Annotated in this window: 89 protein-coding genes, 1 pseudogene and 1 riboswitch (1 of these 91 running past the window's edge); of the genes and pseudogenes, 25 read left to right on the top strand and 65 right to left on the bottom strand. The window is 72.0% G+C overall.

The window, feature by feature from the left end; translation table 11 throughout:
* The 7 genes from cimA to ACIQNG_RS23785 form a co-directional block, all read right to left on the bottom strand.
* Positions 1-689, bottom strand: the 5' portion of a protein-coding gene (gene cimA, locus ACIQNG_RS23815) for a citramalate synthase (protein ID WP_401487617.1). The gene continues 952 nt to the left of window position 1, outside the view; 689 of the gene's 1,641 nt are visible here — the first part of the coding sequence; its start codon is at positions 687-689; its stop codon lies off the left edge, out of view.
* 571 nt (positions 690-1,260) lie between these two features.
* Positions 1,261-1,884 (bottom strand): TetR/AcrR family transcriptional regulator, encoded by a 624-nt coding sequence (locus tag ACIQNG_RS23810; RefSeq protein ID WP_401487615.1) that lies wholly within the window; start codon positions 1,882-1,884, stop codon positions 1,261-1,263.
* Between the two features lie 29 nt (positions 1,885-1,913).
* Positions 1,914-2,954, bottom strand: coding sequence for an agmatine/peptidylarginine deiminase (locus ACIQNG_RS23805; protein ID WP_401487613.1), 1,041 nt, complete (start codon positions 2,952-2,954; stop codon positions 1,914-1,916).
* A gap of 136 nt (positions 2,955-3,090) precedes the next feature.
* Positions 3,091-4,761, bottom strand: a complete 1,671-nt coding sequence (locus tag ACIQNG_RS23800; RefSeq protein WP_401487611.1) for an urease subunit alpha — start codon at positions 4,759-4,761, stop codon at positions 3,091-3,093.
* Complete coding sequence (gene ureA / locus ACIQNG_RS23795; RefSeq protein WP_401487609.1) at positions 4,758-5,441, bottom strand: urease subunit gamma; 684 nt, start codon at positions 5,439-5,441, stop codon at positions 4,758-4,760. Before ureA ends, ACIQNG_RS23800 begins: the two co-directional genes overlap by 4 nt.
* 180 nt (positions 5,442-5,621) lie before the next feature.
* Positions 5,622-6,710, bottom strand: a complete 1,089-nt coding sequence (locus ACIQNG_RS23790; protein ID WP_401432343.1) for a branched-chain amino acid aminotransferase — start codon at positions 6,708-6,710, stop codon at positions 5,622-5,624.
* Positions 6,711-6,988: 278 nt separating this feature from the next.
* On the bottom strand, positions 6,989-8,032 hold the full coding sequence (locus tag ACIQNG_RS23785; protein WP_401432340.1) for a 3-isopropylmalate dehydrogenase: 1,044 nt from the start codon (positions 8,030-8,032) through the stop codon (positions 6,989-6,991).
* 154 nt (positions 8,033-8,186) lie between these two features.
* On the opposite strand from ACIQNG_RS23785, the gene ACIQNG_RS23780 reads away from it, so the two are divergent.
* Positions 8,187-9,770, top strand: a complete 1,584-nt coding sequence (locus ACIQNG_RS23780) for a purple acid phosphatase family protein (protein WP_401487607.1) — start codon at positions 8,187-8,189, stop codon at positions 9,768-9,770.
* Positions 9,771-9,855: 85 nt separating this feature from the next.
* Here the strand turns inward: ACIQNG_RS23780 and ACIQNG_RS23775 are convergent, their stop codons facing one another.
* The 5 genes from ACIQNG_RS23775 to ACIQNG_RS23755 all read right to left on the bottom strand — a co-directional run bounded on the left by ACIQNG_RS23775 (position 9,856) and on the right by ACIQNG_RS23755 (position 14,568).
* Positions 9,856-9,984, bottom strand: a complete 129-nt coding sequence (locus tag ACIQNG_RS23775; RefSeq protein ID WP_401432331.1) for a hypothetical protein — start codon at positions 9,982-9,984, stop codon at positions 9,856-9,858.
* A 323-nt stretch (positions 9,985-10,307) separates the two neighbouring features.
* Positions 10,308-10,895, bottom strand: coding sequence for a GNAT family N-acetyltransferase (locus ACIQNG_RS23770; protein ID WP_401487605.1), 588 nt, complete (start codon positions 10,893-10,895; stop codon positions 10,308-10,310).
* On the bottom strand, positions 10,892-11,809 hold the full coding sequence (locus tag ACIQNG_RS23765) for an alpha/beta fold hydrolase (RefSeq protein ID WP_401487604.1): 918 nt from the start codon (positions 11,807-11,809) through the stop codon (positions 10,892-10,894). The genes ACIQNG_RS23770 and ACIQNG_RS23765 overlap by 4 nt, the downstream gene beginning before the upstream one ends.
* A 131-nt stretch (positions 11,810-11,940) precedes the next feature.
* Complete coding sequence (pruA, locus tag ACIQNG_RS23760; protein WP_401432324.1) at positions 11,941-13,572, bottom strand: L-glutamate gamma-semialdehyde dehydrogenase; 1,632 nt, start codon at positions 13,570-13,572, stop codon at positions 11,941-11,943.
* A 69-nt stretch (positions 13,573-13,641) separates the two neighbouring features.
* Entirely contained in the window at positions 13,642-14,568 is a 927-nt protein-coding gene (locus ACIQNG_RS23755; RefSeq protein ID WP_401487601.1) for a proline dehydrogenase family protein, read from the bottom strand.
* 172 nt (positions 14,569-14,740) lie between these two features.
* On the opposite strand from ACIQNG_RS23755, the gene ACIQNG_RS23750 reads away from it, so the two are divergent.
* A complete protein-coding gene (locus ACIQNG_RS23750) occupies positions 14,741-15,943 on the top strand; it encodes a PucR family transcriptional regulator (RefSeq protein WP_401487599.1) in 1,203 nt (400 codons plus the stop codon).
* A 62-nt stretch (positions 15,944-16,005) separates the two neighbouring features.
* Here the strand turns inward: ACIQNG_RS23750 and ACIQNG_RS23745 are convergent, their stop codons facing one another.
* On the bottom strand, positions 16,006-16,587 hold the full coding sequence (locus ACIQNG_RS23745; RefSeq protein ID WP_401432315.1) for a TetR/AcrR family transcriptional regulator: 582 nt from the start codon (positions 16,585-16,587) through the stop codon (positions 16,006-16,008).
* Between the two features lie 110 nt (positions 16,588-16,697).
* Between ACIQNG_RS23745 and ACIQNG_RS23740 the strand changes: the two genes are divergently transcribed.
* Complete coding sequence (locus ACIQNG_RS23740; RefSeq protein WP_401432312.1) at positions 16,698-18,233, top strand: MFS transporter; 1,536 nt, start codon at positions 16,698-16,700, stop codon at positions 18,231-18,233.
* Positions 18,234-18,381: 148 nt separating this feature from the next.
* Here the strand turns inward: ACIQNG_RS23740 and serA are convergent, their stop codons facing one another.
* The 6 genes from serA to ACIQNG_RS23710 all read right to left on the bottom strand — a co-directional run bounded on the left by serA (position 18,382) and on the right by ACIQNG_RS23710 (position 28,600).
* Positions 18,382-19,971: a phosphoglycerate dehydrogenase gene (serA, locus tag ACIQNG_RS23735; protein ID WP_401432309.1), complete on the bottom strand. Its 1,590-nt coding sequence runs from the start codon at positions 19,969-19,971 to the stop codon at positions 18,382-18,384.
* A gap of 261 nt (positions 19,972-20,232) precedes the next feature.
* The gene (gene ilvC, locus ACIQNG_RS23730; RefSeq protein WP_401487596.1) at positions 20,233-21,231 is read right to left on the bottom strand and encodes a ketol-acid reductoisomerase; all 999 of its coding nucleotides are present in this window, start codon (positions 21,229-21,231) and stop codon (positions 20,233-20,235) included.
* A 121-nt stretch (positions 21,232-21,352) separates the two neighbouring features.
* A complete protein-coding gene (gene ilvN / locus ACIQNG_RS23725) occupies positions 21,353-21,877 on the bottom strand; it encodes an acetolactate synthase small subunit (protein WP_362758534.1) in 525 nt (174 codons plus the stop codon).
* A 21-nt stretch (positions 21,878-21,898) separates the two neighbouring features.
* Positions 21,899-23,746: an acetolactate synthase large subunit gene (locus ACIQNG_RS23720; protein WP_401487594.1), complete on the bottom strand. Its 1,848-nt coding sequence runs from the start codon at positions 23,744-23,746 to the stop codon at positions 21,899-21,901.
* A gap of 240 nt (positions 23,747-23,986) precedes the next feature.
* Positions 23,987-26,980, bottom strand: a complete 2,994-nt coding sequence (locus tag ACIQNG_RS23715) for a putative bifunctional diguanylate cyclase/phosphodiesterase (protein WP_401487592.1) — start codon at positions 26,978-26,980, stop codon at positions 23,987-23,989.
* 666 nt (positions 26,981-27,646) lie between these two features.
* A complete protein-coding gene (locus ACIQNG_RS23710) occupies positions 27,647-28,600 on the bottom strand; it encodes a 2-hydroxyacid dehydrogenase (RefSeq protein WP_401487590.1) in 954 nt (317 codons plus the stop codon).
* Positions 28,601-28,929: 329 nt separating this feature from the next.
* Between ACIQNG_RS23710 and ACIQNG_RS23705 the strand changes: the two genes are divergently transcribed.
* Together ACIQNG_RS23705 and ACIQNG_RS23700 are read left to right on the top strand one after the other, a co-directional pair.
* On the top strand, positions 28,930-29,946 hold the full coding sequence (locus ACIQNG_RS23705) for an aldo/keto reductase (RefSeq protein WP_401487588.1): 1,017 nt from the start codon (positions 28,930-28,932) through the stop codon (positions 29,944-29,946).
* A gap of 206 nt (positions 29,947-30,152) precedes the next feature.
* Complete coding sequence (locus ACIQNG_RS23700) at positions 30,153-31,331, top strand: PQQ-dependent sugar dehydrogenase (RefSeq protein WP_401487587.1); 1,179 nt, start codon at positions 30,153-30,155, stop codon at positions 31,329-31,331.
* A 276-nt stretch (positions 31,332-31,607) separates the two neighbouring features.
* Here ACIQNG_RS23700 and ACIQNG_RS23695 read toward each other — a convergent pair.
* From ACIQNG_RS23695 to ACIQNG_RS23625, 15 genes and pseudogenes are all read right to left on the bottom strand, one after another.
* Positions 31,608-31,758, bottom strand: a pseudogene (locus tag ACIQNG_RS23695) (DUF6191 domain-containing protein); the annotation flags it as partial.
* Positions 31,759-31,848: 90 nt separating this feature from the next.
* The gene (locus ACIQNG_RS23690) at positions 31,849-35,013 is read right to left on the bottom strand and encodes an AAA family ATPase (RefSeq protein ID WP_401487586.1); all 3,165 of its coding nucleotides are present in this window, start codon (positions 35,011-35,013) and stop codon (positions 31,849-31,851) included.
* Between the two features lie 158 nt (positions 35,014-35,171).
* Entirely contained in the window at positions 35,172-35,369 is a 198-nt protein-coding gene (locus tag ACIQNG_RS23685) for a hypothetical protein (protein ID WP_401432286.1), read from the bottom strand.
* 253 nt (positions 35,370-35,622) lie between these two features.
* Positions 35,623-36,267, bottom strand: coding sequence for a hypothetical protein (locus tag ACIQNG_RS23680; protein ID WP_401487584.1), 645 nt, complete (start codon positions 36,265-36,267; stop codon positions 35,623-35,625).
* A 35-nt stretch (positions 36,268-36,302) separates the two neighbouring features.
* A complete protein-coding gene (locus ACIQNG_RS23675; protein WP_401487582.1) occupies positions 36,303-36,878 on the bottom strand; it encodes a GNAT family N-acetyltransferase in 576 nt (191 codons plus the stop codon).
* Entirely contained in the window at positions 36,856-39,084 is a 2,229-nt protein-coding gene (locus tag ACIQNG_RS23670) for an MMPL family transporter (RefSeq protein WP_401487580.1), read from the bottom strand. Before ACIQNG_RS23670 ends, ACIQNG_RS23675 begins: the two co-directional genes overlap by 23 nt.
* A gap of 340 nt (positions 39,085-39,424) precedes the next feature.
* A complete protein-coding gene (gene gatB, locus ACIQNG_RS23665; protein ID WP_401487579.1) occupies positions 39,425-40,939 on the bottom strand; it encodes an Asp-tRNA(Asn)/Glu-tRNA(Gln) amidotransferase subunit GatB in 1,515 nt (504 codons plus the stop codon).
* Positions 40,940-40,954: 15 nt separating this feature from the next.
* The gene (locus ACIQNG_RS23660) at positions 40,955-41,197 is read right to left on the bottom strand and encodes a hypothetical protein (protein ID WP_401487577.1); all 243 of its coding nucleotides are present in this window, start codon (positions 41,195-41,197) and stop codon (positions 40,955-40,957) included.
* Positions 41,194-42,693: an Asp-tRNA(Asn)/Glu-tRNA(Gln) amidotransferase subunit GatA gene (gene gatA / locus ACIQNG_RS23655; protein ID WP_401487575.1), complete on the bottom strand. Its 1,500-nt coding sequence runs from the start codon at positions 42,691-42,693 to the stop codon at positions 41,194-41,196. Before gatA ends, ACIQNG_RS23660 begins: the two co-directional genes overlap by 4 nt.
* A gap of 5 nt (positions 42,694-42,698) precedes the next feature.
* Complete coding sequence (gene gatC, locus ACIQNG_RS23650; RefSeq protein ID WP_401432266.1) at positions 42,699-42,995, bottom strand: Asp-tRNA(Asn)/Glu-tRNA(Gln) amidotransferase subunit GatC; 297 nt, start codon at positions 42,993-42,995, stop codon at positions 42,699-42,701.
* Between the two features lie 243 nt (positions 42,996-43,238).
* The gene (locus ACIQNG_RS23645; RefSeq protein WP_401487573.1) at positions 43,239-45,473 is read right to left on the bottom strand and encodes a putative bifunctional diguanylate cyclase/phosphodiesterase; all 2,235 of its coding nucleotides are present in this window, start codon (positions 45,471-45,473) and stop codon (positions 43,239-43,241) included.
* A gap of 293 nt (positions 45,474-45,766) precedes the next feature.
* Entirely contained in the window at positions 45,767-47,962 is a 2,196-nt protein-coding gene (ligA, locus tag ACIQNG_RS23640) for an NAD-dependent DNA ligase LigA (protein WP_401487571.1), read from the bottom strand.
* A gap of 15 nt (positions 47,963-47,977) precedes the next feature.
* The gene (locus ACIQNG_RS23635; protein WP_401487788.1) at positions 47,978-49,024 is read right to left on the bottom strand and encodes a methionine synthase; all 1,047 of its coding nucleotides are present in this window, start codon (positions 49,022-49,024) and stop codon (positions 47,978-47,980) included.
* Positions 49,025-49,246: 222 nt separating this feature from the next.
* On the bottom strand, positions 49,247-49,945 hold the full coding sequence (locus ACIQNG_RS23630) for an SDR family oxidoreductase (protein WP_401432257.1): 699 nt from the start codon (positions 49,943-49,945) through the stop codon (positions 49,247-49,249).
* Between the two features lie 22 nt (positions 49,946-49,967).
* Positions 49,968-50,507: a TIGR00730 family Rossman fold protein gene (locus ACIQNG_RS23625; RefSeq protein WP_401432254.1), complete on the bottom strand. Its 540-nt coding sequence runs from the start codon at positions 50,505-50,507 to the stop codon at positions 49,968-49,970.
* 51 nt (positions 50,508-50,558) lie between these two features.
* On the opposite strand from ACIQNG_RS23625, the gene ACIQNG_RS23620 reads away from it, so the two are divergent.
* Positions 50,559-50,882 carry a DUF427 domain-containing protein gene (locus ACIQNG_RS23620; protein WP_401432251.1) on the top strand — a complete coding sequence of 108 codons (324 nt, stop codon included), beginning with the start codon at positions 50,559-50,561 and terminating at the stop codon, positions 50,880-50,882.
* A 33-nt stretch (positions 50,883-50,915) separates the two neighbouring features.
* On the opposite strand, the gene mnmA is transcribed toward ACIQNG_RS23620, so the two are convergent.
* A complete protein-coding gene (gene mnmA / locus ACIQNG_RS23615) occupies positions 50,916-52,046 on the bottom strand; it encodes a tRNA 2-thiouridine(34) synthase MnmA (protein ID WP_401432248.1) in 1,131 nt (376 codons plus the stop codon).
* Positions 52,047-52,106: 60 nt separating this feature from the next.
* Here mnmA and ACIQNG_RS23610 point away from each other — a divergent pair, with 60 nt between their 5' ends.
* The gene (locus ACIQNG_RS23610; RefSeq protein WP_401432245.1) at positions 52,107-52,805 is read left to right on the top strand and encodes an N-acetylmuramoyl-L-alanine amidase; all 699 of its coding nucleotides are present in this window, start codon (positions 52,107-52,109) and stop codon (positions 52,803-52,805) included.
* A 184-nt stretch (positions 52,806-52,989) separates the two neighbouring features.
* Here ACIQNG_RS23610 and ACIQNG_RS23605 read toward each other — a convergent pair whose 3' ends face one another.
* Positions 52,990-54,159, bottom strand: a complete 1,170-nt coding sequence (locus ACIQNG_RS23605) for a cysteine desulfurase family protein (protein ID WP_401432242.1) — start codon at positions 54,157-54,159, stop codon at positions 52,990-52,992.
* A gap of 150 nt (positions 54,160-54,309) precedes the next feature.
* On the opposite strand from ACIQNG_RS23605, the gene ACIQNG_RS23600 reads away from it, so the two are divergent.
* Together ACIQNG_RS23600 and ACIQNG_RS23595 are read left to right on the top strand one after the other, a co-directional pair.
* Positions 54,310-54,936, top strand: a complete 627-nt coding sequence (locus tag ACIQNG_RS23600; protein WP_401487567.1) for a TetR family transcriptional regulator — start codon at positions 54,310-54,312, stop codon at positions 54,934-54,936.
* A 68-nt stretch (positions 54,937-55,004) separates the two neighbouring features.
* A complete protein-coding gene (locus ACIQNG_RS23595; RefSeq protein ID WP_401487566.1) occupies positions 55,005-56,579 on the top strand; it encodes an MFS transporter in 1,575 nt (524 codons plus the stop codon).
* A 95-nt stretch (positions 56,580-56,674) separates the two neighbouring features.
* Here ACIQNG_RS23595 and ACIQNG_RS23590 read toward each other — a convergent pair whose 3' ends face one another.
* From ACIQNG_RS23590 to ACIQNG_RS23545, 10 genes are all read right to left on the bottom strand, one after another.
* Positions 56,675-57,520 (bottom strand): thioesterase family protein, encoded by an 846-nt coding sequence (locus ACIQNG_RS23590; RefSeq protein WP_401487564.1) that lies wholly within the window; start codon positions 57,518-57,520, stop codon positions 56,675-56,677.
* Positions 57,521-57,653: 133 nt separating this feature from the next.
* The gene (locus tag ACIQNG_RS23585; protein WP_401432230.1) at positions 57,654-58,319 is read right to left on the bottom strand and encodes a trimeric intracellular cation channel family protein; all 666 of its coding nucleotides are present in this window, start codon (positions 58,317-58,319) and stop codon (positions 57,654-57,656) included.
* Positions 58,320-58,382: 63 nt separating this feature from the next.
* The gene (locus tag ACIQNG_RS23580; RefSeq protein ID WP_401487561.1) at positions 58,383-59,672 is read right to left on the bottom strand and encodes an ABC transporter ATP-binding protein; all 1,290 of its coding nucleotides are present in this window, start codon (positions 59,670-59,672) and stop codon (positions 58,383-58,385) included.
* A complete protein-coding gene (locus ACIQNG_RS23575) occupies positions 59,669-60,763 on the bottom strand; it encodes an ABC transporter ATP-binding protein (protein WP_401432227.1) in 1,095 nt (364 codons plus the stop codon). The genes ACIQNG_RS23580 and ACIQNG_RS23575 overlap by 4 nt, the downstream gene beginning before the upstream one ends.
* A complete protein-coding gene (locus ACIQNG_RS23570) occupies positions 60,760-61,758 on the bottom strand; it encodes an ABC transporter permease (protein ID WP_401432224.1) in 999 nt (332 codons plus the stop codon). The genes ACIQNG_RS23575 and ACIQNG_RS23570 overlap by 4 nt, the downstream gene beginning before the upstream one ends.
* A gap of 109 nt (positions 61,759-61,867) precedes the next feature.
* The gene (locus ACIQNG_RS23565) at positions 61,868-63,667 is read right to left on the bottom strand and encodes an ABC transporter substrate-binding protein (RefSeq protein ID WP_401432221.1); all 1,800 of its coding nucleotides are present in this window, start codon (positions 63,665-63,667) and stop codon (positions 61,868-61,870) included.
* Positions 63,668-63,737: 70 nt separating this feature from the next.
* Entirely contained in the window at positions 63,738-64,742 is a 1,005-nt protein-coding gene (locus ACIQNG_RS23560) for an ABC transporter permease (RefSeq protein ID WP_401432218.1), read from the bottom strand.
* Positions 64,743-65,106: 364 nt separating this feature from the next.
* Positions 65,107-65,910 carry an enhanced serine sensitivity protein SseB C-terminal domain-containing protein gene (locus ACIQNG_RS23555; RefSeq protein WP_401432215.1) on the bottom strand — a complete coding sequence of 268 codons (804 nt, stop codon included), beginning with the start codon at positions 65,908-65,910 and terminating at the stop codon, positions 65,107-65,109.
* 116 nt (positions 65,911-66,026) lie between these two features.
* Positions 66,027-66,830 carry an enhanced serine sensitivity protein SseB gene (locus tag ACIQNG_RS23550; protein WP_401432212.1) on the bottom strand — a complete coding sequence of 268 codons (804 nt, stop codon included), beginning with the start codon at positions 66,828-66,830 and terminating at the stop codon, positions 66,027-66,029.
* A gap of 1,280 nt (positions 66,831-68,110) precedes the next feature.
* Complete coding sequence (locus tag ACIQNG_RS23545; RefSeq protein WP_401432209.1) at positions 68,111-68,779, bottom strand: AAA family ATPase; 669 nt, start codon at positions 68,777-68,779, stop codon at positions 68,111-68,113.
* Between the two features lie 220 nt (positions 68,780-68,999).
* Positions 69,000-69,095: riboswitch (glycine riboswitch) on the top strand.
* Positions 69,096-69,271: 176 nt separating this feature from the next.
* Here ACIQNG_RS23545 and gcvT point away from each other — a divergent pair.
* The 4 genes from gcvT to ACIQNG_RS23525 all read left to right on the top strand — a co-directional run bounded on the left by gcvT (position 69,272) and on the right by ACIQNG_RS23525 (position 73,686).
* Complete coding sequence (gcvT, locus tag ACIQNG_RS23540) at positions 69,272-70,390, top strand: glycine cleavage system aminomethyltransferase GcvT (RefSeq protein ID WP_401432206.1); 1,119 nt, start codon at positions 69,272-69,274, stop codon at positions 70,388-70,390.
* Between the two features lie 184 nt (positions 70,391-70,574).
* Positions 70,575-70,955 carry a glycine cleavage system protein GcvH gene (gcvH, locus tag ACIQNG_RS23535; protein ID WP_401432203.1) on the top strand — a complete coding sequence of 127 codons (381 nt, stop codon included), beginning with the start codon at positions 70,575-70,577 and terminating at the stop codon, positions 70,953-70,955.
* 22 nt (positions 70,956-70,977) lie between these two features.
* A complete protein-coding gene (gene glyA / locus ACIQNG_RS23530; protein ID WP_401487557.1) occupies positions 70,978-72,261 on the top strand; it encodes a serine hydroxymethyltransferase in 1,284 nt (427 codons plus the stop codon).
* Positions 72,262-72,318: 57 nt separating this feature from the next.
* Positions 72,319-73,686 (top strand): L-serine ammonia-lyase, encoded by a 1,368-nt coding sequence (locus ACIQNG_RS23525; RefSeq protein ID WP_401487555.1) that lies wholly within the window; start codon positions 72,319-72,321, stop codon positions 73,684-73,686.
* Between the two features lie 246 nt (positions 73,687-73,932).
* Here ACIQNG_RS23525 and ACIQNG_RS23520 read toward each other — a convergent pair whose 3' ends face one another.
* The 6 genes from ACIQNG_RS23520 to fxlM form a co-directional block, all read right to left on the bottom strand.
* The gene (locus ACIQNG_RS23520; RefSeq protein ID WP_401432194.1) at positions 73,933-74,145 is read right to left on the bottom strand and encodes a hypothetical protein; all 213 of its coding nucleotides are present in this window, start codon (positions 74,143-74,145) and stop codon (positions 73,933-73,935) included.
* A gap of 48 nt (positions 74,146-74,193) precedes the next feature.
* Positions 74,194-75,252 carry a thiopeptide-type bacteriocin biosynthesis protein gene (locus tag ACIQNG_RS23515; RefSeq protein ID WP_401487553.1) on the bottom strand — a complete coding sequence of 353 codons (1,059 nt, stop codon included), beginning with the start codon at positions 75,250-75,252 and terminating at the stop codon, positions 74,194-74,196.
* A complete protein-coding gene (locus tag ACIQNG_RS23510; RefSeq protein WP_401487551.1) occupies positions 75,234-76,457 on the bottom strand; it encodes a lanthionine synthetase C family protein in 1,224 nt (407 codons plus the stop codon). The genes ACIQNG_RS23515 and ACIQNG_RS23510 overlap by 19 nt, the downstream gene beginning before the upstream one ends.
* The gene (locus ACIQNG_RS23505; protein WP_401487549.1) at positions 76,454-79,510 is read right to left on the bottom strand and encodes a lantibiotic dehydratase; all 3,057 of its coding nucleotides are present in this window, start codon (positions 79,508-79,510) and stop codon (positions 76,454-76,456) included. Before ACIQNG_RS23505 ends, ACIQNG_RS23510 begins: the two co-directional genes overlap by 4 nt.
* A gap of 86 nt (positions 79,511-79,596) precedes the next feature.
* Positions 79,597-79,791 carry an FxLD family lanthipeptide gene (locus ACIQNG_RS23500; protein WP_401432188.1) on the bottom strand — a complete coding sequence of 65 codons (195 nt, stop codon included), beginning with the start codon at positions 79,789-79,791 and terminating at the stop codon, positions 79,597-79,599.
* A 53-nt stretch (positions 79,792-79,844) separates the two neighbouring features.
* Positions 79,845-81,068 (bottom strand): methyltransferase, FxLD system, encoded by a 1,224-nt coding sequence (fxlM, locus tag ACIQNG_RS23495; protein ID WP_401487547.1) that lies wholly within the window; start codon positions 81,066-81,068, stop codon positions 79,845-79,847.
* Positions 81,069-82,000: 932 nt separating this feature from the next.
* On the opposite strand from fxlM, the gene ACIQNG_RS23490 reads away from it, so the two are divergent.
* On the top strand, positions 82,001-83,491 hold the full coding sequence (locus tag ACIQNG_RS23490; protein WP_401487545.1) for a helix-turn-helix domain-containing protein: 1,491 nt from the start codon (positions 82,001-82,003) through the stop codon (positions 83,489-83,491).
* Positions 83,488-84,192: an HAD family hydrolase gene (locus ACIQNG_RS23485; protein WP_401487543.1), complete on the top strand. Its 705-nt coding sequence runs from the start codon at positions 83,488-83,490 to the stop codon at positions 84,190-84,192. The genes ACIQNG_RS23490 and ACIQNG_RS23485 overlap by 4 nt, the downstream gene beginning before the upstream one ends.
* A 235-nt stretch (positions 84,193-84,427) precedes the next feature.
* On the opposite strand, the gene ACIQNG_RS23480 is transcribed toward ACIQNG_RS23485, so the two are convergent.
* Together ACIQNG_RS23480 and ACIQNG_RS23475 are read right to left on the bottom strand one after the other, a co-directional pair.
* Complete coding sequence (locus tag ACIQNG_RS23480) at positions 84,428-85,015, bottom strand: dihydrofolate reductase family protein (protein ID WP_401487541.1); 588 nt, start codon at positions 85,013-85,015, stop codon at positions 84,428-84,430.
* 139 nt (positions 85,016-85,154) lie between these two features.
* A complete protein-coding gene (locus ACIQNG_RS23475) occupies positions 85,155-85,715 on the bottom strand; it encodes a snapalysin family zinc-dependent metalloprotease (protein ID WP_401432179.1) in 561 nt (186 codons plus the stop codon).
* A gap of 303 nt (positions 85,716-86,018) precedes the next feature.
* Here ACIQNG_RS23475 and ACIQNG_RS23470 point away from each other — a divergent pair, with 303 nt between their 5' ends.
* Entirely contained in the window at positions 86,019-86,576 is a 558-nt protein-coding gene (locus ACIQNG_RS23470) for a glycoside hydrolase family 25 protein (RefSeq protein WP_401432177.1), read from the top strand.
* Positions 86,577-86,775: 199 nt separating this feature from the next.
* Here ACIQNG_RS23470 and ACIQNG_RS23465 read toward each other — a convergent pair whose 3' ends face one another.
* Positions 86,776-87,723: a MerR family transcriptional regulator gene (locus ACIQNG_RS23465; protein WP_401432175.1), complete on the bottom strand. Its 948-nt coding sequence runs from the start codon at positions 87,721-87,723 to the stop codon at positions 86,776-86,778.
* Between the two features lie 94 nt (positions 87,724-87,817).
* Here ACIQNG_RS23465 and ACIQNG_RS23460 point away from each other — a divergent pair, with 94 nt between their 5' ends.
* A complete protein-coding gene (locus tag ACIQNG_RS23460) occupies positions 87,818-88,477 on the top strand; it encodes a GNAT family N-acetyltransferase (protein ID WP_401487539.1) in 660 nt (219 codons plus the stop codon).
* A 67-nt stretch (positions 88,478-88,544) separates the two neighbouring features.
* Here ACIQNG_RS23460 and ACIQNG_RS23455 read toward each other — a convergent pair whose 3' ends face one another.
* The 5 genes from ACIQNG_RS23455 to ACIQNG_RS23435 form a co-directional block, all read right to left on the bottom strand.
* Complete coding sequence (locus ACIQNG_RS23455) at positions 88,545-88,805, bottom strand: hypothetical protein (RefSeq protein ID WP_401487537.1); 261 nt, start codon at positions 88,803-88,805, stop codon at positions 88,545-88,547.
* Between the two features lie 108 nt (positions 88,806-88,913).
* Positions 88,914-89,417: an ATP-binding protein gene (locus tag ACIQNG_RS23450; protein ID WP_401432167.1), complete on the bottom strand. Its 504-nt coding sequence runs from the start codon at positions 89,415-89,417 to the stop codon at positions 88,914-88,916.
* A gap of 318 nt (positions 89,418-89,735) precedes the next feature.
* A complete protein-coding gene (locus ACIQNG_RS23445) occupies positions 89,736-90,503 on the bottom strand; it encodes an enoyl-CoA hydratase/isomerase family protein (RefSeq protein WP_401432165.1) in 768 nt (255 codons plus the stop codon).
* A 210-nt stretch (positions 90,504-90,713) separates the two neighbouring features.
* Positions 90,714-91,973 carry an Ig-like domain-containing protein gene (locus tag ACIQNG_RS23440; RefSeq protein ID WP_401487535.1) on the bottom strand — a complete coding sequence of 420 codons (1,260 nt, stop codon included), beginning with the start codon at positions 91,971-91,973 and terminating at the stop codon, positions 90,714-90,716.
* A gap of 158 nt (positions 91,974-92,131) precedes the next feature.
* Positions 92,132-93,370 (bottom strand): Ig-like domain-containing protein, encoded by a 1,239-nt coding sequence (locus ACIQNG_RS23435; RefSeq protein ID WP_401487533.1) that lies wholly within the window; start codon positions 93,368-93,370, stop codon positions 92,132-92,134.
* A gap of 151 nt (positions 93,371-93,521) precedes the next feature.
* Here ACIQNG_RS23435 and glgX point away from each other — a divergent pair, with 151 nt between their 5' ends.
* Positions 93,522-95,783: a glycogen debranching protein GlgX gene (gene glgX / locus ACIQNG_RS23430; RefSeq protein WP_401487531.1), complete on the top strand. Its 2,262-nt coding sequence runs from the start codon at positions 93,522-93,524 to the stop codon at positions 95,781-95,783.
* A 21-nt stretch (positions 95,784-95,804) separates the two neighbouring features.
* Here the strand turns inward: glgX and ACIQNG_RS23425 are convergent, their stop codons facing one another.
* Genes ACIQNG_RS23425 through ACIQNG_RS23410 form a run of 4 tightly spaced genes read right to left on the bottom strand, consistent with a single transcriptional unit; the run spans position 95,805 to position 99,408 of the window.
* Complete coding sequence (locus tag ACIQNG_RS23425; protein WP_401432155.1) at positions 95,805-96,485, bottom strand: response regulator; 681 nt, start codon at positions 96,483-96,485, stop codon at positions 95,805-95,807.
* Positions 96,475-97,752 (bottom strand): sensor histidine kinase, encoded by a 1,278-nt coding sequence (locus tag ACIQNG_RS23420; protein WP_401487529.1) that lies wholly within the window; start codon positions 97,750-97,752, stop codon positions 96,475-96,477. Before ACIQNG_RS23420 ends, ACIQNG_RS23425 begins: the two co-directional genes overlap by 11 nt.
* Before the next feature lie 25 nt (positions 97,753-97,777).
* Positions 97,778-98,512, bottom strand: a complete 735-nt coding sequence (locus tag ACIQNG_RS23415) for an ABC transporter permease (RefSeq protein ID WP_401487527.1) — start codon at positions 98,510-98,512, stop codon at positions 97,778-97,780.
* On the bottom strand, positions 98,509-99,408 hold the full coding sequence (locus tag ACIQNG_RS23410) for an ABC transporter ATP-binding protein (RefSeq protein ID WP_401487525.1): 900 nt from the start codon (positions 99,406-99,408) through the stop codon (positions 98,509-98,511). Before ACIQNG_RS23410 ends, ACIQNG_RS23415 begins: the two co-directional genes overlap by 4 nt.
* Before the next feature lie 218 nt (positions 99,409-99,626).
* Here ACIQNG_RS23410 and ACIQNG_RS23405 point away from each other — a divergent pair, with 218 nt between their 5' ends.
* The 6 genes from ACIQNG_RS23405 (at position 99,627) to ACIQNG_RS23380 (ending at position 110,380) form a co-directional block, all read left to right on the top strand.
* The gene (locus tag ACIQNG_RS23405; RefSeq protein WP_401487524.1) at positions 99,627-101,576 is read left to right on the top strand and encodes an ABC transporter ATP-binding protein; all 1,950 of its coding nucleotides are present in this window, start codon (positions 99,627-99,629) and stop codon (positions 101,574-101,576) included.
* On the top strand, positions 101,573-103,438 hold the full coding sequence (locus ACIQNG_RS23400; RefSeq protein ID WP_401487522.1) for an ABC transporter ATP-binding protein: 1,866 nt from the start codon (positions 101,573-101,575) through the stop codon (positions 103,436-103,438). Before ACIQNG_RS23405 ends, ACIQNG_RS23400 begins: the two co-directional genes overlap by 4 nt.
* A gap of 140 nt (positions 103,439-103,578) precedes the next feature.
* Positions 103,579-105,282 carry an ABC transporter transmembrane domain-containing protein gene (locus tag ACIQNG_RS23395; protein ID WP_401487520.1) on the top strand — a complete coding sequence of 568 codons (1,704 nt, stop codon included), beginning with the start codon at positions 103,579-103,581 and terminating at the stop codon, positions 105,280-105,282.
* Positions 105,283-105,329: 47 nt separating this feature from the next.
* Complete coding sequence (locus tag ACIQNG_RS23390; protein WP_401487785.1) at positions 105,330-107,096, top strand: ABC transporter ATP-binding protein; 1,767 nt, start codon at positions 105,330-105,332, stop codon at positions 107,094-107,096.
* 600 nt (positions 107,097-107,696) lie between these two features.
* A complete protein-coding gene (locus ACIQNG_RS23385; protein ID WP_401487518.1) occupies positions 107,697-109,775 on the top strand; it encodes a M4 family metallopeptidase in 2,079 nt (692 codons plus the stop codon).
* Between the two features lie 95 nt (positions 109,776-109,870).
* On the top strand, positions 109,871-110,380 hold the full coding sequence (locus tag ACIQNG_RS23380; RefSeq protein WP_401432139.1) for a DUF1990 domain-containing protein: 510 nt from the start codon (positions 109,871-109,873) through the stop codon (positions 110,378-110,380).
* Between the two features lie 40 nt (positions 110,381-110,420).
* Here ACIQNG_RS23380 and glgP read toward each other — a convergent pair whose 3' ends face one another.
* Positions 110,421-113,063, bottom strand: coding sequence for an alpha-glucan family phosphorylase (gene glgP, locus ACIQNG_RS23375; RefSeq protein WP_401487516.1), 2,643 nt, complete (start codon positions 113,061-113,063; stop codon positions 110,421-110,423).
* Positions 113,064-114,645: 1,582 nt separating this feature from the next.
* Here glgP and ACIQNG_RS23370 point away from each other — a divergent pair.
* Positions 114,646-115,343 (top strand): maltotransferase domain-containing protein (locus ACIQNG_RS23370; RefSeq protein ID WP_401487514.1); only part of this gene is annotated, 698 nt, incomplete at its 3' end.

Here is a 115,343-nt window from a genome sequence, read left to right as displayed (position 1 = left end):
GTGTCGTCCTGGGCGTGGATGCCGAGCCGGGCGCCGGTGTCCGCGAGGACGGTCGCCACGACCGCCTGGACCTGGGCGGGCAGCATGCCGCCGTTGGTGTCGCACAGCACCACGACGTCCGCGCCGGCCCGCGCCGCCGTACGGACGACGTCCTTGGCGTAGTGGGGGTTGGCGCGGTAGCCGTCGAAGAAGTGCTCGCAGTCCACGAACACCCGCCGCCCCTGCTCCTTGAGGTGGGAGACGGTGTCCCGGATCATCTCCAGGTTCTCCTCCAGCGTGGTGCGCAGGGCGAGTTCCACATGCCGGTCGTGGCTCTTGGCGACCAGGGTGATCACCGGGGCCCCGGCGTCCAGCAGTGCCTTGACCTGCGGGTCTTCGGCGGCCTTGGTCCCGGCCCGGCGGGTGGCGCCGAAGGCGACGAGCTGGGCGTGGCGGAATTCGATCTCCTCCCGGGCGCGGGCGAAGAACTCGGTGTCCCGCGGGTTGGCGCCGGGCCAGCCGCCCTCGATGAAGCCCACCCCGAAGTCGTCCAGGTGCCGTGCGATGGCCAGCTTGTCGGCGACGGTGAGGTTGATGCCCTCACGCTGGGCGCCGTCGCGCAGCGTGGTGTCGAAGACATGGAAGGAATCGTCGGCCGGGGACGCGGTGCCGACGGGGGACCGGTCGTCGCGCTCGCTGGTTTCCGTCATGGTTCAAGGCTCCTGATGGTGATGATCGCGGTCTGTACCGGAATGACCGGCTCCACCGTCCCCCTATGATCCCTCGCGCTCCGCTCCCGGCTACAGGTGGGCCAGAAATGCGAAAAACCTCTCGCGGGTGCGAGAGGTCTGCGCGCGGGTCGAGACGACGGTGGCCGCCCGTACGTGGTCGTACGAGGCGGTCACTGCGGACCGGCGCGCCTGCTGCCAATAATCGTGGCGAACGAGAGCACGGGGGAAGTGTGGCACAGACCGCCGCCGTGCTCACCGCGTGTCTCAGGATGCGGTCAGAGCGCGACGGGGGGCCTCAGGGGCGGACGAGCAAGCCCCGTCGCCGGGCCCGTCGCCGTCCCGTCGCCCTCTCCGTCGGTGCCGCCGGCCACGAGGCGGTCGGAGGGCGGGTACGGCCCGAGCGCCGTGCCGCCCCGGGCGAAGCCGGCGGCCGGGGTGCAGCCGTCGGTGGGCGGGCCGCCTCGCACGCTCCCGGTGACCCGGGCGGTGCTCCCGCGCGTGATCGCGGACGTACACGTTGTCCGCGCTCGTGCCGTACCGGGACGGTGGCTCAAGCGTCGGGGCGCGGCGGGCGCGGGTGCAGGGCCTCGTCCAGGAACTCCTCCACGTGGCCGAGGACCGCCGCTCGGTCGGCGCCCCGCAGACCGATCGCGACCTGGATGGCGAGGCCGTCGAGCAGGGCCCGCAGCCGGGTCGCGAAGCGGTCCGGGTCGACGGCCCGGAACTCGCCGCGCGAGACGCCCTCCGCGAGCAGGGCGGCCAGGTCCCGGTGCCAGGCGCCCTCGATCGCCGACTGCCGTTCACGGGCGTCGGCGGCGGCGTTCTGCGAGCGGTTCCAGACCTCCAGCCACAGCGTCCAGTGCGGGTCCCGGTGGCCGTCGGGGACGTACAGACCGACGTAGGCGTCCAGGCGTTCGCGCGCGGTCGCGGGGCGGGTGAGCAGCCGGCCGCGTTCGGTGCCGAGCCGCTCCTCGCTCCACTCCAGGGTGCGCAGCAGCAGTTCGTCCTTGGAGCCGAAGTAGTAGAGCAGATGTCCGCTGCTCATCCCGACCTCGCGGCCGAGCGCGGCCATGGTGAGTTTCTCCAGGCCGCGCTCGGCGATCATCGCCATGGCGGCGGCGAGCACGTCCTCGCGGGGCGGGGCCTGCCGGCGTCCTCCGGCCGTCGCTGCCATCACTGTTCCTCGCTCACCGTCCGGGGTCGTCACACCTTGGGCTGCTGCTGGGTCGTGCAGTGGATGCCGCCGCCGCCCGCGAAGATCGTACGGGCGTCGACCAGGCTCACCGTCCGTCGCGGGAAGAGCCGGCGGAAGATCCCGGCCGCGGTCTCGTCGCGCGGGTCGTCGAAGCCGCACAGGACGACTCCGCCGTTGCAGAGGTAGTGGTTGATGTACGAGTAGTCGGCCCAGTGGCCGTCGGCCTCCAGGACGGTGGGCGCGGGTACCTCCACGACCTCCAGGGACCGTCCGTGCGCGTCGGTGGCGGCGCGCAGGATGCCGATGGCCTCCCGGGTGATCTCGTGGTCGGGGTGGGCCGGGTCGGGCTGGTGGTGGGCGACGACGACGCCGGGGCGGGCGAAGGCGGCGACGATGTCGACATGGCCGAGGGTGCCGTAGCCGTAGGGGGGATAGTCGGAGGTGAGGCCGCGCGGCAGCCAGATGGCCTTGCGGGTGCCGAGGTGGGCGTGGATCTCGGCCTCGACTCGCGCACGCGGCCAGCCGGGGTTGCGCTCGGCGCCGAGCTGGACGGTCTCGGTGAGCAGGACGGTCCCCTCGCCGTCGACATGGATCGCGCCGCCCTCGTTGACCAGCGGTGAGCGGTACGTCGTGGCGCCCGCGAGGTCCGCGACCCGGGCGGCGATCTTCGCGTCGTGCTCCCAGCGGGCCCACTCCTGGGCGCCCCAGCCGTTGAAGGTCCAGTCGACGGCGGCGAGCCCGCCGCGCCCGTCGGTGAGGAAGGTGGGGCCGATGTCCCGCATCCAGGCGTCGTCCAGGTCCCGTTCCACGGTCTCGACGCCCTCGCCGAGCAGGGCCCGCGCCTGCGCCGACTGTCCCGGCCCGCACACCACGGTCACCGGTTCGAAGCGGCGTACGGCACGGGCGACCGCGGCCCATGCGATCCGGGAGGCGGCCAGGCCCTCGGGGTCGTCGAAGGTGGGGTTGGGGCCGGGCCAGGCCATCCAGGTGCGCTCGTGCGGGGCCCACTCGGCGGGCATCCGGAAGCCGTCGGCGGCGGGGGTGTTCATGGGGCGGTTCCTTGGAGGGGCAGCGGGGCGGAGGAAGTCCGGCGGGAGCGAGGGTGGTTCGGCGGGAGCGGAGGTGGCCGCGCGCTCAGCGGAAGCAGAGAATCAGAGGAAGCAGAGGATCAGAGGAAGCAGAGGATCAGAGGAAGTAGAGCCGGTTCAGGGAGACCGAGTCGGCGGGCGCCGAGCGCAGTGGTTCCCCGTCGAGGGTGACGAGCCCGGTGCGCTGGTCGACGTCGACGGCTCCGGTACGGGAGTTGCGGCGCAGGTCGGCCGGGCCTATGCCGCGGGTGCCGCGCACCGCGACCCGGCGGCGGCGGGTCGGCATCGTGTCGCCGCCCTGATCGAGCGCGGCCTGTGCGACGAACGCCACGGACAGCTCGGCCGGGGCGGCTCCGTGGGCGCCGAACTGCGGTCCGAGGACGAGGGGTTCGCAGGTGTCGGTGGCCGCGTTGGGGTCGCCGACCACGCCGTAGGCCGGGAAGCCGGCCTTGAGGACGAGTTGCGGTTTGGCACCGAAGTACTCGGGCCGCCACAGCACCAGGTCGGCGAGCTTGCCGACCTCGATCGAGCCCACCTCGTGGGCGAGCCCGTGGGCGAGGGCGGGGTTGATGGTCAGCTTGGCCATGTACCGGAGCACCCGCTCGTTGTCGTGCTCGTCGGGGGCGCCGAACTCGGCCTTCATCTTCCCGGCCATGGCGAACGTACGGCGGACGGTCTCGCCCGCGCGGCCCATGCCCTGGGCGTCGGAGGAGGTGATGCCGATCGCGCCCAGGTCGTGCAGCACGTCCTCGGCGCCCATGGTCCCGGCGCGGATCCGGTCCCGGGCCATGGCGGCGTCGCCGGGCAGGTCGGTCTTCAGGTCGTGGACGGAGACGATCATGCCGTAGTGCTCGGCGACCGCGTCCCGGCCGAAGGGCAGGGTGGGGTTGGTGGAGGAGCCGATCACGTTCGGCACACCGGCCATCTTGAGCACATTGGGGACGTGTCCCCCGCCGCAGCCCTCGATGTGGAAGGCGTGGATGGTCCGCCCGTCGAGCACCCTGAGGGTGTCCTCGACGGACAGGCACTCGTTCAGTCCGTCGCTGTGCAGGGCGACCTGGACGTCATGGTCCTCGGCGACCCGCAGGGCGGTGTCGAGCGCCCGGGTGTGCGCCCCCATGTCCTCGTGGACCTTGAAGCCGCAGGCGCCGCCCTCCGCGAGGGCCTCGACCAGCGGGGCGGGGTCGGAGGACGAGCCCCGGCCCAGGAAGCCGATGTTGACGGGCCAGGCGTCAAAGGCGCTGAAGGCGTGCCGCAGCGCCCAGGGCGAGTTGACCCCGACGCCCCACACCGGGCCGAACTCCTGCCCGATGACCGTGGTCACGCCGGAGGCCAGCGACGCCTCCATGATCCGCGGGGAGAGCAGATGGACATGGGGGTCCACGGCCCCGGCGGTGGCGATCAGTCCCTCGCCGGACACGATGGACGTGCCGGTCCCGACGACGACGTCGACCCCGTCGAGGGTGTCGGGGTTCCCGGCCCGTCCGATGGCGGAGATCCGGCCTTCCCGGATGCCGATGGAGACCTTGCGGATACCGAGGACGGCGTCGATGACCAGGACGTTGCTGACGACGACGTCGCAGGTGTCCCGTACGGCGGCGGCCTTGAGGTGCAGCCCGTCGCGCGCGGTCTTCCCGAACCCGGCGAGGAACTCGTCGCCGGGCTGCTGGCTGTCGGACTCGACGCGCACGACGAGCCCGGAGTCACCGAGGCGTACCCGGTCCCCGGCGCGGGGCCCGTGGGTGGCGGCGTACTCGTACGGATTCATCGGCCCTCGACCCCCAGGTATCCGCACGCGGCGGCCCGCCGCAGCGCCTCCGCCTTCATGCCCGGCGCGTCGAGCGGCCCGTCGACCAGGCCCGCGAACCCGATGGCTATCCGGTCGCCGCCGAGGGGGACGAGCCCGACCTCACGCCGCTCACCGGGACCGAATCGCACCGACGATCCGGCGGGCACCGCGAGCCGGGTCCCGTAGGCCCGCTCCCGGTCGAAGTCGAGCCGCGGGTTGGCCTCGAAGAAGTGGAAGTGGGAGGTGACGGAGACGGGCACGGTCGCGGTGTTGGTGACGGCGATCCGCACCTCGGCCGCGGGCTCCCGGTGCTCGGGGCCCGGCAGCAGCGCCCCGGGAGCCTGCTCGCCGAGTCCGCCGCCGAGGGGGTCGGAGACGACGGCGAGCCGGGACCCGTCGTCGAAGACGGCCTCCACATGGACCTCGGTGACGATGTCGGCGACCCCCGGCAGCACATCGTCCGCCCCGAGCACGCTCCGCGCCCGTTCGATGGCCTCGGCGAGCCGTGCCCCGTCCCGGGCGGCCTCGCACACGGTGTCGGCGATGAGCGCGGTGGCCTCCGGCACATTCAGCCGCAGCCCCCGGGCCCGCCGGGCACGCGCCAGCTCAGCGGCCCCGAACAGCAGCAGCCGATCCCGCTCGGTAGGCGTCAACCGCACACCGAACCACCTCCCGCATCCCAAGTTAGAGCATCACTCTAAACCCCGGGCAGGATGAAAGGAAGTGCCTTGATATTTAGTTTGAGCACCACTCAAAGAGGGGTCCAGGCCACGGGTCCAGGCCACGGATCCAGGCCACGGATCCAGGCCACGGATCCAGGCCCCCGGCAGGAGGTCACCTCAGCCCAGCGGATGCATCCACCCGTGAGCGTCCTCCCGCACCCCGCGCTGGATGTCCAGCAACGCCCCCCGCAGCCGCAGGGTCACCTCGCCCGGCTCCCCACCGCTCTGCCGCCACTCCCCGCTCGCCCGCTTGACCGTGCCGACCGGTGTGATGACCGCCGCCGTGCCGCAGGCGAAGACCTCGGTCAGGCTGCCGTTCTCGGAGTCGCGCCGCCACTGCTCGACCGAGACCCGGCCCTCCTCGGCGGTGTAGCCGAGGTCACGGGCGACGGTGAGCAGGGAGTCACGGGTGACGCCCTCCAGGATGGACCCGGTGAGGGTGGGGGTGACGATCCGGTCGCCGTAGACGAAGTACAGGTTCATCCCGCCCAGTTCCTCGACCCAGGTGTGCTCGACCGCGTCGAGATAGCAGACCTGGTCGCAGCCCTTGGCCGCCGCCTCCGCCTGCGCGAGCAGGGACGCGGCGTAGTTGCCGCCGGTCTTGGCGTCGCCCATGCCGCCGGGGACCGCGCGGACCCGGTCCTCGGAGACCCAGATGGAGACCGGCTTGACCCCGCCGGGGAAGTACGCGCCGGCCGGGGAGGCGATGACGACGAACAGGTACTCGCTCGCCGGGCGCACCCCGAGCCCGACCTCCGTGGCGATCATGAACGGGCGCAGATACAGGGACTCCTCGCCGCCGTGCGCGGGCACCCAGTCCTTGTCCTGGGTGACCAGGGCGTCGCACGCCTCGATGAAGGTCTCGACCGGCAGTTCGGGCATCGCGAGGCGGCGGGCGGAGCGCTGGAAGCGCAGGGCGTTCTGGTCGGGGCGGAAGGTGGCGACGGAGCCGTCGGGGCGGCGGTACGCCTTCAGCCCCTCGAAGATCTCCTGGGCGTAGTGCAGCACCGCGGTGGCCGGATCGAGCGGGATCGGCGCGTAGGGAACGAGCTGTCCGTCGTGCCAGCCGCGGCCCGCGCTCCACTTGACCGTGACCATGTGGTCGGTGAAGTGGCGGCCGAAGCCGGGGGCGGCCAGGATCGCGTCGCGCTCCGCTGCGGAGAGCGGACCGGCGGAGGGCTTGAGCTCGATCGTGGGCGTCGTCATGAGTCGGGTCCTTTGCTTCCTGACAGGGGGCGGGGCAGCTCCGGTCGGCCGAGGTTCGGGGTGCCCGGTCGGTCGATAGTAGGACGTCCGAACATCACCGCGTGGCGCAGTCGCTTGTCCGATTATCGCCCGGTGGAGGGGGCGGGTGAAACGGGGGTGAAGCTGCCCGGTGGCGATGATGGCACCCGGCGGGGCGCGGCGGGGCCCGGCGGGGCACACGAAAGCCGCCGGGCGCTGTACGGCCCGGCGGCTTGGCGTAGAGTGCGCGAACCGACGGGTCAGCCGGCTACGCGTACGGCGAGGGCGTCGCCGATCTCGGAGGTGGTGCGGGCGGGCTTGCCGACCCGGTCGGCGAGGTCGGCGGCGACCGCGTCCTCGATCCGGGCGGCCTCGGTCTCGCGGCCGAGGTGGCGCAGGAGCAGGGCGACGGACAGCACGGTGGCGGTCGGGTCGGCCTTGCCCTGGCCCGCGATGTCGGGGGCGGAGCCGTGGACGGGCTCGAACATGGAGGGGAACGCGCCGGACGGGTTGATGTTCCCGCTGGCGGCGACGCCGATACCGCCGGAGACGGCCGCGGCGAGGTCGGTGATGATGTCGCCGAAGAGGTTGTCGGTGACGATCACGTCGAAGCGCTCGGGCTGGGTGACCAGGTAGATCGTGGCCGCGTCGACATGCATGTACTCGGTGGTGACCTCGGGGTGTTCGGCGGCCACCTTGTTGAAGACGTTCGTCCACAGATGACCGGCGAAGGTCAGCACGTTGTTCTTGTGGATCAGCGCGAGCTTCTTGCGGGGGCGGGCCTGCGCACGGGCGAAGGCGTCCCGCACGACGCGCTCGACACCGAAGGCCGTGTTCACGGAGACCTCGGTCGCGACCTCGTGCTCGGTGCCCTTGCGGATGGTGCCGCCGTTGCCGGTGTACGGGCCCTCGGTGCCCTCGCGGACGACGACGAAGTCGATGCTCGGCTCACCGGCCAGCGGGGTGGCCACCCCGGGGAGCAGCTTGCTCGGCCGCAGGTTGACATGGTGGTCGAAGGCGAAGCGGAGCTTGAGCAGGAAGCCCCGCTCCAGGACGCCGGACGGCACGGACGGGTCGCCGATCGCGCCGAGCAGGATGGCGTCGTGCCGCTTGAGGGCGTCGAGGTCGTCGTCGGTGAGGGTCTCACCGGTGGCGTGGTAGCGCCGGGCGCCGAAGTCGTATTCCTTGGTCTCCAGCTTCACATCCTGCGGAAGGACGGCGGAGAGGATCTTCAGCCCTTCGGCCACGACCTCCTGGCCGATGCCGTCACCGGGGATCACTGCGAGATCGATGCTGCGAGACATGCGGGGCACCCTACTCCTCGTCCCATGGGATGACACGACCTGTCCGCGATACGGACATCGGGGAGAATGCGCGTTCCCGTCCGGCGGCAACCCGTCGCCCCCCGTTCACCCGCGGGTATGGCGCGGGTCGGGGGACGCTGGGAACTTCACCGTCATGGAGACCCCCGACTTCGGTGTCCCGCCCCGGCTCGCCGCCCGGATGAGCATGGCCGAGCAGCACGCGTACCTGCGCGCCCGGCTGACCCGCCGCCGCACCCTGATGACCGCGGGCGCGTTCGCGACGGGCGGTCTGCCGGCTGGTGGTGCGCTCACGGGCTGCGCGGCCTCGCCGCCCGCGCCGCGGACCTCGCCCCGTCCGTCGCCCCGGGCTCCCGGGGCCGCGCTCGCTCCCTTCGGCCGCCATCTGGCCTTCGGCGCCGACCCGCGCACCCGGATGCGGATCTCCTGGCAGGTCCCGGCGGCGGTGAGCGGGCCGTACGTCCGCGTCGGCGCCCGCCCCGACGACCTGGGCCCGCGCGTGGCCGCCGAGGTCCGCGCCCTGCGCACCCCGGAGCTGAAGGGCGTACGCCCCGCCGTGGAGCAGTACTACCTGCACGCGGCGCTGGACGATCTGCTGCCCGGCACCACCTACTTCTACGGCGTCGGCCATGACGGCTTCGACCCGGCCGCCCGCGCACACCGCGCCGCCATCAGCGCGTTCCGTACGGCGCCGGCGACCCCGGAGACCTTCACCTTCACCGCGTTCGGCGATCAGGGCGTGGGCGAGGCGGCGCGGGCCACCGGCACACTGCTGCGGAACCTCGCCCCCGCGTTCCATCTGCACGCCGGGGACCTCTGCTACGCCGACCCGACCGGACGCGGATCCGAGCGGGACGCGTACGACGCCACCTTGTGGGACGCGTTCTTGAAGCAGAACGAACCGGTGGCCCGGTCGGTGCCGTGGATGGTGACGACCGGCAACCACGACATGGAGGCGTGGTACTCCCCCGACGGCTACGGCGGTCAGGCCGCCCGCTTCTCCCTCCCGGACAACGGCCCGGGCCACGGGGCCGATCCGCGCCCGGCGCCGGGCGTGTACTCCTTCGTCCACGGCAACACCGCCTTCGTGGCGCTGGACGCGAACGACGTGTCGTACGAGATCCCCGCCAACCTCGGGTACACGGAGGGCCGGCAGACGGCATGGCTGGACCGGCGGCTGCGGGAGTTGCGGGCGACGGAGGCGGTGGAGTTCGTGGTGGTCTACTTCCACCACTGCGCCTACTCCACCTCCTCGCACGGCTCCGACGGCGGGGTGCGTGTCGCGTGGCTGCCGCTGTTCGCCCGGCATCAGGTGGATCTGGTGATCAACGGCCACAACCATGTGTACGAGCGCACGGACGCCGTCAAGGACGGTGCGGTGGGCCGGGCGGTGCCGATCGGCGGGCGGACGGACCCGACGCGGGACGGCATCGTGTACGTCACGGCGGGCGGCGGCGGCAGGGACCTGTACCGCTTCCCCGCCGGGGTGCCGGAGAGCTACGAGGGGAAGCCGGCCGATCACGAGTCGGTGCCCACCTTCACCTGGACCCGCTCACGCCGGGCCCGTCAGGAGCGGGTGGAGTGGTCACGGATGCGCTACCGGGGCTTCTCGGTGCTCGCGGTGACGGCGCACGCGGGCGCCTCGCCCCGGCTGGAGGTGACGGCGCTCGGTCAGGACGGTGAGCGCGTCGACGCCTTCGAGGTACGGCGGGGCGCCTGAGCGCCGCTCCCACCGCACGGCGGGCTCTGCGGCCTCCGGCTCAGTGCCGCGGGCTGTCTGCGCCTCGGGCTGTCTGCGCCGCGGATCAGTGTCCGGTCGAGCCGCCGTTGTCCCGGCGGTCGAGGGCGCGCTGGAGCGCGGCGGCGGCGTTCTTGCGGTCGGACTCGGTCGTACGGGAGTGGTGACGGACGCGGCGGACGGTCGTCTCGGCCATGGCGGATCGACTCCTTCGAACAGCACGGAGTGCGGAGGGGGGAGAACAGACAGGGAGGAACGAGCAGTGGGGGGGGGAACGCTGTGAGACGCCGGGGCGGGGCGGGGAGCGGGGGCCGCAGGGATTGCCTGCTTCGGGGCCCGGCTCACAACCGCCCTTCGCTGGATCGAGCGAATCGTTCGGCTCTTACAAAGCTAAGGGAGCCGGGCCGCTCTGTCTCCACAGTTACTCGGACTTCCTACTATCTGAGACAGTCTGATCGATCATCCGGCGCTGACCTGCGGTTTCACCGTCTGTGAGGGAGAGCACATCGGCCGAAAGGGTTACAACACGTCCCCGTCGCGCCAGTCGAAGACGAGCCCCTCGGCGAGCGCCCCGGCGAGTGCCCCGGAGAGCGCATCGGCGAGCCCCTCGGAGCGGCCTTCGGAGAGCGCTTCGGCGAGCCCCCACACATACGTGCTGCCCTCCTCGTCGGGCAGGTGGACGACCCCCCGCGGACCGGCCCCGCTGATCCGCCCGCCCCAGACCTCCCAGCCCCGGCCGGAGTAGAGCGGGGCGCCCTCGTCGCTGGCGGAGAGCGCGCCGAAGTCGTAGGCCCGGGCGATCACCGACTCCAGGGCCGCCATGACCTCCCCGCCGAGCCCCCGGCGGCGTGCGTCGGCCCGGACGGCGACCCCCTCGACGTAGCCGACCCGCCGCCAGCGTCCGCCGCACAGCACCCGGCGCTGCACGACCGACCCGTGGGCGATCGGCAGGCCCCGCTCGTCGCGGACGAGGGCGTGCATGCCGCCCACCGTGTGGTCCCAGTCCTCGTCGCTGAACGAGCCGTCGAAGGCGTCGATCAACAGGGCGCGGACGGCGTCGAGTTCGGCGGGGGTGAGGTCGCAGGTGTGGGCGAGGCGCACAGTCATGCGCCCAGTATCGGCGCCCCGGTCCCGCCGTTTCCACCGGTCAGCCCCGCCACGGCCGCCCGGAACCCCTCGGGCTCCTCGACCCACGGCAGATGCCCGGCGTCCTCGAAGGTCACCCGGCGCACCCGCGGCAGCGCCCGTTCCAGGGAGTCGACGGCCGTACGGGGGCGGATGTCCCGGGCGCCGTCCACGATCAGCACGGGCACGTCGAGCGCGGCGCAGGCGGCGTGCAGCTGCGGGGTGCCCCGGAGCCGCTCGGTCTCGGCGCCCAGGGCGCGGTTGCACGCCCCGTTGATCCCGAACCAGGGGTCGGTCAGGGCCCGCGCGTGCTCCAGGGCCCGGTCCCGGTCGGCGAAGTCGGCGGACCATTGGAGGGCGGCCGACTCGCGCAGTTCCTCGTCGGTGAGGTCGTCCCGCGCGTCCAGTTCCGCGAAGCGGGCGGCGCGGGCCGGGTGCTCGGCGAGCCGGGCGGCGAGGTTCGCCCGGTACCCGGGCCACCAGTCGCGGTTCGGGCCGATCCCGGTCCCGGCGACGTACACCAGCGCGCTCACCCGCTCCGGGTGGGCCAGGGTGTAGCTCAGGGCGAGCCGGGCGCCCCAGGAGTGGCCGAGCAGGGCCGTGCGCTCCAGGCCGAAGTGGCGGCGTACGGCGTCCAGGTCGGCCACGAACCGCTCGGTGGTCCACGGCCCGGCGCACCGCTCGGAGCGCCCGCAGCCGCGCTGGTCCCAGCGGATGAGGGTGGCGAGGTCGGCGAGGGAGTCGGCGAGGCCGCCGAACATGTCCCACAGGCCGGGGCCGCCGTGGCAGAGCACCAGGGGCTGGTCGCCGTGGCCCGACCGGGCCGCCCACAGGCGTACGCCGTCGTCGGTGAGCACGGTCGTGGCGTCGGCGGTTCCTCGCCCGGTCGAGGTCATGGGGCCAGTGTGCCGCAGGGGGCGAGGGGGGAGGGAAGGGAGCCGGGCCGCCGTTCCTAAGGGGGGGGTGAACGGCGGCCCGGCAGGGCGGGCGTGACGAAGCGTCAGCCCACGTGGGGGGGGTGCGGCGGTCAGCCCATGTGCGGGTAGGTGTAGTCGGTCGGTGCGACCAGCGTCTCCTTGATGGCGCGGGTCAGGGTCCAGCGCATCAGGTTCTGCGGGGCGCCGGCCTTGTCGTCGGTGCCGGAGGCCCGGCCGCCGCCGAAGGGCTGCTGGCCGACGACGGCGCCGGTGGACTTGTCGTTGATGTAGAAGTTGCCGGCCGCGTAGCGGAGCTTGTCCATGGTGTACGCGGTGGCGGCGCGGTCGGCGGAGATCACCGAGCCGGTCAGCGCGTAGTCGGAGACCGACTCCATCTGGGTCAGCATCTCGTCGTACCGGTCGTCCTCGTAGACGTGCACGGCGAGGATCGGGCCGAAGTACTCGGTCCTGAAGACCTCGTTCTCCGGGTCGGAGCACTCGATGACGGTCGGCCGGACGAAGTAGCCCACCGAGTCGTCGTAGGAGCCGCCCGCGACGATCGTGCAGGTCGGGTCCGCCTTGGCGCGGTCGATGGCGGCCTTGTTCTTGGCGAAGGACCGCTCGTCGATCACGGCGCCGACGAAGTTCGACAGGTCGGCGACATCACCCATGGTGAGGTAGTCGACCTCGGCGGCGAACTCGTCCTTGAAGCCGGAGTTCCAGATGGAGGCCGGGATGTAGGCGCGGGAGGTGGCGCTGCACTTCTGGCCCTGGTACTCGAAGGCGCCGCGGGTCAGGGCGGTCTTCAGCACGGCGCGGTCGGCGCTCGGGTGGGCGACCACGAAGTCCTTGCCGCCGGTCTCGCCGACGATCCGCGGGTAGGAGCGGTACTTCTCGATGTTGTTGCCGACCGTCTTCCACAGGTACTGGAAGGTCTTGGTCGAGCCGGTGAAGTGGATCCCGGCGAGGTCGCGGTGCTCCAGGGCGACCTTGGAGACCTCGATGCCGTCGCCGGTGACGAGGTTGATGACGCCCTTGGGCAGCCCGGCCTCCTCCAGCAGGCGCATCAGCAGCACGGCGGCGTGGGTCTGCGTCGGGGACGGCTTCCAGACGACGACGTTGCCCATGAGGGCGGGCGCGGTGGGCAGGTTGCCCGCGATGGCCGTGAAGTTGAACGGCGTGATCGCGTAGACGAAGCCCTCCAGCGGGCGGTGGTCCAGCCGGTTCCAGACGCCCGGGGAGTTCGCCGGGGGCTGCTCGGCGAGGATCTGGCGGGCGTAGGAGACGTTGAACCGCCAGAAGTCGATCAGCTCGCAGGGCGTGTCGATCTCGGCCTGCTGGGCGGTCTTGGACTGGCCGAGCATGGTGGAGGCGGCCAGCGTCTCGCGCCACGGCCCGGCGAGCAGTTCGGCGGCGCGCAGGATGATCGCGGCGCGGTCGTCGAAGGACATCGCGCGCCAGGCCGGGGCGGCGGCGAGGGCCGCGTCGATGGCGTCCTGGGCGTCCTGCTGGGTGGCGTTGCGGTAGGTGCCGAGGACGGACTTGTGGTCGTGCGGCTGGACGACCTGGAAGGCGTCGCCGCCGCCCATCCGCCGCTCGCCGCCGATGGTCATCGGCAGGTCGACCGGGTTCTCGGCCAGTTCCTTGAGCTTGGCCTCCAGGCGGGCGCGCTCGGGGGAGCCGGGGGCATAGCCGTGCACCGGCTCGTTGACGGGGGTGGGGACCTGGGTCACAGCGTCCATGGGATCCGTAACTCCTTGTACGTGAGCGGGTGTGCGGTCTGCCCTGCGTGGGTGTCGGGGGTGGGCGGGTCAGCCCTTGGTGAGCATGCTGCGGGCGAAGAAGCGCAGGTTGGCCGGCTTCTCCGCGAGGCGCCGCATGAAATAGCCGTACCAGTCGGTGCCGTACGCCGTGTAGACCCGCATGCGGTGGCCCTCGGCGGCGAGCCGCAGGTGCTCCTCGCCGCGGATGCCGTACAGCATCTGGAACTCGTACTCGTCCGGCTTGCGTCCCGCCGCGCGGGCCAGTTCCTGGGTGATGGAGATCAGGCGCGGGTCGTGGGACCCGATCATCGGGTACCCCTCGCCGTCCATCAGAGTCCGCAGGATCCGTACGTACGCCTTGTCGATCTCGTGCTTCTGCTGGTAGGCGACCTCGGCTGGCTCCTTGTAGGCGCCCTTGACCAGCCGGACGCGGCTGCCGTCCGCGGCGAGCCTGCGGGCGTCGGCCTCGGTGCGGAAGAGATACGCCTGGATGACACAGCCGGTCTGCGGGAAGTCCTTCCGCAGGGCGTCGTGGATGGCGAACATCGAGTCGAGGGTGGTGTGGTCCTCGGCGTCCAGGGTGACCGTCGTCCCGATGGCGGCGGCGCGCTCGACCACGGGCAGGACGTTGGCGAGGGCGAGGTCGTGCCCGCCCGGCAGCGCCTGCCCGAACATGGACAGCTTCACGGACATCTCGACCCGCTCGCCCAGGCCCAGCGGGGTGAGCCGGTCGATCAGCTCCAGATAGGCGTCCCGGGCGGCGGCGGCTTGCTCGGGGGTGGTGATGTCCTCGCCGACGACGTCCATCGTCAGCTCCAGGCCCCGGCCGGTCAGCTCGGCGACGATCGGCACGATGTCGTCCACGGTCTCGCCCGGGATGAACCGGTCCACCACCTGCTTGGTGACCGGGGCCGCCGAGATCAGGCGTCGCATCCGGTCGCTGCGCGACGCGGCGAGAATCACGGGACCCAGCACGGGGCACCTCCACAACACAGGTGACAGACGGCCGTGGGACCCCGGGGTGAGCACCCGGGTACGGCACGGAGAACCACCGTGAAACCTAAGGATTCCTCCGATCCTGGGCCATCGACAGCTGTCACGCATCCGTGCCGCGGATCTCAGACAGATGTATGAAGGGCGCTCGGAAATGCGGGACAATACCGGGGTGACATCGGAGTACGCGGACCATCGTGGTGACTACCAGGAGCTGGTGGACGAGCTGTCGGAGCTGCTGGGCGCCCCCGCGACCCTGGAGAACCGCGACTTCGAGCTGATCGCCTTCGGTGCCTACGACAGTGAGGGCGACCTCGACTCGTCCGCGCTGGACCCGGTGCGCACCCGCTCCATCGTGACCCGGCGCTCCACGGCCGCCGTCCGGACGTGGTTCGAGAGCTTCGGCATCACCCGGGCGACGGCACCCGTGCGGATCCCGCCCACCCCCGAGGCCGGGGTGTACCGGGGCCGGATCTGTCTGCCGGTACGCCATCGGGGCGTGGTCCTCGGCTACGTCTGGCTGCTGGACACCGACCCGGGCCCGTCACCGGCGCGGCTGACGGCGGCGATGGAGGTGGCGGGCCGGATCGGGGCGCTGCTCGCGGACGAGGCCCAGCACGGCGCCGACCTCACCCGTGAGCTGCGGGCGGTGCTGACCGCCGAGCGGGACTGGCAGCACGACATGGCGGTGGCCGAACTGCGTACCGCCCTCGGCGCCCGCGCCGACGGCCCCCACACCGTGGTGTGTGTCGCGCCCTGGCCCTCGGCCGACCCCGACGACGCCCCGTCCGTGCGCACTCTGCCCGGCGCCACCGCCCGCTGCACGGTCCCGTGGGGCACGGCCGCCCAGTCCCTCGCCGTCCTGGTCCGGCTGCGTAGCACCGAGAACCTGGCTCCGGCGGCGTCGGCGGCGGCCCGCCTGCTGGAGCGGGCGGGGGACGCGGCACCGGCCGCCGGTATCGCCGCGGGCCGCAGCGGGCTCACCGCCCTGGGCACGGCCTGGCACGAGGCCGCGGCCTCGGCGCACGCGGCGCTGGCGGAGCCCCGGCTCGGCCCGGTCGCCGAGTGGGCGTCGATCGGGCCGTACCGCCTGCTGACCTGGCTGCCGCCGGAGGCGGCCCACGACCCCGCCGTCACCGCGCTGCTCTCCCCCGCCCACCGCGACCTCGCCCGCACGGCCGAGACCTATCTGGACTGCGCGGGCCAGGCCGCCCGCACCGCGGCCGAACTGGGCATCCACCGCCAGACCCTGTACTACCGGCTGTCCCGGGTCGAACAGCTCACGGGCCTGGACCTGGACGAGGGCGAGGACCGCCTGCTCCTGCACATGGCGCTGAAGGGGCGCCGGCTGGGCTGAGCGTCACCCCTCCGCGAGGTCGCCGATGACACCGGCCGGCGGGTCCGGTACGGGATCCGCGGTCACCGTGCCTTCTCCGCCGCCGCGATCACCCGGCGCAGCCCCTCGGAGAGTTCGTCCGCGGTGGGCGCGGTGCCCGGGTCGAAGGCCCACTGGGCGATGACGCCGGTCATCAAGGTGGAGTAGAACTTCCCGACGGTGGCCACCTCGTCGTCCGGGATGTCCTCCTCGGCACCGCCCATGAGCATGCCGATCAGCCCGCGTCCGGCATGGCCCTGGGCGCGGACGAGATGGTCGCGGACCTCGGGCATCCGGTCGCCCATGGACAGCATCTCCATGCTGAGCCGCCACACCGATCCGGGGCCCATGGTGGCGATGACGCTGGTCCACACCTCGCCGAACCGTTCCAGCGACCCCGGCGCGGTGGTGTACTCCCCGCCCGGGGGCTCGAAGTCGTCGCCGGTCTGCTCCACCAGCGCCACATACGCCTGGGCGATCAGGGCGTCCTTCGAACCGTAGTGGTAGCCGATGGAGGCCAGGTTGGTCCCGGACTCCTTGACGATGTCGCGCGCGGTGGTGCGCGCGAAGCCCTTCTCCAGCAGACAGCGCTTGGCGCCTTCGAGCAGATCCTCACGGTGACCCATGCGGTCATCGTAGCCCGCACCCTATACGGACGTCCTAAACAACCGTCCCATACGTTTGTCCTATACAGCCGTACTAGACACTCGTATAAGACGTCCGTACAGTCACCGCCATGACGACGAACCTCCCGGAGCCGTCGGCCCCCCGCGCGGGCCGCCGCGAATGGACCGCGCTGGCCGTGCTGATGCTGCCGCTGATGCTGGTCTCGATGGATGTCTCGGTGCTGTACTTCGCGGTCCCCGCGATCAGCGCCGATCTGGAACCGAGCGGCACCCAGCAGCTGTGGATCTTCGACATCTACGCCTTCGCCGTGGCCGGCCTGCTGATGACGATGGGCTCGCTCGGCGACCGCATCGGCCGCCGCAAACTGCTGCTGATCGGCGCCACCGCGTTCGGCGCCGCCTCGCTCGCCGCGGCCTACGCCGACAGCGCCGAGATGCTGATCGCGGCCCGCGCGCTGCTCGGCATCGGCGGCGCGACCCTGATGCCGTCGACCATGGCGCTGCTGCGCACCATGTTCGTCCACGCCGACCAGCGGGCGAAGGCCATCGCGCTCTGGTCCGCGGTGATGACGGGCGGCGTGGCCCTGGGCTCGGTGATGAGCGGCATCCTGATCGAGTACTTCTGGTGGGGCTCGGTCTTCCTGGTCAACCTGCCCGCCATGGCGCTGCTCCTGGTCCTCGGCCCGATCCTGCTGCCCGAGGCCCGCGACCCGGACCCCGGCCGCTTCGACTGGCTGAGCGTCCCGCTCTCCATGGCCGCCGTCCTGCCCGTGATCTACGGCCTCAAGGAGATCTCGGCGGAGGGCTGGAACGTCCGGTACGTCACGTCGATCACCGTCGGCCTGTTCTTCGCGGCCCTGTTCGTGCAGCGCCAGCGCACCGGCGCGTCCCCGATGATCTCCCCCGCCCTCTTCAAGGGCCGCGGCTTCACCTCGGCGATCACCCTCAACCTGATCGCGATCTTCGGCATGATGGGCTCGGCCTACTTCACCACGCAGTACCTCCAGTCGGTGCTCGACAAGAGCGCCCTGGAAGCCGCCTTGTGGGCCCTGCTCCCCTCACTGCCGATCGCCGTCGCGGCCCCGACCGCCAGCCATCTGGTGCAGCGCGGCGTGAACCGCGCCTCCGTCGTCACCTCGGGCTTCACCCTCGCCGCGACCGGCTACGCCCTGCTCACCCTCGCCGGCACCGACTCCCTGTGGCTGGTGCTCGCCGCCTGCGGTGTCCTGGCCTCCGGTATCACCATCGCCATCTCCCAGATGGTCGACCTGGCCCTCGGCACGGTCCCGGTGGAACGGGCCGGCTCCGCCTCCTCCCTGCTGGAGACCGCCGCGGAGTTCGGCGGCGCCCTCGGCATGGCCGTCCTCGGCTCCGTCGGCATGGCCGTCTACCACGACCGGATGCCCGCCACCGCCCCGCCCGAGGCCCAGGAGACCCTGGGCGGCGCCCTGGCCGTCGCCTCCCACCTCCCCGAGGAGGCGGGCGACGCTCTCACCGCCGCGGCCCGCGAAGCCTTCACCGACGGCATGCGCGGAGCGGCCCTCGCGGCCACCCTCCTCCTGCTCGCCGCCGCGGCCCTGGCCCTGACCGTCCTGCGCCGCGTGCCCCTGCGGGAGGTGACGGACCGGGAGAAGGCGGAGGTCTGACGGAGGCACGAAGACGCCGGGTGGGCCGGGATGTCCCGGCCCACCCGGCGTCACCTCACCACGGGTCGCTTCACCACGGGGCGTTCACCACCGGTCAGCTCACCACGGGTCGCTTCACCACGGGGCGGTCGCTGCGGCGAACCCCGGTTCAGGCCAGGTTCACCGACCGGGCCGACGTCGCGCCGATCTCGGAAGCCAGCTCCCCCAGCACCCCGGAGGCCACCGTGTCGTCGACGGTGAGCACGGCCAGCGCCTCTCCCCCGACCGCCGCGCGAGCGACCTGCATCCCGCCGATGTTGATGCCCGCCTCACCGAGGATCCGGCCGACCGTGCCGACCACACCGGGACGGTCTTCGTAGCGCAGCACCACCATGTGGTCGGCGAGCGCGAGATCCACGTCGTACTCCCCGATCGCGACGATCTTCTGGAGGTGCTTCGGGCCGGCCAGCGTGCCGGACACCGACACCTCCTCGCCGCTGCCGAGCGTGCCGCGCACGGTCACGACATTGCGGTGGTCCGGGGACTCCGAGCTGGTGGTCAGCCGGACCTCGACCCCGCGCTCCTGGGCGAACAGGGGGGCGTTGACGTAGGACACCGTCTCGGCCACCACATCCTCGAACACCCCCTTGAGCGCGGAGAGTTCGAGCACCTTCACATCGTGCTGGGTGATCTCGCCGTAGACCTCGACGTCGAGGCGGACCGCGACCTCACCGGCGAGCGCGGTGAAGATCCGGCCGAGCCGCTCGGCCAGCGGCAGCCCCGGCTTGACGTCCTCGGCGATGACCCCGCCCTGCACGTTCACCGCGTCGGGGACCAGTTCACCGGCGAGCGCCAGCCGCACCGAGCGGGCGACGGCGATACCGGCCTTCTCCTGCGCCTCGTCGGTGGAGGCACCGAGGTGCGGGGTGGAGACGACCTGGTCGAACTCGAACAGCGGCGAGTCGGTGCACGGCTCCTTCGCGTACACATCGAGCCCGGCGCCCGCGACCCGGCCCTCCTTGAGGGCGGAGTACAGCGCCTCCTCGTCCACGATGCCGCCGCGCGCGGCGTTGACGATACGCACGCTGGGCTTCACCCTGCGCAGCGCCTCGTCGCCGATCAGACCGAGGGTCTCCGGGGTCTTCGGGAGGTGAACGGTGATGAAGTCGGAGACCTCCAGCAGCTCATCGAGCGAGAGGACCTTGACCCCCATCTGCGCGGCCCGCGCGGGCTGCACATAGGGGTCGTAGGCGACGATCTTCATACCGAAGGCGGACATCCGCTGGGCGACGAGCGCGCCGATCCGCCCCAGGCCGACGACCCCGAGGGTCTTCTCGGCCAGCTCCACCCCCGTGTACTTGCTGCGCTTCCACTCGCCCTGCTTCAGCGCGGCGTTGGCCTGCGGAATGTTGCGGGCGGTGGCGAGGATCAGACCGCAGGCCAGTTCGGCGGCGGTCACGATGTTGGAGGTGGGGGCGTTGACGACCATCACGCCGGCCTTGGTGGCGGCGGAGACGTCCACGTTGTCCAGTCCGACACCGGCGCGCGCGACGACCTTGAGTTTCTTCGCGGCGGCGATCGCCTCGGCGTCCACCTTGGTGGCGGAGCGGACCAGGATCGCGTCGACGTCGGCGATGGCCGGCAGCAGTTCGGCGCGGTCCGCTCCGTTGCAGTGGCGGATCTCGAAGTCCGGGCCCAACGCGTCGACGGTGGCGGGCGACAGCTCTTCGGCAATGAGTACGACGGGGTTCGAGCTCACGTGAGTCCTCACATGTCCGATGCGGACGGCCGTCCCGACGGCCGCAGGCGGTGGAGGGGGGCTTGGCCGCGTGGAAGACGCACGACGCTGTGGGCCTGACGCGTATGTAGTACGGCAGTGTAGTGGCGCGGCGCAGGTCGTCTTGCGCCTGTGCGGAAGGATCACCCGGACGTGGACTCCACCGTGTACGGGTGGGTGTCCGTGCGGGCAACGGCCTGTGGCGGTGCCCCGCTCCGGGGACACCGCCACAGGTCAGCGAGGTCAGGCTTCCTCGTCCACCCAGGACATGAGCTTGCGCAGGTCCTTGCCCGTGGTCTCCAGCAGGTGCTCGGAGTCCTGCTGCTTGTACTCGTTGTACTTCTTCAGACCGCCGTGGTATTCGTCCATCCAGTTCTTGGCGAAGGTGCCGTCCTGGATCTCGGCGAGGACCTTCTTCATCTCGGCCTTGGTGGCGTCGGTGATGATCCGCGGGCCGGTGACGTAGTCGCCCCACTCGGCGGTCTCGGAGACCGACCAGCGCATCTTCTCCAGGCCGCCCTCGTACATGAGGTCGACGATCAGCTTCAGCTCGTGCAGGCACTCGAAGTAGGCGATCTCAGGCTGGTAGCCCGCCTCGACCAGGGTCTCGAAACCGGCCTTGACCAGGGCGGAGGTACCGCCGCACAGCACGGCCTGCTCACCGAACAGGTCGGTCTCGGTCTCCTCGGTGAAGGTGGTCTTGATGACACCGGCGCGGGTGCCGCCGATGCCCTTCGCGTACGACAGGGCCAGCGCGAAGGCGTTACCGGTGGCGTCCTGCTCGACGGCGGCGATGCAGGGGACGCCGCGGCCCTCCTCGTACTGGCGGCGCACGAGGTGGCCCGGGCCCTTGGGGGCGACCATGCAGACGTCGACACCGGCCGGGGCCTTGATGAAGCCGAAGCGGATGTTGAAGCCATGGCCGAAGAACAGCGCGTCGCCGTCCTTCAGGTGCGGGGCGATGGACTCCTCGTAGACCTGGCCCTGGATGGGGTCCGGGACCAGGATCATGATGACGTCGGCCTCGGCGGCGGCCTCGGCGGGCGTCACCACGCGCAGGCCCTGCTCCTCGGCCTTGGCCTTGGACTTGGAGCCCTCGTGCAGACCGACACGGACGTCGACACCCGAGTCACGCAGCGACAGCGCGTGGGCGTGGCCCTGGCTGCCGTACCCGATGACCGCGACCTTGCGGCCCTGGATGATGGACAGGTCGGCGTCGGCGTCGTAGAACAGCTCGGCCACTTTGGGTTCTCTCCTTGGGGTGCAGATGGTGCGTCCCACCGTATGACGGCGGGGGTGGGGGAAGTGTCGGGGTCTCGGGATACGGGCGGCGCGGCCGGGGCCCGCCGCCCGCCTGCGGGTACTACGCCGACCGGTCCAGGGCGCGCAGCGACCGGTCGGTGATGGAACGGGCGCCGCGGCCGATCGCGATGGTGCCGGACTGGACCAGTTCCTTGATGCCGAACGGCTCCAGCATCTTCAGCATGGCCTCCAGCTTGTCGCTGGAGCCGGTGGCCTCGATGGTCACGGCCTCCGGGGAGACGTCCACGGTCTTGGCGCGGAACAGCTGGACGATCTCCACGATCTGGGAGCGCGTCTCGTTGTCGGCGCGCACCTTCACCAGGACGAGTTCGCGCTGCACGGCCGAGCCGGGTTCCAGCTCGACGATCTTCAGCACGTTGACCAGCTTGTTGAGCTGCTTGGTGACCTGTTCGAGGGGCAGGTCCTCGACACCCACCACGATGGTGATGCGGGAGATGTCGGGGTGCTCGGTGACGCCGACAGCGAGCGAGTCGATGTTGAAGCCGCGGCGCGAGAACAGGGCGGCGATCCGGGCCAGGATGCCCGGGGTGTTCTCCACCAGGACGGAGAGCGTGTGCTTGGACATGGTCGTGATGCTCTCTCTCGCTCAGTCGTCTGCGTTGTCGCCGAAGTCGGGGCGCACGTCCCGGGCGGCCATGATCTCGTCGTTGGAGGTGCCGGCGGCGACCATCGGCCAGACCATCGCGTCCTCGTGGACGACGAAGTCGATGACGACCGGGCGGTCGTTGATCGCGTTGGCCTCCTCGATGACCTTGTCCAGGTCGTCCGGGGACTCGCAGCGCAGTCCGACACAGCCCATGGCCTCGGACAGCTTCACGAAGTCCGGCACGCGGGTGCCCTTGGCCTGCGGGTTGATGTCGTCGGGCCCGGAGTGCAGCACGGTGTTGGAGTAGCGCTGGTTGTAGAAGAGGGTCTGCCACTGGCGGACCATCCCGAGGGCGCCGTTGTTGATGATGGCGACCTTGATCGGGATGTTGTTCAGGGCGCAGGTGGTCAGTTCCTGGTTGGTCATCTGGAAGCAGCCGTCGCCGTCGATCGCCCAGACGGCGTTGCCGGGGGCGCCGGCCTTGGCGCCCATGGCGGCGGGGACCGCGTAGCCCATGGTTCCGGCGCCGCCGGAGTTGAGCCAGGTCGCGGGGGTCTCGTACTGGATGAAGTGGGCGGCCCACATCTGGTGCTGGCCGACGCCCGCCGCGAAGATCGTGCCCTCGGGGGCGAGCTGTCCGATCCGCTCGATGACCTGCTGCGGGGAGAGCGAGCCGTCGTCGGGCTGGGTGTAGCCGAGCGGGTAGGTCTCGCGCCAGCGGCTGAGGTCCTTCCACCAGGCGGTGTAGTCGCCCTGGTGGCCGTCGGCGTGCTCCTTCTGGACGGCCTGGACGAGGTCGGCGATGACCTCGCGCGCGTCCCCGACGATCGGCACGTCCGCGGCCCGGTTCTTGCCGATCTCGGCCGGGTCGATATCGGCGTGGACGATCTTGGCGTGCGGGGCGAAGCTGTCCAGCTTGCCGGTGACGCGGTCGTCGAAGCGGGCACCGAGGGCGACGATCAGGTCGGCCTTCTGCAGCGCGGTGACGGCGGTGACCGCACCGTGCATGCCCGGCATCCCCACGTGCAGCGGGTGGCTGTCGGGGAATGCGCCGAGCGCCATCAGGGTGGTGGTGACGGGCGCTCCGGTGAGTTCGGCGAGGACCTTCAGTTCGGCGGTGGCCCCGGCCTTGATGACGCCGCCGCCGACGTAGAGGATCGGCCGCCGGGCGGAGGTGATCAGCTTGGCGGCCTCGCGGATCTGCTTGGCGTGCGGCTTGGTCACCGGCCGGTAGCCGGGCAGGTCCATGACCGGCGGCCAGGAGAAGACGGTCCGGGCCTGGAGGGCGTCCTTGGCGATGTCGACCAGGACCGGGCCGGGGCGGCCGGTGGAGGCGATGTGGAACGCCTGCGCGATGATCCGCGGGATGTCCTCGGCCTTGGTGACCAGGAAGTTGTGCTTGGTGATCGGCATGGTGATGCCGACGATGTCCGCCTCCTGGAAGGCGTCCGTGCCGATCGCCTTGGAGGCGACCTGGCCGGTGATCGCGACCAGCGGCACGGAGTCCATGTGGGCGTCCGCGATCGGGGTGACCAGGTTGGTGGCACCGGGTCCTGAGGTCGCCATGCAGACACCGACTTTGCCGGTGGCCTGCGCGTAGCCGGTGGCGGCGTGTCCGGCGCCCTGCTCGTGGCGGACCAGGACATGGCGGACCCTGGTGGAGTCCATCAGCGGGTCGTACGCGGGAAGGATCGCACCGCCGGGAATGCCGAATACGGTGTCGGCCCCGACCTCCTCAAGCGAGCGGATGAGGGACTGCGCGCCCGTGACGTGCTCGGGGGCGGACTGATGTCCTCCGGATCGGGGCCGCGGCTGCGGATGATGGGCCCCGGTGGCCTGCTCGGTCATCGGCATTCTCTTCTCGATGCTGAGGGTTTTTGCGAGTTTTGTGCGGTGTACGACTGCCGTGCTACAGGTGCCTGTGCAACAAAAAACCCCTCGTGCCGAAAGGCAAGCGAGGGGAGCGCGCCGGTGTGGTCGCTGGGTTCCGGAGCATGTCCGGTCGGTCCCAGTTCAGCCGACGCGCTGTCCAAGTACGAGAATTCGGGTGCGCATGGCACAGACCCTCCCCCCGGCGCACACTCACTGTCAAGTGGGTGGGACGGGAGTCTCATTATGTGAGCGCAGTGCCGTGCCGCCGGCGAACAGGGTGGTCACCCCCGCACCGCCGCCGTAGACCCCGGCCCCGCCGCCCGCGAAGGCGGGCTCGGCCGGTGCGTGCGGCACCGCGCAGTGGCCGGTGGCGAGGGCCCGGCGCAGCCGGTGCTCGTCCAGCGGCCCGGAGAAGGCCATGCCCTGTCCGTGGGTACAGCCCAGCGCACGCAGGGCCACCACCTGCTCCGGTCGATCCACCCCGTCGGCCACGGAGGGCAGGCCGAGATCGCCCGCGATCCGCAGCAGCCCGGCGGTGATCTTGTGCAGCCGGGCGGACTCCACGACGCCCTCGACCAGGGTCCGGTCCAGCTTGACCATGTCCAGCGGCAGTCTGCCGAGGGCGGTCGCGGCGGCGTAGCCGGTCCCGAAGCCGTCCAGGGCGATCCGGACACCGAGCCGCCGCAGGGCGGACAGCCGGCGCTCCAGCTCGTCCAGGGCGACGCCGGGGTCGGTGTCGCACAGCTCGATCACCAGCGCGCCGGGCGGCAGCCCGTGCCGGGTCAGCAGGGCCTCGACGGAGCCGAGCGGGAGCGAGCGGTCCAGCAGCCGGCGCGCGGCCAGTCGTACCGCCACCGGGACCGCGAGGCCCGTGGTGGTGCGCTCGGCGGCCTGCTCGACCGCCTCCCGCAGCAGCCAGCGGCCCAGCTCGGCCGTCCGGTCGCCGTCCTCGGCCACCCGCAGGAACTCCGCGGGGGTGAACAGCACGCCCTGCGAGGACCGCCAGCGCGCCTGTGCGGCGACCGAGGTGATCCGGCCGTCGTCCAGCCGCGCCACGGGCTGGTGCAGCAGGGTGAACTCCCCGTCGTGGAGCGCGGCCCGCAGTCGGGTGGCGAGTTCCGCCTTGCGTACGACGTCCTGCTGCATCTGGGGTTTGTACAGCTCGACGCGGCCCTTGCCGGCCGATTTGGCGCGGTACATCGCCAGGTCGGCGTTGCGCAGCAACTCGCCCGCGCCCAGGTTGGGTTCGGCGAAGGAGACGCCGATGGAGGCGGCGACCCGGACCTCGTTGCCCCCGATGTCGTAGGGCTGTGAGAGCGTCACTCTGAGGCGGTCGGCCAGTTCCAGGATGTGGCGTTCCCTGGCCGTGCGGTCGCGGGTGGCGTCGCCGACGATCAGGGCCGCGAACTCGTCGCCGCCGAGCCGGGAGGCGGTGTCGCCCTGGCGGACCGCGTCCTGGAGCCGGCGGGCGGCCTGGACGAGGAGTTCGTCCCCGGCCTGGTGCCCGATCGTGTCGTTGACGCCCTTGAAGCCGTCGAGGTCGATGAAGAGCACCGCCGTGTTGCGCAGGGCGATCCCCCGGTCGGAGCTGCGGCGGCCGGACAGGGCCTGCTGCACCCGGCGGGTGAACAGGGCGCGGTTGGGCAGGTCCGTGAGCGGGTCGTGTTCCGCGTTGTGCTGTAACTGGGCCTGGAGGCGGACGCGTTCGGTCACGTCCCGGCTGTTGAAGAGCAGTCCGCCGTGGTGCCGGTTGACGGTGGACTCCACATTGAGCCAGTCGCCGGTGCCGGAGCGGAAGCGGCACTCGATGCGGGTGGTGGGTTCGTCGAGCGGGTTGGCGGTGAGGAAGCGGCGCACCTCGTGCACCACGCCGTCCAGGTCCTCCGGGTGGATCAGATCGGCCAGCTCGGTGCCGACGAGTCTCTCCGCGGGCCGGCCGTAGACCCCGGCGGCGGCCGGGGAGACATAGCGCAGCACTCCGGTGGGTGCGGCGATCATGATGACGTCGCTGGAGCCCTGCACCAGGGAGCGGAAGTGGTTCTCCTTGTGCGCGAGTTCCTGGGTGAGGGTGATGTTGTCGAGCAGCATGATGCCCTGGCGCACCACCAGCGCCAGCACCACGGTGCCGCCGGTGAACAGCACGACCCGGTCGACGCTGCGGCCGTTGAGGACGTTGTAGAGGATCCCCAGGGTGCAGACGGCGGCGGCCAGGTACGGCGTGAGGGCCGCGAGGGAGCCGGTGATCGGCCGGGTGGGTGGTCGGCGGAGGTGTTCCACGGGGGGCGGGGGCGGCGGCAGGAGCCGCTGTCCCGGCCGGTGTTCACGGACCACGCGCGCGTATCCTTCGGCGGCGCCGCGCTCCTGGCGGACCGTGGCCCAGGGGGCGTAGGCCAGCAGCAGCGAGCCGGCGAACCAGCCGGCGTCGAGGAGCTGGCCCGAGCGGTAGTTGCTGTGCAGCAGCGGCGAGGTGAACAGGGCGTCGCACATCACGGTCAGCGCGAGCCCGCCGATGGCGGTGTTGACCGCGGAGCGGTTGGCGCCCGAGCGTCGGAAGTGCAGTGCGAGCACCATGCTGACCAGCACGATGTCCAGGAGCGGGTAGGCCAGTGACAGCGCGGAGTGCGCGACGCCCGCGCTGCCCTCGCTCGCGGTCTGGGCGAGGGCGAGGCTCCACGAGAGGGTGAGCAGGGAGCCGCCGATCAGCCAGGCGTCCAGCCCGAGACAGATCCAGCCGGCCTTGGTCACGGGCCGTTTGGCGAGCACGAGCAGCCCGATGACGGCGGGCGGCGCGAAGCACAGGAAGAAGACGTCGGCCGAGCTGGGGCTGGGCACGGGGCGGTCGAGGACGACCTCGTACCAGCCCCAGACGAGATTGCCCATGGCGGCCATCGCCGAGGAGAGCGCGAACAGGAGCCACGCGGCCCGGAAGCGGACCCGGCGGGTGCGGGCGTAGAGGAAGCAGGACACGGCGGCGGCACCGGCCGCGGCGCTGAGTCCGAAGTCCCCCATGATCAGTGCGAGTTGCCTGGAGCCCCAGCCGAGCGCGGAGCCGACGCCGTATCCGGCGCAGACCACCGCGAGGGCGAGTTGGTGCAGCGTGCCCCAGCCACCGCCGGAGGCCGGCGGCGGGGCGGGTCGCACGACCCTGGGGATCGGTCGCGGGCGGGGTCCGGCGTCGAGGGCGGCCGTGGACGGCGACGGTGCGTTCACCGCGGCCTCCCGGTGCCCGTCGCCGGGTCCCGCGGGATCCGGTCCGCGTGCCTCTCGTGCCTCTCGTGCCTCTCGTGGATCGCGTGGCTCTCGTGGCTCTCGTGGCTCTCGTGGCTCTCGTGGCTCTCGTGGATCGTGTGGCTGCGCGGGTGGCGGCGATGGTCGCCGAGCCCCGTGTGATGACCGCGCCTGTACGCGGCCATGCGCCAGGGCCGCCGCCGGCAGCCTCGCCGCGTCGGATGGTTCGTCCATAGGCCGTGCATCGCCCGTCGCCCCCCTCGCAGTCTGAAATGTCCTTCCCCGGCGCCGAATGGCGCACGGCGCAGCCCCTGTCCGGGACGATACACCAGTCTCGTCACTCAGGGACATAGCTTCTCTACGCTCCGTGACGACCAGCGGTGATACGGGCACGGACCGCTTCCGGGGGATTGCGGAGGGTGCCCGAAACGGGGTACCGCGCCTGCGAGTTGAGGGCATGCGCCCCGTTGGATGGGGTCTTGTGCCGGTTACATGGGTTTCAGGGGTGCGCGCAGAGGGCGTGGGGGGTGGTGGGGGCGGGGGCCGCGGGTGGTGTCACGGTTCCTCCGTGGTGCCGGGGAGGGCCGTTGGGCCGGGTGCGTCTGCGGTGCTCTGCATGTCAGTGATGTTGCGCAGCTCGGTGATGTTTTACGCCTCCGTGGTGCTTTCCGTCGTAAGGATCACGTTCGCGAGGGGCTCCCGGTTCACGAATCGGTTCAACTGGCCGACCAGTAGCCGCTTGGCGCGTGGCAGGAAGGCGGAGGTGGGACCGCCGACGTGCGGGCTGATGAGTACGCCGGGCGCACGCCACAGGGGGTGCTCGCGGGGCAGGGGTTCGGGGTCGGTGACATCGAGGGCGGCGGTGATCCGGCCGGACTCCACCTCGTGCAGCAGGGCCTCGGTGTCGACGACGCCGCCGCGGGCGATGTTGACGAGCAGCGCGCCGTCCTTCATCCGGGACAGGAAGGCGGCGTCGGCCAGTCCTCGGGTGCTCTCGGTGAGGGGCGTGGAGAGGATCACCACGTCCGCCTGCGGGAGCAGGGAGGGCAGTTCGGTGAGCGGGTGCACGGGACCGCGTTCCGTGGTGCGCCCGGAGCGCGCGACGCGCACGACCCGCGCGAGTTCGAAGGGCGTGAGCCGGTCCTCGATGGCGGCGCCGATCGATCCGTAGCCGACGATGAGCACGGTCCGGTCGGCGAGCGCGGGCCGGAATCCGCCCTGCCACTCGCCCCGGTCCTGCGCCCGCACGAAGTCGGGGATGCCGCGCAGGGAGGCGAGGACGAGGGCGAGGGTCAGCTCCGCGGTGCTCGCCTCGTGGACCCCGCGCGCGTTGCACAGCCGTACCCCGGGCCGTACGTCCACCAGCCCCGGCTCCAGGTGGTCGACACCGGCGGAGAGGGTCTGGATCACCTCCAGGGAGCCCATGGCGGCCAGGGGCCGTATGCCGATCCCGGGGGGCTGCATGTACGGCACGACGTAGAACACGCAGTCGGCCGGGTCCGCCGGGTACTCCTCCCCGCCGTTCCAGAAGCGGTAGTCGAACCCGGCCGGGAGCCCCTCGATGTCGTCCGGCGGAAGGGGGAGCCACACATCAGCAGTCATGGTCAGGAGGCTAGGGCCTGTCCATGCCGTTCCGCCCGACGGGGGGCGGGGCGGCCGGGTGGGGAGCAGGGGTTGGACAGCGGGCGGTGGGGGGTGGGGAGCGGGGAGCGGACGTGGCCGGGCGGGGAAGCGGGCGTGGCCGGATGGGGGGGGGGAAGCGGGCGTGGCCGGATGGGGGGGAAGCGGGCGTGGCCGGGTGGGGGGAGCGGGTGGCCGGGTGGCCTCGGGGCTGCTGCATCGGTGGGGTTTCCCCGGGCGGGACCTAGGTTCGGGCAGGTGTGCGGGCAGAGGTTAGGTTGGGGGGCCGGGAGAGGGAGGGTTACGGCCAGGTGGAGCGCAGGACGATCGGGGCGACGGCGCTCGCGGTGGGGGCCGTCGGACTCGGGTGCATGCCGATGAACTGGGCGTACAGCACCTCACGGCAGCGAGGGGACGAGTCTCTGCGCACGGTGCACCGGGCGCTCGATCTGGGCTCGTCCCTGCTGGACACCGCGGACATGTACGGCCCGTTCACCAATGAGCTGCTGCTGGGGCGGGTGCTGAAGGAGCGTCGCGCGGAGGCGTTCGTGTCGACCAAGGTGGGGCTCCTCGTCGGTGAGCAGCACGTGGTGGCGAACGGCCGGCCCGGCTATGTCCGACGGGCGTGCGACGCCTCGTTGCGGCGGCTCCAGACGGATGTCATCGACCTCTACCAGCTCCACCGCCCCGACCCCGAGGTCCCGGTCGAGGAGACCTGGGGCGCGATGGCCGATCTGGTGCGGGCCGGGAAGGTGCGCGCGCTGGGCTTCTGCGCGGTGGGCGCGCGGAGCGGACGGACCGTGCGGCGTACGGGGTCCGGCCTGTCCGGCCTGTACGACGGCACCGTCCGGCAATTGCAACGGGTGCAGCAGGTCTTCCCGGTGAGCGCGGTCGAGGCCGAGCTGTCGGTGTGGTCGCCGGAGGCGCTGGAGGCGCTGCTGCCGTGGTGTGTGTCGCGCGGGGTCGGCTTCCTCGCCGCGATGCCGCTCGGCAACGGCTTCCTGACCGGGACGCTGACGCCGGGCGGGGGGTTCGAGCCGGACGATCTGCGGGCCCGGCACCCGCGCTTCACCGCGGAGATGATGGCGGCGAACCAGCCGATCGTCGCGGGGCTGCGGCGGGTGGCCGCCCGGCACGGGTCGGGGGTGACCCCGGCCCAGGTGGCCCTCGCCTGGACCCTGGCCCAGGGGCGGCACGTCATCCCGGTGCCCGGCACCAAGCGGGAGCGCTGGGCCGCGGAGAACGCCGGGGCGGCGGCGCTGCGGCTGACCGCGCAGGACCTGACGGAGCTGATGCGGCTGCCGGGGGCCCGGGGGTCGTGGGAGTGAGGGGCGGGGGCGCTGGATCGAGGGGGTTCGAGAGGGTTCGAGAAGGAGCGAGAAGGAGCGTGCGGGTTCGAGAGGGCTCGCAAGGAGCGAGGGGTTTCGAGAAGGAGCGATCGATCGGGAACCCCGGAGGCGCGAGCGGTGTATGACAAGTAGGAACCGGGAGGGGACCCCCGCACCGGAAGGGAACCCCCCGCGTCGAAGGGACCGTGATCGTGCAACGTCATGCTGTGACGGCCGTGCTGGCCGCGACCGCCCTGCTGCTGACGGCCGGCTGCTCCTCCGACGGCGGGGGTGGTGAGCCACCGGGTGCGGCGGGGAGCACGGCGGCCGGGAGTGCGGGGGCGGGATCGCCGTCGGCGTCGGGGCAGACGGGCGACCAGCCCCCTCCGGCCAAGGGCTCGGTCAAGGTCGTGCGGACGGTCGCCGAGGAGCTGGACAGCCCCTGGGGGCTCGCCCCGCTGCCCGACGGCGGTCTGCTCGTCTCCTCCCGCGACGAGGCGACGATCACCCACGTCGACACCGAGTCGGGCAAGAAGACCGAGCTGGGCGAGGTGCCGGGGGTGTCACCGGCCGGTGAGGGAGGGCTGATGGGCCTCGCCCTCTCCCCCGACTACGCCTCGGACCGAATGGTCTACGCCTACTTCACCTCGGTCTCGGACAACCGTGTCGTCCGGATGCTCTACAACCCCGACAAGCCCGCCGGCCGCCAGCTCGGGGCTCCGGACACGGTCTTCCGGAGCATCCCGAAGGGCGTCGTCCACAACGGCGGCCGGATCGCGTTCGGCCCCGACAAGATGCTGTACGTCGGCACGGGCGAGGCGGGTGACACGGGCCTGTCCCAGGACAAGGAGTCCCTCGGCGGCAAAATTCTGCGGATGACCCCCGAGGGCGACCCCGCGCCGGGCAACCCGTTCCCCGATTCCACCGTCTATTCGTACGGGCACCGCAATGTGCAGGGCCTCGCCTGGGATTCCGAACAGCGCCTGTTCGCCGCGGAGTTCGGCCAGGACACCTGGGACGAGCTGAACGCGATCGCGCCGGGCGACAACTACGGCTGGCCGCAGGCCGAGGGCACCTCGGACGACTCGGGGTTCCACAACCCGCTTGCCGAGTGGGCGACGGACGACGCCTCCCCGAGCGGCATCGCCTACGCCGAGGGCTCGATATGGATGGCCGGTCTGGGCGGGGAGCGGCTGTGGCGCATCCCCCTGGACGGCACCAAGGCGTCGGCCGACCCCCAGTCCTTCCTCAAGGAGGAGTACGGCCGTCTGCGGACGGTCGTCCCGGCCGGCGGCAACAAGCTCTGGCTGGTCACCAGCGAGACGGACGGCAGAGGCACCCCCGGCTCCACCGACGACCGGATTCTGGAGCTGGAGGTCAGCTAGCCACGCACCCCGCACAGGGCCCTGTGCGGCCGGGCGGGTCGGCGCCTAGCTAGGACGGATCGGGGTCCGGGGACGGATCGGGGGATTCCGGGTCGTCCGTCGGCCTCCGCTCCCGCTGGGGAAGCACGGCGTCGGTCCCGGCGAAGGGGCCCAGGTCCGCGGGAGAGGACGGGCCCAGGTCCGCGGCGGACCCGCAGTCACGCTCGGCGGCCGTCCGGGCGGTGGCGGCGGCCTCGTGGACCGTCGCGGCGGTCGGCTGTTCGCCGTCGCCCGCCGTGCGGACCACGACCTTGCCCGACTCCAGGTCTATCGGACCTTGGCCGGGGTCCGCGTCGCCGATGTCCTCGCGGGAGAGGGCGAGCCGATTCCGTTCCTCATGGGTGTGTTTGCGGCCGGGGGCGAAGAGTTCCTCGAAAAAGTTGAACATGCTTCTCCCTGGTCGCACGGCACGGCATGGTTCGGCCCGGTACGGGCACAACGTCCCGGGCATCCGCCGGGTTCCAGGGCGCGGGGGAGGTCATGCCCCGGCCGGTGAGGAGAACAGGTCCAGCCGGTGGGCCAGGGCGGCGGCCTCACCGCGGCCGGAGACACCGAGCTTGCCGAGGATGTTCGAGACATGGACGCTCGCGGTCTTCGGGGAGATGAAGAGTTCCTCGGCGATCTGGCGGTTGGTGCGGCCGGCGGAGACCAGGCGCAGCACATCGCGTTCCCGGCTGGTGAGGCCGAGCGCCTCGGCCGGGTCGGCGGGGGTGAGTGCGGGGTGCGGGTCCTGGCGGAGGGTGAGACGGGCGCGCTGGGCGAGGAGTGCGGTGGCCTCGGCCAGCGGGCGGGCACCGAGGTGGTCGGCGACGGTGTGGGCGAGGCGCAGGAGTTCGGTGGCGCGGGCGCGGTTGTCCTCGGCGGTGGCGGCGCGGTCGTCCGCGCAGTCGACGGTGAGGGGGCTGGCCCCGGCGGCGTTCCCGTTCCCGGTCGGCCGCTCGGTGCCCGCTGTCGTGGCGGAGGGGACCGGGCGTTCGGCGGGCGGGGCGAGCAGGGCCTCGGCGAGGCGGTGACGGACGCGGGCGAGGTCGTAGGGGCGTTCCAGCGCTTCGAAGGCGGTGACGACCTCGGACCAGGTGTCGGGGGTGGCGGTGCCCTCGGCGCGACGGAGTTCGGCGCGGACCCATTTCTCATGGGCGTACCAGACGGGGACGGCGGTGGTGAGGTGCTTGGCGGAGTCGAGGATGCGGCCGAGGGCGGCGTCGCGGCCGGGGCGGGCGGCGGGCAGGGTGCGGTGGTCGGCCTCGGCGGTGGCGGCGGCGAGGAGGAGTCTCCAGCCGTACACCTGGCTGCCGGGTGGCAGTCCGGCGCCGAGGGCGCGGTCCAGTTCGGTGCGGGCGTCGGCGATCCGGCTCTCGGCGGCGGCGACACCGATACCGATGACGGCGAGGGGGATCCACTGCTGGGGCATGGGGTCGTGGGTGCCGAAGGAGGTGTGGGCGGCGGCGAGTCGGCGGGCCGCCTCGGCGGTGTCGCCGCGGGCGAGGGCGATATGGGCGAGGCAGAGGGCGGCCGAGCCCAGGGGTTTGCCGCCGGCGCTGCGGCTCGTGGCGGTGGCGGCGGCTTCGGCGGCCTCGTCCCAGCGGCCGAGGGAGAACAGGGAGTCGGAGAGGTTGCCCCACAGCCAGGTCTCGGTCCCCAGCAGGCCGTACTTCCTGGCGAACTCGACGCCGTCGTGGACCAGGTCGACGGCCTCCTGGGAGCGGCTGAGGGTTTCGAGACCGTGGGAGAGATTGACGTAGGCGCGTCCGGCGGGGTGGGTGAATCCCTCGGCGAGGGCCAGGGCTTTGGCCTCGTGCAGTTCGGTGAGCCCGACGTCGGTGCCGCCCGCGTCGACGAGGAGGATGCCGCGGGTGACGAGGGCGTCGAGTTCGATCTCGCGGGCGTCGACCATGCGGGCGTAGTCGACGGCGCGTTCGGCGGCGGCGAGGGCGTCGGCGCCCGGGGTGTGCAGCATGGACCAGCCGGCGACCTTGGAGAGGACCTCGGCGTGGACCTCGGACGGGGGCAGACCGCGGACGAGGTCCTGGGCGGTGGCCAGTTCCGTCCAGCCGTCGCTGCGGCCGTGGCCCTGGACCAGCAGGGAGCGCTGGACCCAGAACCAGGCGGCGAAGAGCGGGTCGTTCTCGTCCTCCAGGAGCCGCAGCGCCCGCTTGGTGATCTTCAGGGCGCGGTCGCGTTCCCCGCAGAAGCGGCCCGCCTCGCAGGCGGCGGCCATCAGATGGAGATAGCGCAGCGAGGGGGTGGCGGGGTCGCCGGGGTCGGGGGTGCGGTAGTCGTCGGCGGGGCGCAGGGCGGCGCGGACGGCTTCGGGGGCGGTGTCCCACAGCTCCATCGCGCGTTCCAGGAGGCGGAGTTGTTCCGCGTAGGCGTGGCGGCGGCGGGCGACGACCGAGGCGTCGAGGACGGCGGGCAGGGCCTTGGCGCTGTCGTGGGCGTGGTACCAGTAGGTGGCCAGGCGGGTCACGCGCTCGCCCTCGGGGACGAGCGTGGGGTCGGCCTCCAGGGCCTCGGCGTAGCGGCGGTTGAGGCGGGAGCGTTCGCCGGGCAGCAGGTCGTCGCTGACGGCCTCGCGGACCAGGGAGTGGCGGAAGCGGTAGCCATCGGCCTCGGGGGTGGCGAGCAGGATGTTGGCGCCGACGGCGGCGCGCAGGGCCTCTATCAGATCGTCCTCGGTGAGCCCGGCGACGGCCGCGAGCAGCCGGTACTCGACGGTGGAGCCGCCCTCGGCGACGACCCGGGCGACCCGCTGGGCGCTCTCGGGCAGGGCCTCCACCCGCACCAGCAGCAGATCGCGCAGGGAGTCGGTGAGGGCTCCCCGGGGGCAGTCGGCGCCGGCGACGGCGAGTTCCTCGACGAAGAAGGCGTTGCCGTCGGAGCGTTCGAAGATGGCGTCGACCTTGGCGGGGGCGGGTTCGGTGGCGAGGATGCCGGCGATCTGGCGGGCGACCTCGTCGCGGGTGAACCGGCCCAGTTCCAGGCGGCGGACGGTGCGCAGCCGGTCGAGTTCGGCGAGGAGGGGGCGCAGCGGGTGGCGGCGGTGGATGTCGTCGGAGCGGTAGGTGGCGAGGACGACGAGGCGGCCGGTGCGCAGGGTGCGGCAGAGGTAGGCGAGGAGGTGGCGGGTGGAGGCGTCGGCCCAGTGCAGGTCCTCCAGGGCGAGGACGACCGGGCGGTCGGTGGCGATGCGCTCCAGCAGGCGGGCGGTGAGTTCGAAGAGGCGGGCCATGCCCTCCTCGTCGTGGCGTCCGGCCGCCGTCTCGCCCAGTTCGGGCAGGAGCCGGGCGAGTTCCTCCTCCTGTCCGGCGGCGGCGGTGGCCATCTCCTCGGGCAGTTCGCGGCGCAGGGCGCGCAGGGCGGCGGAGAACGGGGCGAAGGGCAGTCCGTCGGCGCCGATCTCCACGCAGCCGCCCAGGGCGACGACGGCGCCCGCGCGTACGGCGCCGGTCGCGAACTCCTCCACGAGGCGGGTCTTGCCGACGCCGGCCTCCCCGCCGAGCAGCAGCACCTGCGGCTCGCCGCCGCCGGGTGGGGCGGCGGCCCGCCCGGCCACACGGCTCAGCGCTTCTCTCAGCGCGCCCATCTCCTGGGTGCGCCCGACGAACACCGGACTGACGGACCTGTTCTCCACGGTTGCGAGCATCGCACGGCGCTCCGTCGGCGAGGCAGCGGTTTTCCTGTCGGCGAAGCCGGGGCCGCCCCGCTCGGCCTCGGAGGACCGGGGTCCCTCGGGTGCCGGGGAGACGACAGGGCCGGCGCCGGGGACCCCTGTCCCGGTGCCGGCCCTGTCGCGCGTGGTGTTCACGCGGCCCGTGGTGAGCGGAAGCGGCGGCGTGGATGGTGGGTGTCCTCGCCCGGCGCCTCTCTTCCCTGGGCTCGTAGATCCGCTTCCCGGCGGGCGGCGCGGGCCTGGCGGACGGCCTCGCGGGCCAGCCGCTCCTGCTCGGCGCGGCGGATCAGGTCGGCTTCGCGGGACTGGTGGTATTCGTACTCGTACATCTCTGCTCCCGGTGGCGGCGGTACGTGCCCGGTGCGGGCCGTCTCGCGGTCTGTTCTCCGCGATGCCTCCACTGTCGTCTCCCAGGGGGTGCCGTCACATCGGGAGAGTTCCGCATCTTCGCCGCCGTGCGGTGCCTTAGACATGCGTAAGGGGTCTCAGGACGTACGCGAATGCCTTACGTACGTCCCAAGACCCCGGGTTCACGTCTGAGGAGCCCCGGTCGGGGGCCCTGGGGGCGCGGGGGCGGGGGGCTCAGCCGGTGGCGGGCAGGCCCAGCAGGATGTCGGTGTACTTGAGGACGGCCAGGGCCAGACCGATGACGCCGAGCGCCACACCGGCCCAGGAGACCGACTTGATCCAGGCGGGCTGGACCGGGCCGGGCGCTCCGAAGGCGGGTCGGGCGAGGGTCACCACGCCGACGATCAGGGCGAGCAGCGCGAAGGCTCCCGCCCACAGCGCGCTCGCGTTCCAGGCGTCGCCGTAGCCCTCCTTGACCATGGCGGCCACGTCGGAGGACGACGAGGTCTGGAGCTGGCCGATCAGGGACTCGCGCGCGGAGGCGACGGTGCCGATCCAGCCGCCGCTGAGCGAGACCAGGCCGAGCGCCGCGGAGACGATGGCGGCGGCGCCCTGGCCCACGCCGGCGGAACCGCTCGTGCCGGTGGCGGGCGCGAGGCCGATGTCGTCCCCGTCCCCGGCCCCGTCTTCGTCCCCGTTCCCGTTCACGTCCTCGGCGGCTCCGGTGGCCTCCGTCGTGTCGGTCGCGTCCGTCGTCCCCGTCGTGTCCGCCGTCCCGGTCGGCCCGGTGGCGTCCTTGGTGGCGACGTCCGTCTTCTCGGCGCCCTCGCCCTCGCTCACGGCACCCGTACCGGCCGTGTCTTCTGTCTTCGTACCCATGTCGCGCACCGTACGGACCGAGTCTGAGAAGTCCCTTAATGATCGCTGTGAGCGTCCCGCGCGCGGGACGCCCGCCATTCGGGGGCCAGGACCGCCCAGATCTCGTAGTCCTGGCGGACCCCGCGCCAGGGGAAGGACTCGCGCAGTACTCCCTCGCGGGTGAGGCCGAGCCGCTGGGCGGCCCTCACGCTGGCGGTGTTCGCGCTGGCCGCGTGCCACTCCACGCGGTGCATGCCGCGTTCCTCGACGGCCCAGTCGATCAGCACCCGGGAGGCGCGGGTGACGAGGCCGCGTCCGGTGCCGGCGGGCTCCAGCCAGCAGCCGATCTCGCAGACGCCGGTGGAGACGTCGAAGGTGCGGTAGAGGACGCCGCCGACGAGCGTTCCGTCGAGCCACAGCCCGTGCAGGCATCCGGTGTCGGCGGCGCGCTTGTCGGCGTACCGCTGGAGGATCTCGCGCGCGGAGTCGACGGTGGTGGCCCGGGCGCCGAACGGGATGTGCTGGGTGATGAAGTCCCGGCCGCGGTCCAGGTGGGCGAGGAACTCCGGCGCGTGCCACGGCTCCAGGGGGCGCAGTTCGGCTCCGTCGTCACCCAGCGATATCGCGTACATCCCGCTTCTGCTCCTTCTCGAACTGTTCTGGGACCGTCGTGAGCCTCTCATGGGCCGCGCGGCACTCGGGTGGCTCGATGCTGATCCGGGGCAGCCGGCGGTCCAGGGCGCGGGGCAGCCACCAGTTCGCACTGCCCAGCAGATGCATCAGAGCCGGGACCAGCAGCGTACGCAGGACGAACGCGTCGAGGGCGACGGCGGCGGCGAGCGCGATGCCGAACATGGCGATCACCCGGTCGCCGGAGAGCACGAAGGCGAGGAAGACGGAGATCATGATGACCGCGGCCGAGTTGATCACCCGGCCGGTCTCGGCGAGCCCGACCCGGACCGCGCGCCGGTTGTCCCCGGTCTCCAGCCACTCCTCGTACATCCGGCTGACCAGGAACACCTGGTAGTCCATGGAGAGCCCGAAGAGCACCGAGACCATGATGACGGGGAGGAAGGGCTCGATGGGGCCCGCGCGTCCGAGGCCGAGCAGTTCGCTGCCCCAGCCCCACTGGAAGACGGTCACGACCACGCCGAAGGCGGCGGCGACGGCGGCGATGTTCATGACGGCGGCCTTGAGCGGGATACCGACCGAGCGGAAGGCGAGCAGGAGCAGCAGACAGCCCAGCCCGACGACGACCCCGATGAACAGCGGCAGTTTGCCGATGATCGCGTCCGCGAAGTCGTCGTGGCCGGCGGTGACGCCGCCGACGTGCAGGTCGAGGGCGTTCCCGGTCTCCGCGCGGGGCAGCACCTCGTCGCGCAGCAGGTGGACCAGGTCGCTGGTCCGCCCGGACTGCGGCGCGGAGTCCGGTACGACGGTGAGGTACGCGGTGTCGCCGCCCGCGTTGAAGGTGACCGGGGAGGCGGAGGCGACGCCCTCGGTGGCGCGCAGGGTGCGGTCGAGGTTGTCCAGGGCGAGCTTGTCCCCGGCGCCGCGGACCTCGGTGACGACGGTGAGGGGGCCGTTGACGCCGGGCCCGAAGCCGTCGGCGAGCAGGTCGTACGCCTGCCGGGTGGTGCTGGACTCGGGGTTGTTGCCCTGGTCGGAGGTGCCGAGGCGTAGGTCGAGGGTGGGCAGTGCGAGCAGGGTGATCACCCCGAGCGCGACGGCTCCGAGCTTCTTGGGGTGCCGTTCCACGAAGGCCGACCAGCGGGCGGCGAACCCGGTCGGCACCTCGGGCTCCGGTCCGTGCTCGGCGAGTCTGCGGCGCTCGCGGCGGCTCAGGGCCCGGGTGCCGATCAGGGAGAGCAGGGCGGGCAGCAGGGTCACCCCGGCGGCGACGGTGAGCATCACGGTGAGGGAGGCGGCGATGGCGACGCCGTTGAGGAAGCCGAGCCGGAGGATCAGCATGCCGAGCAGTGCGATGCACACCGTCGCACCCGCGAACACCACCGCTCGTCCGGTGGTGGCCACGGCGTGGGTCGCGGCCTCGGTGACACCGAGGCCGCGTTTGAGGCCGCGCCGGTGGCGGGTGACGATGAACAGCGCGTAGTCGATGCCGACGCCGAGCCCGATCAGCAGGCCCAGCACGGGCGCGAAGTCGGCGACGGTCATGGCGTGGCCGAGCAGCACGATCCCGGCGTAGGCGGTGCCGACGCTCACCAGGGCGGTGGCCAGCGGCAGCAGGGAGGCGGCGAGCGAGCCGAAGGCGAGGAAGAGCACGACCCCGGCGACCGCGACGCCTATGAACTCGGCGACATGCACGGTCGGTGGCGCGGGGCCGCCGGCCGCGGTGCCGCCCACCTCCACCCGGAGTCCTTCGCCGTCGGCGGCGAGCGCGGTGTCGAACACGGCCTGGACACGCGCGTCCCCGATGTCGTCGGCGCGGCCGTCGAGGGTGACGGTGGCGTAGGCGGTCCGGCCGTCGGCGCTGATCCTGCCCACGCCCTGATCGCCGTAGGGGCCGGTCACGGAGGCCACCGACGGCAGGCCCGCGATCTCGTCCAGCGCGCGGGTCATGGTCTGCTCGACGTCGGCGGCGCGCACACTGCCGGAGGCGGTGTGCCACACCACGGAGGCGTCGTCGCCGCCGAGGCCCGGGAAGCCCTGCTGGAGGAGCTGGGTGGCGCGGCCGGACTCGGTGCCGGGGACCTCGTAGTCGTTCGAGTACGCCGATCCCATGACGCCGGCCGCCGCGCTCACCCCGCCGAAGGCGAGCAGCCAGAGCAGGACGGTGACGAGGCGGTGCCGGACACACCAGCGTGCAAGGGCTGCCACGATCCTGCTCCCGGAGGGGGTGCGACGGGGGATCTTTGACCGGGAACAGTCGCCTCTGCATGGTTCATGCAGTGAACGGCCCGCAAAGAACAAAGCACCATATGTGCGATCACTGGCCACTCTTGCAGGCGAAAGTGATCGTTTGCCGTGTTCGTGGGCTTATTCACAGAAACAGGGGCCACACCTGTGACGGTGCGACCCCTGTCCGATCTTGTCTGACCTTGTCTGGCCTTGTCTGACCTGGTCCCGATCCTGCTCAACTTTGTCCGACCTTGCCTGACCTTGTCCGATCGGCTCTCGGGTCCGGTCAGCGGTCGTGCCCGATCGGCTGTCGGGCCGGTCAGCCCTCGCTGACGCCCAGCTTCTCCAGGATCAATTCCTTGACGCGGCCCGCGTCGGCCTGACCGCGGGTGGCCTTCATGACGGCGCCGACCAGGGCGCCGACCGCTGCCACCTTGCCGCCGCGGATCTTGTCCGCGACCCCCGGGTTGCCGGCGATGGCCTCGTCCACGGCCGCGCCGAGCGCGCCCTCGTCGGAGACGATCTTGAGGCCGCGCCGGTCCACGACCTCGTCCGGGGTGCCCTCGCCCGCGAGGACGCCCTCGATGACCTGGCGGGCCAGCTTGTCGTTGAGTTCGCCGGAGGTCACCAGTTCGGCGACCCGGGCCACCTGCGCCGGGGTGATGGCCAGCTCGTCCAGGGACGTGGCGGACTCGTTGGCGCTGCGGGCCAGCTCGCCCATCCACCACTTGCGGGCGGACGTCGCGTCGGCACCGGCCTCGATGGTGGCGACGATCGGGTCCAGGGCGCCGGCGTTGAGGATCGCCTGCATGTCGGTGGCGGAGACGCCCCACTCCTCGCGGAGCCGGTTGCGGCGGGCCAGCGGCGGCTCGGGCAGCGTGGCCCGCAGCTCCTCGACCCACGCGCGGGACGGGGCGACCGGCACGAGGTCGGGCTCCGGGAAGTACCGGTAGTCCTCGGCCTCCTCCTTGACCCGGCCGGAGGTGGTGGAGCCGGTGTCCTCGTGGAAGTGCCGGGTCTCCTGAACGATCGTGCCGCCCGAGGAGAGCACGGCCGCGTGCCGCTGGATCTCGAAGCGGGCGGCGCGCTCGACGGACCGCAGCGAGTTGACGTTCTTCGTCTCGCTGCGGGTGCCGAACTTCTCGGCGCCCTTCGGCATCAGCGACAGGTTCACGTCGCAGCGCATCTGGCCCATCTCCATCCGGGCCTCGGAGACCCCGAGCGCGCGGATCAGCTCGCGCAGCTCACGGACGTAGGCACGGGCGACCTCGGGGGCGCGCTCACCGGCCCCGACGATCGGCTTGGTGACGATCTCGATGAGCGGGATGCCGGCGCGGTTGTAGTCGAGCAGCGAGTGCGAGGCGCCGTGGATACGGCCGGTCGCCCCGCCCACATGGGTGGACTTGCCGGTGTCCTCCTCCATGTGGGCGCGCTCGATCTCCACCCGGAAGGTCTCGCCGTCCTCCAGCTGGACGTCCAGATAGCCGTTGAAGGCGATCGGCTCGTCGTACTGGGAGGTCTGGAAGTTCTTCGGCATGTCCGGATAGAAGTAGTTCTTCCGGGCGAACCGGCACCATTCGGCGATCTCGCAGTGGAGCGCGAGGCCGATCTTGATGGCGGACTCGACGCCGGTCGCGTTCACGACGGGCAGCGCGCCGGGCAGGCCGAGGCAGACCGGGCAGGTCTGGCTGTTGGGGTCGGCACCGAGCGCGGTGGAGCAGCCGCAGAACATCTTGGTGCGGGTGCCGAGTTCGACATGGACCTCAAGGCCCATGACGGGGTCGTACGTCTCCAGCGCGGAGTCGTACGACACCAGGTCGGTCGTGGTGGTCACGGTGAAACTTCCCTCTCAGCCCAGCAGGACGTCGTCGTCGCCGAGCCGCTTCAGCTCGCGGTAGAGGATGGCGAGGCCGGTGACGATGGCGGCGGCGGACACGGCTGCGTCGACGATCCGCAGCGTGTCGTGGTCCGCGCGGGCCTTCTTCAGCTGCTTGGCGACACCGACCGCGCCGAACGCGGTGGTCGCCATCGACAGGTACGTGCCGGACTTGGACTTCTTGAAACCCTTGGCCTTGGACAGTGCATTACTCACAGCGACGGAGCCTCCTCCAGGAGCGGATGCCCCCACTTTTCCACGAAGGCGGCCTCGACGGCGGCGCCGACCTTGTACAGCCGGTCGTCCCGCATCGCCGGAGCGATGATCTGCAGGCCCACCGGGAGGTTGTCCTCCGGGGCGAGACCGCAGGGCAGCGACATCGCCGCGTTGCCCGCCAGGTTGCTGGGGATGGTGCACAGGTCGGCGAGGTACATCGCCATCGGGTCGTCGGCGCGCTCGCCGATCGCGAAGGCGGTGGTCGGGGTGGTCGGCGACACGATCACGTCGACCTGCTCGAACGCCTTCTCGAAGTCCCGGGTGACCAGCGTACGGACCTTCTGGGCGCTGCCGTAGTAGGCGTCGTAGTAGCCGCTGGACAGCGCGTACGTGCCGAGCATGACCCGGCGCTTGACCTCGGGGCCGAAGCCGGCCTCCCGGGTGAGGGAGGTGACCTCCTCGGCGGAGCGGGTGCCGTCGTCGCCGGTGCGCAGGCCGTAGCGCAGCCCGTCGAACCGGGCCAGGTTGCTCGACACCTCGGAGGGCGCGATCAGGTAGTACGCCGACAGGGCGAGGTCGAAGGACGGGCAGTCCAGTTCGACGATCTCGGCGCCGAGCCCCTTGAGCAGTTCGACGGACTCGTCGAAGCGCTGGATGACCCCGGCCTGATAGCCCTCGCCGCGGAACTGCTTGACGACGCCTACGCGCATCCCCGCGACGCTGCCGTTGCGGGCCGCCTCGACCACGGACGGCACCGGGGCGTCGATGGAGGTGGAGTCCATCGGGTCGTGACCGGCGATGACCTCGTGGAGCAGGGCCGCGTCCAGCACCGTGCGGGCGCAGGGGCCGCCCTGGTCGAGGGAGGACGAGAAGGCGACCATGCCGTAGCGCGAGACGGCCCCGTACGTCGGCTTCACTCCGACCGTGCCGGTGACGGCGGCGGGCTGGCGGATGGAGCCGCCGGTGTCGGTGCCGATGGCCAGCGGCGCCTCGTAGGCGGCCAGCGAGGCGGAGGAACCGCCGCCGGAGCCGCCGGGGATCCGGGTCAGGTCCCAGGGGTTGCCGGTGTGGCCGTAGGCGCTGTTCTCGGTGGAGGACCCCATGGCGAACTCGTCCATGTTGGTCTTGCCGAGAATGACCACGTCGGCGGCCTTGAGGCGCTGGGTGACGGTGGCGTCGTAGGGCGGGATCCACCCTTCGAGGATCTTGGAGCCGACGGTGGTGGGGATGCCCTCGGTGGTGAAGATGTCCTTCAGCGCGAGGGGCACACCGGCGAGCGGTCCGAGCTTCTCGCCGCGCGCCCGCTTCTCGTCCACGGCGCGGGCCTGGGCGAGGGCGCCCTCGCGGTCGACGTGCAGGAACGCGTGGACCTTCTCGTCGACGGCGTCGATCCGGGCCAGGTGGGCCTCGGTGACCTCGATGGCGGTCAGCTCGCCGGCGGCGATCCGCGCGGCGATCTGGGCCGCGGTGAGCTTGATGATCGTGGTGTCCGTCATGGCGGTCACTCCTCCCCCAGGATCTGCGGCACCTTGAAACGCTGCTGCTCGTGAGCGGGGGCGCCGGAGAGCGCCTGCTCGGGGGTGAGCGAGGGACGGACCTCGTCCGGCCGCATGACATTGGTCAGCGGCAGCGGGTGGGAGGTCGGCGGTACGTCTTGGTCGGCGACCTCACTGACGCGGGCGACCGCGCCGATGATGTCGTCGAGCTGGCCGGCGAAGTGGTCGAGTTCTTCGGGCTTCAGCTCCAGACGCGCCAGCCGGGCGAGGTGGGCGACCTCCTCGCGCGTGATGCCAGGCATGCAGCGATCCTCTGGGTGAGTGCGTGTGGTGTGGCCCAATCCTATGGGTCGGGGGCGGGTGACTGTGAAACGGATTGCCCCGCACCCCGGCGCGACCCGCGCGAGGACCGAACGGGACCCGGCCGCGGGTACGCACCTTCTGCGCGGGGGCCTGACCTCACGGGTGGGCCGCAGCGCCAGATGGCGGCTTCAAGGGGGCCGGGCCTTGTCGGTGATCGGGGCTCGGGGGCGTGGGGGTGTGGGTCAGTCGGGGAGGGCTGCCGGGGCTCGTTGGGCGCCGCGGGCGCGGAGCCAGGCCGTGGTCTCGTCCGGCGGCATCGCGGCGGCGACCAGCCAGCCCTGCACCGCGTCGCAGCCGAGGTCCCGCAGCCGCTCCCAGGTCTCGTCGTCCTCGACGCCCTCCGCGACGACGAGCAGGCCCAGCGAGTGGGCGAGGTCGACCGTGCACCGGACGATCTCCGCGTCCTCGGCGTCCACCGCCAGCCGGGCCACGAACGAGCGGTCGATCTTCAGTTCGCTCACCGGCAGCCGCCGCAGATGCACCAGCGACGAGTACCCGGTCCCGAAGTCGTCCAGGGACATCTTCACGCCGTGCCCGGTCAGCCCGGCCAGGGTGTCCGCGGCGCGCTGCGGATCCTCCAGGAGCACATGCTCGGTGATCTCCAGTTGGAGCGCTCCCGCGGGCACTCCGTGCCGGGCGAGCCGCGCGGCGACGGACCCCGCGAAGCCGGGGGTGTGCACATCGCGCGGCGACACATTGACCGCGACCGGCACGAACAGCCCCTGCGCCCGCCACCGGGCGACCTGCGCGAGCGCGGTGTCCAGGACGTACTCCGTCAGATGCGGCATCAGCCCCGACGACTCGGCGATGGCGATGAACTCGTCCGGCGGCACCTTCCCGCGCTCGGGATGCACCCACCGCATCAGCGCCTCCAGACCGGCGACCTCTCCGTCGAAGCGGACCTTCGGCTGGTAGTGGAGCTGGACCTCGCGCGCGTCGAGGGCGCGCCGCAGATCGGCCAGCAGTCCGAGCCGGTCGGGCGTGTTGGAGTCCCGCTTGGACTCGTACACCTCCACGCCCGTACGGTCGCGTTTGGCCTGGTACATCGCGACGTCCGCGCGTCGCAGCAGGCCCTCGGCGTCGAGGGCGTGGTCCGGGTAGACGGCGACGCCCGCGCTGGCCTCCAGCACCAGGGTCAGTCCGTCCAGGTCGAGCGGGGAGCCCAGTTCGGCGACGATGCCGCGGGCGATCCGGGTCGCCGAGGTGGTGGAGTCGGCGATGGGCAGCAGGACGGCGAACTCGTCCCCGCCGAGCCGCGCGACCTCCGCCCCGCGCGGCAGCGCCCGCCGTACCCGGTCGGCGGTCTGGAGCAGCAGCCGGTCCCCGGCCAGATGCCCCAGCGTGTCATTGACCGCCCGGAAGCGGTCGAGGTCGATGAGCATCAGGGCGGAGCGGGCGCCGATGCGTTCGGCGTCGTCCAGGGCCGTCCAGATGCGTTCGAGCAGCCACTGCCGGTTGGGCAGTCCGGTGAGCGGGTCGCGCAGTTGTTCCTCGGCGCGGGCGCGGGCCATCCAGAGCGTGGAGTCGAGGGCGATGAGCGGGATCGCGAACAGCGGCAGCAGGACCGGCTTGGCGATGGCGATGACACAGATCAGGGGCGCGATACCGAGCAGGGCGACGGCGACCAGACCATGTCTGACCAGGGTGGAGCGGGCGATGGTGGGCAGCCGTCCGGAGCGCGGGCCGTGCAGGAACCAGAGCAGTGCGCGGGTGACGACGAGATAGGCGAGCGCCACCAGGACGACCTCGCTGGCGGTGTAGTACGTCCAGGTCTCCGGCAGCCAGGGTTCCTCCACCGAGGGCACCGGCCCGAACGTGGCGCGGAGTAACGCGGCGGAGCCGATGCCGAGGATGTCCACGGCGCCGTTGAGGACGCCCTGGCGCCAGCGGTGGCGGCGGGCTATGCCGACCAGGACGACGACGGTGAGGCTGACCATGCCCGCGGGCAGCCAGCCGTACAGCAGCAGGACGGCGAGGGTGAGGGCGGCGCCGGAGCCGGTGCCGCCGCCCCAGCGGGCGCTGCCCAGCATCACCAGATGGCCGACGATGAGTCCGGTCAGCACGGCCAGCGCCCAGCCGACCGTGCCGGAGGGGAACAGCGCCTGATGGGTGGTGAACGCCCGGTAGAAGCCCGCGCCGAGCACGAAGCCCGCCGCGGCGACGACCGCGGCGGGCAGCGCGGGCCACGACAGATGACGTTCGCTCTCACCGTCCGACAGGGGGGAGGTGTGCGGGGCGGGGAGCGGGACCGTGACCGGCGCCTCCGCCGGGGTCCGCGCCGACGCGCGCCCTCGCGCACCGGCCTGTGCCCGCGCCGACGGGGCGGTACGGGCCGGCAACGCGGTCATTGCTCCTCGCCAGGCGCCGGCCAGTCGGCGCAGCCGTGAGTCCGGGGCGGCGCTCTCGGTCGGTTCCATTCCCGTCCCTCTCACAGCCGGCGGTGCCCTCGCCACGCGGCCCGAATGCCTTGCTCGCACCCACGGCACCGCGTCGGAAAACCCTTCCCCCTGCTCCTGAACAGCACGGGGCTGCCCCGACCGCAGCTGGGCACGGCAGGCGCACAGCTCAACAGTAGGCCGCGGAAGGCTCTCACGGGCAGCGGTCGCGGACGGTTGCCCGAATGCGCCCGAGCCACCCGTATGCATCTGATATGCGCCGAACGGGTGGCCTTCAACCGCTACCGGGGGGCCGCCCGTCGGCCATGTGGCGGTTACTCGTCGGCCGGGAGGGCGGCCTCCGTCGCCGCCTCAGGCCCCTGTGCGAGCAGCACGTCGAAGCCCTCCTCGTCCAGGACAGGCACCTTGAGCTGCACGGCCTTGTCGTACTTGGATCCGGGATTGTCCCCCACGACGACGAACGACGTCTTCTTGGAAACCGAACCGGTCACCTTTGCGCCACGCGACTGGAGTTCGTCTTTGGCTCCATCTCGTGTGTAGCGCTCCAGTGTTCCGGTCACGACGACCGTGAGTCCTTCCAGGGGTCGGGGGCCCTCGTCCTCGGCGGAGCGCTCCTCCTCCAGGCGCACCCCGGCCGCCTTCCACTTGCGCAGGATCTCCTGGTGCCACTCCTCGGCGAACCACTCCTTGAGCGAGGCCGCGATGATGTCGCCGACGCCGGCGGTGTCGGACAGCTCCTTCTCACTGGCCTGCTCGATGCGGTCGATGGAGCCGAACTCGCGGGCGAGTGCCTCGGCGGCGACCGGGCCGACATGGCGGATCGAGAGGCCGGTCAGCATCCGGGCCAGCGGGCGCTCCTTGGCCGCGGCGATGTTCTCCAGCATCGCGAGCGCGTTCTTCTTGGGCTCGCCCTGCTGGTTGGCGAAGACGGTGGCGATCTTCTCCTCGCCGGTCTTGGGGTCCCGCTTGGGCAGTCCGCTGTTCTGGTCCAGGACGTACGCCTTGATGGGCAGGAGTTGCTCCACCGTGAGGTCGAACAGGTCGCCCTCGTCCTTCAGCGGCGGGTCGGCGGGCTCCAGCGGCTTGGTGAGGGCCGCGGCGGCGACGTAGCCGAAGTGCTCGATGTCCAGCGACTTGCGGCCCACGAGGTAGAACAGGCGCTCACGCAACTGGGCCGGGCAGGATTCCGCGTTGGGGCAGCGCAGATCGATGTCGCCCTCCTTCATCGGTCTGAGCGGTGTCCCGCACTCGGGGCACTCGGCGGGCATCACGAACGCGTGCTCGGTGCCGTCGCGCAGATCGACCACCGGGCCGAGGATCTCGGGGATCACGTCACCGGCCTTGCGCAGCACCACCGTGTCCCCGATGAGCACGCCCTTGGCCTTGACCACCTCCTGGTTGTGCAGGGTGGCGAACTCGACCTCGGAACCGGCCACCGTGACCGGCTCCACCTGCGCGTACGGCGTCACCCGGCCGGTCCGGCCGACCCCCACGCGGATGTTGACCAGCTTGGTGTTGACCTCTTCCGGCGCGTACTTGTAGGCGATCGCCCAGCGGGGCGCGCGGGCCGTGGAGCCGAGCCGGCCCTGGAGGCGGATCTCGTCCAGCTTGACGACCACGCCGTCGATCTCGTGGTCCACCGAGTGGCGGTTCTCGCCGTAGTGGGCGATGAACTCCCGTACGCCGTCGAGGCCGTCCTCCACCCGGTTGTGCGGGGAGGTGGGCAGGCCCCAGCCCTTCAGCAGAGTGTACGCCTGCGAGAGCCGGTTCATGCCCGTGTAGCCCTCCAGGGCGCCGATGCCGTGGACCACCATGTGCAGCGGGCGGGTGGCCGTGACCCTCGGGTCCTTCTGGCGCAGCGAGCCGGCCGCGGCGTTGCGCGGATTGGCGAACGGCTTGTCACCGGCCTCGACCAGACGGGCGTTGAGCGCCTCGAACTCGTCCATCGGGAAGTAGACCTCGCCGCGGATCTCCACCAGGTCCGGGACGGTCTCGCCCCGCAGCCGGTCCGGGATCTCGGTGATCGTGCGGACGTTGGGGGTGATGTCCTCGCCGGTACGGCCGTCGCCGCGGGTCGCGGCGCGGGTGAGGCGGCCGTGTTCGTAGGTGAGGTTGACGGCGAGGCCGTCGACTTTCAGCTCGCACAGGAAGTGGTACTCCTGCTCGCCCAGTTCGCGTGCGATGCGGTCGGCCCAGGCGGCCAGCTCCTCGTCGTTGAAGGTGTTGTCGAGGGACAGCATGCGCTGGTGGTGCTGGACGGCCGTGAACTCCGTCTCGTAGGAACCGGCGACCTTCTGGGTCGGCGAGTCCGGCGTACGCAGCTCCGGGTACTCCTCCTCCAGCGCCTCCAGCGACTTCAGGAGTCCGTCGAACTCCGCGTCGCTGACGACCGGAGCGTCCTTCACGTAGTACCGGAAGCGGTGCTCCTCGACCTGCTCCGCGAGCCGGCCGTGCTGGGCTCGGGCCTCGGCGGGCACCGCCGTCGTCTCCGCTTGCTTGTCGCCGGCCACCGTGTCGTCCTCCCGTTACTCTGGGTTGTCCGCGAGAGATCTCGCCGCCTGGACGCAGTGGGCGAGCGCCCGCCGGGCGTACTCGGGGGAAGCACCCGCGAGACCGCACGACGGAGTGACCGTGACCACGTCCGCGAGCAACCCCGGATGCAGCCCCAGCCTGCGCCACAGCGTCCTGACACCCATGACGCTACCGGCAGGGTCTGACAATCGGCCGTCCGTGCCCGGCACGACACCCGTGAACAGCCGGGTGCCCGCCTCGACGGCCTCACCGATCGCCTCGTCATCACGCTCGGTGAGCAGGGTGGCGTCGAAGGAGATGCCCTTGGCGCCGGCCCGGCGCAGCAGGGCGAACGGGACGTCGGGCGCACAGGAATGCACCACCACGGAGCCACCGGGGCCACCGGAGCCCCCGGAGCCACGAGCGCCGTCGGAGCCACCCGCGCCGCCCGCACCCTCCACGCCTGCCGGGCTCGGCCGGCTGTCGGCGTGCACGTCGATCACCTCACGCAAGGTGCCCTCGGCGAACTGCCGGTCCACGGCCTGGTGGGTGCGGTAGCCGCTGGCCGACCTGACCTGTCCGCGCAGTACGGCGGTGAGCGACGGTTCGTCGAGCTGGAGGACCACACGGGCGCCGGGGATCCGGCGGCGGACCTCCTCCAGGTGCAGCCGCAGGCCCTCGGCGAGGGAGGCGGCGAGGTCGCGGCAGGCGCCGGCGTCGGAGAGGGCGACCTCGCCGTTCCGAAGCTCCAGCGCGGCGGCGAGCGTCCAGGGGCCGACCGCCTGGACCTTCAGCGGGCCGGTGTAGTCCTGGGTGAACTCCTCCAGCGCGTCCAGATCCTCGCCGAGCCAGGACCGCGCCCGCCGGGTGTCCCGGCCCGGCCGGTCACCGAGCCGCCAGCCACTGGGCTCCACGCGCGCGTACAGCTCGACCAGCATCCCGGCGGTCCGGCCGATCATGTCCGCGCCGGGCCCTCGGGCGGGCAGCTCGGCGAGGTACGGGAAGTCCTCGAAGGTGCCGGTGACGGTCCTGGCCGTCTCTCGGGCGTCGCCGCCCGGCATCGAGCCGACGCCGGTGGCCGCGCCGAAGCGGGGGGTGTTTTCGCTCACCCGCGCAGCCTACGTACCCGGCGGCGCCCCGGCCGCCCTGGGGCTCCGCCCCCAGATCTCCGGACCCCCGGACCCCCGGACCCGCGGCCCATCGGCGCCCCAGACCCCGCCCGGCCCGGTGCCACCCGGCCGAGGGGTCTCGGGACGTGCGAAGAAGCACCGCCCGAGCGGCCCCTACCGACCCGGCCGGATCGTCACGTCGTTCAGCTCCGCGTCCCTCGGCAGATCCAGTGCCGTCACGATCGTCGTGGCGACGGACTCGGGGTCGATCCATGCCGACGGGTCGTAGTCCCGGCCCTCCTGCTGGTGCGTGCGGGCCTGCATCGGCGTGGCGGTGCGGCCGGGGTACACCGAGGTGACCCGCACCCCGTTCCCGTGCTCCTCGTGCCGCAGGGAGTCGGCGAGCGCCTTGAGGCCGTGCTTGGAGGCGGCGTACGCGGACCAGTCGGCGGACGCCCGCAGCCCGGCGCCGGAGTTCACGAACAGGACCTGGCCACGGGCCATCCGCAGCTGCGGCAGGAAGAGCCGGGTCAGTTCGGCGGGGGAGAGCAGATTGACGTCGAGCTGGTGGCGCCAGGTCTTGGGGGTGAGGTCGCCGACCGCGCCGAGGTCGATCACCCCGGCGCTGTGGATCAGCGAGTCCACCTGCTCGGGGAGCGTCTGGTGGGACAGCGCCCAGGAGAGCCGCCCGGGGTCGGCGAGGTCGCCGACCAGGGTGCGGGCGCCGGGGAACTCCCCCGCCAGTTGCTTGGCACGGCCCGCGTCGCGCGCGTGGAGCACGATCTCGTCCCCGCGCGCGTGCAGGCGCCGGGCGACGGCCGCGCCGATGCCGGAACCGGCCCCGGTGATCACATGTGTAGCCATGCCCGCCATGCTCGCATCACCGTCGGCCGGATCAGACCACGCCCTGGCTCTCCTCCAGGTAGGCCAGGGCGCCGACCGGCTCCTCGGCGAAGAACACCAGCTCGGTGAGGGGCAGCGGCAGGAAACCCTCGTCCTCCATGCGCCGGAACTGCTGCTTGAGGCCGTCGTAGAAGCCCTCGGTGTTGAGCAGCACCACCGGCTTGTCGGTGTGGCCGTGCTTCTTCAGCTCCAGGATCTCCGTGGCCTCGTCCAGGGTGCCGGTGCCGCCCACCATGACGACCACGGCGTCGGCCTTCTCCAGCAGCAGCTTCTTGCGCTCGGCGAGGTCGCGCGCGAACACCATCTCGTCCGCCTCGGGCCGCGCCGTGGCGGCGAGGAACTCCACGGAGACGCCGATCAGCCTGCCGCCGCTCTCCTGCACGCCGTCGGCGACGACCTTCATCAGGCCCGAGTCGGAGCCGCCCCAGACCAGGGTGTGCCCGCCCTTGCCCATCAGTTCGGCGAACTCGCGCGCGGGACGGGTGTAGCGGACGGCCAGGTCGGCGGCGGAGAGGAAGACACAGATACGCATGCGCACACCGTACGGGGGAAGAACCGCGGCCCGTCGGGTGCTTTTCCCTACATGACCGACGGACACATCATCACGATCGAACCGAGCGGACAGCGGGTACGGGCGCTCCACGGCGGCCAGGTGCTCGCCGAGAGCGACCGGGCCCTGGTCCTGCACGAGACCGGCTGTCCCCCGCGCTACTACATCCCGGCCGAGGACGTGCGCCTCGACCTCCTGACCGGCTCCGACACCCACACCTACTGCCCCTTCAAGGGCACGGCGTCCTACTGGTCGCTGCCGGACGCCGCCGACCTCGTCTGGGGCTACCCCGAGCCGAAGGAGGGCGTCGCCGAGATCAAGGACCACCTGTGCTTCTACGAGGTGGAGGTGGGCTGACCCGGCCCGGTCCCCGGCGCCCCCGGGGGTGCGTCAGACGGCGGCCGGGGTCGCGCGCGTGGTCGTGGCGATGGTCGCCGAGCCCACCACGCGCGTGCCGTCGTAGAGGACGACGGCCTGGCCGGGGGCGATCCCGCGGACCGGTGTGGTGAAGCGGACGCGCAGTTCGCCGTCCACGACCTCCGCCGCGACCTCGGTCTCGTCGCCGTGGGCGCGCAGCTGGGCGGTGTAGGTGCCGGGGCCGGTGGGGGCGGTGCCGCACCAGCGGGGCTTGATCGCGGTGAGGCCGGTGACGTCGAGGGCGGCGGCCGGGCCGACCGTGACCGTGTTGTCGACGGGGGAGATGTCGAGGACGTAGCGCGGCTTGCCGTCGGCGGCGGGGGTGCCGATCCGCAGCCCCTTGCGCTGGCCGATGGTGAAGCCGTAGGCGCCCTCGTGGGTGCCGACCTTGGCGCCCGTCTCGTCCACGATGTCGCCCTCCGCCTTGCCGAGGCGGCGGGCCAGGAAGCCCTGGGTGTCGCCGTCGGCGATGAAGCAGATGTCGTGCGAGTCGGGCTTCTTGGCGACGGCGAGGCCGCGCCGCTCGGCCTCCGCGCGGATCTCGTCCTTGGTGGTGACGGTGTCGCCGAGCGGGAACAGGGCGTGCGCGAGCTGGCGGTCGTCCAGGACGCCGAGGACGTACGACTGGTCCTTGGCGAGGTCGGAGGCGCGGTGCAGTTCGCGGGAGCCGTCCTCGGCGACGACCACCTGGGCGTAGTGGCCCGTGCAGACCGCGTCGAAGCCGAGGGCGAGCGCCTTGTCCAGCAGGGCGGCGAACTTGATCTTCTCGTTGCAGCGCAGACACGGGTTGGGCGTACGGCCCGCCTCGTACTCGGCGACGAAGTCCTCGACCACGTCCTCGCGGAAGCGGTCGGCGAGGTCCCAGACGTAGAACGGGATGCCGATGACGTCGGCGGCCCGGCGGGCGTCGCGGGAGTCCTCGATGGTGCAGCAGCCGCGGGCGCCCGTCCGGAACGACTGGGGGTTCGCGGAGAGCGCGAGATGGACACCGGTCACGTCATGGCCCGCTTCGGCGGCACGGGCGGCGGCGACGGCGGAGTCGACCCCGCCGGACATGGCGGCGAGGACGCGGAGGGGACGGGTGCGCTGCGGGATCTCAGTCATAACCCTTCCAGGGTAAGGGGACGCGGGAACCAGACCCGGCGAATAAGCGTTGTGGATCGCATGGAGGAGACGAAGGGCGGCCCTGGGCCTTCCGGCAGGCGGATCGGACGGCGGTCGCTGATCATCGGGGGTGCCGCGGCGGCGGCCGGCGCGGGCGTGTGGGCGGCGCAGGACCCGTTGTCGCGGCTGTGGTGGCAGGTGCCGGGCGTGGAGAAGCCGCGGCCGGAGGGAGTGGTGGACTTCCAGGGGGCGCGCTGGGTGGCAGCGTCGTCGGCGAACTGGCGGCGCGCGGACCGGCCGGCCGACTTCCCGGTGGACCGGGTGGTGGTGCATGTCACGCAGGGCAGCCACGACAGCGCGGTACGAGTCTTCCAGGACCCGGGGCACGGCGCGGCGACGCACTACATCGTGCGGCAGGACGGCGGCATCACGCAGATGATCCGCGAGCTGGACGTGGCGTTCCACGCGGGCGACCGGGATTACAACGAGCGCAGTGTCGGCATAGAGCACGAGGGTTTCGTGGACCGCCCCGAGGACCTCACGGACGAGATGTACGCCGCCTCGGCCCGGCTCACCGCCGGTGTCTGCCGCCGCTACGGGATACCCGTCGACCGCGAGCACATCATCGGCCATGTGGAGGTGCCGGGCACGGACCACACGGATCCCGGGCCGCACTGGGACTGGGACCGCTATATGAAGCTGGTCCGCAGAGCGAGCACGGCACCGACCCCGACACCGTCGGGATCCGTCACACCCTGAGGGGGTGATCGGCGCCGCGACACAGGCGCACAGGCCCCGGCCCGACGCAGACCGCACGGGCCCTGGCCCGACTCAGGCGCACAGGCCCCGGGCCCGACACAGGCACACACGCCCTGGCCCCGACACACAGGCCCCGGCCCCGACGCAGACGCACAGGCCCTGCCCCGACACAGGCGCACGGTCCCTAGGTGAGTCCGGCCGCCCGGGCGCGTTCCACGGCCGGGCCGATGGCCTTCGCGACGGCCTCGATGTCGTCCTGTGTGGAGGTGTGCCCCAGGGAGAACCGCAGGGTGCCGCGGGCCAGGTCGGGATCGACCCCGGCGGCCAGCAGCACATGGCTCGGCTGCGCCACCCCCGCGGTACAGGCGGAGCCGGTCGAGCATTCGATGCCCTGGGCGTCCAGGAGCAGCAGCAGTGAGTCGCCCTCGCAGCCGGGGAACGTGAAGTGGGCGTTGGCGGGGAGGCGGCCCCCGGGTGCCGGGTCGCCGCCGAGGATCGCGTCGGGCACGGCCGTACGGACCGCGTCGACGAGTTGGTCCCGCAGGGCGCCAACCTCGCGGGCGAACCGTTCGCGGTGCCGGGCCGCGAGGCGTCCGGCGACGGCGAAGGAGGCGATGGCGGGGACGTCGAGGGTGCCGGAGCGGACATGGCGTTCCTGGCCGCCGCCGTGCAGCACGGGCACGGGGGTGTACTCGCGGCCGAGCAACAGCGCGCCGATGCCGTATGGTCCGCCGATCTTGTGGCCGGAGACGGTCATCGCGGCGAGCCCGGAACCGGCGAAGTCGACCGGGATCTGCCCGAACGCCTGGACGGCGTCGGCGTGCAGGGGGACGCCGAACCCGTCGGCGACGTCGGCGAGTTCGCGGACCGGCATGACAGTGCCGATCTCGTTGTTGGCCCACATGACGGTGGCGAGGGCGACATCGTCCGGGTTCCGGGCGATGGCCTCGCGCAGGGCGTCGGGGTGGACCCGGCCGTGGGAGTCGACGGGGAGGTACTCGACGGTGGCGCCCTCGTGCTCGCCGAGCCAGTGCACGGCGTCGAGCACGGCGTGGTGCTCGACGGGGCTGGCGAGGACGCGGGTGCGGGCCGGGTCGGCGTCGCGGCGGGACCAGTACAGCCCCTTCACGGCGAGGTTGTCGGCCTCGGTGCCGCCGGAGGTGAAGACCACCTCGCTCGGGCGGGCGCCGAGCGCCTCGGCGAGGGCCTCCCGGGCTTCCTCGACCGTACGCCGGGCCGCGCGGCCGGACGCGTGCAGGGAGGAGGCGTTGCCCGTGCTGCCCAGGTGGGCGGTGAGCGCCTCTGCCGCCTCCGGAAGCATCGGAGTGGTCGCGGCGTGGTCGAGATAAGCCATGGTGTGCCGATTCTACGGCGGTGGGGTGGGCGGCCTCGCTGCGGGGACGGGGTGCGGACGGAGGCAGCGGGGGGCGCGTCCGGCGCGCGCCGACGGCGCAGGGCCCCGAGGGGGTCGATGATTTCGGAGAACAGTTGTTTACTGAAGGGCATGAGTCATGCCCTCGGCGTCCGTGCGGCGCGCAAGCAGCGGACCCGGCAGGCGCTGCTGGACGCGGCGCTGGAACTGCTCGCCGGGCAGAGCCTCAGCGGCCTCGGACTGCGGGAGGTCACCCGGGCCGCCGGTGTCGCCCCGACCGCCTTCTACCGCCACTTCCGCTCGATCGAGGACCTCGGGGTCGCCCTGGTGGACGAGGCGCTCGGCAGTCTGCACCCGCTGGTCCTGGCGGTGGTCGCGGACACCCGCGACGGCGAGGAACGTATCGCCGGGATCATCGATCTGCTCGCCTGCTATGTCACCAAACACCCCGCTCACGTGCGCTTTCTCGCGCGCGAGCAGCATGGCGGGGTACGGGCGGTGCGGGCGGCGGTCCACACCCGGCTGACCCGGCTCACCGAGGGCGTGCGGGTCGAACTGGCCCGGGATCCGGAGTCGGTCGGCTGGAGCGAGGACGATCTGCGGATGCTCGCGGGCGTCCACGTCGACCACCTGGTGACCACGTCGACCCGCTTCCTGGAGGCCCTCGGCGCCGACCCGGCCGAGCGGGTACGGGTCACCCGTGAGGCGGCCGACCGGCTCCGTCTGATCGGCCTGGGCCGGGCGCACTGGCGGGACTGAACCCCTCGTTCCGAAGGGCGCTCCACCGCCCTTGACCTCAAGTCCGCTTGAGTTCCTAGCGTGCCGTCATGCCGTCACAGGAGTACACCTCACCCCCGGTCAGGGCGGGCAGGCGGGAATGGTGGGGGCTGGCCGTGCTCGCCCTCCCGACCGTTCTCATCGCCCTCGACATGTCCGTACTGCACCTGGCCGTGCCGCAGTTGAGCGCGGACCTCGGCCCTTCGGGCACCCAACTGCTGTGGATCGTCGACATCTACGGCTTCCTCATCGCCGGTCTGCTCATCACGATGGGCACGCTCGGCGACCGGGTGGGCCGCCGTCGGCTGCTGCTGATCGGCGCCGTGGGATTCGGCGCGGCCTCCGTGCTCGCGGCCTACGCCACCAGCCCGACCATGCTGATCGTGGCCCGGGGACTGCTGGGGGTCGCGGGGGCGACGCTGATGCCGTCGACGATGTCGCTGCTGCGGAACATGTTCCACGACCCGGGGCAGCGCACGGTCGCGATCAGCGTGTGGATGGCGGGCTTCGTGCTCGGCGGCGCGCTGGGACCGGCCGTCGGCGGCGTCATGCTGGAGTACTTCTGGTGGGGTTCGGTCTTTCTGCTCGGCGCCCCGGTGATGGCCCTGCTGGTGATCACCGGTCCGCTGCTGCTGCCCGAGTACCGCGCCGGGCGGCCGGGCCGACTGGACCTGCTGAGCGCGGTGTTGCTGCTGGTCGGCGTACTGCCGGTGATCTACGGCGTCAAGGAGTACGCCTCGCACGGCGTCGGGGCGCTGTCCTCACTGGCCCTCGCCGCGGGGCTCGCGCTCTGCACGGCCTTCGTGCTGCGCCAGCGCACCCTCACCGCCCCGCTGCTGGATCTACGGCTGTTCCGCAGCCGTACGTTCGCCGCCGCGCTGGCCGTGCTGTCGCTGTCGATGTTCGTCATGGCCGGGGCGCAGTTCTTCCTGGCGCAGTTCCTCCAGATGGTGTCCGGGTACGGGCCGATGAAGGCGGGGCTTCTGCTGCTGCCCGTCTCCGTGACGATGGTGGTCGGCATCATGGCGTCGCCCGCGCTCGCCCGGCGGGTCGGCCCGGCGCGGCTGATGGCGGCGGGGCTCGCGCTGACGGCCGTGGGCATGCTGATCCTGAGCCGGCTGACCGAGGACTCGGGCCTCGTGCCGGTGATCGTCGGCGGGGCCGTGATGAGCCTGGGGCTCGGGCCCACCCCGGCGCTGGGCACGGGCATGGTGCTGGCCACGGCCCCGGCGGAGAAGGCCGGAGAGGCGTCGGCCGTCCAGGAGACCGCCGCCGAACTGGGCACCGCGCTGGGTATCGCCCTGCTGGGCGCGGCGGGCACCGCGCTCTACCGGGCCGAGGTGCGCGGCGGCCTGCCGGCCGGTACCCCCGCCGAGGCCGGCGCGGCGGCCGAGGACAGCATCGGCTCCGCCGTCGCGGCGGCCGAGGGACTGCCCACCGAGGGGCGTGACCTTCTGCTGGACGCGGTCAGGGCGGCCTTCACCGACGGGGTCCAGGTCGTGTTCACCGCCGGAGCGGGCGTCGCCCTCGGCATCGCGCTGCTCACGGCGACCCTGCTCCGCACGGTCACCCCGGCGCTCGAAGAGGGGCGGGAGGCACCGGCGCAGGCGCCGCGGTCCGGCTGAGCCCCGGCGAAGCCCCACCGGCCCGGAAGCCTCTCCGGCCCGGAAGCCCCTCGCTCCGGACATGGGGAGCGTGCCGTCGGCCGGAACTCCCGGCCTCAGCCCGTCCACACCCGCGCAAGTTGCCGTGACTGGGCCACCAGGCGGTCCGCGCTGTCCCAGACCTCCGCGTCCTCCTCCAGGAAGCCACCGGCCGGATTGCGGGTGGTGATGGAGACACGGAGGGGGCCGGGGGCGGGGCGGCTGCGGACGTGGACGGTCAGTTCCACCGTCGGGACCCAGCCCTTGAGGCCCAGCTCGAACGCGGTCGGGGGCAGCGCGTCGACCGCGAGGAGCAGCGAGAACGGATCGGCGTCGCGGCCGTCGGCCAGACCCAGCCAGGCCCGCATCTCCCCCTTGCCGGAGGGCTGACCGAGCGCCCAGCCGAGGGTCGACGGGTCGAGTTTGATCATCAGCCGGTCGGTGATCGGGGAACTCGCCGGGACCGGTGCGGGGCTGTCCTCGGGGCCGAAGCACTGCTCGATCGGCGGGATCGCGGGCGGCTTCACGGAGGTGTGGACCTCGTCCGGGAGCGCGTCGAGATCGCCGTAGGAGGCGAGGACCCGCAGGCGCTCGACCTCCTGGCCCCGGTCGTCGTACTGGAAGAGGGACGCCTGGCCGGTGGAGAGGGTGCGGCCGGTGCGGACCACGTCCGTGCGGACCACCGCGGGGCCCGGCTGCGAGGCCGTCAGATAGTGCGCGGAGATGCTGAACGGGTCGGCGTGCGGCAGGGCGTCCCCGAGGGCGCGGCCCACCACGGCGAGGAGGAAGCCGCCGTTGACGGCGTTGAAGATCGTCCAGCCGGTCGAGAGGTCGATGTCGTAGACGCCCTCGGAGCGCCGGACCAGGGCGGTGTCGCGGTCGAACTCGCTGTCGCCGATGGTCGCCTGGGATGCCTGAGCCATGCACGTACCGTACCGCAGGGACCTACTAAGCGGTAGCTTTTATTTCCCGGCCGAGCCCGACTCCCCCGCCTCACACCTCCGCCTCACACCCCGCCTCACACCTCCGCCTCACACCCCGCCTCACTCCCCTTCCTCACGCCCCTTCCTCCTCCCGTACCGTCGACCGGCGGTTCCACGCCCGCGGTGCGCGCCAGTGGTACCGCAGCGCCAGCAGCCGCAGCGCGAACGCCGTGATCACCGCGAGGCTGCTGGTCAGCGGGGTGAGGACGTCGTAGCGGAGGAAGAAGGCGACCATGACGGCGCCGACGATCGCGGGGACGGCGTACAGGTCGCGGTCCCAGCGCAGCAGCGAGGGGACCTCGTTCGCCAGGACGTCCCGCAGGACACCGCCGCCCACGGCGGTCGCGAGACCGAGGGCCGCCGCCGCGTGCAGGCCGAGTCCGTACTCGTACGCCTTGGTCGTGCCCGTCACGCAGAACAGGCCGAGGCCCGCGGCGTCGAAGACGTTCACCCCGGTCTGGATCCGCTCCACCTGGGGGTGGAGGAAGATCACGAGTAGGGCCGCGACCAGTGGTGTGAGGAAATAGCCGAGGTCCGTGAAGGCCGCCGGGGGCACCGCGCCGATCACCAGGTCCCGGAACAGCCCGCCGCCCAGCGCCGTGACCTCGGCGAGGACGGCGATGCCGAAGACGTCGAAGTTCTTGCGCACGGCCAGCAGCGCGCCGGAGATGGCGAAGACGAAGATGCCTATCAGGTCGAGCGTGTGCTGGACGGATGGGCTGAAGAACGGTTCGAGCACCCTTCTATTCTTACCCATGCGTCAGCCCCCGCCTTGCAAAACAAGGCGGGGGCTGGCTGTGGCTTACTTCTCGCCGGTCCCCTGGGAAGGAGCGTCACCGGTGGAAGCCTCAGAAGCCTCAGCAGAGGAAGCCTCGCCGGTGGAAGCCTCCTCGGCCACCGCATTCGCGACCGCCGCGCTCGTCTCCGCCGACTCCGCCAGCACCTCGTCGGCGACCAGTTCGGCCGCCTCCTTCGCCGCGGTCAGCAGGACGGTGTCCTGCGGGGCCTGGTCCTCGAAGTTCTCCGGGTGGTGGCAGGCCACCTGCTGCCCGGGGCGCAGCTCGATCAGCGGCGGCTCCTGGGTCGTGCAGATCTCCGTCGCCTTCCAGCACCGGGTGTGGAAGCGGCAGCCGCTCGGCGGCGAGATCGGCGAGGGCACGTCGCCGCGGAGCAGGATCCGCTCGCTCTTGGCCGACCTGCGCGCCGGGTCCGGGATCGGGACCGCGGACATCAGCGCCTTGGTGTACGGATGCATCGGCGACTTGTAGAGCAGCTCACGGTCGGCCAGCTCCACGATCTTGCCGAGGTACATCACCGCGATCCGGTCCGAGACATGCCGGACGACGGACAGATCGTGCGCGATGATCACATACGTCAGGCCCAGCTCCTGCTGGAGGTCGTCCAGCAGATTGACCACCTGCGCCTGGATCGACACGTCCAGCGCGGAGACCGGCTCGTCGGCCACCACGAGGCGGGGGTTGAGGGCGAGCGCGCGGGCGATGCCGATGCGCTGGCGCTGACCGCCGGAGAACTCGTGCGGGTAGCGGTTGTAGTGCTCCGGGTTGAGCCCCACGACCGACAGCAGCCGCTGCACCTCCTTCTTGACACCGCCCTCGGGCGTCACGCCCTGGAGCTTGAAGGGGGCGCCGACGATGGTGCCGATGGTGTGGCGCGGGTTCAGCGAGGAGTACGGGTCCTGGAAGATCATCTGGACGTCGCGGCGCAGCGGGCGCATCCCGCTCACCCCGAGGTGGGTGATGTCCTTGCCCTGGAACTCCACGGTCCCGGCGGTCGGCTCCAGGAGCCGGGTGATCAGCCGGCCCATGGTCGACTTGCCGCAGCCGGACTCGCCGACGACACCGAGGGTCTCCCCGGACCGCACCTCGAAGTCCAGGCCGTCGACCGCGCGGACGGCGCCGACCTGCCGCTTGAGCAGGCCCTTGCGGATCGGGAAGTGCTTCTGGAGCCCGCTGACCTTGAGCAGGACCTCGCCGGGGGCGGGGTCCGCGGTCAGGGTGGCACCTTGGCTCTGCGCGGGGATGCTCACGGGGTTGTCCACTGCCTTCTCGCTGTTCTCGCTGTTGTCGCTCACAGCTTCGGCGCAATCTCTTCGATCCAGATCCGCTCCCGCTGCTCCTTCGACATGTGGCAGGCGGCCCAGTGCCGGCTGCCGATCTCGGACAGTTCGGGGCGGACCGTACGGGTCACATCGTCCTTGGGGATGTCCGCGTAGGGGCAGCGCGGGTTGAAGGCGCAGCCGGACGGCAGATTGATCAGCGAGGGCGGGGAGCCCTTCACCGGGACGAGGCGTTCCTGCTGGTCGCGGTCGAGACGGGGCATGGAGCCGAGCAGTCCCCAGGTGTAGGGGTGGCGGGGCTCGTAGAACACCTTCTCGGCCGGGCCGCGCTCCACACAGCGTCCGCCGTACATCACCAGCAGGTCGTCGGCGAGTTCGGCGACGACGCCCAGGTCGTGGGTGATGATGATGACCGCGGAGCCGAACTCCTTCTGAAGATCCCGGATCAGATCCAGGATCTGCGCCTGGACGGTGACGTCCAGGGCGGTGGTCGGCTCGTCCGCGATGAGCAGCTCGGGGTTGTTGACCAGCGACATCGCGATCATCGCGCGCTGGCGCATACCGCCGGAGAACTCGTGCGGGTAGTTGTCGACCCGCTTGTCGGGCTGCGGGATGCCGACCCGGTCGAGCATCTCGACCGCGCGCTTCTTCGCGGTCTTCTTGTCGACGTCGTGGTGGATCCGGTACGCCTCCACGATCTGCTGGCCGATCGTGTAGTACGGGTGCAGCGCGGAGAGCGGGTCCTGGAAGATCATCGCCATCTCACGGCCACGCATCCGGCGGACCTGGTCGGCGGGGGCCGACAGCAGTTCGGTGCCGTTGAGCCAGATCTCGCCGGAGATCCGCGCCTTGCGCTTGCCGTACTGGCCCGCGGTGTGCAGGCCCATGATGCCGAGGCTGGTCACCGACTTGCCGGAGCCGGACTCGCCGACGATACCGAGGGTCTTGCCCTTCTCCAGCTGGAAGCTGAGCCCGTCGACGGACTTGACCAGGCCGTCGTCGGTGGGGAAATGCACCTTGAGATCGCGTACGTCGAGGAAGGCGCTCGGGGCCCGGGCGGAGACGGGCTCGCCCACGGCGGCGCCGCTCTTGCTCAGTTCGGTCATGCGAGCCTCACTCGGGGGTCGATCACGGCGTACAGGACGTCCACCACGAGGTTGGCGATGAGCACCGCGAGAGAAGTGATCAGGGTGACGCCGAGGATGACCGGCAGGTCCTGGTTCTTGATCGCCGAGAGCACGGCCTGGCCGAGGCCGGGCAGGCTGAAGGTGGTCTCGGTCAGGATAGCGCCGCCCATCAGGGCGCCGATGTCCATGCCCAGCATGGTCAGGATGGGGGTCATCGTGGAGCGCATGGCGTGCTTGCGGATGACGACCGTCTCGCGCAGGCCCTTGGCGCGGGCCGTGCGGATGTAGTCCTCGCCGAGGATCTCCATCATGGTGGCGCGGGTGATCCGGGCGTACATCGCCGCGTAGAGGAACGCCAGGGTGATCCAGGGCAGCAGCATGCCGCCGAACCAGCCGCCGAAACTCTCCTCGAACGGTACGTACTGCGCGTCCAGCCAGCCGAGCCCGTAGGAGAAGATCGCGAGGCTGAGCAGGCCGGTGAAGTAGATCGGCAGGGAGACACCGGCGAGGGCGACGACCATCGCGCCGCGGTCCCACAGGCTGCCCCGCTTCAGGGCCGAGACGACACCCGCCGTGACACCGATGAGCAGCCACAGCACCGCGGCGCCGAGCGCGAGTCCCAGGGTCACCGGGAAGCGGTCGGTGAGCACCGGCCAGATGGCCTGCTCGCTGCGGAAGGAGTAGCCGAAGCAGGGCGCGGAGCACTGGGTGACATCGCCGCCGGCCGCGTAGGTGCGGCCCGCGAAGATGCCCTTGAAGAACTCCCAGACCTGGACGTACACCGGCTCGCTCAGGCCCAGCTTGGTCCGCACGGCCTCGACCGCGGCAGGGTCGGCCTGCTTGCCCACGAAGCTCGTGGCGATGTCGACGCCCGCCCACTTGGGGACGAGGAAGAAGATGCTGAAGACCACCATGACGATGACCACGAGCATCACAGCGGCGGCGAACAGCCGCCTGATGAGGTAAGTGAGCACAGCTCTCGGCCCGCGGCGGGCCGCGGACCACCGGGGTCATCCGGTGGTCCGCGGCCCAGCCACGCCGGCCTTCACCTGCCTTTCGTGCCGTACGGCGGGTGGACCGGGACTACTTCTCGGCCTTCAGGCCGAGGTTGACGAAGTCGTACATGCCGCTGTAGCCGTCGGACGTGTAGACGTTCGCCAGTCGGCCGGAGCGCCAGTTGAGGAACTTCTCGAAGACGAACGGCAGGTAGTAGCCGCCCTCCATCACCTTGTGGTTGATCTGCTTGGCGATGTCGGTCTTCCCGGCGTCGTCCAGCGTGTTGACGTAGTCGTCGAACAGGCCGTCGATCGTCTTGTCCTCGATGAGGGCGTAGTTGTTGTTGCCCGACTCAAGGATGTAGTCGCTGTCCCACAGCGGGAGACCGTAGCCCTGGACGGACGGGAAGTCCGGGCCCCAGCCCATGATGATGATGCCGTAGCCCTTCTTCTCCACGTTGGAGGGGCTGCCGATGATGCCGGCGGTCTGCGAGCCGTCGTACTGGTCGATCTCGGCGTCGATGCCGATCTTGCTCAGGGACGCCTGGAGCGACTCGGCGGTGGCCACCTCGACCGGCTTGTTGTTGCGGACCGCGATGGTGGTCTTGAAGCCGTTGGGCTGGCCGCACTCCTTGAGGAGCTTCTTGGCCTCGGCGGCGTTGCCGCTCTTGTTGTCACCCGCGAGCTTGTACGGGTCGTACGCCTGGCCCTCGGAGCCCGGGACCGACGGCGGCAGCATGTTGGTGCCGATGTCACCGCCGGCGATGGGGCCGCCGCGCGCGTTCTGCAGCGAGACGTGGTCGGCGCCGACGATGACGGCCTTGCGGCACGCCTCGTTGTCGAACGGCTTGACGCTCTGCGGGAAGACCGCGTAGCGGATGTAGCCGGAGACCGGGTTGTCCAGGTTCGCCTTGTGCTCCTTCAGGGCGGTGGTGCGGCCCTGCGGGGACATGCCGGTCTGGTTCAGGTCCAGGTCGAAGTCGCCGTTGATCAGACGGGCGTCCATGTCGTTGGCGTTGGTGAAGAAGTTCACCGTGACCTTGTCCGGGTACGCCTTGCGCACCGGGTCGGACCCCTGGTCCCAGTTGGTGTTGCGGGTCAGCACCAGCGACTTGCCCGGGTCGTAGGACTCGAACTTGTACGGGCCGGAGGAGAACGGCTTCAGACCGTACTTGGACTTGGTGTCCTTGTCCTGGCGGACCGGGGACGCCGAGGTCAGCGCGAGCATCTCCTCGAAGTCCGAGTTGGCCTTCGGCAGCTTGAAGACGATGGTCTTGTCGTCCGGCGTCTCGATGGCCTTCAGACCCAGCTTGTCGGCGGACTTGTCCTTGTACGGGCCCGGGTACTCGCCGTCGGGGTCCAGGACGTCCTTGAGGTAGACCGGCCCACCGGCCAGCACGTCCTGCGCCCACTGGCGCTCGATGCCGTACTTCACGTCCTTGGACGTGATCGGCTTGCCGTCCTCCCAGGTGACACCGTCACGCAGGGTGTACGTGTAGGTCTTGCCGTCGTCGCTGACCTCGGCGACCGCGGTGGCGAGGTCGGGGGTGATCTCCGCGCCGGCCTTGCCCGGCTCCGTCTTGTTCGTGACGAGCTGACGGGAGTAGTAGCGGGAGAAGTTCCACATGAAGCCGTAGTAGCCGCGCGTGGTGTCCCACGAGTCGGCGTCCTGGGCCGCGGCGAACTTCAGCGTGCCGCCCTTCTTGGCCTGCTCGGCCTGGGCGACCTTGTTGTTGGCCGCGTCGAAGCCGGCCGCGCCGTTCTTCGAACCGCCGCCGTTGTCGTTGCCACCGCCGCCGCCGCACGCCGCCGTGGTCAGCAGCGCGGCGACCACCGCGGCAGCGGCCAGGGCCTGCTTGCGCCGCCTGGGGGTGCGTTGGGTAGTCACGATCTCGGATCCTCCGGGTTGTGATGAGAGATCCCGTGCAGAGCCACGGGTCGCTGGGGGTACGCCGGTTTCAGCGCGAGCCCTTGGGGTCGAGCGCGTCACGCACGCCGTCGCCGAAGAGGTTGAACGCCAGGACGGTGATGAAGATCGCCACGCCCGGGATCACCATGTACATGGGGTCCGAGTCGTAGTAGTCGATGGCGCTGGAGAGCATTTGTCCCCAGGAGGCGGTGGGCGGCTTGACGCCCACACCCAGGAAACTGAGGGCTGCCTCGGTGAGGATGTTGGTGGGGATCATCATCGTCGTGTAGACGATGATCGGGGCGACGAGATTGGGCAGCAGTTCCTTGAACAGGATGTAGAACCGCCCCGCGCCCAGCGAGCGGGCGGCCTCGACGTACTCCCGTTCGCGCAGGGAGAGCGTCTGGCCGCGTACCACGCGTCCGATGTAGGGCCAGCCGAAGAAACCGATGACCAGGATCATCACGAACAGGCGCACCCCGGTACCGGTGAGACCGAGCATCTCGTTCGGCATGACGGAGACCAGCGCGATGATGAAGAGCAGCTGCGGGAAGGCCAGCAGGCCGTCCATGACCCGGCTGATGACGGAGTCGACCCAGCCGCCGAAGAAGCCGGCCAGGATGCCGAGGACGGTGCCGAGGACGACGGCGACCAGGGCCGACAGGAAGCCGACGAGCAGGGAGATCTGGGCGCCGTAGACGATGCGGGCGAAGATGTCGCGGCCGTTGACCGGCTCGACGCCGAGCCAGTGGTCGCCGCTGATGCCGCCGAAGGAGCCGGTCGGGGTGCCGAACAGCGGGTCGATCAGGTCCTCGTGATGGGACTCGGGGTCCTGCCCGGCGAGGCTGGTGATCACGGGGGCCAGCACGGCGACCAGGATGAGCAGGAGCACGAGGACGCCGCCGGCCAGCGCGAGCTTGTCGCGTTTGAGGCGCTCCCAGGCGATCCGACCCAGGGATCTGCCCTGTACGGCCTTCGCGCCGCTGACTGCCGTCGCCTCCTCGGCCGCGCTCGGGGCCGCCTCGGCGGTCGGCTCGTGCAATGGTGCCGTCATCTGGCAGGGACCCCTCTCAACCGGCGGTAGCCGGCCCGCACTTGCCGCGGTAGCGGCGTCATCAGTCCGTCGTACTCAGGGGCGGCACCGGGGTGAACACCCGGGCGGACTCCCCTGGAGCGGGAGTCTTCAACGCTTTGGCGATCTGTAGCCAGACTTGGCGGTGAATGGATGCGTAAACGTGATGCTGTCCTGGGAGTTCCGTTATCCGGACCATCGTTGACGGGGGTCGGACACGGATCCAATCGGGCATATGGTGCGCGACCGATCATTTCCAGTCACGTCTACGCGCGCAGAGGGGTCCTCGGCCCGGTGCTCGGGACAGCGCTGTCCAAGGAATGGGCAGGCGTGGTGAAGGCGGTGATCAGTACGGTCGTGGCTGAGGGTAGCCGTAGCCGGGGGCCGGGGCGTGTGCGGGGGCCTGCGCGGGGGCGTGAGCCTCGCGGTCGTAGAAGGGGCGGGCGTTGGCCCGCATCCACATGGCGACCGGGCAGTACTCGTCGGACATCGCGACCGTCGACACCGGCAGCCCGTCCGGGCAGGCGCCGATGGACTGCTGCATCATCGCCCGCACCGCGTCCACGGCGGTCGGCGAGGTGTCGTAGACATCCAGACCGATGGCGAGATACGGCGCCCCGAGCGCGGGCTGCACCCAGGCGCGGCGCAGTGAGCGCAGGGCCTGGGTGCGGTGGGCGTTCTGCGCGAGCAGCGCGTAGAACTGGGGGACCTCGATGCCGGGCTCGGACAGCCGCAGCGGGCCGGCCGGCTGCCGGTCCAGTCCGGTCGCGATACGCCGCAGATCCAGCCAGGGCACCCCGACCCCGCCGCCCGGCGCGTGCGGGTTGAGCCACAGGCCGTAGTGGTCGGGGTAGAGGGTGCGGGCCACGTCGAGCCCTTCGACCACCTCGTACGAGCGGTTCCAGCCGCTGGCCGACAGCTCCTGGGCGGAGGTGACGCAGGGGGCGTACGCGTGGCCGTCGACCTCCATGTTCCCGTACTGGGCGTCGGGGGAGCCGGACTGGCCGTGCCACAGCAGCATCCAGATCTGACCGGCGGAGGGGGTGGCCAGGGCGCGCAGCAGGGCCTCGTAGGTGTCATAGCGACCCGGCGACACTTGACGCAGGGTGTGTTCGACCTGGCCGGTTGCGGCAGTGCCGCTGGTGCTCACTGGGTTTACCGCCCCTTCGTTACGCCCTCTTCGACCGTGACCCTAGTTTACGGCCGCGCGGCGACTCCGGGACTGGTGCCGTCGCGCGAGTGCGGTGGGTTCCGGCCGCTCGCGGTTCACAGGGCCCGTTGGTAGAACGGCCGTACCTGCTGCTTCATCCAGGCGGCCACCGGATCCTGGGCCACGTCCAGGAGGATCAGGTTGACCGGCCAGGTCACGGGGTGCGCGGTCAGGGCGCGTTCCAGGGCCTCCAGCGGCGATTCCCTGAAGTCGCCGCCGAGGTCGCCCTCCCCCTGGGTGAGTTCGACGCCGACGAAGAGGGCCGGGGCCTCGGTCTCGACGACGGCCAGACAGCGGCGGGCCGTCAGGACGACGCCCAGCGCGGCGAATTCGGCCGCGGCGGCGGCGAGGAAGTCGACCGGGTCGTCCTGCCAGTCGGGCTCGAAGAGCCGGACCCGGCCGCCGCCCGCCGGTCCGTCCAGCGGGGTGCGGCCCGCCCGGCACAGCTCGGCCACGGCGGGCGGCGGCAGCGGGAGCCCCACCACGCCGCCGGGGTTGACCACGATCCCGGCCTGCGGCGGCAGTCCGCGCGCGAACTCGACGGCGGGCGCGACGGTGAACGACATCTGCGCGCCGGCGACCTGACGCAACTGCTGCTCCGAACTGAACACCGGCACGTACGCCTGGCCCTCGATCTCCGTGGTGGGCAGATCCAGGGGGCCGCTGTGCGGGCCGCCGCCGCTGGGCAGCGGCACCCACAGGAAGCTGCGGCCGAGCACCTCCACGATCCGCGCCCCCGCCGTCGGCACCCCGAGGGAGGCCGACAGCACCTCCTCCAGCTCATTGCCGGGCCAGCCGCCGTGCGCGTGCGGGTGAGCCCCCGCCGCGAAGTCCGCGGGAAGGTCCGCCGGGAAGTCCATCTGCCTACCGCCTGCCGAGTACCACGTACCACTTGCTCCGAACTGAAAAGGCTAGCGGGTGAGGAGGGGGCGCGGGGGCGGGTGGGGGGTGTGGGGTATGGGGGGGCCGGGGGGGCTTGGGCCGGGGGGTGGCTTGGCGGGGGGGACTTGGCGGGGGGGGACTTGGGTCTGGGGGGCGCCATGGTTGGGGGTGCCTCGGCTCTGGGGGGGGCTCCCCTGATCGGGAGGCTGCCTCGACTCGAGGGCTCCGCTGGTTGGGGGCTCCCTCAGCTCCGGATGACTCCCTGGGCCGGAGGGCTCCCCCGACTCCGGACGGCTTCCCCTGACCGGGCGACTCTTTCGACTCCGGACGACTCCCCGTTGGGGGGGCGGCCACCCCGGACCAGGCTGGGCGTCCCCGGGACCGGGCCGGCCATCCTCTAGTCCCGCCGACCGTCCGCCGGTGCCGGCCGGGTCGACTGTCCCGAGCCGGGCGGGCGGCTCAGGCCCCAGGACGGCCACCAAGCCCCGGGGACCGGCCGATCAGCCCCGGAGAACCAGGCGATCAGCTTCGGGACCCGGCACGCACGCCAGGGACCCGACCGCCTGACCGCTCGATGGGAGTCACTCACCCCCGACGCGGCGTCTGGAGACGGCGAGGGTGGGCCTGGGCGCGGGACGCACCTCCCGGCTCGGCGGCGGCCACGGAGACCTGGCGTCCACCAGCCAGACCGAGACGGCCGCCCCAGGAAGCTTGGCGCCCAAGGCCCGAGCGCTACGGCTGGGTCCGGCCCGGCGGGTGGGCCTTGGGGCGGGGCGCCGGTCTTTGGCCTGACGACCGTGCCGCGGAATCGGGGCCGCTCGCCGAGGTGCGGGCCCCGAGGGGCGGGGGTAGCCGGGGCGCGGGCCTGGGCGGGTCCGGTGGACCGGGTCGGCCAGCCTGAGCCCGACGGGCCGCTCCCCCTCGGAGGGCCGGGGGCCGGAGGACCGGGGAGCCCGGGAGACCCGGAGCCAGGGTCGGGGAGCAGCCCGGCGGGCCCGGGGGCCCGGGAAGCGCGGGGATCCTGGCGGGCTCGGGGATCCCGGGGCCCGGGGGGCACGGGGCTCGGCGGCCAGGGGGCTCGGGGATCCCGAGGAGCCCGGGAGACCCTGAGCCCGGCGGGCCCGAGGCGCCCGGGAGGCCCGGGGCCCTGCACCCCCGCAGCCCCCGGCACCCCCGGCACCCCCGCAGCGCCCGCAGCCCCCGGCACCCCGCAGGCCCCGCCGCCCCGGCAGGCCCGCCGCCCCCGTCGCTCCGAGGGTCAGCCTGTGAAGCCGATTCGGTGGAGGGTGTTGGCCGCGTCGCGGTCCAGGAGGACTGCGGAGCCGCAGCCGCCGGGCAGGTCGCCGCGTTCCACCCGGCGGGTCAGGCGGGCCGCCACCCGGCGGTGCCTGCGGAAGGCGTAGCGGGACACGCCCCGGCCGCGTTCGCGCTGGCCCTCCAGGGCCTGCTCGGGGGTGACGTCGAGCAGCAGGACGTGGAGCATGCCGCCCCGGCGACGGGCCTCGCGGGCCAGCCAGGCTCTCACCCATGCCTGGGTGCCGCAGTCGTGCACCACCACACCCTTGCCGGTGCGCAGGGCGCGGCGCAGTCCGGCGTAGTGCGCGAGCCGGACCAGGGGGCGGTAGGCCGCGTACGGCAGGAAGCGCGGGACGCGGCGGTCCCAGCGGTCCCGGCTGTCCTGGGAGTCGATCCGGGCGGCGGTGACCGCACGCTTCATGAGGGTCGACTTGCCGCTGCCGGGCAGTCCGGTGACCACCACGAGGTCGCGGGGGCCGAAGAGCAGGGCGCGCGGGCTGCGACCGCCCCGTGCGCGCAAGTCGCGGACGACGGGGGCGGGCGGCGCGGCGCACGCCTCCCGGGCCGGGGCACCCGGCTGCTCGGGCAGCGCGACGCCGGACGTGGTCGCGTACGCCGTGATCCTGTTCACCGTGATCGTCCTCCCCTGGGGCGGTTCACGAGATCCCCTCCCCGTCGAGTGTAAAGAGAAGGTAATTCGCGGTGTCTCGTATTTCCGTACGCATCGCGCAACAAGGCTGCTACAGAGCGCTGTCCCTCGACCGTGTCGTGCGAGACCCCCCGTGAGGCTCCCCCTCCCCCGCCGCAGAGATGCGTGCAATGATGAGCCCGCCAACTGCATACCGGCCGTTTGAATCCGCGCGGGAGAGTCCCCGGACATTGCACCGGGGCGCCGAAGGAGCAAGTCCCTCCCTTGAATCTCTCAGGCCCCGTACCGCGCGGGCGAGGCACATCTGAAAAGCGGGCCGCCGCCGCGCGGCCCCACCCAAGGTGCAAACCGTGACCGTGCCCGGTCATGGCGAACCTCTCAGGTTCCGATGACAGATGGGGAGGATCTTGGGGAACCCGAACGGGGGCCCTCAAGGACCCGACCTCGCCTTCCCCGTCCCTTGGGAGACCGCCGATGAGCAGTGCCGAACCCCGGCGCACCGCACTCGATGCCCTGCATCGCTCGCTGGGCGCGACCATGACCGACTTCGCCGGCTGGGACATGCCGCTGCGCTACGGCTCCGAGCGCGACGAGCACCTCGCCGTCCGCACCCGGGCCGGACTGTTCGACCTCTCCCACATGGGCGAGATCGCGGTGACCGGCCCGCAGGCCGGCGCCCTGCTGAACTTCGCCCTGGTCGGCAACATCGCCGGCGTCGGCGTCGGCCGGGCCCGCTACACCATGATCTGCCAGGCCGACGGCGGCATCCTGGACGACCTGATCGTCTACCGCCTTGCCGAGACGTCGTACCTGGTGGTCGCCAACGCCTCCAACGCCCAGGTGGTGCTGGACGCCCTCACCGAGCGGGCCGCCGGCTTCGACGCCGAGGTCCGCGACGACCGCGACGCGTACGCGCTGCTGGCCGTCCAGGGCCCGGAGTCCCCGGGCATCCTGAAGTCGCTGACCGACGCCGACCTGGACCACCTGAAGTACTACGCCGGGCTGCCCGGCACGGTCGCCGGGGTCCCGGCGCTGATCGCCCGTACCGGGTACACCGGCGAGGACGGTTTCGAGCTGTTCGTGAAGCCGGAGCACGCCGTCACGCTGTGGGAGGCGCTGACCGAGGCGGGCGCCGGGGCCGGTCTGGTGCCGTGCGGGCTGTCCTGCCGGGACACCCTGCGCCTGGAGGCGGGCATGCCGCTGTACGGGCATGAGCTGACGGCCGCGCTCACCCCGTTCGACGCCGGGCTGGGCCGGGTGGTGAAGTTCGAGAAGGAGGGCGACTTCGTCGGGCGCGGGGCGCTCGCCGAGGCGGCCGAGCGGGCCGCGACCGAGCCGCCGCGGGTGCTGGTCGGCCTGGTCGCCGAGGGCCGCCGGGTGCCGCGCGCCGGATACCCGGTGGTCGCGGACGGCACGGTGATCGGCGAGGTCACCTCCGGCGCCCCCTCCCCCACCCTGGGCAAGCCGATCGCCATGGCGTACGTCGACGCCGCGCACGCCGCGCCGGGCACGGCCGGGGTCGGGGTGGACATCCGCGGCAGCCACGAACCGTACGAGGTCGTCGCGCTGCCGTTCTACAAGCGCCAGAAGTAAGGGCCGGCCGGCCCGGGGGCGCGCTCCCCGCCCGAGTGCCCTTCCCCGGTCCTCCCGGTCTTCCCGGCTCCTCCCGGCTCCGCCCGGCGCTCTGCCCGGCGCCCTGCTCGGCACCAGGCTCGGCGCCCTCACCAGCTCTTCCCGGCTTTTTCAGCAGTCATCCGCGTACAGGAGAATTCAGGTCATGAGCAACCCCAAGGAACTGCGTTACAGCAAGGAACACGAGTGGCTGTCGGCCACCGACGAGAACGGTGTGGCCACGGTCGGCATCACCGAGTTCGCGGCCAACGCCCTCGGCGACGTCGTCTACGCCCAGCTCCCGCAGGCCGGTGCGACGGTCGCCGCCGGTGAGACCTGTGGCGAGCTGGAGTCCACCAAGTCGGTCTCCGACCTCTACTCGCCGGTCAGCGGCGAGGTCGTCGAGTCCAACCAGGACGTCGTGGACGACCCGGCGCTCGTGAACTCGGCCCCCTTCGAGGGCGGCTGGCTGTTCAAGGTCAGGATCACGGACGAGCCGGCCGAGCTGCTCTCCGCCGACGAGTACACCGCCTTTTCCGCCGGCTGAGGACCGAGGAGTCACTGAACCGATGACTGCCCTGAACACCCCCCTGCACCAGCTCGACCCCGAGGTCGCCGCCGCGGTCGACGCCGAGCTGCGCCGCCAGCAGTCCACGCTGGAGATGATCGCCTCCGAGAACTTCGCCCCGGTCGCGGTCATGGAGGCGCAGGGTTCGGTCCTCACCAACAAGTACGCCGAGGGCTACCCGGGCCGCCGCTACTACGGCGGCTGCGAGTACGTCGACGTCACCGAGCAGCTCGCGATCGACCGGGTCAAGGAGCTGTTCGGCGCCGAGTACGCCAACGTCCAGCCGCACTCGGGCGCCTCCGCCAACCAGGCGGCGCTGTTCGCGCTGGCCCAGCCCGGGGACACCATCCTCGGCCTGGACCTGGCGCACGGCGGCCACCTCACCCACGGGATGCGGCTGAACTTCTCCGGCAAGCAGTTCGACGTGGTCGCGTACCACGTGGACGGCGCCGGCCTGGTCGACATGGCCGAGGTCGAGCGGCTCGCCAAGGAGCACCGCCCGAAGGTGATCATCGCGGGCTGGTCGGCGTACCCCCGCCAGCTCGACTTCGCCGAGTTCCGCCGGATCGCCGACGAGACCGGCGCGTACCTGTGGGTCGACATGGCGCACTTCGCCGGTCTGGTCGCGGCGGGGCTGCACGACAACCCGGTGCCGTACGCCGATGTCGTCACCTCCACCACGCACAAGACCCTCGGCGGTCCGCGCGGCGGGATCATCCTGGCCCGGACGAAGGAGTTCGCGAAGAAGCTGAACTCCGCGGTCTTCCCGGGCTTCCAGGGCGGCCCCCTGGAGCATGTGATCGCCGCGAAGGCGGTGTCCTTCAAGGTCGCCGCGGGCGAGGAGTTCAAGGAGCGCCAGCGGCGTACGGTCGACGGCGCCCGGATCCTCGCCGAGCGGCTGACCGCGCCGGACGCGCGCGAGGCCGGGGTGGATGTGCTGTCCGGCGGTACGGACGTGCATCTGATCCTCGTCGATCTGCGCAACTCGGAGCTGGACGGCCGGCAGGCCGAGGACCGGCTCGACGAGGTCGGCATCACGGTCAACCGCAACGCCGTCCCGAACGACCCGCGCCCGCCGATGGTCACCTCGGGTCTGCGCATCGGCACCCCGGCGCTGGCCACCCGCGGCTTCACCGCCGAGGACTTCGCCGAGGTGGCGGATGTGATCGCGCAGACGCTGAAGCCGTCGTACGACGCGGGGTCGCTGCGGGCCCGGGTGACCGCGCTGGCCGAGAAGCACCCGCTGTACCCCGGTCTGGGCAGCCCGGACCGTCTGGACAAGTAGTTCCGTGGTGGGGGGCGCCCGACGTCGTGCGTCCCCCACCCCCTCAGGAGGTTTCCCGTGGCCATCTCGGTCTTCGACCTGTTCTCGGTCGGTATCGGCCCGTCCAGTTCCCATACGGTCGGCCCCATGCGGGCGGCGCGTATGTTCGCCCGGCGGCTGCGCAATGAGGAGCTGCTGCCCTCGGTGGCCTCGGTGCGCTGCGAGCTGTTCGGCTCGCTGGGCGCGACCGGCCATGGCCACGGCACCCCCAAGGCGGTGCTGCTCGGTCTGGAGGGTGCCTCGCCACGCACGGTGGACGTGGAGGGGGCCGACGAGCGGGTCGAGGAGATCAGGTCCGGCGGCCGGCTGCGGCTGCTGGGCGAGCACGAGATCCCGTTCTCCTACGACGGTGACCTGAAGCTGCACCGCCGCAAGACGCTCCCGTACCACGCGAACGGCATGACCGTGTGGGCGTACGACGCCTCGGGCGCCGAGGTGCTGTCGAAGACGTACTACTCGGTCGGCGGCGGTTTCGTGGTCGACGAGGACGCGGTGGGCGCGGACCGCATCCGGCTGGACGACACGGTCCTGAAGTACCCGTTCCGCACGGGTGACGAGTTGCTGCGGCTGACGCGGGAGACGGGGCTCTCGATCTCCTCGCTGATGCTGGAGAACGAGCGGGCGTGGCGGACCGAGGACGAGATCCGCGCGGGCCTGCTGGAGATCTGGCAGGTGATGCGGGCGTGTGTGGCGCGGGGTATGGCCCGTGAGGGCATCCTACCGGGCGGTCTGAAGGTACGGCGCCGGGCGGCGGCGATCGCCCGCAAGCTGCGCTCCGAGGGTGACCCGCAGGCCCTGGCGATGGAGTGGATCACGCTCTACGCGATGGCCGTGAACGAGGAGAACGCGGCGGGCGGCCGGGTGGTGACGGCCCCGACGAACGGCGCGGCGGGGATCATCCCGGCGGTGCTGCACTACTACGTCAACTTCGTGCCGGGCGCGGACGAGGAGGGCGTCGTCCGCTTCCTGCTCGCGGCGGGCGCGATCGGCATGCTCTTCAAGGAGAACGCGTCCATCTCGGGCGCCGAGGTCGGCTGCCAGGGCGAGGTCGGCTCGGCCTGCTCGATGGCGGCGGGCGCGCTGGCGGAGGTACTGGGCGGTTCCCCGGAGCAGGTGGAGAACGCGGCGGAGATCGGCATGGAACACAACCTGGGCCTGACCTGCGACCCGGTCGGCGGCCTGGTCCAGATCCCGTGCATCGAGCGCAACGGCATGGCCGCGGTGAAGGCCGTCACCGCCGCCAAGATGGCCATGCGCGGCGACGGCAGCCACAAGGTGTCCCTGGACAAGGTCATCAAGACCATGAAGGAGACCGGCGCGGACATGTCGGTCAAGTACAAGGAGACCGCGCGGGGCGGTCTTGCGGTGAACATCATCGAGTGCTGAGCCCGTCATGACGGGTGGGCCCTGACCAGCGCGTTTTCATCTTTCGGCGCCGTCAGGTCCTTCCCTGCCTGCATGGCGGAAAGTCCGTGGATCGGCCCTGGGACACGGCCACGCCCACCGTGAAATGCCCCACCCCATGCCGGGAGCAGGACTCCAAGAACAGCGGGAACCGATGCCGCGCTGTCACTGCGCTCGCGGCAGGCTGCCGCGACAACTCGGCCTCGTCCCGCAGATGTTCGGGTCGGGTCATCTGCGGGTCTCCGGGGCGGTTCGCCGGAGGTCCCGGAGGATTTCGGCGGCGTAGTCGAGGGCGAGGGCCGGGTGGTGCAGGGTCCACGGCCGGCTGGCGGGGGTGCGGCGGACGGTCCAGCTCGCGTCCGGGCCGTGCTCGGCGTGCTGGAGGTGGAGGGTGGCGATCCAGGCGTCGGCTTCGGCCGAGGTGACCGGGGTGGTGCGCACGAGGGCATCCGGTACGGACAGGACCGGGGTTCGGTGTCCGGGTGCCCCTCACTGCTGGCTCCGAGCAGGCGGAACTCCCTCACCCTCCGGAAGAGTCTTCGGAGGCCGGGATGAATCCTGCGAATGGCCCAGGATCGCGGTGCGGGCGGTCAGAGCCTGGACGCCCTGAGAGTGCATGGTCAGCCCCATCCGGTTCCAGTGGAAGATCACATGAAGGCTGAGGATCCGGCGCAGCCCGCGGTCGAGTGTGCCGAGCCGGGCGGCCTCGGCGAGCGACTTGCCGGTCCCCCCGAAGGCTTCGGCCCATTCCTTGACGGGTTCGAGCGATCCGCCTGGGCCCAGCAGGCTGTTCTGCTCGGCTCGGAGAAGGGTTCCGATGTCCTCGGTGATGGCCTCCAGCCTCTCTGGGGACATGGGGTTGACCGGGGTGCGGTGTTCGTCGGTGATGACGCGGTGCCAGACGTCGGCCTGTTCGTACCATTCGAGGCCGGCGGCGCGCATCATCAAAGTGCAGAAGAAGACGGACAGTTCTCGACGGCCGAGGGCAATGTCGTGGCGGTCGTCGATACGAGGGATTTCCCGGCTGTCCACGACGAACAGGTGGTGCGCGGCCGTCATGCTGGCCGGGCCACCGAAGGCCGTGGTCTCCGGTTCGTAGATGCCGGTCCACCACCGTTCGAGGAAGCCCTGGGCCGGGGCACTGAGCCGGTCGAAGCCGGCCGCCAGCGTGGCTCTTGCCGCCGGGCCCGTGGAAGTGAGCCGGATGCGGAGGCGCCAGCAGGGGTGTTTGCGCGTGTACCACCAGCCGTCGATGTCACCTGCGGCCTCGGCAGTGCGCAGGAGGGGCATGATCGCGGCCAGGAAGGAGAACTCGGCCATCCTCCACTCCGCGAAGTGGAGGTTCACCTGCCACCACTCGGAGTCGGCCGAGCTGTTCCGGAGGGCCTCGGTCCCTGCGCGCCGGAAGAGCTCGACGGCGTCGGTGAGGTCGGCCGGGTCCATCTCTGCCTTGCGGGCGGCCTCCGAGATCCCAGTTCCGGCCAGCACGTCGAGGACCGCTTCCGTGGCCTGGGACGGATCGGTCCAGGTCAGTCGATCAGAAGGCATGCGTCCCATCCCGAGGTCGGGGTCTGCTGGGTAGTAAGGGTGGTCAGGGCAAGCGCCGTGCCCGCGTCACCGTTCAAGAAGCCGGGGTTACGGTCTCCGGCAGAGCGCGCGTGAGCCCGGAAAGCGGGACCGAGGAGAGCGGACAGACCGCGGAGACGGGGGTCGTGCGCGTCATGGGCGGCCCGGACGGCCGTTTGGTAGATGCCCGCCCATCCATGGCAGAGACCGTTGTCGGTGACACTCGCAAGCTGGGCGGGGTCGGTCAGTGCCCGGTGGAGAGCGTCTTCGTGGGCGGCTTGAAGTCTTGTGTCGTTCAGGGCGATGCCGGCGAGCTGCCCGGCGCGGGCGATGCCGGTGGTGCCGTAGCACCAGCTCGGGCGGGCGGGGCCGGGCTGGTGGGGGTAACCGGTGGTGAGGTCGCGGCGGGTGAGGTGCTCCGGCCACCAGGGGCCCGTTTCGGCCTGCTGCTGCCAGGTGTCGAGGTGGTCGCAGATCGTACGGATGGCGTCGGGCTGACCGGGGACGGTGGCGCCCCGGCGGAGGGCCTGGGCGAGGAGGAGCAGGGGGCCGGTGATGCCGTGGGCGACGCCGAGGTTGCCGTGCCCGCCGGGGAAGTCGGCGGAGTGCTCGCGGTTCGGGCCGTGGTCGACCCACCATCCGGGAAGGCCGCGATGGTCTTCGCCGAGCGGGCGGGTCAGAGCGACCAGGTAGCCGAGGACTCGTTCCAGGGCCGTACCTCCGGGGTCGGTGCGGAGGAGGTAGGCGCCGATTCCGGTGAGTCCGTAGAAGACGTCGTACTCGGCGAACGAAGGCGGTTCTCCCTGGTGGATTCGTTCGAGCGCGGCGTCGGTCCGGCGGTGGGCGAGCTGGGTGATGTGCCGGTGCAGGGTGGCCCGTGCGTCGGCGTAGAGATGCTCGACGGACGGGGGCGTTGTGCTGAGGAGGAAGGCGACGGCCGGCGCCCCGAGGAGGAGTCCGGTGGTATCGGCGGCGCTGACCTCTCCGGCCACCGCTTGGGTGATCCAGTGGTGGGCGTGCTTCCACGGGGCTTGGCCGAGGCGGGCGCGTTCGATGTGGAGCAGGGCGATTCCCGCTGAACCTTCGGCGAGGGACTGGGCTCGCCAGGGTTCGTCCACAGGTGTCGGGGCGGGGTCGGCCAGGCGGTCGGTGAGCCGGAGGAGGAGCTCGGCGGCGAGGGCCGTCATGGCGTTTGCCTCCGGTGTCGGTGGTACAGCGCAACGGTCCGGGCAAGTCGCAATGTGGTGGCTTCGGTGGTGGTGTCCGGGCCGAGGGCGCGAGCGTGGTGCTGATGGATCAGCGAGCGGGCGGTGTTCAGGGGCCCGCGCTGGTCGATCAGGGCTCGCCGGTAGGTGCGGACGGCGGTGGCACGGGTGCTCCATGCCTCTACGACCTCGGTGCCGCCAGGGAGGGCTGCGAGCGCGGCCCGGTCTCCCGGGGCGGAGAGGCTGAGCGTCTGTTCGCGCAGGCTGCGGTCCAGTCGCCCACTTCGCTGGGGTGTGCGCTCGATCAACCAGTCCTCCCCATGTTCGGGAGTGGCGGCGAGGTTCTGTACGAGGTCGAAAATGCTGGCCGCTGCCAGGGCCTGGGGGGAGAGGTCGGAGTTCTGGTCGGTGAGTCGGATCTGGGCGAGGACGGTCGCTGAGTCGGCGGCGAAGAGCCGGTGCGCGGCGTCCAGTGCCGGTCCGTGACCGTACTCGCCCGGGTGTGGGCGGAAGTCCGTCAGGGTGAGATGGGAGACCAGCGACTTGCCGTGAAGGGAGCGGGCCCACTCATAGACGTGTCCGGCCGCCGGACCGTACATGCCGGGTTCGATGTCGAGGATGAGGTCCAGGTGCGGCGCGGACTCGGAGCGGCGGGTGAACCACCACATCGGCGGGGTGGAGCCGAAGCAGCCGAGGAGGCGGGGCAGGTGCCGAACGAGGATCTCGTCGTAGCGCCGGGGGTGGGCGTGAATCCGGGCGAGCAGGACGGTACCGGCACCCGGTAAGTGGACTTCCCACTTGGCGACCAGGACGGTCGAGGTTCGTGCAGGGCGCTGGCCGTCGTCTTCCCCAGGGGCCGTGCAGAGCGGTAGCCAGACCTCGTGGGCACGGCCGATCCAGCCATAGGCATCGGTGCCGGGTGACTCGCGCAGAACCAGGCGACCGGCTCCGTTGAGATGCGTGCGGAGGATGTGGCGGTGGACGGGGTGGGTCAGGTCCAAGGGGAGGCGCTGATCGTGTTCGGCCATGGTGAGGCGTTCCGGGACGCGGAGCCGCTCCCTCCAGGCATCGAAGACGTGGTCCCATTCCGCCGTCGTGGCAGTCTGGCCCGGGAGGTCCTGGGCGGCGAGCAGCCAGCGGGCTGGGGCGAGGACGGTACGTCGGTAGCGGATTCGAAGAAGGTAGGTCAGGCGAGCGGCGGCACCGTAGTCGAACGGCTTGTAGACAGCGTGCCGGGCAGTGGCGATCTCGGCGAGGAACCGGGCCAGCGGCGGTGTCTGAACCGCAGCTTCAAGGGCGTGCGGGACCCGTACGGTGACCGGCCTGCCGGTGGAAACCTGGATAAGGTGGAAGCTGCGGTCATCGGCGGTGACGGCGAGATCGGTCAGTGGGATAGCGCCGCCGTCCGGCTCACGGTGCTCGGCGAGCGGGATCACGTGGGAGAGCAGGCGCGGAACGCGGGCGACGTTCTCGTTGCGGCGTCGGCGGGGAGCGAAGCTGAGCTGCGCGGCAACCGCGCCGGTGCTGTCCGTGAACGTGGCGGCCAGCGCGTCCCGATGCTCCGTGGGGAGCAGGTGAGCGAAGCGGCCGGCCATGCTGCTGCCTGGTCTCGGTACGCCGGTGACCAGGAGCTGGAAGTCACCCCTGGCGAGCGCCGCGGTCGAGGCGGAGTGGATTTCGAAGGCGACTTCCACGCGAGGGACGAGCGTCCGGCCGTCGGTGCCCGCGGCTTTGGCCAGAGTCTCGGTCACGGCATCGGTGAGGACCACCTCGTCCCGGCCCGCCATGACGGTCTCCTGAACCATGCGGAGAAGGACTCCGTCCCGGTCCGTCAGTTGCTTCGGTGCTCGCTCGCGGACTGATCCGGTGTAGCCGGCGGGAAGGCCGAGGCCCGTGTCCGACACCAGATCCAATACGGGGACGAGCGTTCCGGTGCCGTATTCGGCCAGGAACTCGTGGTGGTAGTCGCGCCAGTGCTGGTAGCCGTACGGCTGCGGGGTGGTCCGGTAGAGCGCCGCGACTACGCGCTGGGCTTCGTCCACCACCTGCTGGGGGATCCGGACCTCGCAGTCGAGGGCCGTGTCGACAAGAACCGGGGTCTGGGTGACTGAGGAGACCGTCTGCATCCGCGCGATCGTGGCGCCGAGGGGCGCATGGTCGGCCTGCGTGCCGGACAGCTCCGAGTGAAGGGCGTACAGCTCCCGCACCAGTTCCCGGACCTCGTCCACCGTCTCGGCGTCGGCCTTCCTCAGCTCGGTGCAGAGGTGATCGAAGGCGTCGACACTGGTCATGGGTGCCCACAGGCTCGTGATGAGGAGGTGGTGCGAGACGAGGTCTTGCAGCAGGGTGTCGATCTGCTCGGCGGCGGCCCGTGGGAACCGGGTGCGGAGGCGCTCACACAGGTCCCGGTACGGGATGGGATGCCGGGCCGTCTCCATCGCAGCCACGAGCGAGCGCGTGTTCCACACGGCTATCTCTTCCGGCGCCAGATGCGACGCATGGGCGTCGGTGGGCGAGCCGGGAGCGACGAGCCGTCCATCGCGTATCCGGACCGGGGCGTTGGCCATCACGGGCAGCCGGTCGCGGAGCCCGGGGCTTGCCTGGAGGCGCTGAATGATCTCGGTGAGCCAGTCGGCGTCGGCTCGGACCGTCGTCTTCGGCTTCGTACCCCAACTCACCGAGGGGTCCGACCCGACGAGGAGCAGGGCCGTACCGGCGAACAGACCGAGGGGTGTCGGGCGGTGTTGCCAGCGCAGGAGGTAGGAAGCGACCGAGAGCACGGCCCGACGGATCTTCCGGGGCTGAGTCTGCCGTCCCTCGACCACGGCCTCAACGGTCTCGCACAGCACTGGCGCGGCGAACCGAAGAGCCTCCCGTACGTCCTCGCGCTGCCAAGTCCGGGCGAGCCAGCCGTGGAGGAGCACGGTGTTGTCCAGGTCCAGCGCGCGGGGCAGGTCGGCGGCGCCCGTGCTCGTGGTGGCGCGGAGCAGGGCCACGCCCTGCCACTGGTGGCTGGCCCCGGTGGCGGCGGTCATGAGAGGAAACCCTTCGGGCGGCGCGTGAGCGGGGAACGGTCCGGTGGACCGGACCGAAGGCGGGCCGGTCCACCGGAGGTGCCGGGTCAGGCCGAGTCCTCCACGAACGAGTTACAGGCCGAAGCCCCGCCCTGACAGGTCGGTCCGCAGCCGTCACCGGTGGAGCACATGAGCTTGCCGTAAGGGTGTTCCGCGATGACGACCCGTACGTCGAGCGGGGCGAAGTCGTCCTCGTCGCAAGCCATAGGCGGTTCGGTCTGAACCAGGGTGGCGTTCGTCATGCCATGCCCTTCCTCTCTTCTGAAGTGGTGCGGGACAACCTGGTCCCCGGTGGCTACGCCGGGGGCCAGGCGAGGGAGATCCGGCTGTGCACCTTGTCGATGACCCGGTCGGCCGGGATCTGCTCGTCGGGGGTACCGGCCGGATAGACGCGGATGACCGGGTTGGGGCCGCCGCGTCGGTCTCGGGCCCAGTCACGGAGGTGGTCCGCGACGGTCTTGGCGAAGCCGGAGGCCGTCGGGCCGAGGGCGTGGACGCCGTACTCGACGCCCCTGTCGTCCTTGGTCGGGCGAACGGTGAGATAGGCGAAGTCGGCCCCGTCCACGGCGGCGAGGGAGAAGGACTTGTTCGAAGGGGCGACGATCCCGGTGTCCAGGTCGGGGTCGACCGTCATGACACAGAAACCGGGCAACGTGATCGCCAGATGCATCTGGAGCGTGTCCACGAGTTCGCCGCGGCCGACGTCGACTCCGGTCCACAGCTCCACCCGCGGGGTGGTGACGGCGTTGTCGAGCAGGCTCGGATCGGCGGGCAGTCCGTCGTCGAACCGCAGCCCGATCTCCGGGGTCCCGGCGACGAGCAGCAGTTCCTCCTGGTGCGCGGTCGAGCCCTGCATAGGGACGAACCCGCAGACGAACGCGGACTCGCTCTCCAAGTGGTCGCCGACACGGACGAAGGCCACGGACCTGGTGAGCCCGCGCATCCGCAGCGGTACCACCAGGCGCCCACCGGGAGTGAGCCGCCCGGTCCACGCGGGTGGAACGTCCCACGCACCGGCGGTCACCATGACGAGATCGAACGTACCGAGGTCGTCCAGGGGTTCCGCCGCGTCGACGCAGACCACTCGGACCCGGCCGAAGCCGTGCTCGTCCAGCAGCCGGCGGGCCCGGTCCGTGACGGTGGAGTCGATGTCCACGGTGACCACGTCGCCCGCTTCCCCGACCAGCTCGGCGAGGTATGCCGCGTTCAGACCGCCCGAGCCGATCTCCAACACCCTCATCCCGGGTCGAACCCGGGCCTGCTCCAGCATCATCGCCTGGATCTGCGGCGCGGAGACCGAACTGAGCTGGACGCCGTACTCATCCGTCTTGGTGATAACAGCCGCGTACGGGGCGTACGCCTTCTCCAGGGTCGCCTCGGGGGCGAACGCGTGCCGGGGGACCTTCCGCATCACGGCCTCGACCTCCGGGGAGGAGATCGCGCCGTCGGCGACCAACTGGTCCACGACCTCGTTGCGGAGCCGTGCGGCCTCGTCGGAGTCGACCGTCGTGTGGGTCATGAGGGGTGTCCTTCGTTCGTACCTGTTCGGGGCGGGAGGAACGCCCGGCGGAGCGCCGTCGATGCCACCACGCCGGGACGCTATCGGCGGGCGTCGGCCTTCCACGGCAAACAACAGGGGCTGGCCGGAATACGCTGCGCCGGGTCGTGCGGCCTCCTGTGAGTCACAAGGCGTGCCCATCGCCGCAGCAGACAACAGCCGCCTCGGGAGCCGGACGGCAGGACGTCCGAAACCGGCCGCGGAGAGGCTGACCCGAGCAGGGTCAATGAGCAGGTATCGCCTCCCCGGGAACATTCGGCCTCGGGAATCCGAAGAGAGCACCACCCCCAAGTGCGTTCATCCGACAGTCCCCAGGAATCGACGAACGCATCGACCAGCAGCAGACCCCTACCGGTCCGGGCGAGATCTTCGTCCAGCGCTTCGAGCGCGCTTCCGTCGATCTCGATCCGTGAGCCACTGCCGACTCTGAGCCAGAGGAGGCTCGCCGTGCACCAAAGACGCACCTCGACCGGGCCACGTTCATACTCGAACGCGTTGGTGACCAGTTCGGTGACCAAGAGGTCGGCAGTTGCGACGTAGTTGACCGTGAAGCCTTGCGCGTTCGGGTTCCGGAGGTTCCGGCACCTCACCCCTCGTCCGAGTGAGCACACTGACGCGGTCGGCCCCGTGAGGACGGATGACGGTGACGCCTGCTCGTCGGTCAACAGAGCAACGCGCTTCGAGCGCTGAGCCGTATGTGTGGTCACTGTCCCCTCCCTCGGACTCGACATCGCGGTGCTTCCGGACGGCGTGTGCGGAGCGCCGTGGGAGGAGTCTTGAGGTCGCGCGGGTTCAATGGGACCGCTGGAGCGATATCGCTCCAGCGATATCAACCTGCGCCTAGCCTGGTGCCGACGGATGGTCGGGGTGAGGCAGTGCGGGAAGGACCGCTCATGAAGTCGTCGTTTCGTGTGTGCGGCACATGCGGTCACGGGCTGAGCCAGTACAACCCCGACCCTCTGTGCGCTCCCTGTTCCCGGGGCGGCGACATCGCACGGATTCCCGACCGGGCATGGCGTGACGAACAGGTCTGCAGAGCCCTGTCCGCTTGGGATTTCGGTGAGTTATTGCGGCTGCTGCGTCGGCGATCCGGTCTCTCCCAGATGGCCGTCCGCTCTCTGACGGGCCTCACCCAGTCGTTCATCTCGGACCTGGAGCGCGGCCGGAAGCATCTGGGAGGAGGCGAGGCCATCATCGACTTCCTCAACGGCCTCGGGCTTCCCGCGGACCTTCGTCCCCTGCTGCTGACCCCGTTCGGTGAACCGGACCGGGCGGCGTCGAGCGGGCCTCTCGACCCGGCTCTGCCGTGGAACGCGGACCGTATGGTGACCTCACTTGAGTTCGCTGTCGGAGGTGTCATGAAACGCCGTGGGGTGCTGGCGCTGAGCGGGGTCGGTCTGACGCAGTACGTGCTGCAAGCCACCATCGCGGCCCCTGAGGCCATGGCCTCGATGTCTTCGAGAGGCACCAGAGTCACCATCCCGCTGATCGCTTCCCTGGAGGCGACGACCGACGCGCTCAGGCACATGGACGCCAGTAGCGGCAGCGGCAGTCTGGTGGCGATGTCGATGGGACATCTGAAGATCCTCGTCAGGCTGCTGAAGCACGGTTCGTACGACGAGACCCGGGGGCGCCGGCTGTCGGCGGCAACCGCGGACGCGGCGACGCAGGCCGGCTGGTACATGTTCGACGGCGGCAACCACGTGCAGGCCCAGAGACTGTTCCTCGCCGCGCTGCGAGCCGCCCACGCCTCCGGGGACTCCCGCCTTACCGCAGCAGCCCTCTCTTTCCTCGCCATCCATGGGTATTCCGTCGGAGATCCACGGGACGCGGTCACCGCCGCCAGGACCGCGCGGCTCGGTATCAGTGACCTCGACTCCCCGGCCCTCCACGCGATGCTCCTGACCCGGCAAGCCCGAGGCCATGCGCGGCTGCGAGAGGAAGCTGCCGCCCGAGCAGCCCTTGAGGAAGCCAGGGCGTTGTGTGCGCAGGGCCGTGGGGAGGACGATCCGGACTGGCTGTACTGGATCAAGCCGGGCGAGATCCTCGGTCAGACGGCGAGTTGCCTTCTCGACCTCGGACGGCCCGGCGAGGCAGCGGAGTCCTTCGACGCCGCCCGGGATGAGCTGAGCCAGGAGGAGATCCGTACGACCGCCCAGTTCCTCTCCCGGGCGGCGACCGCTCATATGAAGACGAAGAACCCCGACGTCGGATGGGGCATTGCCGGGGAAGTCCTCAGCCTGGTGGACGGCGTCCACTCCGCCCGCTTGGACGATCACCTCCACTCCATGCTGGCGGAGGTCCGGCGATTCGAAGACACCCTGGCAGCACGCGAACTCCTGGAACGCGGCGAATCCGTCATGGAAGGGCGTGCAGCAGCATGATTCTTGTCCTGTGGGACATCGACCGGACCCTTGTCTACGTCGGCGATATCGATCGGCTCGTCTACCGAACCGTCTTCGAGGAGGTCGTCGGACGCGCTCCGGAGCGGCTTCCGGCGAAAGGGACGGGTGTCACCATGCCGGTCGCGGTGCAGGAACTCCTCACCGTGAACGGCGTCCCCGGTGAGCAGATCGACGCATTCGCCCGGCGGATCATCGGACTCATGCCCGGGGAGTTGGAGCGGCACCGAGAAAGAATGCTGGCGGAAGGGCTGCTGCTCCCCGGTGCGGCCGAGTCGCTCACCGCCGTACGGAAGTCTCCCCGCCTTCTGCCGTCCGTCGTCACCGGGAATCTTCGGGCCAGCGCGGAAATCAAACTCTCGGCATTCGGTCTGATCGGCCTTGTCGATCCGGCGGTCGGTGGGTACGCGTCGGACGATCCTCATCGCCCGGCCCTGGTGGGCATTGCTCAGCAGCGAGCCGGGGCCGCGTACGAGTACTTCTTCGACCAGAGCAACACCGTCATCGTCGGGGACTCGCTGGAAGACGTCCGCACAGGACGCGAAGGCGGGGCGCGGGTGATCGGTGTCGCCTCCGGGACCACCTCGGCAGTTGATCTGGCCGACGCCGGCGCGGACCATGTCCTCTCCGACCTCACCGACCCTTCGCAGCTTCTGCGGCTGATCGGGACTGGCGAAACGTAGAAGGGGCACATACCGAGGCGCCACCAAAAGCCCCTCCACCCCCAGCGGCCCGGCTCCTCCAAGCCGCTCTTTCTCTGGACCATCCTCCTGTCACCTCAAAGACGGACGACAGGAATTCAGTCATATCTCAGGCAACCTCACAGCACGAAACGGCCTGGCGGCCCGCGCCCGCGCGCACTTCCACCGGTTCCCCACGCAAGCCCGCCCGCATCACGGACCCGATCTGCCCGGGTCCTCAGTCCTCGGCGTGGCGGTAGGTGTTGATCAGGACACCGGACGGCGTCGGGCGGGTGGCGGTGAGCGTCAGGCGGCGTGGGGCCTTGCCGGGGGCGAAGAGGCGTTTCCCGCTGCCCAGGACGAGCGGGAGGACCAGCAGCCGGTACTCGTCCACGAGGTCGTGCTCGATCAGGGTTTCGAGGAGCCCTCCGCTGCCCAGCACCACCGTCTCGCCGTCGGAGGCCGCTGTGACACGGCGGACCTCCTGCGCCAGGTCGGCGCCGAGGAGGGTGGAGTTCGCCCACTCCAGGTCCCGGTGCGTGCGGGAGGCCACGTACTTGGGCATCGCGTTCATCGCGGCCACGGCGGGGTCGCCCAGATCGGCGTACGGCCAGGTGGCGGCGAAGATGTCGTACGTCCTGCGGCCCAGGAGCAGGGCTGCGGCACCCGCGGTGGCCTCGCTCATGAACCGCTCCACCACCGCGTCGACGTAGGGCGGTACCCAGCCGCCGTGGTCGAACCCGCCGTCCCGGTCCTCGTCGGCCGAGAGGACCGACTGCATGACGCCGTCCAGCGATACGAAGTTGACCACGATCAGCTGCCCCATGTGCTGCTCCCATCGGTGTGCGTGCTTCACCGGTGTGGACCACCCACAGGAGCGAAACTCATCGGTCGCGGTGGTACCTCTTTCTGGTGGAACGGCCTGGGTCCGCGGGCCCACGGAGCCAGGCCGTCCTGTCACCGGATCAGAACGCGGCGTCCCGGACGATCGTGCCCGCGCCGGTGGGCGCGCGCCGGGCCGCGGCGGTCGCGTAGTTCTGTTCGACGCGGGCCGCCTCGGCGGCGTTCGGGGTGATGCTGTTGCAGTTGACTCCGCCGGTGGAGCCGGACATCAGGGACGAGCAGGGGCCGGGTTTGACGTCGGGCAGGCCCAGGCTGTGGCCGAGTTCGTGGGTCACGATCCGGACCACGTTGTAGCCCTGGACGACCGCTTGCCGGCCGACCCACACGGTGACGTTCCCGCCGGGACTCACCGGCCCGAGGTGGGCCCGGGGCCAGCCGTTGTCCGCGGTGATGCGGATGTTGACCTGCTGGCCCGCGGTCGCCTTCACCAGGCGGACATTGGCGACGGAGGTGTTCCAGACGTTGACGGCCTGGGTGACCTGGGGCTTGAACTCCGCGGCCGTGCTGTCGTCATAGGTGATCGTGACCGCGGCCGCCGCACTGGCCGGGGCCGCGGTGACCGCCGTGAGCGGCATCGCCAGCGCGGCGCCGACCAAGGCGCCGGTGAACGTACGTCGAAGCATGTTCGAGTCCCTCGCTCTGTGTGCTCGGTGGGGGGTGGGGTGGAGCAGTGACCGTGCGGGGCGGTTCACTTGGTGCGGGGTGGCGCGCCTTTCTACACACGACATGGCCATGACAACGTCGTGAAGGGAGCATAGGCCCAGTCCGCCCGCAGCGGAACAGACGGCGCGCGTCGGCTCGCGCCGGCCCCGGCCCGTGCTGACGAGCGCCCGGCGTCAGCGCCGGTGAACAGGGGCATGGGGCCTACGGCAGGGCCAGTACCATCGACTCCCCTTCCCCCCCACGATCATTCAAGGGAGCCCCCCGTGCTGAACGGCATCGACGTCAGCTCGTACCAGTCGGCGTCCTACGACACCGACGGTCTCTCCTTCGTCTTCATCAAGGCGACCGAGGGCAGCAGCTACGTCAACCCCAAGCTCACCGATCAGACCAAGCACGGCCGGGACGCGGGTCTCGTCGTCGGCTTCTACCACTTCCTGTGGCCCGGCAACCTGGACGCCCAGGCGCAGCACTTCGTCGACAAAGCCCCCGACCAGCACGGCGATGTGCTCGCCGTCGACTGGGAGACCACGGGCTCCGGCACCCACGCCTCCAGCGCGGAGAAGGACTCCTTCATCAAGAAGCTCAAGTCACTGCGCCCCGACAACCGGGTCGTCCTGTACTGCAACCGGAACTTCTGGCTGACCGTCGACACCTCGTCCTACGCCGGTGACGGCCTCTGGATCGCCGACTACGTCACCGCCGGGAAGCCCCGGATCGAGGCCGCCTGGCGCTTCCACCAGTACACCGACACCCCGCTGGACAAGAACGTCGGCGAGTTCTCCTCCAAGTCCGCCCTCCGGGACTGGGCGAAGGGCGCCTGAGAGGCTGAGTATCTGAGGCGCCTGAGGCGCCCGAGAGGCCCGGCCGTCCCCGCCGTCCCCGCCGCCCCGTCGAGGGGCGGCCCCGGTGGGCCAGGAGGACGGCCGGGCAGGCGGCTCGGCTGTCCCGCGCCCCCGTCCCCCCCCTGCGCCCCTGCGCCCCTGCGCCCCCGGCCGGCCCCACCCGCCCCCGCGCGCACCGTCAGCCGGACGCCTGGTGGCGCAGTGCCGCCAGCACCCACGCGAACTCCTCCTTCCGCGTGGTCCCGGCGTCCCGGCCCTTCACCCGCGCCAGCAGTTCGCGGTAGCGAGCCACCCGGTCGTCCGTCATCGCCTCCACCCGCTCCAGCGCGGCGGGCCAGTCCGTCGCGGAGGCGTCCGTGCCGAAGAGTTCCCCCAGCAGCTCCCCCGCCTCCGGCGCCTCCGGGTCCACCCCGGCCGCCCGCGCCCGCGCGCCGATCTGCACCAGCCGCCGCGCGAACCGCATCGACGCCCCGGCCTCCGCCTCCTGCCCCGAGGGGTCCTCGCCGGGCTCCCGTCCTCGCGCGTTGTACTCCGCCACGCTCCGCATCCGCGCCCGGAACCGCGGGTCCTGGAGCAGTTCGGCCAACTCCACCCAGGCGTCGACCTGATCCGGTTCCGGGTCGTCCGGGAGGTCCACCGCCATACTCCGCATCCGCTCCCGGATCACCGGGTCCGCGGTGTCCAGGCCGTGGAACATCTCCTCCACGAACTCCTCCACGATCCGGCCCCGTTCGGCCGCCGAGAGCCGTGCCAGTCGGTTCATCAAGGTCATCTCCTCCGTGCTGGATCCGCGTCGCGCCACGGTCGACAGCACCGCCCGGGTCAGTCTCAGCGCCCTGATCCGCGCGTCCAGCGCCACCACATGGGCGGCGGCCACGTCCGCGACCGTCGTCTCCCCGGCCAGCACCCGTCGTACGTCCTCCAGGCCGAGGCCCAGTTCGCGCAGGGTGCGGATGAGTTCGAGGCGGGCGACGGACTCGGCGTCGTAGAGCCGGTAGCCGCCCGAGGAGCGGGCCACCGGGCGCAGGACGCCCTCGTCGGACCAGTAGCGGATGGTGCGCACGGACAGTCCGGTGGCACGGGCCAGGGTGCCGATGGTGAACCGTCCGGTGCCGTCGTCGATCATGTGGAGGAGTCTGGGGCTTCCAGCGGGTGGAGACTCAAGCGCGGGCCGGGGAGACCGGCTCCCGGGCCTCGGACCGCGGACCTTGAGGAGGGTCATGGAGAGCCTGCGGGATCTGCGGGGCATTCTGGAGGAGGCCGGGCGCGGCGGCTTCCCGCCGGCCGACGGCACCGTCACCGTCGTCCCCCAGCACGGGCCGCGCGACGCCGGTGTCCTCGCCTTCACCGCGCACTCGGTCGTCTTCACCGACGAGGATCCGCGGTGGGTGTACGACACTCTGGCGGCCACCCCGGCCGATCCGCTGGCCGCGGCCATGAGCCCGCACTTCCTGACCGCCTTCGCCGCCCGCACCGGGCGCCGTACGGACACCGTCGACGTGATGTGTGTCGCCGCCGCGCTGCCGGGCGGGCCCGTGCCGGGGCTGGCCGAGATCGAGGATCCGGGCCAGCCCCGGGTCGTGAGTGCCCTGGGCCACCGGGACACCGTCCGGGTGTGGGCGGCGGCCGAGGGCGGGCTGCTGGTGCTCGGCCGCGGCGTCGGCGGCCGGCTGGAGGCCGCCGTGGAGGTGGACGAGTCCGTACGGCACCGGGGGCTGGGCCGCCGGCTGGCGACGGCGGCGCGGCGGCTGAGCGGGGGTGAGCCGGTGTGGGCGCAGATCTCGGCGGGCAACGCCCGCAGCCTGCGGGCGTTCCTGGCCTCCGGCTACCGCCCGGTGGGCTCGGAGGCCCTGTTCCTCAGAGAACCGCGCCAGGGGTGACACCCGCGCCCTGGTAGCCGGACTTCCACCAGTTCTTGTAGAGGTCGTGGTCGCAGGTGGTGGACACCTACGGCGAGGGCTGGTTGACCAGGACGTACTGGGCCACGTCGTACTGACCGTTCACCACGTCCTTCGGCAGGAAGCCCTCCTCGAAGACGACGGAAGGCGGGGTGATGCGGTTCACGTCGACCCGGCGGTCCGTGGCGGCCTCGATCTTGTCCTGGAACTGGACCGGACAGTCCGCGGGCGGGTGCCGCCGCCGTCTTGGCGGTGCGGGCCTTCTGGGACCCGGCCCGGTCGGTCGGGTGCGGCCGGGGCGCCCTGTCATGGACCGTACCCTCGCCGCTCGACGCGGACAGGCCGTGGCTCTTCACCCGTACAACGGCGTGCCCCCCAACTGGACGACTGGCGAAGGGAGATGCCCGTACGACAGGCCCTAGCGTTCCCCTACCCGCATCTCGAACCAGGTGGTCTTGCCGCGGGGCAGCAGATCGACGCCCCAGCGGTCGGCGAGTTTGTCCACGAGGAAGAGGCCCCGGCCGCTGATGTCGGTCTCCTGCACCGGCATCAGACAGGGCAGCCCGCGTGAGGGGTCGCGCACCTCGATCCGGATCCAGCCCCGGCGGCGGCGCATCCGCAGGCCGAAGATCCGTGCCCCGGTGTGCCGGACGGCGTTGCCGACAAGTTCGGAGACCAGCAGGACGACGTCCTCCGCCATCTTCGGACTGAGCCCCCACTCGCGCAGCACGACGACCTGGGCGAGACGGCGGGCGGTGGCGGCGGACTCGGGGCGGGAGGGGAGCGCGACATCCGACTCCGAGGGGTTCCCGAACAACTCCAGTGCCTTGAGCGCCCGTTCGTCCTCGACCGCGGGAGACCAGCGTGCCGCGGTCGCACGGCCGTGTCCCCGCGGCTGTTCGATACCGTCCAGCCCCGCCATGGACCCATCATGGAGGGACCGGTCCACCTCCGGGGCCGTTCCCTGGGAATACGCCCCCTGGAACCACCCCTTCCGGTTCATCGGAACGGCATATGCCGATGGCAGTTCAGGAGCGGCCGAAGCCCCTCCGACCTGCGGGGACGGCTCGGAGGACGGCAACGATCGGTCTCCCTCGACGCGACAGGCTTAAGGCTGGCTTAAGGCTGCCATAAACCGCCCCATCGAGGGACCCCGAATGAGACATCGCGTCAACTGCAAGCCCACGGGGGTGTGTTCATCACAACGCGGGATCCAGGTGTGAGGCCGGGCCCGGGCCGTTCACAGGAACGTCGCCTTGCCCGGCCCCTCCGCCACGAAGCTCCGCATCCCCCGCTCCCGGTCCTCCGTGGCGAACAGTCCTGCGAACCAGGTGCGCTCCACCGCGAGCCCGGTCTCGATGTCCGTCTCCAGGCCGCTGTCGACCGACTCCTTGGCCGCGCGCAGGGCCAGCGCCGGGCCCTTGGCGAGCTTCGCCGCCCAGGCGTGCGCCTGTTCGTAGACCTCGGCGGCCGGGACCACCCGGTCGACCAGGCCGAGCGAGAGCGCCTCCTCGGCCCTGACCTGACGGCCGGTGAAGATGAGGTCCTTGGCCCGGGAGGGGCCGATCAGTCGGGCCAGCCGCTGGGTGCCGCCCGCGCCCGGGATCAGTCCGAGCAGGATCTCGGGCTGGCCCAGCTTGGCGTTGTCGCCGGCGATCCGGTAGTCGGCGCAGAGCGCGAGTTCGCAGCCGCCGCCCAGCGCGTACCCGGTGACGGCGGCGACCACCGGCTTGGGGATCCGGGCGACGGCCGTGAAGGACTCCTGGAGGGCGCGGGAGCGCAGGACCATCGCGGTGTGGTCCATGTTCTCCATCTCCTTGATGTCCGCGCCCGCCGCGAACACCTTCTCGCCGCCGTAGATCACCACCGCGCGGACGTCGTCGCGGTCGGTGATCTCCGCGGCGAGCACCTTGAGCCGGTCCTGGGTGGCGACGTCCAGCGCGTTCATGGGCGGACGGTCGAGACGGAGCGTGCCGACGCCCTCGGCGACTTCGAGATTCACGGTCATGCCAGCAGGTTAACGGCGACTAACGACGAAGAGCCCGGTGCGGTCGGTCACACCGGGCCCGTGGCAGCGAGGCGGCCACGCCTCCCCCTTGGCCACGCCTCACCGCCGGTCGCGCCTCACCGTCGGCCACGCCTCACCGCCGGTCGCACCTCCCCGTCGGTCGCGCCTCCCCGTCTGTCACGCCGTCGCGCCGACCGCGCCTCCCGCCGGCTACGCCTTCCACTTCTCCCAGGACATGTTCCAGCCGTTGAGGCCGTTCTCCGGGGCGATCGTGGCGTCGTCGGAGTTCTTCACCTCGACCACGTCACCGAGCAGGGAGTGGGCGAAGAACCAGGCGCCCGGCGCCTTCTCGTCCCAGGCGCCCTTCACATCGCGCAGCCCGATACAGCCGTGGCTGACGTTGCGGTTGCCGAAGGCGTCGCCGCCCCAGTAGTTGCCGTGGATGAAGGTGCCCGAGTCGCTCAGCCGCATGGCGTGCGGGACGTCCGGGATGTCGTACTCGCCCTCATAGCCGACCGTCGCGCCGTCCATCCGGGTCTCGGTGTGCTTCTCGCTGATCACCATGCGGCCGTTCCAGGTCTCGTAGCCCGGGGCGCCGGTGGTGATCGGGATGGTCCTGACGACCTCGCCGTCCCGCATGACCTTCATGGTGAGCTTCTCGGCGTCGACCACGGAGACCTGGTTGCGGCCGATGGTGAAGGAGATGGTCTTGGACTGCTCGCCGTAGACGCCGGGGCGGCCTTCGACACCGTCGAGAGCGAGCCGGACGGTGACCTCGGTGCCGGACTTCCAGTACGTCTCGGGGCGGAAGTCGAGGCGGTCGTCGCCGAACCAGTGGCCCTCGACCTCGACGGGCGGCTCGGTCCTGATCTCGATGGCCTTCTCGACGGCGGCGGGGTCGGTGATGCCCCGGTCGAAGCGGATCGAGAACGGCATGCCGACCCCGACCTTCGAACCGTCCTCCGGGGTGAACCGGCCGAGGAAGGTGCTCTCCGGGGTCAGCGTGGTGAAGCGGGACTTCTCGGTGGCGGTCCGCCCGTCGGCGTCCGCGGCGACCGCGCGCACCTGGTACTCGGTGGCGGTCGCGAGAGGGGAGGACGGCGTCCAGGTGGCGCCGTCCCCGGATATCTTCCCGGCTATCCTCGCGCCCCCGGGCCCCTCCACCTCGACCTCGGTCAGCTTGCCCTTGCGCGCGGTCACCTTGAGGGCGCCGCTGGTGTCCACGGACCCGGCGCCGTTCTTCGGCGCGATCGCGACGACCGCCTCCGACGGACCGCTCACCGCCGACGCCGCGTCCCCACCCCTGTCCTTGTCCTTGCCGTCGCCGGAACCCGCTCCCGGCCCCGCTCCCCCACCGCCGCAGGCGGTCACGGCCAGCAGCACCGCCCCGGCGAACAGGGCGCCCGCCCGTCCGCGTCGGCGCCCGGCCCGCGCGTCAACCGACGCCCCCGATATCGGTCGCACCTTCAAGGTCGTACTCCCCCTCCCCGGACCCCCCGGGTCCGCGAGCCGGCGCGTCACATGCGCGCATGGCGCATATTAACCCTGTGGTCAGCGGCCCGGACGGGGGGATCCGGTCACCGTTCGGTCCCAACCGGTGCCGCTCACCGGCCGGTTCACCCCGGCCCTCACCGCACGGCGCTGCCCGCGGTCCAGTCGGCCCACGTCATGTTCCAGCCGCCGAGCCCGTTGTCGGGGGCGACGGTCCGGTCCTTGCTGCGCACGATCTCCACGACATCCCCGACCAGGGTGCGGTCGAAGAACCAGCCGGCCGGGGTGTCCGCGCCGCCGCCCTTCACATCGCGCAGTCCGACACAGCCGTGGCTGACGTTGCTCTGGCCGAACACCGAGTCGTCCGCCCAATAGTTGCCGTGCAGGAAGGTGCCGGAGGAGGTGAGCCGCAGGGCGTGCGGGACGTCGGGGATGTCGTACTCGCTCTTGCCGTCGGACTTGCGGAAGCCGACCGTGGCCCCGTTCATCCGGGTCATCTCCAGCATCTCGGTGACGACCATCTTGCCGTTGTACGTGGTGGAGCGCGCGGCGCCGGCGGTGATCGGGACGGTGGCAAGGAGCGCGCCGTCGCGCCGGACCTCCATGGTGTGGGCGGCGGCGTCGACCAGGGAGACCTGGCTGCGGCCGACGGTGAAGGCGAAGGTGCGCTGCTGGGTCCCGTAGACGCCCGGGGCGCCCTCGACGTCCCGCAGCCGCAGGTCGACGGTGACGCGGGTGCCGGGCTCCCAGTAGCGCTCGGGGCGGAAGTCGAGACGGGTGGCGCCGAACCAGTGCGGGCGGACCTCCACCGGCGGGTCGGCGGTGACCCGGACGGCCCGCTCCACCTGGGCGCGGCGGGTGATGTCCCGGTTGAACTCCAGGGAGACGATCATTCCGGTGCCGACCGTCGAGCGGTGCTCGGGGGCGACGTAGCCGATGAAGCGTTCCCCGGGCACCTCGGTGGTGAAGGTGGTGTGGCGGGCCGAGCGGCGGCCCTGTCCGTCGCGGGCGACCGCGTCGACCGTGTACTCGGCGGCGAGGCCGAGCCGGCGTTCGGCGGGTTCCCAGCTGCGGCCGTCCTCCGACAGCCGGCCCGCCACCTCGCTGCGTTCGGCGTCCTGGACCCTGACGACCCGTACCGACTCCAGTCGGCCGTCCGTCACCCGGACGGCGAGCCGGGAGTCGGCGCCGACCTCCTCGGCGCGGTCGTCGGGGGTGATGCGGATGGTGTCCTCGGGGGACGGCGGTTTGCCGAGCATCTCGTCGATCCCGGCGCCTTCGGTGCAGCCGGCCACCGCGGCCAGCAGTCCTGCCCAGGTCAGTAGGGCGGCCAGTGCGGCCCCCGCGCGCCGCGCGCGCCCGTGCGTGTGGTTCACGAAAGGGCACAACGACCGGGCCCGCCCGGGGGAAACGTGAGTGCGAGCCGACCGGTGGGCAGAACAGGGGAAGACGACGTGGCGGGGAGCCCCGGCCGGGATGCCGGGGCGGCCGGCCGGCCGCGTCGCGCGGGAGCCGCGGGGAGGCCAGGTGTCCAGCGCAGCCGAGCAGGAGGCGGTGGCGGAGCAGCACGCCGCCGCCGGGCGGGACCGTCCGGTGGCGGCCCCCGCCCGGCCCCGGTCGCCGGGCGGGCGGGTGCCGCCGGGGGTACCGGTGCGGCCGGGGGCCTCGACGCCGCTGGGGGCCCGGTTCCGGGTCGGGGCGGACGGGGTGGCGGGCACCAACTTCGCGCTGTGGGCGGGCGGGGCGGAGGCGGTCGAGCTGTGCCTGTTCGACGCGGCGGGCGGCGAGCGGCGGGCGCCGCTGACCGAGCTGACCCATGGCATCTGGCACGGGTTCGTGCCGGGGGTGCGGCCGGGTCAGCGCTACGGCTTCCGGGTGCACGGCCGCTGGGATCCGTGGACCGGCGCCCGCTGGAACCCGGCGAAGCTGCTGCTCGACCCGTACGCCCGCGCCGTCGACGGGGACTTCGGGCTGCCGCCGGAGGTGTACGGGCATGTCCGGGACTGGCCCCAGCAGCAGGTCGCCGACACCGTCCGCGACGACCGGGACTCGGCGCCGTACGTGCCCAAGGGGGTCGTCGTCCACGATGACGACGACTGGGCGGACGACCACCGGCCCAAGACGCCCTGGGCGGACTCGGTCCTCTACGAACTGCATGTGCGCGGCTTCACCCGGCTGCACCCCGGCGTCCCCGAGGAACTGCGCGGGACGTACGCGGGCCTCGCGCACCCGGCGGCCATAGCGCACCTGGTGGAGCTGGGTGTCACGGCGGTCGAACTGCTGCCGGTCCACCAGTTCGCGCACGAGGACCATCTGCTGCGCCGGGGGCTGCGGAACTACTGGGGCTACAACTCCATCGGCTACTTCGCCCCGCACGCCGGGTACGCGGCCACCGGCACGGCCGGTCAGCAGGTCGGCGAGTTCAAGCGGATGGTGCGGGCGCTGCACGCGGCCGGCATCGAGGTGATCCTGGACGTGGTCTACAACCACACGGCGGAGGCGGGCGAGTTCGGGCCCACGCTGTCGCTGAAGGGCGTCGACAACCGCGGCTACTACCGCCTCCAGGCCGACGCCCGCCGCTACGCCGACTACACCGGCTGCGGCAACACCCTGCACGTGGTGCAGCCGCAGGTGCTGCGGCTGATCACCGACTCGCTGCGCTACTGGGTCACCGAGATGGGCGTCGACGGCTTCCGTTTCGACCTCGCGGCGGCGCTGGCCCGCTCCATGCACGATGTCGACATGCTCTCCCCGTTCCTCGCGGTGATCGCGCAGGACCCGGTGCTGCGGCGGGTCAAGCTGATCGCCGAGCCGTGGGACGTGGGCTCGGGCGGCTACCAGGTGGGCGCGTTCCCGCCGCTGTGGACCGAGTGGAACGACCGCTACCGGGACGCCGTACGGGACTTCTGGCGGGGCGCGCTGCCGGATGTGCGGGAGATGGGGTACCGGCTGTCCGGGTCGAGCGATCTGTACGCGTGGGGCGGGCGGCGGCCGTGGGCGTCGGTCAACTTCGTCACCGCGCACGACGGTTTCACCCTGCGCGACCTGGTGTCGTACGAGCGCAAGCACAACGAGGCCAACGGCGAGGGCAACCGGGACGGCACCGATGCCAACCGGGCCTGGAACTGCGGCGCGGAGGGCGAGACCGACGACGCGGCGGTCCGGGCGCTCAGACGCCGCCAGGCGCGGAACCTGCTGACGACGCTGCTGCTGTCGACGGGGGTGCCGATGCTGGTCGCGGGCGACGAGATGGGCCGCACCCAGCGCGGCAACAACAACGCGTACTGCCAGGACAACGAGATCGGCTGGCTGGACTGGAGCCTTCTGGAGGAGCCCGGTCCGCGGGCGCTGAGGGAGCTGACCGCCCGGCTGATCGCGCTGCGCCACCGGCATCCGGTGCTGCGCCGCCGGGCGTTCTTCTCCGGCCGGGCGCACTCGGCGGACGGGCTGCGGGATCTGGCCTGGTTCACCGCGCGGGGCTCGGAGATGACCGAGGAGGACTGGTACGCCCCCGCCGCCACCCTCGGCATGTATCTCTCCGGCCGCGACATACCGGGCCGCGACGAGGGCGGGGCGCCGGTGGTGGACGACAGTTTCCTCGCCGTGCTGCACGCCGGCGCGGACCCGGTGGACTTCGTGCTGCCGGGGCCGCCGTGGGCCGAGCGGTACGAGGTGGTGGTCGACACCTCGCGGGAGGAGCAGGGCGGGGCGCCGGGGGTGGAGTGCGCGGCGGGGGCGGCGGTGCGGGTGCCGGGGCGGACGGTGCTGCTGCTGAGGGTGGCGGGCTGAGAGGGGGGCCGGACGGGCCGGTCAGCCCAGGATGCCGCGGTCGTACGCCACCGCCACCGCCGCGGCGCGGTCCTTGACGCCGAGCTTGGCGTACAGGTGGGTGAGGTGGGTCTTGACCGTGGCCTCGCTGATGAACAGGACCCGGGCGATCTCTCGGTTGGGGGTGCCCTTGGCGACCAGGGCGAGCACCTCGCGCTCGCGGGCGGACAGCGGCTCGTTGCCGGGGCCGGGGGTGCGGACGGCGGAGACCAGCCGGGAGGCGACGGCCGGGGAGAGCACCGTACGGCCCTGCGCGGCGGCCCGTACCGCGGTGAACAGTTCGTCGCGGGGGGCGTCCTTGAGGAGGTAGCCGGTCGCGCCCGCCTCGATGGCGGGCAGGGTGTCGGAGTCGGTGTCGTACGTCGTCAGCACCAGCACCTTGGCGCGGGCGCCGCGCCGGGTCAGCTCGGCGATGGCGGCGACCCCGCTGCCGCCGGGCATCCGCAGGTCCATGAGGACCACGTCCGGGTCGAGGGCGAGAGCCTGGGCGACCGCCGCCACCCCGTCGGCCGCCTCGCCGAGGACGGTGAAGCCGGGCGCGGACTCGAACATGCCGCGCAGTCCGTCGCGGACGACCGGGTGGTCGTCCACGACGAGGAGGGTGATCGGGGGCGGGGCGGCGGGTGGAGCGGCGGGCGGGGCGGGCGCGGGGTCATGGCTCATGGCGGACCAACGGTACGCGAGCCGACAGCGCGGTGCCGCCGCCCGGTTCGGACTCGACGGCGAGGGTGCCGGCGATCCGTTCGGCGCGGGCGCGCATCCCGTCGAGGCCGAAGCCGCCGGCGCGGCCGGGGGCGGGCACGGCGGCCGGGACGAAGCCGCGGCCGTCGTCGCGGATGTCGAGGACGACCTCGTCGCCCATGTAGGAGAGGGTGACGCCGACCCGGGAGGCGGCGGCGTGCCGGGCGGCGTTGGACAGCGCCTCCTGGGCGATCCGCAGCAGGGTGGCGGAGACCTCGTCGTGGAGGTGCTCGGCGGTGCCGGTGAGGGTGAAACCGGCCCGTACGCCGGTGTGTTCGGCCCATTCGGCGACGGTCTTCTTCAGGGCCTCGGGCAGGGTGTCGCCCGCCAGGGCGAGCGGGCTGAGGTTGTGCACGGAGCGGCGGGCCTCGCCGAGGCTGTGCCGGGCGAGGCCCGCGGCGCGTTCCAGATGGGTGCGGGCCAGCGTCTCGTCGGGGGCGTTCATGACGACCTGGAGCTGGGCGATGATGCCGGTCAGGCCCTGGGCGATGGTGTCGTGGATCTCGGCGGCGAGCCGACGCCGCTCGTCGGCGACGCCGGCCTCCCGGGCCTGGAGGAGCAGTTGGGTGTGCAGGGCGGCGTTCTCGTCCAGGGCGCCTTGCAGGGCGGTGTTGGTGCGTTCCAGTTCGGCGATGGTGGCGGCGCGTTCCTCGGCGCGCTCCTCCTCCTTGTCCGAGAGGTAGCCGATCGCCAGGTAGAGCGTGGTGTTGGCGGTGATGAGTCCGGTGAGCGCCAGCCAGTGCATGGGGCTGCGCAGCGGCAGCCCGCCGGCCTGGGCGACGGAGACGGCGACGGCGGTGAGGAACACCCCGGACCACTGGGCGCGGCGGCCCCGGATCAGTTCGGCGACGTCGAAGAAGCCGGGGGCCGCGGCGAACCCGAAGAACGGGTTCAGGGCGACCAGGGCCAGGGACATCGCCCAGCGGAGCAGGAAGTACGCCGTGCCGAGCGGGGAGGGGGTGAGGGGGCGTCCGGCGCGCTCGGCCCGGCGGCGGGCGAGGTCGAAGCCCTCCTGGAGCACGACCGTCGCCACCACCAGGGCCAGGGCCGCCCAGCGCTGGCCGGGGCGGGGCATCAGTTCCCCGGCGGTGGCCAGGGCCATGACCGAGCCGATGCCGAGCAGTCCGTACGGTCCCCATCTGCGGAACTGCTCCCAGCGTTGCTCCAGGTCGCGGTCGGTGTCGGTCACGCGTCCAGTCTGCATGCCGGCTCGCCTACTCCCAGCGGAACCAGCGCAGGGCGGCGGCGGTCAGCCCCACCGTCCACAGGGCCGTGACGACCAGGTGGGTCCAGTCGGGCCAGCCGCCCGCCGCGGCCTGGTCGAGGGCCTGTGCGACGGCGCCGAAGGGGGTGAAGCCGACGACGTCGGCGAGGACGTCCGGCATCGCGCCGACCGGCACCCACACGCCCGCGCAGAACATCATCGGGAAGAGCGTGCCCATCCCGATGGCGCCGGCGACCTTCACGTTCGGGGCGAGGGCCGAGATGACGGCGCCCAGGGCGAGCGCGGCGAGCACCCCGAGCAGCAGGGCGAGGGCGTAGCCGAAGGGCTGCTCGGGCAGGGCGACGTCGAAGGCGAACCGTCCGACGAGCAGGGCGAGCAGCGCCGAGAGGAAGGCGGCGAGGCCGTGCACGAGCACCTGCGCGGACAGCAGGGCCGAGGGCCGTACCGGGGTGGTGGAGAGCCGGCGCAGGATGCCGTGTTCGCGGTAGCCGGTGAGGTTGGCGGGCATCGACTGGGTGCTGCCGACGATCATGCCGAGCAGGACGGAGACGGGGACGTAGGCGTCGACGAGCCGCAGTCCGCCGAGCACGTCCTGCTCCTCGCGGAAGGCGGGGACGGCGCCCATGACGCCGAGCAGCAGGGGCGGGAAGAGCAGGATCCAGAAGACAGCGCCGGGTTCGCGGCCGAAGAGCCGCAGTTCGGTGCGGAGGACGGCGTTGTTCATGGGGTCTCCGTCAGGTCCAGGTAGGCGTCGTCCAGCGTGGCGTCCAGGACGCGGAGCTGATGGACGGTGATCCGGCGGCGGGCGAGCAGGGTGAGGGTGGCGTCGACGGTCTCGTCGGTGCCGGTGAGGGTGAACCGGCCGTCGGCGCACTGGACGGAGACCACGGCGGGCAGCCGGTTCAGGTCCTCGGGGTCCAGGGGCGCGGACGGGGTGAAGCTGATGACGGTCCGGCCCGCCGAGCGGCGGATCAGCCCGTCCGGGGTGTCGAGCGCGGCGATCCGGCCCCGGTCGATGACCGCGATGCGGTCGCACAGCCGCTGGGCCTCTTCCATGAAGTGGGTGACCAGCAGGACGGTGACGCCCTGGTCGCGGACGTCCTCGATGAGCCGCCAGGTGTCACGGCGGGCGCGAGGGTCGAGGCCGGTGGTCAGTTCGTCCAGGACGACGATCCGCGGGCTGCCGATCAGCGCGAGCGCGATGAACAGCCGTTGTTTCTGGCCGCCGCTGAGCTTGTCGAACGGCACCCCGAGCCGTGCGGTGAGGCCGAGGCGTTCGGCGAGCGCGCGCCAGTCGGCGGGGTCCGGGTAGAGGGAGGCGTACAGCTTCAGGGCCTCCTCCACGGTGAGCTTGGCCTGGAGCCGGCTCTGCTGGAGCTGGGCGCCGAGGAGGCGGGCGACCTGGTCGTGGTCGGTGAGGGGGTCGAGACCGGCGACCCGGACGCGTCCGCTGTCGGGGATCCGCAGTCCCTCCACGCATTCGACGGTGGTGGTCTTGCCGGCGCCGTTCGGGCCGAGGATGCCGAAGACCTCGCCCTCCTCGACGGTGAAGGAGACACCGTCGACGGCGGGCCGGCCGCCGTAGGACACGCGTAGTTCGCTGACTTCGATGACAGGCATGCGCCCAGCGTGGCCGCGGGGCGGGGGCCGGCACATCGGACGACCCGCTCGAAGCGGCATCGGCCGATCGGTTGACCAGCGGCTACGACCTCTGCGGCAGGGAGATCCCGCGGGCCCGCGGCGAGCGGCGAATCCGCAGGTCGTAGGACCAATGACGGAGTCCGCTCGGGGGGAAACCCACTGGGAAGTGTCAGTGGCTATCCGTAGGCTCACTCCTGATGTCCACGCCACTTGCCACCGCACCCGCCGCCGCTCCCGCTCCCGCCGAAGGTCAGGAGAACCGCTCCGCCGTACGCGCTCTGCTGCGGCTGTGGCCGTACGTACGGCCCGTGCGGTCCCGTCTGATCGTCGCCGCGTTCATCGCGATCGTCGCCTCCTGCATGGGGCTGGTGATCCCGCTCGTCCTCAAGTGGATGGTGGACGGTCCGGTGGCCGACCGGGACACGGCGGGTGTCTGGCTGGGCGCGCTGGTCCTGCTGCTGCTCGGTGTCGCGGAGGCGCTGCTGTTCGGGCTGCGGCGCTGGCTGGTGGCGCGTCCGCTGTCGCGGGTCGAGGCGGAGATGCGGGCGGATCTGTACCGGCATCTGCAACGGCTGCCGATCGCGTTCCACGACCGCTGGGCCTCGGGCCAGTTGCTGTCGCGGGCCACGACGGATCTGATGCTGCTGCGGATGTTCCTCGCCTTCCCGCTGACGTTCCTGCTGGTCAACGGGGTGACGATCCTGGTCGGCGTGATCATCATGCTGATCCAGGACTGGACGCTGGGGCTGGTGATCCTCGGTCCGGTCATCCCGCTGATCGTGTGCTGCGCGCTTTTCGAGAAGCGGTACGCGCGTGTGGCGCGGCTCGCCCAGGACCAGGTCGGCGATCTGACGACCCTGGTCGAGGAGAGCGTGCTCGGCATCCGGATCGTCAAGGGCTTCGGCCGGCACCGCAGTCAGGCGCGCGCGTTCCGGGAGATGGCCCGCACCCTGCGCGGCACCGAACTGCGCAAGGCGCGGCTGCTGGCGATGATCTGGGGCGTCATCACCGCCCTGCCGGAGATCGCCATCGGCGCGGCGCTGGTCGTCGGTGTCGTCCAGGTCTCCGACGGGGCGCTGTCGGCGGGCACGCTGGTGGCGTTCCTGTCCACGGCGCTCGCGCTGCGCTGGCCGGTGGAGTCCATCGGCTTCCTGCTGGCGATGAGCCAGGAGGCGGCCACGGCGACGGAACGGTACTTCGAGGTGATGGACGCGGCACCGGAGTCGTCGGAACGGCACCGCGAGGTGAGCGACGCGGCACGGAAGCCGCCGGAACGGCACCGCGAGGTGAGCGACGCGGCACCGGATTCCTCCTCGGTACCGGACGACCGGGGCGCCGGGTGGCCGGCGACGGGTGTCCGTGGGCTGGCGTTCCAGGACGTCACCTTCCGCTACCCCGACGCCCCGCCCGACGCGCCCCCCGTCCTGGACCGCGTCGACCTGCACATCCGCCCCGGTGAGTCCCTGGCCCTGGTGGGCGCGACCGGCAGCGGCAAGACGACCCTGACCGCGCTGGTCCCCCGGCTGCACGAGGTCACCGGGGGCCGTATCACCCTCGACGGGGTCGACATCACGGCGATGCCCCGTGAGGAACTGCGCGCGGCCGTGGCCGTCGCCTTCGAGGAACCCACCCTCTTCTCGGCGACCGTCGGGGAGAACGTCCTGATGGGCGCGGGCGGCGACACGGGCACCGCCCCGGCCGACCTGAACCGCGCGCTGGGCGTCGCCCAGGCCGAGTTCGCGCACGCGCTGCCCCAGGGCACCGACACCGAGGTCGGTGAGCAGGGCCTCAGCCTGTCCGGCGGTCAGCGTCAGCGCCTCGCGCTCGCCCGCGCGGTGGTGGGACGGCCCCGGTTCCTCGTCCTGGACGACCCGCTGTCCGCGCTGGACGTGCACACCGAGGCGGCGGTGGAGGCCGCGCTGCGCCAGGTGCTGGCGGACACCACCGCGCTGATCGTGGCGCACCGCCCCTCGACCGTACTGCTGGCCGACCGGGTGGCACTGCTGTCCGGCGGCCGGATCACCGCCGTGGGCACCCATCAGGAACTGCTCCGTACGAACGCCGAGTACGCCCATCTGATGTCGGGCGTGGACACCGGCGAACCGGCCGCGGGCCGCACCGAGTCCAGGAAGGACGGCGAGCGATGACGGCGCCCACGACGACGAGCGCGGCCACCGACGACGCACCGGACCTGCCCCGGCCGCGGGACGCGGACGACGCCTTCGACCAGGACGTCCTGCCGTCCCCGCCCGGTGCCACGGGCCGGCTGCTGCGCTCGCTGCTGGCACCGCTGAAGGCGCGGGTGGCGCTGACGGCCGTCATGCTGCTGCTCGGGCAGGCGGCCGTGCAGGCGGGCCCGTTGCTGGTGGCGTACGCCATCGACCGTGCGGTACCGGCGCTGCGCGAGGACGGGAACAAGGGGCCGCTGATCGCGGTGGGCGTCGGCTATCTGGTGTGCGCGGTGGCGGCGGGCCTGTTCCAGTCGGGGTTCATCATGGCCGCGGCCCGGGTCAGCCAGTCGGTGCTGCTGGATCTGCGCGGCCGGATCTTCCGGCACTCGCAGGCGCTGAGCGTCGACTTCCATGAGCGCTACACGTCGGGCCGGCTGATCTCCCGTTCCACGACGGACGTGGAGTCGCTGCGCGAACTGCTGGACGAGGGCCTTCAGGAACTCATCACGGTCGTCCTCTCCTTCGTCTACATCTCGGCGATGCTGCTCTGGCTGGACCTGGGGCTCGGCGCGGTGGCGGTGGCGTCGTTCGTGCCGCTGTATCTGCTGGTGCGGTCGTACCAGCGGCGGGCGGGCCGGGTGTACCGGGTGCGGTCGACGGCGATCGCGGCGGTGATCGTGAAGTTCGTGGAGACGATGAACGGCATCCGCCCGGTGCGCGCGTTCCGCCGCGAGGAGGCCAACGAGGCCGACTTCCGGGTGCTGAACCGGCGTCATGAGCGGACCAACGGGGACGCGCTGCTGGAGATGGCCCGCTATGTGGTCGGCTCCCGGCTGGTCGCCAACACGGCGGTCGCGGTGATCGTGCTGTGGGGCGCCTACCGGGTGGCGGACGGCACGCTGGCGCTGGGGGTGCTGGCGGCGGCGGTGCTGTATCTGCGGCGGCTGTACGACCCGATCGACCGGCTCGGGATATTCCTGAACTCCTACCAGTCGGCGGGGGCCTCGCTGGAGAAGATCGCCGGGCTGCTGGCGCAGACGCCGACGGTCCCGGAGCCGGAGCGGCCCCGGCAGCTCCCGGCCCCGGTGTCCGCGGACCTGCCGGGCCGCGAGGTGGTCTTCGACGGGGTGCGGTTCGCCTACCGCACGGGCGGCGAGGTGCTGCCCCGCTTCGACCTCACCCTCCCGGCCGGGCAGACCGTCGCGGTCGTCGGCACCACGGGGGCGGGCAAGTCGACGCTGGCCAAGCTGCTCGCCCGGTTCTACGACCCGAGCGAGGGCCGGGTGCTGCTGGACGGGGTGGACCTGCGCGACCTCGCCGTGCCCGAGCTGCGGCGCGGGGTGGTGATGGTGACCCAGGAGGCGTTCCTGTTCTCCGGCACGGTCGCCGAGAACATCGCGATCGGCCGGCCGGACGCCTCCCGCGAGGAGATCGAGCGGGCGGCGAAGGCGATCGGCGCCCATGACTTCATCAGCGCGCTGCCCGACGGCTACGACACCGACGTACGCAAGCGGGGCGGCCGGATCTCCGCCGGTCAGCGTCAACTGGTGGCGTTCGCGCGGGCGCTGCTCGCCGATCCGGCGGTGCTGATCCTGGACGAGGCGACCAGTTCGCTGGACGTACCGGGCGAGCGGGCGGTGCAGCGGGCGATGGCGACGGTCCTCAAGGGCCGTACGGCGGTGGTGATCGCGCACCGGCTCTCCACGGTCGAGATCGCCGACCGGGTCCTGGTGATGGAGCACGGCCGGGTGGTGGAGGACGGCACCCCCGGGGAACTGACGGCGGGCACCGGCCGGTTCGCGGAGCTGCACCGGGCCTGGCGGGACAGCCTGGCGTGAGCGGGCGACGGGACGGACGGCGGACCCGCCGCCCGGTCCCCGCCCGGCGTCGAGCCGCACCGGAGCACGTCTGAGGGCGCCGAGGGGGATGCGGCGCGCGCCGGAGCACGGCGCGGACATCGAGGGGGGGACGCAGCGGGATGATCGACGCGTACGCGGATCCGGGGACGCCGGAGCGGCGGGGCCCGGCCCGGTATCTGTGGTGGCTGGTGCGGCGGCAGCCGGGGCGCTCGGCGGGCGGGGCGCTGCTCGGCAGTGTGTGGATGGTGCTGCTCGCGGCGACCCCGTATCTGCTGGCGCGGGCGGTGGACGACGGGCTCGCGGCGGGCGATCGTCCGGCGTTGGTGGGCTGGAGCGTGGCGCTGTTCGGTGTGGGCATGTTCAACGCCTGGCTGAGCATCATGCGGCACCGCACGATGACCCGGGTGCGGATGGACGCCAACTTCCGCACGGTCAAGGTGGTGGTCGACCACGCGGTGCGGCTCGGCGCCCGGCTGGCGCCGCAGACCGGAGCCGGTGAGGTGGCCACCATCGGCGTGGGCGATGTGCAGACGATCTCGCAGTCCCTGACGGTGGTCGGTCCGGGCGTGGGCTCGGTCGTCGCCTACGCGGTGGTGGCCGCGCTGCTGCTGGCGGTCTCCCCGGAGCTGGCCGCCGTGGTGCTGCTGGGGATGCCGGTGGTGGTGCTGGTGATCGGGCCCCTGGTGCGCCGGCTGGCCCGCCGGGAGGCGGAGTACCGGGAGCTGCAGGGGCTGCTGACCGCGCGGATCGGGGATCTGGCGGGCGGGCTGCGGGTGCTCAACGGGCTGGGCGGCAAGGGCCTGTTCGCGGACGCCTTCCGCGAGGACTCGGCGCGGCTGCGCGCCCGGGGCTACCGGGTCGGCGCGGTCACCAGCTGGATGCACGCGCTCGGCGTCGGACTGCCGATGCTGTTCCTGGCCGTGGTCGGCTGGCTGGCCGCCCGGCAGGCCGCGCGCGGCGAGATCACGGTGGGCGAACTCGTCGCGGTCTACGGCTATGTGGCGGTGCTGGTGCATCCGCTGGCGTTCGTCGTGGAGTGCGGCTACCAGATCAGCCGCGGCCTGGTCGCCGCCGACCGGGTCGTACGGTTCCTGCGCCTGACCCCCGCCCCGGACCCCGGCGGCGCGGACGCCCCCGCCGAACCGGCGGCACTGTACGACCCCGAGTCCGGGGTGCGGGTGCTGCCGGGCCGGCTCACCGCGCTGGCCGCCGCGCGCCCGGCCGACGCCGCGGCGGTCGTGGAACGGCTGGCCCGCTACGCCCCGTCGGAGGCGACCTGGGGCGGCGTGCGGCTGGACGCGATCGCCCTCACCCAGGTCCGTGCCCGCATCCTGCTCGCCGATCACGAGGCCGACCTGTTCGCGGGCACCCTGCGGCAGATGGTGAACGCCGAGGGGCGCTCCGGGGCCGCCCTGGACGAGGCGCTCCACGCCGCCGCCGCGACCGACATCGTCCAGGCCCTGCCGAAGGGCGCCGACTCCCTCGTCGCCGCGCAGGGCCGCGACCTCTCCGGCGGGCAGCGCCAGCGGGTCCGGCTCGCCCGCGCCCTGCTCGCCGCCCCGGAGATCCTCCTCACCGTCGAGCCGACGTCGGCGCTGGACGCCCATACCGAGGCCACGGTCGCCGCGCGGGTGAAGGCGGTCCGGGCGGGCCGCACCACGGTCGTCACCACCACCTCGCCGCTGGTCCTGGCCCAGGCCGACACCGTCGTCCTCCTGACGGACGGCAAGGCCGCGGCCACCGGCACCCATCACGGACTCCTCGCCACGGACCCGGAGTACCGGTCGCTGGTCACCCGGGACACCGAGGAGGGACCGCGGTGACACCCGAGGACAGCACACCCGGCCGCCCCCGCCGGACGGCGGACCCGGTGGCCGCGCCCGACCTCCCGGTCGCCGACCGGGCGGCCGTGCGCCGCGCCACCCTCGGGCTGATCCGCGCGGACCGCCGGCTCTTCGCCTTCGTCCTCGCCCTGAACTCGGCCGCCGCCCTGGCCGGTCTCGCCGCTCCCTGGCTGCTGGGCCGCGTCATCGACGAGGTCCGCGCCGGAGCGGGCGTGGACACGGTGGACCGCCTGGCCGCGGTCCTGCTCGGCTGTGCCGTCGCCCAGCTCCTCCTCGCCCGCTGGGCCCGGCACGCGGGGCACCGCTTCGGCGAGAACACCCTCGCCCGGGTCCGTGAACGCTTCGTCCACCGCACCCTCGCCCTGCCCGCGTCCACCGTGGAACGCGCGGGCACCGGTGACCTCACGGCCCGTGGCACCGCCGATGTGACCGCCGTCGGCACGACGCTGCGCGACGCCGGTCCCGAGCTGTTCATCAGCGGGGTGCAGGCGCTGTTCCTGCTGGCCGCGGTCTTCGTCCTGGACCCCCTGTTCGGTCTGCTCGGCCTGGTCTGTCTGACCCCCATCCACCTGGCTCTGCGCTGGTATCTGCGCCGGGCCAGGGACGCCTATCTCGCCGAGGGAGCGGCCACCTCCGGGGTGGCGGAGATCGTCGCGGCGACGGCGTCGGGCGCCCGTACGGTGGAGGCGTTCGGGCTGGGCCGGGCGCGGGTCGCCGCGAGCCGCGACACCCTGGAGCGGTCCCGCCGCACCCGGCTGCACACCCTGTGGCTGCGCACGGTTTTCTTCCCGTCCGTGGAGGTGTCGTACGTCCTCCCGGTGACAGGTGTCCTGCTGATCGGCGGGGCGCTGTACGAGCGGGGCGCGATGAGCCTGGGCGCGGTGGTGACGGCGGCGCTCTACCTCCAGCAGTTGCGGGCGCCGCTGGACGAGATCCTGATCCGGGTGGAGCAGCTCCAGAGCAGCGGGGCCTCGTTCGCCCGGATCGAGGGGCTCGCGCGGGCCCCGCGGACGGCCGCGCCGGGCGACGCCCCCGGCCCCGCGCCGGTCCCGGTGGGCGACCGGATCGACGTCAGGGGCGCCCGGTACGCCTACGACCGCGGCGGCGAGGTGCTGCGCGGGGTGGATCTGACGGTGCGTCCCGGGGAGCGGCTGGCGGTGGTGGGGCCGTCCGGCGCGGGCAAGACCACCCTGAGCCGGCTGCTGGCGGGCGTGGACGCGCCGAGCGCGGGGGCGGTGACGGTCGGCGGGGTGCCGGTGGCCGCGCTGGACCCGGAGCAACTGCGCCGTCAGGTGGTGCTGGTGACCCAGGAGCACCATGTCTTCCTCGGCACGGTCCGCGACAACCTGCTGATCGCCGAGCCGACGGCCACCGACGCACGGCTGTGGGCGGCGCTGGCGGCGGTCGGCGCGGACGGCTGGGCGCGGGAGCTGCCGGACGGCCTGGCCACCCGGCTGGGCGCGGGCGCTCACCCCACCGACGGCTCGCGGGCGCAGCAACTGGCCCTGGCGCGGGTGGTGCTGGCCGATCCGCACACCCTGATCCTGGACGAGGCGACGGCCCTGCTGGATCCGACGACGGCCCGGCACACCGAGCGGGCGCTGGCGGCCGTGCTGGAGGGGCGTACGGTCATCGCGATCGCGCACCGGCTGCACACCGCGCACGACGCGGACCGGGTGGCGGTGATGGAGGACGGCCGGCTCACCGAACTCGGCACCCATGACGAACTGGTGGCGGCGGACGGGCCGTACGCGCGGCTGTGGCGGACCTGGCACGGGGAGTCGTCCCCCTGATCCGGCCCGGGGTCGGCGGTCCGGTCCGGGACGACGGTCGGTCCGGGGGCAGCGAAGGTTCCGGGACAGGGATCGGTCCGCGGGCAGCGGAGGCTCCGGGACAGCGGTCGGCCCGGGGGCAGCGGAGGCTCCGGGACAGGGATCGGTCCGCGGGCAGCGGAGGCTCCGGGACAGGGATCGGTCCGCGGGCAGCGGAGGCTCCGGGACAGCGGTCGGTCCGCGGGCAGCGAAGGTTCCGGGACGGCGGTCGGCCCAAAGGCGGCGGTCGTTCCGGGACAGCGGTCGGGCCGGGGGCAGCGGTCTGGTCCGGGTCGTGGAAACATCGCGTCCACACGCCCTTGACCTGCCCTTGATCCGGCCTTGACCAGGCGTGGGGGAAGGCAACGGCCGCTGATCGCCTCCGGTTATCGAACCTGGACTCCTGGACAACGGACGAGTTCCGGCCAACCTATTGACGCGCTCCTGACAACACCTGGCCTTCGGTGCCACCCTTCCAGGGCCGCCTCACGGCAACCCCACCGGCACACCGCCGTGAGTCCCGTGCCGTACGCATCTGGTGTCCCGTTCTGCCCGGGCGACCCGCCGGCCGCCCGGTCTCCCATGGTCGCGCGACCCGTGACCACGCAGAAGGAGTCAGTGTTGAGCCGTACTTCCTCCCACAGACGCACCCCGCACCGCCGGGCCACCGCCGTCGCCCTCGTCGGCGTGGCGGCCTTCCTGGCCGCCGCCGTGCAGTCCGGCGCCGCGACCGCCGCCCCCGGCCAGGCCCCCTCGGCGCCGGTCGCCGCGGCGGACCCGGGAGCCCTGCCCGTCAAGCTCACCCCCGCCCAGCGCACCGCGCTGATCGGCGAGGCCGACGCCGGCAAGGCCGCCACCGCGGACGGACTCGGCCTCGGGGCCAAGGAGAAGCTCGTCGTCCGTGACGTCACCAAGGACCGCGACGGCACCGTGCACACCCGCTACGAGCGGACGTACGACGGGCTGCCCGTGCTCGGCGGCGACCTGGTCGTCTCCACGGCGAAGGACGGCACCACCGAGGCCACGGTCAAGGCGACCCGCGCGAAGATCGCCGTGCCGTCGCTGAAGGCCACCGTCGGCAAGGACCGGGCCGAGAACCAGGCGCTGCGCGAGGCCCGCGCCGAGAAGGCCGAGAGCCCCGAGGTCGACCGGGCGCCGCGCAAGGTCGTCTGGGCGGCCCAGGGCACCCCCGTCCTCGCCTACGAGACCGTCGTCGGCGGCCTCCAGCACGACGGCACCCCGCAGGAACTGCACGTCGTCACCGACGCCACCACCGGCGAGAAGCTCTTCGACTGGCAGGCGGTGCGCAACGGCACCGGCAACACCCAGTACAGCGGCACCGTCCCGCTGACCACCACCCAGTCCGGATCGACGTACAGCCTCACGGACGGGGCGCGCGGCAACCACCGCACGTACAACCTGAACCGGGGCACCTCCGGCACCGGCACGCTCTTCTCCGGAGCCGACGACGACTGGGGCAACGGCACCGCCTCCAACACCGAGACGGCCGGCGCCGACGCCCACTACGGGGCCGCGCTGACCTGGGACTACTACAAGAACGTGCACGGCCGCAACGGCATCCGCGGGGACGGGGTCGGCGCCTACTCCCGGGTCCACTACGGCAACAACTACGTCAACGCGTTCTGGTCCGACAGCTGCTTCTGCATGACGTACGGCGACGGCGCGGGCAACCTCAAGCCGCTGACGTCGATCGACGTGGCCGGACACGAGATGACCCACGGGCTGACCTCCGCCACCGCGGGCCTCATCTACAGCGGTGAGTCCGGCGGTCTCAACGAGGCGACCTCCGACATCCTCGGCACGGCCGTGGAGTTCTACGCCAACAACACCAGCGACGTCGGCGACTACCTCATCGGCGAGAAGGTCGACATCCGCGGCAACGGCACCCCGCTGCGGTACATGGACAAGCCGAGCAGGGACGGCTCGTCGCGGGACAGCTGGTACTCCGGTATCGGCTCGATCGACGTGCACTACTCCTCCGGCCCCGCCAACCACTTCTTCTACCTGCTCAGCGAGGGCAGCGGCGCCAAGGTGATCAACGGCGTCAGCTACGACTCGCCGACCTCCGACGGGCTGCCGGTCACCGGTATCGGCCGCGCGAAGGCGGAGCAGATCTGGGTCAAGGCGCTCACCACCAAGTTCACCACCACCACCAACTACGCCGCCGCCCGCACCGGCACCCTCGCGGTCGCCGGTGAGCTGTACGGCACCACGAGCGCCGAGTACAAGGCGGTCCAGGACGCGTGGGCGGCCGTCGCGGTCGGCACCCGCCCCGGCGGCCCGGGCGGCGGCACCGCCTTCGAGAACACCGCGGACGTGGCGATCCCCGACAACGGCGCGGCCGTCAACTCCGCCGTCACCGTCACCGGACGCACCGGCAACGCCCCGGCCGCCCTTCCGGTCGAGGTGAACATCGTGCACACCTGGCGCGGTGACCTGGTGATCGACCTGGTCGCCCCGGACGGCACCGCGTACCGGCTGAAGAACGCCAGCGGCAGCGACTCCGCGGACAACGTCCAGGAGACCTACACCGTCAACGCCTCCTCCGAGACCGCCAACGGCACCTGGCAGCTCCGGGTCCAGGACACCGCGGCCCAGGACACCGGCTACATCAACAGCTGGAAGCTGACCTTCCCGTAAAGAACCCGCAGGGCCCTCCGGGATCCCTGTAAAGAACCCACGCAGGCGGCACCCGTGATTCCCACCGGTCACGGGTGCCGCCCTACTCTTGGCGCATGTCCTTCACCTACGAGGATGTCGGCGCGACACGCGACCCCGGCTTCTGCCCGCCGGGCTTCCACCGGCTGCACGTACGCACCCGGATCGGCGAGGGCCAGGCGCTCTTCCGGCGGGCGGCGGAGGCCGTGGGCGGCTGGGAGATGCACCGGGCGACCGGGTTCGGCATCGACGCCGGAGCCGAACGGGCCGCACCCGACGTCGACGTCACCGTCACCCTGGCCGGACTGATAAGAGCACCCTGCCGGGTGGTGTGGACGGTGGACGAACCCCGCCGCTCCGGCTGGGCCTACGGCACCCTCCAGGGGCACCCCGAGAGCGGCGAGGAGTCCTTCGTCGTGGACCGCACCGGCGACGGCACGGTCTGGCTGACCGTCACCGCCTTCAGCCGCCCCGCCAAGTGGTACGCCAAGGCCGGCGGCGCCGCCACCCGCGGCCTCCAGCACGCCTACGCCCGCCGCTGCGGCGCCACCCTGCGCCGCCTCTGCGCCGACCTCGACGGAGCCTGACCACCGGGACCCGGCACCGGCCTCTCCGCAACGGCAGGTCCTACCGCATCAGCACCCCCGCCCCCTCCACCAGTTCCTCCGACGGCACCGCCACCAGCCCCGGTTCGGCCGGGGAGGCGAGCAGCCGGTGGGCGGGCAGGACACGGACCGTGTAGCCGAAGGGGCCGGTGCGGTCCAGGGCGAGCGGACCCTCGTAGGACCAGCGGCCCTCGGTGTCGGGGCCGGCGACCGGCTTGAGGGGGACGACCGAGGCGCCGGTGATCCGGTCCTCGGAGTCGACCCGGCCGGAGACCGCCTGGACCACCACGTCGTCCGGGCCCAGGTCACCGAGGCCCACCCGGACCCGCAGCGCCAGCGCCGTGCCGAGTTCGGCGCCGGGCAGGGCCGCCGAGGTCTCCACATGGTCGACGCTCACCCCGGGCCACGCGCGGTGCAGCCGGGCCTTCCAGGCGGCCAGTTCCCGCGCCGCGTCCGGGTCCAGGGCGCGATGGGCGCCGGCGGCGGGGGCGTAGAGCCGCTCCACGTACTCCCGGACCATCCGCCCCGCCAGCACCTTGGGGCCGAGCCGGGTCAGGGTGCGGCGGACCATCTCGATCCAGCGGTCCGGCAGCCCCTGCTGCCCGCGCTCGTAGAAGCGGGGCGTGACGCGCTGCTCCAGCAGGTCGTAGAGGGCCGCCGCCTCGATGTCGTCGCGCCGGTCGACGTCCAGGGCGGCGGCGTCGGCGGTCGGGATCGCCCAGCCGAAGTCCGGCTCGAACCATTCGTCCCACCAGCCGTCCAGCACCGAGAGGTTGAGGCAGCCGTTGAGCGCCGCCTTCATCCCGGAGGTGCCGCACGCCTCCAGCGGGCGCAGCGGGTTGTTCAGCCAGATGTCGCAGCCCGGGTAGAGCTTCTGGGCCATCGCCATGCCGTAGTCGGGCAGGAACACGATCCGGTGCCGCACCCGCGGATCGTCCGCGAACCGCACCAGCTCCTGGATCAGCCGCTTGCCGCTGTCGTCGGCGGGGTGCGCCTTGCCCGCGACCACGATCTGCACCGGCCGCTCGGGGTGCAGCAGCAGCTCCGTCAGCCGCTCCCGGTCCCTGAGCATCAGCGTCAGCCGCTTGTACGAGGGGACGCGCCGCGCGAATCCGATGGTCAGGACGTCGGGGTCGAGCACGGAGTCGATCCAGCCCAGCTCGGCGGTGTCCGCCCCGCGCTGCCGCCAGGAGGCCCGCAGCCGCTCGCGCACCTCGGACACCAGCCGCTCGCGCAGGGTCCGGCGCAATTGCCACAGGTCCGGGTCGGCGAGACCGGCGGCGGCGTCCCAGCGCTCAGCACCCTCCCCTGTGTCGTCTGCGGCGTCCGCGGCGTCCGCGGCGTCGGCCTGCCGCCCGGCCTCCAGGCGGAGCACCTCGGGGGCGACCCAGGTCGGCGCGTGCACCCCGTTGGTGACGGAGGTGATCGGCACCTCCTCGGCGTCGAACCCCGGCCACAGCCCGGCGAACATCTCCCGGCTGACCTCGCCGTGCAGCAGCGAGACCCCGTTGGCGCGCTGGGCGAGCCGCAGCCCCATGACGGCCATGTTGAACAGGTGGGCCTCGCCGCCGGGGTAGGTCTCGCGGCCGAGCCGCAGGATCCGCCCGACGTCGATGCGCGGGAGTTCGGCGGCCGGGCCGAAGTGCCGGGCGACCAGGTCACGGTCGAAGCGGTCGATCCCGGCCGGGACGGGCGTGTGGGTGGTGAAGACGGTCCCGGCGCGCACCGCTTCGAGGGCCGCGTCGAAGTCCAGGCCGGACGGGCCGCCGCCGGCGCTCAGCTCGTTGATCCGCTCCAGGCCGAGGAACCCCGCGTGTCCCTCGTTGGTGTGGAACACCTCGGGCTCGGGGTGGCCGGTCAGCCGGCAGTACGTACGGACCGCCCGGACCCCTCCTATGCCCAGCAGCATCTCCTGGAGCAGCCGGTGTTCGCTGCCACCGCCGTAGAGCCGGTCGGTGACGCCGCGTTCGGAGAGGTCGTTCTCCTCCACGTCGGAGTCGAGGAGCAGCAGCGGGACCCGGCCGACCTGCGCCAGCCAGATCCGGGCGCGCAGGAATCGGGCGCCTGGCAGGGCGAGCATCACCTGGGCGGGGGTGCCGTCGGGCTCCTCGATCCGGACCAGCGGCAGCTCATGGGGGTCGAGGACGGGGTAGTGCTCCTGCTGCCAGCCGTCGCGGGAGAGCGACTGGCGGAAGTAGCCGTGCCGGTAGAGCAGCCCGACGCCGATCAGCGGTACGCCGAGGTCGCTGGCGGCCTTGAGATGGTCCCCGGCGAGGATGCCGAGCCCGCCGGAGTACTGCGGCAGGGCGGCGGTGATCCCGAACTCGGGCGAGAAGTAGGCGACGGCGGCGGGCAGCGCGTCCTGCCGGCTCCGCCGCTGGTACCAGCGGTCGCCGGAGAGGTAGTCGCGCAGATCGTCGGCGGCGGCGGTCAGCCGGCGCAGGAACCGGTCGTCCCCGGCCAGCTCGGCCAGCCGTCCGGCCGGTACGTCGCCGAGCAGCCGCACCGGGTCGCCGCAGGCGGCCCAGCACGCGGGGTCGACGGCCTGGAAGAGGTCACGGGTCTCGGCATGCCAGGACCAGCGCAGATTGCGCGCCAGGTCGCTGAGGGGGTGGAGGGGTTCGGGGAGAACGGGTCGGACGGTGAATCGACGGATCGCCTTCACATTCCACCTCGGCGCATCGCGGGACGACGCCGCTCGTCGCGTCGGCGTCGATGGAGGTCGTTACGGATCGGGCTGAATCGGGGTACGGGTCGGGTCGACCATGGGGTCGGGGCGACCTCGGGTCCGGTCGACCATCAGGTCCGGTCGACCATCAGGTCGGGTCGGTGATCGGGGGCGGCCGACCATCAGGTCCGGTCGACCTGGGGTCCGGTCGACCATCAGGCCCGGTCGACCATCAGGTCGGATCGGTGATCGGGCAGGACCGTGATCAGGGCGGATCGGGGATGGGGACGGATCGAGGATTGGGGCGGATGGGTGATCGGAGTGGGCCGGTGATCAGGGCGGGGATCGGTGATCAGGACGGGCCGGTGATCGGGGCGGATCGGTTATCAAGGTGGGCCAGTGATCAGGGTGGGCCGGTGATCAGGGCGGGTCGGTGATCGGAGCGGATCGGTGATCGGGCGGGACCGGGTCGCGGTCGGCGTCGGTGGAAACCGTACCGGCGGCGCGGGCGCGCTCGTGGGCGCTCGGCCCCCGGGTCCGCGAATCGGCCTGAACGGCCACGCTCCCGGTGTCCGAACGGACTCATGCCACCCGGGGCCGACGGCCGCGAACCACCGGGGGCTGACGGCTACGGACCACCGGCGCCAAAGGCCACGACCCACCAGAGGCCGACGGCGACGAACCACCGGCGCCAAAGCCGCGAACCACCGGAGGCCGACAGCCACGACCCACCAGCGCCGACCGCCGCAACCCACCGGCTGCCGACAGCCACGACCCACCGGCGTCGGCGGCCACCCTCAACCGGCGCCGAAGGCCACGACCCACCGGCGCCGAAGGCCGCGGACCCCCGTCGACGGGTCACCTCGTTCTGCGCATCCCGCTCCCCTGTCTCCCCCGTAGCTCCCTGCTCGATATGGCCGATTCCGGAACCCGAGGCCACCTTGTGGTGCCCGGGCCCGCACGAGAGGCTGCCCACGTAGTCGATGAGGGGAACCACGACCATGGCACGGACGCGTGTGCGGCGTCCGCGCCGGGTGGGGGGCCTCTCCGCGGTGGCGTGCACCACGGCGGTGAGGACCGACGCCCCGCCCGCGCGGGCGGCGCCCCGAGGACGGCGCAGACCCGGCGCGGGCCGCCGTACAGGTATCCGGCGGCCCGGTCGACGGCGCCACCAGAGCGCCGCGTTCCGGTACGCCGGCGCCCGCACGGCGCCCGCGCGGCACCCGGCGGGAGCGCGGGGACCGTCCTTGTCCGGACATCCGAAAGCCTGACCCGCTTCGATGGCCGAGCCTTTGGTGACGGGGTCGGTTTCAGGCAAGGTGTCCGGTAGGGGCCTCGGTTCGCCGAACAAGCTTCTGCGGGTGCCGCGCTGGCCGCGGCGGCCCGTTCCGCACCGGGCCCGTTCACCGAGGACGGGGCCGGTCCCGCGCGCGGCCATACGCGTGAGTAGTTGTCAATGCGCCGGATTGCCCACCCGACCTCGGTGGGAAGGTTTCTGCGGGACCCTCGCAGGCACCTCCTGCCGACCCACCCTCATCCAGCCATCGGCCCACCCTTGTTGACGCGGACAGGAGCGGCGATGCCCGCCAAGCACCACACCCCGGTACGTCCGACACCGGGCACGGAAACCCTCCCCCGACCCACCACCCCGCGCACCCGTGCCGCCGCGGAGCCCGCCGCCGACTCGGTGGCGCGGCCCGCGGCCGGGGCCCCCACGACCGTCGGCCGTATCCCCGTCCTCGATGTCGCCCCCTGCGTCCAGCGGGGGCGGCGGCCCGCCAAGGCGGTGACGGGCGAGGCGTTCGAGATCTCGGCCACCGTCTTCCGCGAGGGCCATGACGCGGTCGCCGCCAACGCCGTCCTGACCGGCCCCGACGGCCGTCCGGGGCCCTGGACACCGATGCGTGAACTGGCCCCCGGCTCCGACCGCTGGGGGGCCACCGTCACCGCCGGGCTGCCCGGACGGTACACCTTCACGGTCGAGGCGTGGAGCGATCCGATCGCCACCTGGCGGCACCAGGCCGGCATCAAGATCCCGGCCGGGATCGACACCGACCTCGTCCTGGAGGAGGGCGCCCGCCTCCACGAACGCGCCGCCAAGGGCGTCCCGAGGGGCGCCGCGCGCACCGCCGTACGGTCCGCCGTCACCGCCCTGCGCGACGCGTCCCGGCCCGTCGCGGCCCGGCTGGCGGGTGCGTTGGTGCCGGAGGTGGTGGAGGTGCTGGAGCGGTCTCCGTTGCGGGAGCTGGTGACGGTGTCGGAGGCGATGCCGTTGCT

It is taken from the genome of Streptomyces sp. NPDC091377, from assembly GCF_044757045.1.
Taxonomy (GTDB): domain Bacteria; phylum Actinomycetota; class Actinomycetes; order Streptomycetales; family Streptomycetaceae; genus Streptomyces.
This window is presented reverse-complemented; position numbering and strand designations above follow the sequence as displayed.

What these genes read in the sequence shown, in the direction of transcription:
- ACIQNG_RS23810 (WP_401487615.1), bottom strand. Translation starts at nt 1,884, where the DNA reads ATGGCAGCGACGGCCGGAGGACGCCGGCAGGCCCCGCCCCGCGAGGAC.
- ACIQNG_RS23805 (WP_401487613.1), bottom strand. Translation starts at nt 2,954, where the DNA reads ATGAACACCCCCGCCGCCGACGGCTTCCGGATGCCCGCCGAGTGGGCC.
- ACIQNG_RS23800 (WP_401487611.1), bottom strand. Translation starts at nt 4,761, where the DNA reads ATGAATCCGTACGAGTACGCCGCCACCCACGGGCCCCGCGCCGGGGAC.
- ACIQNG_RS23790 (WP_401432343.1), bottom strand. Translation starts at nt 6,710, where the DNA reads ATGACGACGCCCACGATCGAGCTCAAGCCCTCCGCCGGTCCGCTCTCC.
- ACIQNG_RS23785 (WP_401432340.1), bottom strand. Translation starts at nt 8,032, where the DNA reads ATGTCTCGCAGCATCGATCTCGCAGTGATCCCCGGTGACGGCATCGGC.
- ACIQNG_RS23780 (WP_401487607.1), top strand. Translation starts at nt 8,187, where the DNA reads ATGGAGACCCCCGACTTCGGTGTCCCGCCCCGGCTCGCCGCCCGGATG.
- ACIQNG_RS23775 (WP_401432331.1), bottom strand. Translation starts at nt 9,984, where the DNA reads ATGGCCGAGACGACCGTCCGCCGCGTCCGTCACCACTCCCGTACGACC.
- ACIQNG_RS23770 (WP_401487605.1), bottom strand. Translation starts at nt 10,895, where the DNA reads ATGACTGTGCGCCTCGCCCACACCTGCGACCTCACCCCCGCCGAACTC.
- ACIQNG_RS23765 (WP_401487604.1), bottom strand. Translation starts at nt 11,809, where the DNA reads ATGACCTCGACCGGGCGAGGAACCGCCGACGCCACGACCGTGCTCACC.
- pruA (WP_401432324.1), bottom strand. Translation starts at nt 13,572, where the DNA reads ATGGACGCTGTGACCCAGGTCCCCACCCCCGTCAACGAGCCGGTGCAC.
- ACIQNG_RS23750 (WP_401487599.1), top strand. Translation starts at nt 14,741, where the DNA reads ATGCGGGACAATACCGGGGTGACATCGGAGTACGCGGACCATCGTGGT.
- ACIQNG_RS23745 (WP_401432315.1), bottom strand. Translation starts at nt 16,587, where the DNA reads ATGGGTCACCGTGAGGATCTGCTCGAAGGCGCCAAGCGCTGTCTGCTG.
- ACIQNG_RS23740 (WP_401432312.1), top strand. Translation starts at nt 16,698, where the DNA reads ATGACGACGAACCTCCCGGAGCCGTCGGCCCCCCGCGCGGGCCGCCGC.
- ilvN (WP_362758534.1), bottom strand. Translation starts at nt 21,877, where the DNA reads ATGTCCAAGCACACGCTCTCCGTCCTGGTGGAGAACACCCCGGGCATC.
- ACIQNG_RS23720 (WP_401487594.1), bottom strand. Translation starts at nt 23,746, where the DNA reads ATGACCGAGCAGGCCACCGGGGCCCATCATCCGCAGCCGCGGCCCCGA.
- ACIQNG_RS23710 (WP_401487590.1), bottom strand. Translation starts at nt 28,600, where the DNA reads ATGACTGCTGATGTGTGGCTCCCCCTTCCGCCGGACGACATCGAGGGG.
- ACIQNG_RS23690 (WP_401487586.1), bottom strand. Translation starts at nt 35,013, where the DNA reads ATGCTCGCAACCGTGGAGAACAGGTCCGTCAGTCCGGTGTTCGTCGGG.
- ACIQNG_RS23685 (WP_401432286.1), bottom strand. Translation starts at nt 35,369, where the DNA reads ATGTACGAGTACGAATACCACCAGTCCCGCGAAGCCGACCTGATCCGC.
- ACIQNG_RS23680 (WP_401487584.1), bottom strand. Translation starts at nt 36,267, where the DNA reads ATGGGTACGAAGACAGAAGACACGGCCGGTACGGGTGCCGTGAGCGAG.
- ACIQNG_RS23675 (WP_401487582.1), bottom strand. Translation starts at nt 36,878, where the DNA reads ATGTACGCGATATCGCTGGGTGACGACGGAGCCGAACTGCGCCCCCTG.
- gatA (WP_401487575.1), bottom strand. Translation starts at nt 42,693, where the DNA reads ATGACGGACACCACGATCATCAAGCTCACCGCGGCCCAGATCGCCGCG.
- gatC (WP_401432266.1), bottom strand. Translation starts at nt 42,995, where the DNA reads ATGCCTGGCATCACGCGCGAGGAGGTCGCCCACCTCGCCCGGCTGGCG.
- ACIQNG_RS23645 (WP_401487573.1), bottom strand. Translation starts at nt 45,473, where the DNA reads ATGGAACCGACCGAGAGCGCCGCCCCGGACTCACGGCTGCGCCGACTG.
- ACIQNG_RS23635 (WP_401487788.1), bottom strand. Translation starts at nt 49,024, where the DNA reads ATGCCGGGCGGCGACGCCCGAGAGACGGCCAGGACCGTCACCGGCACC.
- ACIQNG_RS23630 (WP_401432257.1), bottom strand. Translation starts at nt 49,945, where the DNA reads ATGGCGGGCATGGCTACACATGTGATCACCGGGGCCGGTTCCGGCATC.
- ACIQNG_RS23625 (WP_401432254.1), bottom strand. Translation starts at nt 50,507, where the DNA reads ATGCGTATCTGTGTCTTCCTCTCCGCCGCCGACCTGGCCGTCCGCTAC.
- ACIQNG_RS23620 (WP_401432251.1), top strand. Translation starts at nt 50,559, where the DNA reads ATGACCGACGGACACATCATCACGATCGAACCGAGCGGACAGCGGGTA.
- mnmA (WP_401432248.1), bottom strand. Translation starts at nt 52,046, where the DNA reads ATGACTGAGATCCCGCAGCGCACCCGTCCCCTCCGCGTCCTCGCCGCC.
- ACIQNG_RS23610 (WP_401432245.1), top strand. Translation starts at nt 52,107, where the DNA reads ATGGAGGAGACGAAGGGCGGCCCTGGGCCTTCCGGCAGGCGGATCGGA.
- ACIQNG_RS23605 (WP_401432242.1), bottom strand. Translation starts at nt 54,159, where the DNA reads ATGGCTTATCTCGACCACGCCGCGACCACTCCGATGCTTCCGGAGGCG.
- ACIQNG_RS23600 (WP_401487567.1), top strand. Translation starts at nt 54,310, where the DNA reads ATGAGTCATGCCCTCGGCGTCCGTGCGGCGCGCAAGCAGCGGACCCGG.
- ACIQNG_RS23595 (WP_401487566.1), top strand. Translation starts at nt 55,005, where the DNA reads ATGCCGTCACAGGAGTACACCTCACCCCCGGTCAGGGCGGGCAGGCGG.
- ACIQNG_RS23590 (WP_401487564.1), bottom strand. Translation starts at nt 57,520, where the DNA reads ATGGCTCAGGCATCCCAGGCGACCATCGGCGACAGCGAGTTCGACCGC.
- ACIQNG_RS23575 (WP_401432227.1), bottom strand. Translation starts at nt 60,763, where the DNA reads ATGACCGAACTGAGCAAGAGCGGCGCCGCCGTGGGCGAGCCCGTCTCC.
- ACIQNG_RS23560 (WP_401432218.1), bottom strand. Translation starts at nt 64,742, where the DNA reads ATGACGGCACCATTGCACGAGCCGACCGCCGAGGCGGCCCCGAGCGCG.
- ACIQNG_RS23550 (WP_401432212.1), bottom strand. Translation starts at nt 66,830, where the DNA reads ATGGACTTCCCGGCGGACCTTCCCGCGGACTTCGCGGCGGGGGCTCAC.
- gcvT (WP_401432206.1), top strand. Translation starts at nt 69,272, where the DNA reads ATGAGCAGTGCCGAACCCCGGCGCACCGCACTCGATGCCCTGCATCGC.
- gcvH (WP_401432203.1), top strand. Translation starts at nt 70,575, where the DNA reads ATGAGCAACCCCAAGGAACTGCGTTACAGCAAGGAACACGAGTGGCTG.
- glyA (WP_401487557.1), top strand. Translation starts at nt 70,978, where the DNA reads ATGACTGCCCTGAACACCCCCCTGCACCAGCTCGACCCCGAGGTCGCC.
- ACIQNG_RS23515 (WP_401487553.1), bottom strand. Translation starts at nt 75,252, where the DNA reads ATGCCTTCTGATCGACTGACCTGGACCGATCCGTCCCAGGCCACGGAA.
- ACIQNG_RS23510 (WP_401487551.1), bottom strand. Translation starts at nt 76,457, where the DNA reads ATGACGGCCCTCGCCGCCGAGCTCCTCCTCCGGCTCACCGACCGCCTG.
- ACIQNG_RS23505 (WP_401487549.1), bottom strand. Translation starts at nt 79,510, where the DNA reads ATGACCGCCGCCACCGGGGCCAGCCACCAGTGGCAGGGCGTGGCCCTG.
- ACIQNG_RS23500 (WP_401432188.1), bottom strand. Translation starts at nt 79,791, where the DNA reads ATGACGAACGCCACCCTGGTTCAGACCGAACCGCCTATGGCTTGCGAC.
- fxlM (WP_401487547.1), bottom strand. Translation starts at nt 81,068, where the DNA reads ATGACCCACACGACGGTCGACTCCGACGAGGCCGCACGGCTCCGCAAC.
- ACIQNG_RS23490 (WP_401487545.1), top strand. Translation starts at nt 82,001, where the DNA reads ATGAAGTCGTCGTTTCGTGTGTGCGGCACATGCGGTCACGGGCTGAGC.
- ACIQNG_RS23485 (WP_401487543.1), top strand. Translation starts at nt 83,488, where the DNA reads ATGATTCTTGTCCTGTGGGACATCGACCGGACCCTTGTCTACGTCGGC.
- ACIQNG_RS23480 (WP_401487541.1), bottom strand. Translation starts at nt 85,015, where the DNA reads ATGGGGCAGCTGATCGTGGTCAACTTCGTATCGCTGGACGGCGTCATG.
- ACIQNG_RS23475 (WP_401432179.1), bottom strand. Translation starts at nt 85,715, where the DNA reads ATGCTTCGACGTACGTTCACCGGCGCCTTGGTCGGCGCCGCGCTGGCG.
- ACIQNG_RS23465 (WP_401432175.1), bottom strand. Translation starts at nt 87,723, where the DNA reads ATGATCGACGACGGCACCGGACGGTTCACCATCGGCACCCTGGCCCGT.
- ACIQNG_RS23460 (WP_401487539.1), top strand. Translation starts at nt 87,818, where the DNA reads ATGGAGAGCCTGCGGGATCTGCGGGGCATTCTGGAGGAGGCCGGGCGC.
- ACIQNG_RS23455 (WP_401487537.1), bottom strand. Translation starts at nt 88,805, where the DNA reads ATGACAGGGCGCCCCGGCCGCACCCGACCGACCGGGCCGGGTCCCAGA.
- ACIQNG_RS23450 (WP_401432167.1), bottom strand. Translation starts at nt 89,417, where the DNA reads ATGGCGGGGCTGGACGGTATCGAACAGCCGCGGGGACACGGCCGTGCG.
- ACIQNG_RS23445 (WP_401432165.1), bottom strand. Translation starts at nt 90,503, where the DNA reads ATGACCGTGAATCTCGAAGTCGCCGAGGGCGTCGGCACGCTCCGTCTC.
- ACIQNG_RS23425 (WP_401432155.1), bottom strand. Translation starts at nt 96,485, where the DNA reads ATGAGCCATGACCCCGCGCCCGCCCCGCCCGCCGCTCCACCCGCCGCC.
- ACIQNG_RS23415 (WP_401487527.1), bottom strand. Translation starts at nt 98,512, where the DNA reads ATGAACAACGCCGTCCTCCGCACCGAACTGCGGCTCTTCGGCCGCGAA.
- ACIQNG_RS23410 (WP_401487525.1), bottom strand. Translation starts at nt 99,408, where the DNA reads ATGCCTGTCATCGAAGTCAGCGAACTACGCGTGTCCTACGGCGGCCGG.
- ACIQNG_RS23405 (WP_401487524.1), top strand. Translation starts at nt 99,627, where the DNA reads ATGTCCACGCCACTTGCCACCGCACCCGCCGCCGCTCCCGCTCCCGCC.
- ACIQNG_RS23400 (WP_401487522.1), top strand. Translation starts at nt 101,573, where the DNA reads ATGACGGCGCCCACGACGACGAGCGCGGCCACCGACGACGCACCGGAC.
- ACIQNG_RS23395 (WP_401487520.1), top strand. Translation starts at nt 103,579, where the DNA reads ATGATCGACGCGTACGCGGATCCGGGGACGCCGGAGCGGCGGGGCCCG.
- ACIQNG_RS23385 (WP_401487518.1), top strand. Translation starts at nt 107,697, where the DNA reads ATGGTCGCGCGACCCGTGACCACGCAGAAGGAGTCAGTGTTGAGCCGT.
- ACIQNG_RS23380 (WP_401432139.1), top strand. Translation starts at nt 109,871, where the DNA reads ATGTCCTTCACCTACGAGGATGTCGGCGCGACACGCGACCCCGGCTTC.